The sequence below is a fragment of the Solitalea agri genome, assembly GCF_023914155.1.
GTDB lineage: Bacteria > Bacteroidota > Bacteroidia > Sphingobacteriales > Sphingobacteriaceae > Solitalea > Solitalea agri.
Genome location: NZ_JAMWYS010000058.1, coordinates 57,672 through 173,014, shown reverse-complemented (window position 1 = coordinate 173,014; position 115,343 = coordinate 57,672). Strand labels below are relative to the sequence as shown.

Below are 115,343 nucleotides of genomic sequence, written 5' to 3'. Positions count from 1 at the left end.
GAAATCACGGTCAAGGTCAATTAAAATATTGTTGATACGTTTAAGATTGTCGCAATGAGCGGCAAAATTATCGTAATGTTCAATTTGAGTGGTTAATTGTGAACGATGCAGGTCTAATTGTTCGTTAACAAAATTATTCCCAAAGGCAATCCAATCGGTAGCTGGATAGGCTGCTTTATGCGCATTAAAGTTACCGGTAGCTCCTCCAAATTTTGCAGAGTATGGAATTTGTTTGAATAAGTTTAACTGAGCTTCAAATCGCTCAATGAATACACCAATCTCTTTTCCCAGTTTAGTAGGAGAGGCCGGTTGTCCGTGTGTACGAGCCATCATCGAAATTTCAGCCCATTCATCACGTAATTCTTTTAAACGAACAATTAATTTATTGAACTCTGGTAAATAAACGCGCTCAATAGCATGTTTAAGCATTAATGGAGTCGCCGTATTGTTTATATCCTGAGACGTTAAACCAAAGTGAATAAACTCCTTGTACTTTTCTAAGCCCAGGTTATCGAATTGTTCTTTGATAAAATATTCAACGGCTTTTACGTCGTGGTTAGTTGTTTTCTCGATCTCTTTTATTTGTTCAGCATCATCCTCACTAAATTCATTATAGATAGCCCTTAACTCCTCATATTTCGATTTATCGAAGTCAGCTAATTGCGGAATAGGAAGTTCACATAAAGCAATAAAGTATTCAATTTCAACACGAACGCGGTATTCGATTAAAGCGGCTTCTGAAAAATAAGCGGCAAGTTCATGAGTAGCATTTCTATAGCGGCCATCAACAGGGGAGATTGCCGTAAGTGTATTTACCAACATAAAAGGAACGATTTTTTGAAAGCGCAAAGATGCCAAAAAATCAGGAATTTATTTGCATAACCTGCATTTCCATTTTATCTAAAGCGATTATTAATGGTTGAGTTTCTAGGGTGTTCAAACATTTATTGTTTAATACATGTAAAAATGGTGTGACGGAAACATTGGAAACTTTTGAGTTTAAAATTGTTTCCATAGTTTTGATATGAAATGGAAAAAGAAGAACTCCAACGTCAGCGAATACTCGAAGCATCTTATAAGTTATTTAGTACTTATGGAGTAAAGAGTATAACTATGGACGATATAGCCCGTGAGTTGGCCATGTCGAAAAAAACCATCTATCTCTATTATAATGATAAAGATGATTTGGTAACACAGTTAATGAGTACTGTTCTTAAAACTCATCAGGATGAAATGTCGTCATGCGAATTGAAAAGTAAAGATCCGATCCATGAGATCTTTTTGATGCTCGATCAGATTGAAAAAATGCTTCGACCGGTTAATCCAAGCATGTTTTATGATTTGCAGAAGTATCATTCAAATGCCTGGAGTTTGTTTGAGGAATTTAAGAATGAGTACATGTACAACTGCATTCTGAAAAATCTCAAAAAAGGTGTTGATCATGGCATTTATCGAAAAGAAATTAATCTTGAAATTTTGGCTCATACAAGAGTAATACAAGTGTCGAGTGTTTTTAATCCACTTTATTATCCATCAACTCGCTTTAATATCAGTGATGTACAATATCAGCTCACCGAACATTTTATGCATGGGGTTGCAACACTTAAAGGCCATAAATTAATAAACAAGTATTTACAAGTAACCGAAGAAGAATAAAACAATTATATGAAACCTATACTAACACTGATTATTGCAGGTATCATGACAACAAGCACTGTTCTGGCTCAGGAACAGCCGCAAACCCATGTTTTTAAACTGGAGGATTGTCTGAACTATGCATACACACATCAAACCAATTTACAGAATGCAAAACTGGATGAAGAGATTGCAAAATCGAAAGTAAAAGAAACCATAGCTATTGGTTTGCCTCAAGTTGATGGAACTGTTAGCTTTCAGCATTTTATTAATACACCTGTTTTTCCTTTTTCTAATCCAGCATATGGTTTGTATTCCATATTGAATGAAGAGGGAGTAAAAGACGGTAGTGGTCAGACGGTTGATATACCAGCGGATGTTCCTCCAACTATGAATATTAGTTTTCAGCCTAAGAATATCTTGACTGGAACTATTCAAGTCTCTCAATTACTTTTTGACGGAACTTATTTAATGGGGCTTAAAGCAGCCGGAGTATATAGAGAACTGTCGTCGAAAAATGTAAAGCGCACAGAGATTGATACAAGAATTGCTGTTTCAAAAGCATATTACAATGTTATTGTTTACAATGCATTTCAGAATACATTGGAATCAACCATTGATCGTTTAAAAGAAACATTAAAGCAAACCGATGCCCTGAATAAATCAGGAATGGTAGAGAAAATTGATTTGGACCGTTTACAGGTGTTATTAAATAATGCTGAAACGCAGAAACGCAATCTCGATCGTATGTCGGAGCTTAATACCAATTTGTTGAAATTCCAGATGGGTATGCCAATTGGAGAGCAACTGACGGTAAATGAGAAGTTGGAGGATATGAAGCTAGATGCTACGCTTCCAGTTCTTGAGGGAGTGAAGGTTGAAAACAGAATAGAATACTCGATGTTACAAACTCAGAAACAGTTGCTGGAGTACGATTTAAAACGTTATAAATTAGCATATGTTCCATCCGTAGGTGCTTATGCCAGCTTTGGACAAACCGGGCAAAACGATGCTTTTTATGATACATTTAAAAAGTTTTTCCCAACTAATATCGTTGGAGTAAACTTTACCATTCCAATTTGGAGCAGCGGGCAACGTAAGCAACGTATAAATCAGGCTAAGTTCAATTTGAATAAAACAGTGAATGATATGACACAGTTGAAAAATTCATTGGAACTTGATCTTAAAGCAAATGCAATTACGTTTCAAAATAATAAAGATCAGGTGGAGAATCAGCGTAAAAACATGGATTTGGCCTCAGAAGTTGTTCGCGTAAGCAAGATTAAATACAGTCAGGGGGTGGGTTCAAGTTTAGAAGTGACCACCGCCGAATCTGATTTGCGAACTTCACAAAATAACTATTATACGGCTGTTTATGATGCGATCCTTGCATGGATTGATCTTCAAAAAGCAATGGGGAATTTTAATTAATTAAACAAACGAAAAAGCTACTCAAATGAATACTTATAAATCACTTTCGGTTATTGCTCTGGCAGCGTTAATGACCGCTTGCGGCAGCACTAATTCAACCGATAAAAAGGAGAAACTTGAAAGTCTGAAAAAGGAACAGGCTAAAATTTCAGCTCAGATTAAAGAAATTGAAGCAGAGCTTGCTAAAAACGACACTTCAACTAACAAGAAAGTACGGTATGTTGAAATCGCTGATATTAAGAACTCAAATTTTAAGCATTTTATCGACATTCAGGGTAAAGTTGAGGCAATTGAAAACGTAAACGTTTCAGCGCAAATGCCGGGTACTGTTACCAATATTTATGTTACAGAAGGTCAGGCTGTAAAAAAAGGGCAGGTATTGGCTCAACTTAACAACGCTGTTTTGTTAAGCCAAGTAGAAGTGATGAAAACCAACCTTGCTTTGGCTAACACTGTTTATAATCGTCAGAAAGCACTATGGGATCAAAAAATCGGAACAGAAATACAGTTTTTACAAGCCCAAGCTAATAAAGAAGGATTAGAACGTCAATTGGCAACCATGAATGATCAGATTGAGTTATCGAGGATCAAATCACCAATAAACGGAACTGTTGACGCTGTAATAGCGAAATTGGGTGATGCTGCATCTCCAGGGGTACCTGCTTTCAGAGTGGTGAACGCTTCTAATCTTAAAGCCAAGGCAACCGTTGCAGAAAGCTATGCCGCCAATGTTAAAATTGGCGATCAGGTAAAAGTGTTACTTCCTGACTTAAATAAAGAGATAGATGCTAAAGTGACTTTTGTAAGCCGTTCTATCGATCCCCTAACCCGTTCATTTACTGTAGAGGTTAAAATGCCATCAGATCCAACTTATCGTGCTAACATGGTAGCTGTATTAAAGATCGTTGATTATTCTGCTGCTAACGCAGTAATCGTTCCTATCAATGCAGTTCAAAATGTAAATAATGAAACATTTGTGTTGACTGCTGAGAAACAAGCTGGTAAAGATGTGGCGACAAAGAAAATTGTAAAGGTAGGACGTACCTACAATAGTCAGGCTGAAATTACCGGTGGATTAACTGAAGGTGAGAAACTGATTGTAGTCGGCTATCAGGGACTTAATAATGGTGAAGCCATTAAATTTTAATCATCAATTAACTTAACAGCTAACATTAATAGCTTACAAGATGAAAGACGTTTTTAAAGAATTTAAGCCTTCCAGCTGGGCAATTGATAACAAAACCAGTATTTATGTACTAACTGTTATCATTTCATTAGCAGGATTGTTGGCATATATGAAATTGCCGAAAGAGCAATTCCCAGAGGTGGTTTTCCCTCAAATGTATATTGCTACAGTTTATCAGGGGGTATCTCCAACTAATATGGAGAATCTGGTTACCAAGCAAATTGAGAAGCAGGTAAAATCCATCTCAGGAGTTAAAAAAGTAACCAGTAATTCGGTTCAGGACTTCTCCAACGTAATTGTTGAGTTTAATACCGATGTGGATGTAGATGTGGCTCAGCAAAAGGTGAAAGACGCAGTAGACAAAGCTAAAGATGATCTACCTGATGACTTAACCCGACAACCGCAAGTTATTCGTATCGACGTTTCCGAAATTCCAATCATGAACGTGAACATTTCAGGTGATTATGATTTGGTAACACTGAAAAGATATGCGGAAGATCTTCAAGATCGTATTGAAAGCTTAAAAGAGATTACCCGTGTTGATTTGGTTGGTGCTCTTGACAGAGAGTTTCAAATCAATGTCAACATGTATAAAATGATGGCTGCTAATATCTCTTTTGGTGATATTGAAAATGCTGTACGTTATGAAAATATGAACATTACCGGTGGGTTACTGGCAATGGACGGTATTAAACGGACCTTAAGTGTTAACGGTCAGTTTAAAGATGCCGAAACCATCGGAAACATTATCATTCGTGGACCCTCAGGTGCAACGGTTTTTTTAAAAGACATTGCTGATGTAAGCGATAATTTTAAAGAAAAGGAAAGCTATGCCCGCTTAGATGGTAAGAACGTAATTACACTAAATGTAATTAAACGTAGTGGAGAAAACCTTATCAATGCGTCAGACAAGATCAATGAGATTGTTCAGGATATGCAAAAAAATAAGTTTCCTGATGGGTTAAAAGTGGTTATTACTGGAGATCAATCTGATCAAACACGTGTAACCCTGCACGATCTGATTAATACGATCATTATTGGTTTTATTCTGGTAACTGTTATTCTGATGTTTTTCATGGGAACTACGAACGCCATTTTCGTTGCTATGTCGGTTCCATTATCAATGTTCATTGCCTTTTTGGTGATGCCTTGGCTTGGCTTTACATTAAACATGATCGTGTTATTCTCATTCCTGCTTGCGCTAGGTATTGTGGTGGATGATGCGATTGTGGTAATTGAAAATACCCACCGTATTTTCGATAATGGTAATATGCCAATTAAACAGGCGGCCAAGATGGCAACGGGTGAGGTGTTTTTGCCTGTACTTTCCGGAACGCTAACTACATTGGCTCCATTTATTCCATTGGCCTTTTGGCAAGGCGTAATTGGTAAATTCATGTTCTATTTACCTATTACACTTATTGTGACCTTATTGGCTTCATTAGTGGTTGCTTATATCATTAACCCTGTATTTGCGGTTGATTTCATGAAACCACATCATGACGATGATCATGTTAAGTCAAAACAAATTACCAAGGGCTACAAGGTAACGGCATTGGTAATGGTTGGTTTAGCGGTGTTGTTTTACCTGAGCGGAATTGTAGGAATGGGGAACTTCATTATTACGCTGTTTGGTTTATATTCATTAAACCGATTTGTGCTTACAGGAGTTATTCGCAATTTCCAGGAAAAACATTGGCCTGCTGTTCAGGATAAATACAAGCAATTGGTAACATGGTCATTGGGAGGTAAACGACCTGCATTTTTATTGGTTGGAACCTTAGGATTGCTGATCTTTTCTTTTGTTTTATTCGGAATCAGACAACCTAAAGTGGTATTTTTCCCACAGAGCGAACCTAATTTTATCTATACCTACATTCGTTTGCCAATTGGTACCGACCAAAAATATACCGACTCGATAACCCAGGTAGTTGAGAAACGTATTTTCAAGGTATTGGACAAGGGTGGAAAAACGGATCCGATTGTTGAATCAGTAATTTCCAATGTATCGATTGGTGCGAATGAAGATCAGATGTCGGGTAACAATGCCCAACCTCACTTGGGTAAAGTAGGGGTGGCCTTTGTTGAATTTGCCAAACGAAATGGCGAATCAACCAGTGATTACCTCAATAAAATTCGAGATGCAGTAAAAGGTATTCCTGGTGCTGAAGTTTCTGTAGATCAGGAACAAAGCGGACCTCCAACCGGAAAACCTATTAATATCGAAATTTCAGGTGATGATTTTGATGAACTTACTTTAACTGCTAATAATCTTAAAAAATACCTCGATCAAAAACAAATTGGCGGGGTAGAAGAGTTGAAATCGGACTTTGAAAGTAACAAACCTGAAATTGTAGTAGATATTAATCGAGAACGCGCAGGTAGAGAGGGTATTTCAACGGCACAAATCGGAATGGAACTTCGTACTGCAATTTTCGGATATGAGATATCTAAATTCAGGGATGATAAGGATGACTATCCGATTTATGTTCGTGTACGAGAAGATCAACGCAATAACATCAATTCATTGATGAATATGAAGGTTACCTATCGCGATATGAACATGGGAGGAGCAATTCGTCAAATTCCATTATCATCAGTTGCTGATATTCGTTATTCTACATCATATGCCGGTATCAAGCGTAAAGATCAAAAACGTTTAATAACACTTGCTTCTAATGTTTTAGGAGGATATAATGCTAATGAAGTGGTAGCTGAGATTCAAAGTGCCATTGCCGACTTTAATACTCCTCAGGGCATTAATATTAAAATGACCGGTGAGCAGGAAGATCAGGCAGAAACCGGAGCATTCTTAGCAACGGCAATGATGATTTCATTAGGATTGATCTTTTTGATTTTGGTAACCCAGTTCAACTCCGTAGGTAAACCAATTATTATTCTTTCCGAGATTGTATTTAGTATTACAGGTGTTCTTTTAGGCTTCTCCATTTTCAAAATGGATATTTCGATTGTGATGACAGGTATTGGTATTGTTGCCCTTGCTGGTATTGTGGTTCGTAACGGAATATTATTGGTTGAGTTTACCGATTTGTTGCTTGAGCAGGGTATGGAAATGAAAGAAGCTATTATCGAGGCCGGCAGAACCCGTATGACTCCGGTAATCTTAACTGCTTCTGCTACCATGCTAGGCTTAATCCCATTGGCAGTTGGTTTGAATATCGACTTTGTGACGTTATTCACTGAGTTAAATCCACATATTTTCTTCGGAGGCGATAGTGTTGCTTTCTGGGGACCGCTTTCGTGGACAATGATATTTGGTTTGGCATTTGCAACGTTCTTAACGTTGATCCTGGTTCCGGTAATGTATTACCTGGTTTACAGTGCCAAAGCCAAAATCACCAAAAAAACTAAACATAAAGCAGTTGAGGTTGCTTTAGCTGATTAATAAAATCTTTGATTTTTTGTGTTTGAGCCTTCCTGTGTAATCAGGAGGGCTTTTTTATGATCCGCCGTAAACGAAAAAAGCAAATACCACTGGGGTATTTGCTTTTTTGTGCTTATAGAAAAAGTAAAATTAATTCAAATTGATATACATAGTTTGATGAAGACCAATACCCTCTACTTCAAATGTGTCGCCGATAATGGTAAAACCTAATTTTTGGTAAAAACCAACTGCTGTTACCCGAGCATTGCACCAAAGTAAATTAACATCTTTTTGCTTAAGGTAATCCATTGCGAATTTCACCAAAGTGCTGCCGGCATTTTTCCCTCTGTACGACAATGATGTGGCCATTCCTTTTAAGTGATATTGCGAGGTATTGGCAAAAAATGGAAGGCTAGATCGGTTAAACGAACCAACACTAACAATCTCATTATTATCAACCACTGCTAAATGAAATGTTTCAGGCTCATTATCTTTTGGAAAATAACAAGAGGTAAGAGCGCAACCTGGTTTCAATATCTGCTGGCGAAGATTAAATGTATCTTCTACCGAAATAAATTTTACATGCATGATGCCGTTCTGTTCGAATCTAACAATTCAACTGAAATCGCTTTATTTTAAAGAGGCGCAAAGTTAAAATTTATTTTATATTTTAAAATTGATCTGTAATTAAATATCTAATCCTTAACCGCCTGGTAAATGCAATAAGCAAAAAAGTAATGTAATATTCAATAGTAATTTTGAATAGTATGGTATAGTTAAAAAGAACTTTTAGGATTAAATATAATCCCAAACATTGTTACATTAGGCGGGAGATATGCAGTTAACAAAATCTAATAAAAAAAGCATTACTGCCTGGGCCATGTATGACTGGGCAAGTTCTGTTTATACCCTCTTAATTATTTCGGCAATTTTTCCGGTTTACTACCTAGAGTTAACCACACATGGAAAAAGTGATACCGTTTTGTTTTTTGGATCTAAATTTATCAACACAGCTTTATATTCTTATTCAATTGCTGTTGCCTTTTTTGTATTGGCTGTGCTTAGTCCGGTTTTATATAAAATTGCACAATGCAGCGTTAAGCGTGTGTTTTTCTTTAAACTGTTTTGTTATATAGGTGCCTTTGCTTGTGCTTGTCTTTATTTTTTCACCGGAACGAATATAGAACTGGCTATTCTTTGCAGTTCAATTGCCTGTTTTGGATATGCTGGAAGTCTGATATTTTATTTTTCATTCTTACCTCATTTGGCGGCTGTTCATGAACAGGAGTCAGCTACCATTAAAGGCTTTGCCCTAGGTTATATTGGCAGTACTTTGCTTCTCATTATTGCAATAATTATGATTTTAAATCCGGGGTTCTTCTTTATCCCCGCTGATACAATTGCTGTAAGAATTACTTTTTTACTCGTTGGTTTATGGTGGATAGGGTTTGCTCAACTAACCTTTAGGGGTTTACCGAAGGCTCAGACAAAAGAAATAATTAACCACAAAATAATTGCTCAAAGCTATCTGCATCTGCTTAAAACTTTTAATGAGTTAAGTACTTTGCCTAAGGCTAAACGTTTTTTCTGGGCTTTTGTACTGTACATTATGAGTATTCAAACGGTAATGTATGCCGCTACTTTATTTGTAATTAAAGAGATTCATATGAAAGATGTAGAGCTCATTCCAACGATTTTTATTATTCAGGTAGTTGCTGTTTTAGGTGCTTTTATAGCCAGCTGGCTGTCTGCAAAAATTAGTGATATCCGTACACTTTCCCTGGCACTTATACTTTGGATTGGAGTCGATTCATCAGCCTATTTTGTAAATACACCCATCCAATTTATGGTAGTAGCTTTTGTTTTGGGACTTGGGTTAGGAGGGGTGTTTGCCCTCTCAAGGTCAACTTTTATAAAATATCTTCCTGCAGATAACAATGCTGATTTCTTAAATATTTATGATATCGCTGAGCGATTTTGCATTGCTGTAGGAATGTTTTTGTTTGGTTACCTTGAGGTGTTAACTCAAAACATGCGGGTTGCAGTATTGGTTTTTACCTCTTTTTTAGTCATCGGATTAATATTATTGCTGAGTATTCCGAAAATCTCTTTTCTTGAAAATCAGCTAGAAAAAGAAGTCAGGTAGCTAAAAAAATGAACATTGGCAGATATAAATGCAAATATTGTTACTTTAGGCAAACGTTATGCTTACTAAATCGAATAAAAAAACCATTAACGCCTGGGCAATGTACGACTGGGCGAATTCAGTTTATTCACTGACAATTACCTCAGCAATTTTCCCTGTTTATTATACTGCTGTAACATCCAACGGAACAAGTGACAAAGTGAAATTCTTTGGGATTGAATTTGTTAATACAGCACTCTATTCATATGCCATTTCTTTTGCATTTCTTGTTGTAGCATTAATAAGCCCCATTTTATCGGGTATAGCTGATTATACAGGGAAGAAGAAAAGTTTCATGCAATTCTTTTGCTATTTGGGCTCATTGGCCTGTATTGGACTATTTTTCTTTAACAAGAATACCGTTGAACTGGGCATTATTTGCAGTATAGTTGCTTGTATTGGATATGCGGCAAGCCTTGTTTTTTATAATGCCTATTTGCCCGAAATTGCATTGCCTCATGAACAAGACGCTGTTTCTGCCAGAGGTTATGCGTATGGATATATTGGCAGTGTACTTTTACTATTGATCAATCTTTTAATGATTCAGTTTCCACAGGTTTTTCATCTTCCTAATAATGATTTACCTGCGCGTATATCTTTCTTAACGGTAGGACTTTGGTGGGCTGGTTTTGCTCAAATTACATTTGCTCGTTTGCCTAAGTCAACTGTTGAAAATAGGTTAAATACCAATGTTTTATTTAATGGATATCGTGAGTTGAAAAAGGTTTGGGATGAGCTAAAAGAATTGCCTCGCCTTCAACGCTTTCTGCTTTCTTTTTTCTTCTATAATATGTGCGTACAAACGATCATGTACGTTGCAACGCTTTTTGGTACAAAAGAATTAAAAATGCAGGATACTCAATTAATCATGACCATTTTCATTATTCAGTTGATCGCAATTGTTGGGGCTTATTTATTTGCCAAGCTTTCGGCAATGATTGGTAATATCCAAACATTAATAATTGCCGTAATAGTTTGGATTGGCATTGGTAGTGCGGCTTATTTTATTCAAACTGCTAGCCAGTTTATACTTCTCGCTTTTTTTGTGGGATTGGTTATGGGGGGAATTCAGGCTCTTTCACGCTCTACTTATTCAAAACTGTTACCCGAAACGGTTGATACCACTTCTTATTTCAGCTTTTATGATGTTACAGAAAAAATATCATTGGTGATTGGAACATTTTTATACGGATATATCGAAGTGCTTACCGGAAGTATGAGAGGTTCTGTATTGTTTTTTACTATGGTGTTTATTTTGGGATTATTCCTTCTGCTCCGTTTGGTAAAAGTTCCATCATTACAGGCTATTTCAAAAACAATAAGAGCTTAATTTTATATTCTGAAAACGCCATCTAATATTATTAAGTCATAAATGAAAGTTGAATTATTTATTCCTTGCTTTATTGATCAGATTTATCCGGAAACGGCATTTAATACGATTAAAGTTTTAGAGAAACTTGGATGTAAGGTTACCTATAATGAAAATCAGACTTGCTGCGGTCAACCCGCGTTTAATTCGGGTTTTTGGGATGAAGCAAAAGAAGTAGGTGCAAAATTTTTGGATGATTTCACGGCACAGGATTATATTGTTGGGCCTTCAGGGTCATGTGTGGGTATGGTTAAGAATTATTATAACGACCTCTTTACTAATGCAATTGCCCATAATAAATGCAGGGCGGTGCAAAATTCTATATTTGAGCTTTCCGATTTTATTGTAAATGTTTTAAAGAAGGAAAATCTAGGTGCCAAACTCGAAGGTAAAGCTGTTTACCATGATTCTTGTGGTGCATTGCGTGAGTGCAAGATCAAAAACGAGCCACGCTTGTTATTGCAAAATGTAGAAGGCTTGGAGCTGCTGGAAATGAATGATGTGGAGGTATGCTGTGGCTTTGGAGGAACCTTCTCTGTGAAATTTGAATCTATTTCTACTGCCATGGCCGAACAGAAGGTAAATAATGCATTAGCTACAGGTGCTAACTATATTATTTCAACCGATACCTCTTGCCTGATGCACTTGCAAGGCTATATCGATAAAAATGAACTGCCCATAAAAACCATGCATATTGCCGATGTGCTAGCCAGCGGTTGGTAGCCTTATGGGACAAAAGAGTATAACGAGAGTGAGAGTGAATTGAGAGACAACAACCGAAATGAACAGGTTGAGGTTGATTTGTTCAACTAATTGACTCTGAAATTTTAACAGCAATAGAAACTATCTAACTATGGAAACGAAAGTAAAATTATTAGCTGTATTCAGCGAGGAAACGCATCTTTTTTTTGAAGACTTCAATAGCGACAAACTTTGGGCGCAATCAAAAAATGTTCATAAAGACACGACTAATAACAAAGGCTACGACTGGGATATAAAAGAGTTTAATACCCAAGGGGAGGCCGATGCCTTTTATCAAGGGCTAAGTGCAGGGAACGGCTGGAAGAGCCAGGTTTATACTGAAAGTAGACTGAGCGAAAATACCCTTGTAACAGAACAAGCCCACAAGCGCCCCAGAACCCCAAAATTACCCAAGGAGCTAAGCGATTTACTGACTTATATTTTGGAGAATGGTTGCGATGAAGAGTCTTACAAAAAAGTCACTTTTCTATTAAAACAGCTAGAAAAGCCCAGCCGTCATAAATGCGGCTGCATAATGCACATTGACGAAAACGAAAAAAACGAAGAAACAAATTCAACCCTTTAACACATACGCGCATGCAAGCAACAATTGCATTATTCGGACGCTTGGTTAGGGAACAGCTTAAACTCAGTTAAACCATAACAATTCATACAACCAAATGAAGAAATTTTTATTCTCTGTAAAACCTTTTGCGCTCGATTTTGGTCTTTTAATTTTAAGAGCAGGATTTGGCATTAGCATGTTTCTAATCCATGGACTGCCTAAATTGATGCATTTCTCCCAAAAAGCTTCAACCTTTCCCGATGTGTTGAGAATCGGCTCTAAATACTCGTTAATCGCCGACATATTCGCCGAAGTTTTTTGTTCATTGTTACTGGTAATTGGATTGGCAAGTCGTTTAGCATTATTCTGCCTGATTGTTGTTATGTCTGTAGCCTTCTTTATGATTCATAAAAATGATCCACTTGCAGGCAAAGAACTCGACCTTTTGTATTTAACAGCATTTTGTACCTTGTTCTTAACAGGACCAGGGAAATATTCGCTTGATGCCAATTTGAAATAAGTCAAAGCTTAATAACAAAGTATCAAAATCACCTATTGATTTACAATTTCATTAATTTTGATAATTATTGAAAGGGTATGATCCGGTATATTTTGATACTTTTTTTTATCTCTTTAGGATTAAAATCTGAGGGACAAAATATTGACATTGAAACCCTTGACGAACTTCAGGAACATAGGAGTCCTGCCTTGGTAAATGGATTTATTTTTATAACTCGAACCGCTCCCGTTGTTAATTTAGCGCTTCCTATAGGTCTTTTCATTGATGGAGCCATTCGAAATGATAAAACCTTGAAAAATGCATCGTTACGAATGGGGGTATCATGGGTTGCAACAACTTTGGTAACACAATCACTAAAATCGGCAATACATAGAAACAGACCTTTTACCGATTATAGTTTTATTCATCCTGAAGTTAGTGCGAGTGGCTATTCATTCCCTTCAGGACATACTTCTGCTGCTTTTTCAACGGCCACATCCTTAAGTCTATCGTTTCCTAAATGGTATGTAGTTGTACCTGCCTATACTTGGGCATCGGCTGTTGGATTTTCAAGATGTTATTTAGGTGTGCATTATCCCTCAGATGTAATTGCGGGAGCGATGGTTGGAAGTGGATGTGCTTATCTAACGCATGTGGGACAAAAATGGATCAATAATGTCCATCACAAACATAAGCATGAAGCACTTATTGAGTGGGAACCTTGATTTTCTGAATTGAAACAAGGACTTTAGTTAACAATTAACGTAATACTTGGAGATTTTACTGAACAAAATATCAGGCATAAATGGTTTAGCCAGGTAATCGTTCATTCCACATTGCTCAATTTTTTCGGTAATATGAGGCATCACATCAGCCGTAAATGCGATTATAGGTATTTCCCTATTAAACTTTCGAATTTCAATACTAGCTTGGTAACCATCCATTTCAGGCATTTGCAGATCCATAATTATCATGTCATAATCATTCTGCTTACATTTATTAACAGCAATTAAGCCGTTTTCAGCAACTTCAACATCAATGTTCCACTTGGTTAAAAAGCGCTTGCCTACCAAGGCATTCATTCTATTATCTTCTACAAGCAAAACTTTCATTCCTGGTAAGCTATAGGCTCTTGACGCGTTACGGGGTGTTTCTTCTGTTTCAGAAAGGGCATAATACAGTTTAGGGAATCGTATATTGAAGCTAAAAGTTGATCCCTTACCAATTGCACTGCTAACATTAATTTGGCTATTGTGCAGAAGTAAAAGCCGCTTTGTGATTGCTAACCCTAATCCCGATCCACCATATTTTCTAGTGGTGGAAGACTCTGCCTGGGTAAAGCTATCAAAGATACGTTCCAAATCTTCTTCAGCTATTCCAATACCTGTATCACTTATCAAAAAGCGAAGCTCAACTTCGTTCTCAGTCTCAAAAACAACTCGAACTTTTAAAGTTACTGAACCTTCGAGTGTAAATTTTAATGCGTTGCCTAATAAATTGGTTAAAATTTGATTTAAGCGAATAGGGTCACCAACCAAAATTCCTGGAATTTTCTCGTCAAGTTCAACATCAAATCGAATATTGTTCTCCCTTGATTTTAGAATGAAATGTTTACAGGTGTTTTTAATGAACTCTGTTATATTAAAGCTCACCTTTTCAAGCTCTATTTTTCCAGTTTCTATTTTGTTAAAATCAAGTATTTCGTTCACTAATCCTAATAAATGTTCTGCTGATGATTTTAAAATAGTCAAGGTTTCTTGTTGTTCAGGATCTCGTTGTTCATCGAGCAACAAATGTGCGATGCCAATTACAGAGTTAATAGGGGTTCTTATTTCATGGCTCATTACTGAAAGAAACTCCTCTTTTGCCTTAGCCGCCTGTTCAGCTGCATCTTTGGCGCGAATAAGTTCCTTTTCAAAATTCTTTTGAATGGTTATATCCTGAATGGTTATCAGCAATCGACGGGAGGAAAGAATATCATCATGAATTAATGATATTTTAGCATTATACCACACATTTGAGCCGTTTACAATACTTGGATATTCACAGTTGATGGTCTCTCCCGTATTTAAAACATGCTGAGCAAGAGCTTCCATTCTTCTCCCAAAATCGTTCGGAATTGCTTCACTAATTTTTTTGTGTAATATCTGATCTCTGGAAGTAAATAAGATCGATTCATCATTCACCCACACATTCTCATATTCCAGTTTATCGTTAATCTCGAAAACAATGTCATTTAGTGAACGAATTAAAGCTTGTAATTGTGCGTCGTTCCTTTTTATTTTTTCCTCACCTAGTTTTTGTTCAGTAATATCTATAGCTGTTCCTAAATAGTGTACTATACCGTTTATTGATTCAGGCACAATGCGCATAACCACATGGATATGTTTTAATATTCCTGAAGGATGAATAATTCTATAAGTAATCGTGTAGTCAGATTTCTTTCTTATGTTTTGTTCAAAGGTGACTATGGCATCTTCTTTATCATCGGGATGAAGAATTTCTATCCACTTTTTTTGCAGCAAAAGGTAACGAGGGCTGCCTGTAAGGCGCTCACACTCACTATTTGCATAATGACACGTACCATTCTGATCTAAATCGAATATTGCAAAAGGAATCTGATCTAACACTTCTTTTTGTGAGTTGCTAAGTAACTTCGGTTTTGACTGATATGAAATATCATTCTCAAAAAGAGGAAAAGTTAATTGGCTCATAACTAGGCGTACATAGATTACACATTAATACTTAATGCATTAATATTTAGTTAGAGCGTAATTTTAAATGTACTTTACAAATCTTTTGCCAAAAAAAATCACCAAATGTTTTGTGGAATATATTGTTAAATAGTTTCGGTATACAGGATGGAAAAATTAAATTTGCGATTCTTCAAAAATTACGTTTGTAGGTAAATAAGGAAAGATCTAATGATTAAAATTACACTTCCCGACGGCTCAGTCCGTGAGTATGAAAAAGGTACGACCTCATTTCAGGTAGCACAATCCATTAGTGAGGGGTTGGCCCGAAATGTTTTGGCGGCCGAGATTAATGGCGAAATTTGGGATTCCTCACGCCCAATTAATAATGATTCGTCAATCAAATTGTTAACCTGGAATGATCAGGGAGGTAAATCAACTTTTTGGCATTCATCGGCCCACTTGATGGCAGAGGCCTTAGAAGCTTTATATCCGGGCATTAAATTAGGTATCGGTCCGGCTATTGAAACCGGGTTTTATTATGATATCGACTTTGGGGATCACCAATTCTCTTCAGATGACTTTGATAAAGTTGAAAAGAAAATGATTGAGTTGGCTAAAACTAAAGAGGAGTATAAGCGCTCAGATGTTTCAAAAGCCGATGCAATTAACTATTTCACTGAAAAAGGCGATCAATATAAATTGGAGCTGATTGATGGATTAGAAGATGGCAACATTACTTTCTATCAGCAAGGTAACTTTACTGATCTTTGCCGTGGACCGCATATTCCGAATACCGGTTTTATTAAAGCCGCTAAATTGATGAGTGTTGCCGGTGCTTATTGGCGTGGCGATGAAAAAAACAAGCAGTTAACACGTATTTACGCAGTAACGTTTCCAAAGGCAAGTGAGTTAACAGATTATTTAACGTTACTTGAAGAGGCCAAAAAACGCGATCATCGTAAGTTGGGTAAAGAGCTTGAGTTGTTTACTTTCTCTGAAAAAGTAGGAGCAGGCTTGCCGTTATGGTTACCTAAAGGAGCTGCCTTACGAGAGCGTTTGGTGCAATTTTTATCAAAAGCCCAAGTAAAAGCAGGCTATGAACAAGTAATTACTCCTCATATTGCACAGAAAGAATTATACATTACTTCTGGCCATTACGAAAAGTACGGTAAAGACTCATTTCAGCCTATTCGTACTCCAAATGAAGATGAAGAGTTCTTGTTAAAGCCAATGAACTGTCCGCACCATTGCGAAATTTATAGATCAAAGCCTCGTTCATATAAAGATCTGCCAGTTCGTTACGCTGAATTTGGTACAGTTTATCGTTATGAGCAAAGTGGAGAGTTACATGGTTTAACCCGTGTTCGAGGATTTACTCAGGATGATGCGCATTTATTCTGCCGTCCGGACCAGGTTAAAGAAGAGTTTGAAAAAGTTATAGACCTTGTACTGCATGTATTCAATGCTTTAGGTTTTGAAGAATACACTGCACAGGTTTCCCTAAGAGATCCGGAGAATAAAGACAAATATATTGGTTCTGACGAAAATTGGCAGAAAGCAGAAGCTGCCATTATTGAGGCGGCAGCAGAAAAAGGCTTGAAAACTGTTGTTGAATTGGGTGAGGCAGCGTTTTACGGACCTAAGCTTGATTTTATGGTGAAAGATGCTTTGGGACGTAAATGGCAGCTCGGCACCATTCAGGTTGACTACAATTTACCTGAGCGTTTCCAACTGGAATATACGGGTAGCGATAATCAAAAACACAGACCTGTTATGATTCACCGAGCTCCGTTTGGATCGATGGAACGGTTTGTTGCGGTATTGATTGAACATTGTGCCGGAAACTTCCCGTTGTGGTTAACTCCTGAACAATACATCATTTTGCCGATCAGTGAAAAATACGCTGATTATGCAAAAAAACTTTCAGAAGAATTAAATATTTCCGATATTCGCGGCTTGATCGATAATAGGGATGAAAAAATCGGCAAGAAGATTAGAGATGCCGAGATTAAGAAAATTCCTTTTATGCTGATTGTTGGTGAAAAAGAACAAGAAGAAAACACCGTTTCTGTCCGTAAACATGGCGCAGGTGATTTGGGTTCTTTAAACATTGATCAGTTTGTCGAAATAATAAAAAAAGAAACAGCAATTTAATCAGGAGGTTACTATAGCACAGCAAAGTTTTGGCAGAGGTCCACGTGGACCGCGGCCTATGCCGACCAAAAGACAGGCAGAACACAGAATCAACGAATTTATCCGCGGTGTTGACACCGTTCGCTTAGTGGGCGAGAATGTTGAACAGGGTGTGTTTCCATTGGCGAAAGCTCTGGAAGTTGCTGAGGAATTAGGTTTGGATTTGGTTGAAATTTCGCCTAATGCTGAGCCACCTGTTTGTAGAGTAGTTGATTATAATAAATTCATCTACGAGCAAAAGAAAAAGCAAAAGGAAATTAAAGCCAACGCTCAAAAAACGATTATCAAAGAGATTCGTTTCGGACCTAATACAGATGATCACGATTTCGAGTTTAAACTTAAGCATGCCATCAAGTTTCTTGAAGCCGGAGAAAAGGTACGTTCATACGTTCACTTCAAAGGCCGCGCTATTGTGTATAAAGAACAAGGTGAAATTCTTTTGTTGAAATTTGCACAAGCTTTGGAAGAAGTAGGAAAAGTAGAACAGTTACCAAAACTTGAAGGTAAACGTATGTTCTTAATCGTTGCTCCAAAGAATAAGAAATAATTTTAAACTAAATAAATAAAGACGAGTAATGCCTAAGTTGAAAACCAACTCCAGCGCTAAAAAACGTTTTAGCTTAACTGGAACCGGTAAGATTAAGAGAAAATGTGCTTTCAAAAGCCATATTTTGACTAAAAAAACCACTAAGCAAAAACGTAACCTTACTAATACAGCTTTAGTTGCTAACGCTGATATGGGTAACGTTAAACGTATGCTTTGTATTGGTAAATAAGTTCAAAACTTAATCACCAAAGAGAATTATTTAATTAATTATTAACCAAGGATTCAGCCCGACCCGATAGTATCGGGACATAAGTTCCCAAAAGGACGCTGACTACTAAAAAACGTAAAAAATGCCAAGATCGGTTAACGTTGTTGCGGCTCGCCGTCGCAGAAAAAAAATCCTGAAATTAGCCAAGGGCTACTGGGGTTCAAGAAGTAAAGTATTTACGGTTGCTAAAAATACCGTTGAAAAAGGTTTGCAATATGCATACCGTGACAGAAAAGTTAAAAAACGCGAATTCCGTGCATTATGGATTCAGCGTATCAACGCTGGTGTTCGTCAACATGGCTTGTCATACTCTGCTTTTATGGGTAAAGTTCACACTAAAAATGTTAGTCTAAATCGTAAAGTTTTAGCTGACCTGGCGATGAATAATCCGGAAGCTTTTAAAGCAGTTGTAGACGCTGTGAAGTAATTCAAGTTTAAAATTAATATAAAGCCTTCCGCAAAACGGAAGGCTTTTTTTCGCTTTAAACATAGCTATCTATCTTAATTTTCCTATGTTTGGCCTATAATCTAACCGTTGAATGAAGTTATTAACTAATCTCATTTTCTTAGTGGTAATTGTTGGTGTAATCGCTTGTTCAGATGATAAAATTTGTGCCGATCCCACACCAAGTCCTTCTGTAGTGGTTGAATTCTACAAGGATACCATTAATAAAAAAACCGGCAAACATGATGTGTTTAAGTACACTTTACCCGATACCTTAACTGTTGAGGGTATTGGTGCTGATACCATCATTGTAAAGGGCTTAAAAGGTCAGCAAAAAGTATTATTGCCACCTAATATTACTACCGACAACTGTACATATGTTTTTACGATTTACAAACTAAATCCCAAGTCGGGAGCCAGAGAAATGACTAAAGATGAGTTGAAAATGACCTATAAGCTTCAACGTCGGTTCGTGTCTCAAGAATGTGGCTTTAAGTTCAATTTTATTAATACAGTATTTGAGGCAACAGAAAATAGATTAGACTCACTTGAAACATTACAAAAAGACATTACTAATGAAGGCCAAACTGCTCTTAGGATTTATTTTAAGTAGTATCATTTTGCTTTATGCAAATGAGTGTTTGGCTCAGGATACAACCCACTCCGTAAAACCTAAAAAAGATACCGTGACATATTTATTGCCTAAAGCATTTACTTTGGGTATAGATATAAGTTATCCAATAAGATATTCCTTTACTAAGGATGAAAAAGTATTTGAAGTTGTTGGAGACTTTCGTTTTAATAACAATTGGTATGCAGCGGCCGAAGGAGGCTATGCTGATGCTTCAAAGGAGAATAGCTTTATTTCTTTTAATACCAAAGGAGGCTATCTCAAACTTGGCGCTAACCGAAATATTGTAAAGTTTAGGAATCCTACAAATAACACTGTTTATGCTGGAGCCAGAGGCGTTATAAGCATATTTAATACGGATGTTTATAAATATACGATTAATCAAAAAGGCTGGCCGGGTGACGTTTCCGGTTCGTTTAGCGACAATTCAACTGTTTACAGTTTAGAATTTTTATTAGGGATTAAGGTTGAATTGCTAAAGAATTTTTTAATGGGATGGTCGGTGAGAGGGGCATTCCCAATAGTAAACAAAAATACTACTGATGGATTTGAAAATCTTTATATCCCAGGTTTAGGATTTGAAAAAAATTTCATGTTTAACTTCAATTATACCTTAAATTATATGCTGCCTTTTGGAAAAGTGAAGAACAAAAGTCCAGAGGTAAGTAAAAAATAAAAAGCTGTTAAATTTTAACAGCTTTTTATTTTTTGTACGTTTTTATGTAATTTCAGAAGAGGTAAGATATCAACTGTTTATAACCCTTTTGCCTTTAAGTTCTTTCTATTCTATTGCTTTCGTGCTGAATTATTAATATATCAACCTCGATCATCCACAAGAAGTATTCATTAAGTTTTAACTCAAAAATCTTATGTCGACACTTAAATGGAAAATTGACCCTAATCACAGCCAGATTATGTTTAAGGTTAAGCACCTGATGATAGCTTCCATAACTGGTCGTTTTACCAAGTTTTCGATGGATGTTGAAACTGTAAATGAAAGTTTTAATAAGGCTTTAGCTATTGATTTTAGTGCGGAAGTAAGTTCAATTGATACCAATAACACTGATCGGGATACTCACTTGAAATCTCTTGATTTTTTTAACGCAGCTGCATTTCCGCTTATAAAATTTACTACTACTGATTATGAAAAGAGTAAAAATCACGGAAGTTTAACCGGCGAACTTACAATTAAAGACATCACTCAAATTGTGCAGTTTTCAGTTGAGTTTGGTGGAGAAGCTAATGATCAATACGGAAATACCCGTGCCGGCTTTGTTTGTACAGCTACTATAAGTAGAAAGTCTTTTGGATTATTGTGGGATGCAGTAACAGAAGCAGGTGGGGTTGTGGTTAGCGACGATGTAAAATTGATCGCTGAAATAGAATTAATTGAGCAGAAGTAACTTTCTTTGCAAATTTATCTATAGTTTCTTTTAAATAATCTCTTCCCATTGATTATGTAACCTTTCATACCCCCGAATCAAACCTGTTTTGGTGGCGAACGCATTTATTGTTTTCATTAATACATATTCTCAAGGTTTAACATCTTCTTGATCTTCTTTGATAACTCTTCTTTCAAAAATATCATAATATAAGACATGTTGTCATTTGTTTGCAGGATTTAGGTGTCATTTTGTCTTCATTTTATTAAAAAATAGCTGATGGTATGAGGGTTGATATATACCAGTCATAGAATTCAAAAAGTATTTAAATTAAAAAATTTAGGAGGATATGAAATGACACTAATTAAAAGAAATTACCCAGTAAGAAATTTTGAACGAGTAAATCCATTCGCTCCAATGTTTAATGATTTATTCGAAACTATGTTTAATGGAACGTCTCTTTCAGAGGGAAACTTTAAGGTGCCGGCCGTGAATGTTTTAGAAAACGCTGAAGAGTTTTCAATTGAATTAGCTGCACCTGGATTAAGCAAAGATGATTTTAAAATTGATCTGGAAAAAAACACCTTAACTATTTCGGTTCAAAAAGAAGAAGAACATAAAGAAGAAACTAAAAACTATCATCGAAAAGAATTTAGTTATTCTTCTTTTAAGCGGTCTTTTAACTTACCGGAAACGGTGGATGTTGAAAAGATCGGTGCGGAATATAAAGATGGAGTTTTAAGTGTGGGTATTCCTAAAAAAGCGGAAGCGCAATTAAAAGCGAAGCAGATAAAAGTTTCGTAAACAGCTGATAGGTAGAGAGTAGTGTTAGTTTGTTTAGTTAGAGGCGACCATGGGTCGCCTCTTTTTTATGCGCATGCGTACAAAGTCATTAATCAGCTTTTACAAGCAGTTAGAAAATTTAAAGTAAAGTGCTAATAAGGAAGGGGTAGAGGGTTGAGTAGAAAATAAAACATGAAGGCACTATGCCCTCATGTTTATATATTGTAAAGGTTGATCTAAGTTAGCTCCACGAACCAAAGAAATAACGGCTTGTAAATCGTCAATTTTTTTACCTTGAACACGAACTTGTTCATCCATAATCGACGCCTGTACTTTTAAGCCACTGTCTTTAATTGCTTTGATGATCTTTTTTGCCAGTTCTTTATCAATGCCTTCTTTTACTTTAATATCTTTTCTAAGCATATTGCCCGAAGCGTAATGATCATCACCAAAATCAAGGCAATTTGCATCTAAATGTTGTTTAACCATTCGGCCAATAATCACATCTTGAATAGCCTTCATGCGCATATCATTTTCCGTAAGAATTCTAATGGTGTTGGTTTTCTTATCAAGGTCAATTTCCGTTTTAGAGTCATGAAAATCGTAACGATTAATAATTTCCTTTTTGGCATTGTTTATGGCGTTGTCTAAAGTTTGACCATCAACTTTGCTTACTATATCAAATGAAGGCATAGGTTTAAGCTTTTAATAAAAATTATTTAATATAAAATTATTTGAATACTAAGTAATTGTAAATAACTTTAAGAAGTATGATTTAGCTTCACATTTATAAACTATGACTCCATCTAACAAAGACGCTAAAAAAACTTCAAAAAAAATACTTGAAGCAAATATAGCGTTAAAAATTAAAGAAGCCTTAAAAGACATCGAACACGGAGACTCAAAGAAAGTTGCCAAAACTATTCAGGAAGCAAGTAAAAAACTTGCCCGTCGAATTTTAAAAGCGAGCCAGGAAGTGGACAGGGAATTGAAAAAAAGGGTGGTTACTAAGCCTGTTGCAACTCCACCAAAAGTGTCTAAAACCAGAGCTACCAAAGTGGTGGCAAGGGTGAAAAAAGTGGTAGCTAAAGTAGAAGGAACAGCAAGTAACGCTTTGGAAAAACCCTTAATTACAAGCGCCGCACTTCCACCTGTTAAACAATTAAAGGTCACTAGTCCTAAAACAAATACAAGGGGAGCCCGGATAAATTCCAAAAGTGCAAAAGCTCCGCAAAAAAATGCACCTAAAGTTGCCGGTAAACCAAGGCGATCAAATACAGAAGGGGATGAAGAATTGGGACATTCATAATGTTATGTAAATAAGATTATTGACCCGGTTAATAATTATTTAACAATAACTTAATTCAAAAAATAGTCTCATTTGTTTCAATGAGACTATTTTTATTTTTTATTAAACCCATCATAATTTGCACTGATAACTGTCTTTTTTGAGCAGAAATAATATATGACAAGTAAGAAATTGCCATTGATAAATAGGGAGATAAGTTGGTTGGCTTTTAATGACCGCGTTTTGCAGGAAGCCTGTGACCCAACCGTTCCTCTTATTGAACGTATTAAGTTCCTGGCAATTTTTTCTTCAAATCTCGATGAGTTTTTCAGGGTAAGAGTGGCTACTGTTAGCCGGTTTACAAAACTTAAAAATGCTGCCCGTTTTAACATGGGGTTTAACCCAACACGTATCCTTGCTGAAATACAGGAAATAGTAAAAAAACAGCAGGTTCGTTTTGATAGTATTTACAACAACATCATCTTGCCTCAACTTGCAGAAGAGAAAATATTCATTATTAATGATTTGCAGTTGAATGTATCTCGAGGGCAGTTTGTAAGAACTTATTTCAGGGAAAAGCTTCTTTCGACCTTGGTACCGATAATGCTCGATGGTTTAACTGAATTTCCGGAACTCAAAGATGAATCAATTTATTTGCTGGTTCAACTTTCAAAATCGAGTGGAAATAATAAACCTAAACGCGCCCTAATTGAAATTCCAACAAATACCCATTCTCGCTTTTTGATTCTGCCCGAAACCAATGATTTAAAATACGTTATTCTTTTGGATGATGTGATCAGGTATTGTTTGGATGAATTGTTTTCTATTTTCAAATACGATGATTTCAGTGCCTACAGTATCAAATTAACGAGAGATGCCGAAATGGATCTTGATAATGATATGACCCTGAGTATTGTTGATAATATTTCAAAAAGCATCAAACTAAGGAAAAAAGGAAGTCCTGTTCGTTTTATTTACGACTCAGATATGCCTGATGAACTCTTGGCTTATTTGGTACGCAAGATTGGATTGAAGCCCACCAGTTTAATTCCGGGTGGACATTATCATAATTTTAAGGACTTCATGTCATTGCCTAATGTTGGTAGAAAAGAGCTGGAATATCCTCGATTGGATCCTTTGCCAATCCCAGAAGTTCTATTGGGTCAAAGCATTATAAATGAAATTTCGAAGCGAAATCTGTTAGTAAGTCTGCCTTATCAAAGTTTTGACTATGTAATTCATTTTTTGAGAGAAGCAGCCATTGATCCAAAGGTAATCTCAATAAAAATCACTTTATATCGCCTAGCTCAAAACTCACGGATAATAAATGCCTTAATAAACGCCGCTAAAAACGGTAAACACGTATTAGTTCTTCTTGAGTTAAAGGCTCGTTTCGATGAAGAAAATAACATTTACTGGACACAACGTTTAGAGGAGGAAGGTATTAAAGTATTGTTCGGAATTTCTCAGTTAAAAGTTCACTCGAAAATATGTTTGGTTACCCGTAAAGAAGGTAATAGGCTTGTTCATTATGGTAATCTTGCTACCGGAAACTTTAACGAGAAAACCGCTAATATCTACGCCGACCATAGCTATTTTACTGCCGACGCGACCATAACCAAAGACATGGACAATTTGTTTAATGATTTGGAAAAAGGATTGTTGATCTCAAGCTACAAATGCTTGTTGGTTGCTCCATTAGAAATGCGCAAAAAAATTACCCGGTTCATTGATCGCGAAATTGCCAATGCTAAAAAAGGGATTAAAAGCTACATGATTTTGAAGATGAATAGTTTGAATGATGAGCGAATGGTTTATAAGCTTTATGAAGCGAGTAAAGCAGGAGTTGAAATTAAGCTGATTGTACGAGGAATCTGTTGTTTGGTGCCTGGTGTAAAAGGCTTGAGTGAAAATATTGAAATAATTAGCATCGTTGACCGATACCTTGAACATGCCAGAGTATTTATCTTTGCGAATAACGGAAAAGAACAAATTTATCTTTCGTCTGCTGATTTAATGAACAGGAACCTTGACAACAGGGTGGAGGTGGCTTTTCCGATTTTAGATAAAGAGAGTAAGAATATTATCAAATCAATTATTCAAATTCAGTTATCTGATAACACCAAAGCTCGAATTATTGATAAAGAACAAAGAAATACCTACAAGGAAAAGGTGAACGAGGAAGACCCAAACATACGGTCGCAAATTCAAACATATAATTTTTTAAAAAGCAGGTTGAAGAAAACCAAACAAATAAACCTTTAAAATTAAACTATCTTGAAATACGCTGCTATTGACATTGGATCAAATGCCGTAAGGCTACTAATTGCCGACATTGTGGAGATCAATGAGGAAATTAGTTTTAAAAAGAACACGCTTATTCGTGTGCCTTTACGTTTGGGGGATGACGCTTTTTTAGATAAGCAGATATCTGAACGGAAAGTCAATGATTTGTTGAAATCTATGTCAGCTTTTAGAAATTTGATGGATGTTTATAAAGTGCAGGATTATATGGCTTGTGCAACATCTGCCATGCGTGAAGCTGAAAATGGAGCGGTGGTAGTAGAACGCGTGGCAAACGAGGCAGGGATAAACTTCGATATTGTAGACGGTAAAAGAGAAGCTAATATCATTTATTCGAGTCATATTGAAAAGTACCTTGATTCACGAAGAACCTACTTGTACATTGATGTAGGAGGAGGTAGTACAGAAGTTTCAGTATTTTCAAATGGTATTCTGATCGATTCAAACTCATTTAACATCGGTACCATCCGTATGCTTGATAACCAGGATTCTGAAGAAACCTGGAGGGAATTGAAAAACTGGATCAAAGAGAACACTAAAAACTACAAAACGATCTTTGGCATTGGTACGGGCGGAAATATCAATAAGATATTTAAGATATCAGGAGAGAAGATGGGGACTCCTTTAACGTTTACCAAATTAAAGGCTATGTATGATTATTTGAATTCGTTTTCACTAAAAGATCGTATAAACGTTTTAGGCTTGAAAGAAGATCGGGCTGATGTAATTATACCTGCTTCAGAGATATTTTTAACGCTAATGCGCTGGGCTGGTGCCAAACAGCTTTATGTTCCTAAAGTTGGATTGGTGGATGGAATTATTCATTTGCTAATTGAGAAGAATTTCCCCAGAGCAGTTTCTATTTCGGAGCATAAAGAAGCATCGATATAATAAGAAACGCCTCGAATAATCGGGGCGTTCTTGTTATTTATTCTCTTCAAAAATGGTAAATATCTCTCGTTTACCACTTCGGCATAGGGGGACAAATTTTGCATACCAGCTTTTCCATTCCATTGAACCCATATCTGTTTGCATTGCACTTTCAAACTGCGTCAAACTTTCGAAGGTGATCTCAAAAATCATGGTGTAAGAGTCTCCCACGGCATCAAATAAAACACGGTAAGGATGTTTCTGAGCAGAAGTATTGATCATTCTGCCTTCTTTCCATAGCTCTTTAGCTTCTTTGGCTTTGCCAAATTTTAGCTGAAAAATGTTTCTGACAACTATCATAAACTGCAGTAATTAAATTGGTTGATAATTAAATTTAATTAAATTTTCATTGAATAAAGTTGTTTAATACAATGTATTTCAGTTGATTAATTCGTTTTTACGTGCTGAGAATTCATAAATTGTTTTAATGAAAGGCATATTATTTGCCTCATGAAATAATCATTTATAAAAAATAGATAACCATGAAAAAACGCCTCTACCTGGTAATAACAATTGTTATTTTCAGCTTTGTAACTAATTCATGCAGCGACGACGATGCTGATACTCAATCATGCGATGTTTCAACGGAATCCTACACAACGCAAAGCAATGGTACCGTTACTTATACCGTTACTGCAAACTCAGGTTCAACAGTAACATCAATTACTTATGAAGGCACCAACGGTCCGGTTACTGTATCCAATCCGGGTGGAAATTTTAATCTATCTGTTAATGTTGAAGCAGGTACCACAATTAGCTTAAATGCCAAAGGAACTGCTGTTAAAGGACAAATAAGAGCTTACTTTACATTTACCGGAAACGGAGGAAACGAAGTAAGTGAAAAATTAAAGGTTTGCCCTGGTGAATAGCTACTGTTGCGCTGAAATGGTTGTTTTTCTAAATTTAAAATCTATTCATTCAACAATTTAATAGCCGATTATCACTCTTTATCATTTTGGTAAATAGTGAATTTTGAGTTAAATTAAATAGACTTTATTTAACGCTCAAAACTCCTATGTCTAAATTTTTATTTCTACTTATCTTCCTGTTTTTTTCTTTCATCACTACTTCTTTTGCACAGGAGAAGCCTTTGTCAAAAAAAGAGCAAAGAAAGCTAAAAAAAGCCCAAAAGGAACGAGAGGGAAAATTCATGATAACTCCACTAGCCGGCCCAGCTTATACGCCCGAACTTGGCTTTACCATAGCAGGAGGGGTTTTAACATCGTGGCGATTTGATAAAGTTGATACTACTCTGCAACGTTCTTCGGCTCCGTTTAATATAGGAGTGGGCTCTACCGGTTCTTTTTTCCTAGCAACCAGGGCAACGCTGTTTTTCAAGCATGATAAATACCGTTTGTACACTGATTTGTGGTTTAAAAATATGGAAGATAATTACTTTGGTATTGGCTACGATGCAGGCAGACATACACCCAAATCAGACACAACCACTAAATATACGCGAACATGGTTTCAGATTAACCCAAGGTTTTTATGGCAGTATAAAAAATCATTTTTTATAGGCCCAACGCTGGATGTTAACTACACCAAAGGCAAAGATCCAAGTAAGGGGGTTGCGGAGGATCCTGTTTATCAGCAATATAACGACAATCCTTTTAATACCGGTATGGGGGTGATTTTTCAACATGATACGCGCGATATTGCTGTAAACGCATGGAAAGGGATTTTTCTGGAGGCTCAAGCTGCTTTTTATGGTGGTTATTTAGGCGGGGATAATTCCTATCAGCTTTATTCTTTTGATGCGCGCAAGTATTATCCGATTGTAAAGAAAGGTCATACCCTGGCATTGCAATTAAAAGGCAGATTTGCAGTAGGAAATGTACCCTATGGGGAAATGTCGCAGTTAGGAACGCCCTTTGATTTACGCGGATATTTGTGGGGGCAGTATCGTGATAAGACTATGTTGTTTAGTATTGCCGAGTATCGTCACACCTTTTACAATAAGGAGAACAAGCCGTCTAAATATGGAGCTGTAGGATGGCTTGCCGTCGGTTCAATTGGTGAAGACCCATCCGAGTTTACCCATTGGTTACCTAATTTTGGAGTTGGTTTCCGTTTTGAAGTTCAACCTCGTATGAATCTAAGGTTAGATTATGGAATTGGTAAAGGATCCAGCGGATTCTATTTTAACTTTACCGAAGCTTTTTAGCGAAATATTGACCCAACTAAAACTGTTTACAATGAGTGTCCAAAATGCAATTACAGAAGCTTATCAGTCAGCAAAAAACTACCCTGATCTAGTGTTGAAATTAATTTCTGCAGGGGTTTTGTCATATACGGTTGATGTTGCAACCAGCTCGATTCTTTACCGTTTTGGCGATGGTGTAACACTTTTGCATGCCGGAGCTATTAAACCACGAACAATTACTGAAACCTTTAATAGCGAATTAACGATTCAGGCAATCAGAGACAATCAGCAAGGAAAAACAACTTACCCTGAATTTATGCAAGGAATCGCAAATGCCGGTGTTCGATTTTATGAGGCCACCCTAAATGGAACCAATAAGCGCGTTGATTATATTGGCTTTGGAGGAAATTACGAAGAAGCCATTCCTGTTTAGAGTGACTTTTTGTTATTTGTAAATAAACTTTCTTCCAGCCTTTTGTCCCTGTTATAAATATCTTTCCTGAAGTTTAATAAACCGTTATGGTCTACAAATGCAGTTAGGTAACCAATAAATACCGGAACCGGTTGTTTTAGAGTAACGTATTGTTCCTTTCCCGAATTCATAGCCGCTGTTATTTTAGCCTCGTTCCAGGTACTGTCATTTCGCAGTAAATAAATGGCCAAGTGTTTCGGTTCACCCACACGCACACATCCATGGCTAAATGCTCGTTGATCCTCATTAAATAAAGATTTTGAAGGTGTGTCGTGTAAATAAATATTAAATGAGTTGGGGAAAAGGAACTTAACAAGACCTAATGAGTTTGATGGACCTGGCAATTGACGAACAACTGGCAAATTTCCCTGGTAACCTGTAATCTCCATTTTATGTGTTTTTAAATAGTTACTGCTTCCTTTAATTCCCGGAAGGATCTCCTTGCGAACAATACTTGGAGGTACATTCCAATATGGACTAAAAACAATGTATTTTAAATCACCGTTGAAAATCACCGTTTGATTTAGGGCTTTTCCAACTACCACATTACAATCCCATTGCAGCGTGTCGGAGTGGAAAACATATAATTTAAAAGCTGGGATATTTACAATAATATGTGAGCCAGTTATTTTCTCTGGCACCCATCTGCTTCGTTCAATATTTACCAATAGTTGATTCAGCCGTTCTTTAGGAGAGATATTCAAAGCCGACATAAAGCCATTCCCAATTACTCCATCGTCATTTAACCCATGACGTACTTGAAACCTTTTAACAGCCAAACCCAATTCATCATCATAAAGGGCATTTTCATTATTACTTTTTATATCACCCAATAAGAAGAGTCGTTCACGTATTTTAACTATGTTTTCTGAAGAATCGCCAGGTTTAATGGCTTTGGTGGTTAGTTTAATAACACTCCAATTGTCTTTTTCTGCTAAATCCCGGTATCGCTTAACCTCTGATTTTAAAAGATCATATTGACGAAATACCGGATCCTTGCTTAGAAGTTTTGTATTGGGTTGAGCGATAATCTCTTCAAGATATTTTTGATAATCAAGTTTTTTTCGTGGAAGAAACCAATCCATTGATTTAATATCCTGATCGTTTACTGTTCCTCCCCAGGCAATTTTTGAAAATGCAAAGTAGCTACCTGTTAGCATGAGTTCGGTGGTAAGATCTTTTTTGCTGCCATTTAACACTTGAAAAAGCGTATCCAATTTTTCACTATATGGCACTTTTCCGGCCAGTCCCTCATCATCTAAATGTTGAATGCGACTGTTTAAGTTATTGGCCTGTTCAATTAAACCGTTTTTATCAAACCAAGCATAGGCAAATTTCCTGTTCCGGTAAAATTTATGGATATCTTCGGTATAGATGGCCAGATTTGGGTATTTGTTAATGAATTTGTCAATTTCACTACTATCGAACCTTATAACTGTTTGCTGGCTATAATTTCCCGGAATACTTTTATTCCATACCACCACATTCATTATACTGTCTTTAGGAATATTATTATTCTTTACCTTTTTACTGGCATCAACACAACTACTGTTAAAAGCAATAATCACTAATGAAATGATGAAATAGGTTTTTTTCATGCGCAGATTGAATAAAAAAAGCAGAACGTTGAACGTTCTGCTTGGTTAATATAGTTTTTTACTTGAAAAGATTAAATACCTTTTTCCAGAACTATAGAGATTTTATTGAAATCTGCTGAAGCGTTAATAATCTTGGCAAAATCAGCGTAGGCCGATTTTGGATAAAATATATTTGTGTAGTATTCATTGATATCGATCTTCAATACATTGTTTTCAAGTGTATATCCCGAAACAAAACCCATTGTTTTGTCTTCGTTTTTATATAGGATGTTAAATTTCAAAGCATCAAGACCTTTAATAGTATATCCTTTAGGAATGTTAATAGTGATGACACGATGATAGGAGTGAGGGAAAGGAATTTCAATTGGGTTTTGACGCGGTTTTTCGTTATACATTTCCACTTGCTGACCAATAAGTTCGCCTACCTTTAAAATTACTTTGTTCCCCGCTTTTTCAATTACACTTTTACTGGTTATATCGGCTGAAATGGTAAACGGTTTATTAATCTCATCAGAATTAATATTAAAGTTTTCGATTACCGTGTTTTTAATTTCGGCATCATTCACGGTATAAGCTTTAATAATATTGGTTAATAAAGCTTTACGGTCTTCATCATTTGATAAGAAATAAAAAGGACGAATTTCTGCTGCCGGTTGACCATCCAGTACACGTTTATAACTGCCTTTGATTTGCGAAAGGTTCTCCGAAAAATCTACGTTGAACCACATATCATCGTTATTGCCGTTAAGTGGAAGTTCTTCAATTTTCTTGGTTAGTGCAATTCCTGTTTTTTGTCCACCTAATGTTGAGGTTTTGATAAACAGAGCATCAGTTCCGCTAAATTCATCTGGTGCAGGACCAAAACGACTGGCAATATTATCCGGATGCACATACTTTTTTGAAACCGGCAGATAAAATAAAACCTCATTCAAGAAATTCCAGGTGTCAAAGTCTTTGTCAAATCTTTTCTCAAATCGATTTGAACATAATACCATTTGACTTGGGATATTTAAATAATCAAACAAGAAAAGATACAACTGATAAATATTATCCTTGTGGCCATATTTACGAGCAACAACATCTTTAATACGTGCTGCGTCAGTATTCTTTTGAATAGCAATATTGGTTTTTATATAATTCTCAATAATACGTACGGCTTCTTCTTCGGATTTATCTTTAAGACCCAGTTCCTTTACAAGTGCCGCGATTGTGCTTTGAGACTCCTCCTCACCGTCATGATAGATCTCATAAAAGCGTTTACCCGCTTGTGCCCAGGTAAATAAACGGTCTTCACTTTTGGCTTTATTATATGCAATTTTATACTCTGCTCTAATTAAATTGGCATCAGAAGCTGAATATTTCTCTGAATAGGCCTGCTCTACATTTTTAAGTTCAACTTTTATTGTTCTTGTTTTTGCCACTGTATCTGTAGTAGAGAGGAAAGGCTGGTTGGTGTTATAAATGTTACCTTCCCATATTAAATGATTAGGACTGATAATAGCTAATTGGTAATTACGAATAAAAGTATCGTCCTGAATATTTTCGGTTCCGAAAAAACGCAAATCTTGTTTGATACAATAGTAATATTCAAGTTCTCCACCTTCTTCAAGTCCTTCAATAGCCAAAATGCTAAACTGACGGCCTTCCTCTTCAATTTGTTTGATATGTTCTTTGCCCACTTCTTTTAGTTGCCCATTTTTGCCAATAGCAACTGCTTTAAGTGTTACAATTTGTTTATCATCTTCAATGGGGAGGTAAATGCGGTTAAACTGCTCAATGGCTGTATTTTCATTCAAATGCACTCTTCTCTTACGGAAGTAGAATTTGTACAAATTTTTATCTTCAAAAGCATATTCAATAACTACCTTTTCTGATAGAATGATTGCAGGTTCCTTGGCTTCCGTAGCGGTTATTGTACTTAGTTTATTTGAAATAGTACCTATTTCTTTCTCATATGCCATTTTTTGAGCATATGATTTCGTGATAATAAATAAAACTGCAATGACAGTCCAAATGACTTTTTTCATAGGTGCTAAATTTTCTTAAAGGTGATTAATTCGTTATATGACTCGTTCAACGCCGATATCATTTCGTTCCATTCCGTAAATTTCTCCGGCTTTAATAACAGGTAATCAGCATTAATATCGACTACCACTTTTATAGTTTCACCAACCACTGTATAGGTTATTGTAAAACCAAATAGGTCTTTCTTATAAGATGCATTATTAGGTAAATAGTTAAGCTTATAGCCTTTTGGGGTTTCGATAGTAAGTACCTGCTGCGTGATGAAATGATAATTCTCTTCATAATCCAGTTTTTTGTTTTCGATATCGATATTGGCTTTTATCAACCTTTTGTTTAAGCAAGGGTTGATCATAATCTCATCATCAATCTTACGAACATAGTCGTCAATTGAGTAGGTATAATCTATTGAAGCCGGAATATCTCTTTTATTAAAATCGACCGGCTTGACATTATCCAGTTTACATTTATTACTTCCCTTTGTACAAAGACTCTTTAAATAGCTTTCACGTTCTTTGTCGGTTGCCCGTGAATAATTGTTGAGGATGTCCGTTTTCCACAGTCCGCCAAAGACAATTTTACCTTTTCCGATCACACGATTTTGATCAATCTTCAAGCTAATGCTATCTTTTTCATAATTCACATTTCGATTTTCAACAGGCACCTGTGCAACTTCATATTGTTCAGGAGTAATCATTATAAGTGCTTCTTTGCCTTGTATTGCTTCTGCGGAAATTCCATAATCAAGCCATGTATTTGTTCCGTCGAGAAATTGCCATTTGTCATTGATCTTTACCGCCGATATCATGTGATTATCTGTACGCGGAGAAGGGTTTTCCTCATATCTGAACGGAATATCCCGTGTACCAATCCAGGTAGGGTGGGCTTTAATACCAGCAATGTTTAGCATAGTGGTAATGGTTCCGGCCATGTCTTTGCAATCGCCAAAACGCTTACTTACAACAGCGTTGGCTTCACGGGGAACAAAACCTCCTAATCCATCTTCAAACGCAATGTATTTCACATTGTCCTGAACCCAATAATAGATGCTTTTAATTTTATCGATCTCCGATTTTCCTTTCGTTAACGAATCAACCAGCGATTTTAGCTCAGTTCCAGGAGATTGATTTACATCTTTAATCATGCTTACATACCATTTATAAAGCTGATCTACATTTTTTAAAACATCCACTTTTAAATTGGAGTTTTGGTAAGAGTTGATCAATGTTAGTACTTGTGGTGCATAATATTGTAAGCTTGGCGCATCCGACTCATAAGGGATCTTTGGCAGGTCACTGCCTTTCCAAAAATATTGAGTTCTGTTGCGACTTTTCTTTTCAGTAAAATTAATAAGGGACTGATCGCCAAAGGTTTTATAAGTAAGTGCAATTTCGCTTGGAAATGAAACTGAATATTCGGCATTTAGAATCGGTACGTATTGTTTGAAGATAAAGCTGCCAAATAAATGAGGATCTTTTAATTTCTCTTTGTACGAATAAACACCAATAGCTCCTTTTTTTACACCCTCAAACATAAATTCCTTTTGTTTTTGATCATCAAAGAAAACGGAACTACTACGGTTATCAGTGGTCTTAATGTTTTTTACCTGAATCTTCTTGTATTGACCTGCTGCATCGGGAATAAGGCTGTATGCTTCCAAGTTGTTGATATCCTGAAAGTAAGCAGAATATCCAACAGAGTTTTCAGCAAGATTTGGCGCCTTATCACTCATGAACATTACTTCATAATAATGAGTGGCCTCGATTTCAAGTTTTCCTTTAACCACCTCCAGCGACACATATTCTTTTTTATTTAATACGATCAAATCTTCGCTGGGATATTTTCTTTTTAGATTTTCAAAATCTGTCCTCGATTGAGCGCGCAATAATCCTGCGTTTAGTAATAACGCCATCAAAATTAATTTTCTCATAGTACAGGCTCTCCGTAGGCAAATTTTATGGTTTTCATCGATTTTCCATCTTCGGCAAGTTTTTTACAGGCTCCATGTAACTGCCCCATTTCACATATTTCTTCACCTATCAATTCACCTTTTTGATTAAAATACTTGGCTTCACCATTCTTATAGTCGAACTTGTAGTTTATCAGCTTCTGTAGGGTTCCATCAGCATAATACACCTTTTTTACGCCGTTTCTTTCTCCATCAATATAATCTTCTTCATCTTCGACTTTTCCATTTGGATGGTAATGAATCAGTTTGCCTTGGCGCAATCCGTTTTGATAAGTAGCAACCATAGAAGGGGTGCCTGAACTGTAATAGGCTTTAACTTCCGTTTTTTCTTTGCCAATTGGAATTTCAGGGACGAACTCACCTTTGTTATTCAGGTAGCTGTAAGAAACAATTGTTCCCTGGTTATATTTTACGCGTATCTTAATATTTTTTCCTATTTCGTCAAAATAAAGGGAGTATCCGTCGCGCACATCATTTTTATAGGTAGAAGTGGATGAAATACTTCCATCCGGATTGTACCAAATACATTCTCCAGTACAATTTCCATTTTTGTAAGGGAAAGTCGATTCTTTTACCCCCGTAAAATCATCGTAATAAGTAATAACACTATCCCTATTGCCAAACGTGTATTTTGCTTTAAAACTTACTTTTCCATAAGGTGTGTAACCAATTGTTGGACCATGTAAAGTATGATAGGTATAATTTTCTATTCTTGAAACCTGACCGTTGGCATAGTATGAAGTAGATTTTCCTTGTTTATTACCTTTTACATACTCCACATCCAACAGTGGTTTTCCATTGACATGGTGTAAAGCCAATTTGCCATTACCAGCTTTCAATTTTATATTTTCATACATTTTATTGTTGCTATCAAAGGCGGAAAAGTCATCCAGGTAACCTTCTTTAATTTCAACAATATTGTCTAGTGTTCCATCTGTACGATAGTTTTCGGTAAGGCCAGTAGCCGTTCCGTTCGAATAGTATTCTTTGCTTTTTAATTTACCGTTTTCATAATACGCAAACCATTCGCCTTCTTTATTGCCGTCCACATACGTGCCTGTAGATTCTAAAGTACCGGTTATGAAGTAATACGAGCAAACTCCATTTTCACTATCATTTACGTAGGTTCCTTCAATTTTTACTTTTCCGTTAGGGTGGTAATATTTATAGTTGCCTTCTTTTTTTCCTTTAGAAAAGTTAATGTCGGTTAGTAAAATGCCATTAACATCGTAAAAATGCCACAAACCATCTTGTCCTCCATCCTTTACATTGCCTTCACGAATTCTTATTCCATTTTCATTGTAAATAATAAACGGTCCTTTGTCAGAATTAGTTACCGTATAATTTTTAGGAATTGAAGTATAAGATTTCAGCTTGTTATTTTTATAAACATATTGGTTGTAAACCTTATCGTTTTTAAACTCCGAGGTAAGTCCATCATATAATCCGTCTGCAAAACTAGTTTCATTATTTTTTTTGCCATCTTCATCATAGAAAATCCACAAACCATTTTCTTTGCCGTCTTTATATGATCCTGTTTTTTGGAGATTTCCGTTTTCGTAATACCATTTCCATTCTCCAACAGATTGATCATCCTCTATTACTCCTTCTGTTTTAATTTTTCCAGAGATATAGTATTCTTTATAAGGGCCAGTTTCTTTACCTACTTTATAAGTTCCCGTTCCTAAAACAGCTCCATTTATATGATAATTTGTATAAATACCTTCGCGAGCACCATTCGAAAAGTTTATCTCGCTTCTTTTACCTCCGAAATCATAATAATTGGTAAGCTTGCCTTCTATTTTGTTTTGAACCGCAGTAAGCTCCCTGTTTAATGCGCCACTTCTCGAGTAGTTTTTAACGATACCTTTAAAATTGTCGTCCTCAATAGCTCCTTCTTCTTCAATCACACCATTATTATGAAATCTTTTATAGGTGTATGTTTTTGAATCAGTATGATTTTCTGTTTTGGTAACATTACCATCTTCATCGTAATAAATCCATTCACCTACTTTTTGTTCATTTTCATTGAAGTTTCCTTTTGTCTCAATATGTCCGTTAGAATAATAAGATACATAAGGGCCTGTTGCTTTGGAGTCTTTAGTTTCTGTCACCGATGCCAATGCTCCGGTTTTATAATATTCGGTTGAAACTTTTTTTCCTTCTTTACTGAAATGTAAGTCTCTTAGTTCTTTAGATCGATCAACAGCCCATTGGAAAAAGTCTTTAACCTTGCCGTCAGGCTTGTTTATATTAGCACCGGCTTTTTTATCAATCGATGCCGCCATGTAATAAGAAAACGGTTGAAAATAATTTTTCTTCCATAATTCGGTATAAAAAGGAACGTAATAATCGAATATGAAGCCTTTTCCCTCTGTTTCTCCTAGTTTTTCGAGGATTACCTGAATTTGTCGCAAGCATTTGTAATCGATATCGGTTTTAATCACATATGATTTTTGCAAGGCCGCATTCGACTGCAACAGTAGTTCAATTTCTTCGAAAGGGGAGCGGTCTATTTTTAATTCTTTGATCGAATCAATAGGAGTAGTGTTATGAACAGTTAACACTTTTTCGAGCTCCAGTAGTGCTGTGAACGAACGTTTACTCTGCGAGTCCATTAAAATGGCCGTTTGATAACACAAGGCTGCCTGGGTAGTATAGCCATTGGCTGCATATATAAGTCCTAAATTATAATGGCTGGCAAAATGCATGAAGTTGAGTGAAATTGATTTTTCATATAATTTCACTGCTTCAACATAATTACGTATTCGCTTGTAGGTACCCGCTTTTTCGAAATACCCTCGGTACGATTGTGGGAATTTAGCAATTGCTTTGTCAAAGGTGGTAAGAGCCTTATCCGTTTGATTTAAATAGTCATAGGCGGTTCCCATTAAACAATAAAAACTCAAATCGTTATAGGTGTGGTAACTAATACCCTCCTCACAAAGTTTGATCGTTTGGTCATATTGTTCTTTTGCATTGTGGGTCAAAGCCCTTTCGTAAAGCGACCAAACATAATTGGTGTCGCTTTTTGAAACCTGTTTGAGTTTGCTTAATGCTTCGTCAAATTTGTCTTCATCGAAAAGTTTGATGCCTTCTTCAATCACTTCCCTCGAATTAACAGGAAAAATTTCTGGACGGGAATTTTGAGAGTAGGAGATCTTTACAAAAAATAGCAAACAACAACAAAAAGTAAATAACTTATTCATAGATAATCTTTAAATACTGCTAAAATAACTAAGAAAGCATATTACAGATGAATAATGAACATTATTTCCATACTTTTTTTAAACAATTTTTAAACGTAAGGATTGAGTTGTTGAGTAACAATTAGTTAGGTTGTATTGATTAGTTTCTTACCTGGGCTTTAAAGTACTGTCATTACCTCATGATATTCTTCGCAACATTGTAATTTGTGAAAATTAAAATTGTAAATTAATAGTTGAAACATTGCTTTTCACGCGCTCTTATTCTTTCAATAGTTACAAAGGGTTCTCCTTTTTTCCGATCAATCCGTTTAAGCGCTTGTTAATTCTTATTTAGTCATTTCTCAATATGGTTTAATATAGATGATTTAACATGAACTCTAAAACACGTTTCTCTACATCCCTCGAGAAGTTACTACGTACTTCACTGGTTATTGGAGCATTTTTGCTCATTTCTACTTCGTTACATGCACAAAAGAAACCCAACATTCTCGTCATTATGGGTGATGATATCGGCTGGTTCAATGCCAGTTGTTATAACCGGGGCATGATGGGTTATAAGACGCCAAATATTGATCGTATTGCTACAGAAGGCACCATGTTTATGACCTGGTATGCCCAACAAAGTTGTACAGCGGGCCGTGCTGCTTTCATTACCGGACAGTCACCCATCCGAACCGGCCTCACTAAAGTGGGTATGCCGGGTGCAGATGCCGGGCTTAGTCCCGAAGATCCATCCATCGCTGATTTTTTAAAAGCATTGGGTTATTCTACCGGCCAGTTTGGTAAAAATCATTTGGGCGATCTGAATAAATTCCTGCCAACGGCTCATGGCTTCGACGAATTTTTCGGCAACCTCTATCATCTAAATGCAGAGGAAGAGCCTGAAGATCCTGATTATCCTAAAGATCCAAAATACAAAGAACTATTTGGCCCCCGTGGCGTACTGCATTGCTATGCTACAACAACAAATGATCCTACGGTTCAAGGTAAATTTGGTCCCATCGGGAAACAAAGAATTGAAGATACTGGCCCATTGACCATAAAACGCATGCAAACGGTTGATGGGGAATTTACTGCTGCGGCCATTGATTTTATGGATAAGCAAACCAAAGCTGGAAAACCGTTCTTCTGCTATTACAATTCAACGAGGTGCCATATCAATACCCATCTCAGCCCTGAGTATAATGGAAAAACAGGTTTAGGCCTTGAAGCGGACGCGATGACAGAGCTGGATGATAATGTTGGTAAGCTGTTAAAGAAATTAGACGACCTCGGTATTGCCGATAATACAATTGTTGTATTCACTACCGATAACGGAGCTGAAATGATGACCTGGCCCGATGGGGGAAGTACTCCTTTCAGAGGTGAAAAAGCTACCAACTGGGAAGGTGGCTACCGGGTTCCTACATTGATACGCTGGCCAGGGGTAACCAAACCGGGAACGATCTCCAACGATATATTTTCCCACGAAGATTTTATTCCCACATTTTGCGCTGCTGCAGGCGATACGAGTATTGTAAAGAAATGCCGCTCGGGTTATACAGCTAATGGCAAAACATACAAAGTGCATTTGGATGGCTATAACATGTTGCCTTTCCTCAAAGGAGAGGTAAAGGAAGATCCGCGTAAAGAATTTGTTTATTGGAGCGATGACGGGGACCTTTTTGCTCTTCGTTATGGCAGATGGAAAGTTTCGTTCATTGAACAATATCATGAGGGTATGGATATTTGGAAGTTGGAATACACAAAGCTCAGGGTGCCCCAGGTATATGATTTGTTAGCCGATCCGTTCGAGCGTGGCCCCTACTCATTTGAATATGCGGACTGGCAACTTCATCATATTTACTACACCTATGGAGCACTGGGCTATGTGGGAAAATGGCTGGCAACTTTCAAAGAATTTCCACCACGGCAAAAACCTGCCAGCTTTAACCTCGATGAAGTAATGCGTAAAATGACGGAGAAACCTACTAGTAATTAATTATTATCAGATTAAAATAACTTCTGTTGAAATCATAAAAAATAACCTAAGGACTGTTGAAATATTTTAACAGTCCTTTTTAATCCAAGCTCCAATGAAAATCTTATTAAAACTGCAATGGATACTTTTGCTAATTCTTCCATTACAGTTATTAGCACAAGATCCATTACCATCATGGAATGAAGGTCAATCGAAACAAGCCATCATTAACTTTGTAAAAAACGTGACAACAGAAGGTTCAACTGATTTTGTATCTGTCCCTGAGCGTATCGCTACATTTGATAACGACGGAACACTTTGGAGCGAACAACCCTTGTATTTTCAGTTTCTATTTGCGATCGATCAGATAAAAGTGATGGCGCCTAAACACCCTGAATGGAAGGCAAATGAACCCTTTAAATCTATTTTAGCAGGAAACCTTAAAGGTGCATTGGCTGGAGGTGAAAAATCATTATTAGCAATTTTAGTGGCCACTCATACAGGCATGACTACTGATGAATTTAGTGCCTCAGTGAAAGCCTGGTCAGACACGGCGCGACATCCAAGGTTTAAAAAATTATATACAGAATGTGTTTTTCAGCCGATGCTGGAACTTTTAAACTATTTGCGAGCGAATGGATTCAAAACATTTATTGTTTCCGGTGGCAACATCGATTTTATGCGGGTTTGGGCCGAAAGGGTTTACGGAATACCACCTGAGCAAGTAGTTGGCACAAGCTTTAAATTAAAGTATCAGTTAGTTGATGGAAAACCTGTGTTAATCCGTACTCAGACAATTGCTTTATTGGATGATAAAGAAGGAAAACCGGTTGGCATTCACGATCATATAGGCAGAATCCCCATTGCTGCTTTTGGAAACTCTGATGGCGATTTCCAGATGCTTGAATATACGACATCTGCAGTCGGAAAACGTTTTGGCCTGATTGTTCATCATGATGATGCAGAACGTGAGTTTGCATATGATCGCCAATCAAAAATTGGAACACTTAGCAAAGGGCTTGATGAAGGCCCGAAAAGGGGTTGGGTAATTGTGAGCATGAAGAATGACTGGAAGAAAATCTTTTCATTCGAGTAAGCCAGACAGTATATAGTTATTCACTTAGAATTTTGCTCATGAAGAGATCGCTTTATCTTGTTTTTACAATGTTGGTCTTTACAGCTTGGTTGCAACCTTCAAAAGCAAGCATTGAAATGAGTGCAATGAATACTCAACTGGTTAATCAAACGATTAGGAAAATGTTGACTATGGATTCATCTATTATAGCCATTAATGTATTACTCAAGCCGGATAAAAAGCTTTTTGATTTGGCAGTGCAAACCAATGCTAGGTTGTTAAAGGATTACCCCAAAGGGTTTCCATTGGATAGGAGCCATGTTCCTCATATAACCCTAATTCAGTTATATATCACGGCAAATGATTTGAATAAAGTAATAGAAGTGGTTTCTAATGAGGTTAAAAGTGCTAATGTTTTTAATCTGAAATTAAAGGTGAAAGGGTTTAAATCAAGTAAATGGGATGATGTGGGTGTTACTGTTTTAGAAATTGATGATAATTTGGCTTTGAGCCTGTTTGAACAGAAACTGGTAACTAGTCTGGAGCCATTTATTATAAAAGGAGGAGGAAATAAAGCATTTATTGCAAATGATGATGGAACGGCCGTTGGTACAAGAATTATTAAGTATGTAGATGAATTTGTTCCCCTGCATTCAGGAGATAAATATTCGCCACATTTAACTGTTGGCGTGGCTTCTATGGAATTTCTTACTAATCTGGAAAAGGAGGAATATGCCTCTTTTTCGTTTAGCCCATCAGCGGTTGCTATTTATCAACTTGGAGACTTTGGAACAGCTCGAAAAGAGCTTTGGTCTTGGTCATTGGATAAATAAACCCATTAATATGTTTATTAAGGAATTGTAAATCAGTAAATTGTGGAATGTACCTAAATGGTTTAAAAACTCGCCAGGTGTTTAGAATCTAATAATCGCTATATGAAAACACATTTTATTACTCAAAGCAGTACAGCAAAAACGAGTATGTTCATTTTGCTTGTATGTATTTTTCAGTTAGTAAGTTTTAGTGTAAAAGCGCAGAACACAACAGAGGGTAAATGGCATTTTTTAATTGAACCCTATATAATGTTTCCAAATATGCATGGTACCGTGGGATTGGGAGAATTACCTGATGCTTCAATTGATGAAAATCCCGGAGATATTTTTAGTCATCTCAAAATAGGGGCAATGCTTTATGCCGAAGCCAGCAATGATAAATGGTCCATCAGTTCCGACCTGCTCTATATGAAACTTGGAGAAGATGTAACCCCTCGGCAGCTAATTAATTCAGGAGAAGTTACTATTCAACAGTTGGCATGGGAGCTTGCTGTTTTACATCGGTTTTTACCCTGGTTAGATGCTGGTGTGTCAGCTTTTGTAAATAATATAAAAGCAGATGCTGATCTTGATTTAAGCCAAGGAGGGGCGACTTCAAGAAACCTCAATCAAACATGGGTTGATCCTACCATTGTGGCAAGAGTGAAAATTCCCTTATCTACCAAATGGCAATTACAAGCCAGGGGCAATATTGGTGGATTTGGAATCGGATCGGATTTTATGTGGCAAATGCAAACCTATTTTAGCTACCAGATGTCAAAAACCATAGTGCTTTCGGCTGGTTACAGAATTATAAGTTCTGATTATAAAAATGGTGAAGGAAGTGATCGGTTTTTATACAATGTAGACACTTTTGGTCCTGTACTTAGGTTCGGCTTAAACTTTTAACTTATCATCAATCGGTTCTATTGAGTAGAAAATTAAAGTGCATTGAGTTTCAGGAGAATGCTAAACAGTAGAGGGGGATTCTAACTGTTTTTTTGACCAATTTTGAATCTTTTAAGCCACCAAATTAAATATTGATACTATTTATAAAGTACTTAAAATCAATAATATGTCAAAGAATATTTGAATCATTTGTTCAATTGAAGTATTGATGGGAATAGTGCCGGCGAGTATCAGGTCATACTCTTTCAGACTTTCAAAAATTGAATATTTTATCAGTGTCGATAGCGGTAAAATCAGGCATATTCAGCAAAGACTATCCCGAAGTTAAAGATTACGCTCATTAACTTCGGGATAGTCTTTTAAAGATTTTTAGTCAATTTTAATAACTATTTTTCCGAACTGTTCAGCTTTTCGCATTCTGTCTAAAGCTTCATTGGCTTCGGTTAAATCAAAGACTTTATCTACAACTGGCAATAATTTATGTTGTTCTATAAAGTTTAACATTTGCTGAAAGTCCTTTTGAGTTCCCATTGTCGAACCTAAAATGCTTAGCTGTTTCCAAAAAATCCGACGAGGATCCAACTCTTTAATCGTGCCAGTAGTTGCTCCGTAAAACACAATTCGTCCACCTGGATTGGCTAATTCCACCAGGTTTTTGAAGCCCTCACCAGCAGCACTATCAACAATAACATCAAATCCACCGGCTATTAGTTTCAAATCATCAACCCAGGTACTTGTTTTATAATTTACCCCACCGTAGGCGCCTAAAAATTTCGCTTTTTCAATTTTTTCATCCGATCCGGAAGTTACATAAACTTCACAGCCTTCTGCAACTGCATACTGTAAGGCAAATAAGGCAACTCCGCCACCAATTCCGTTGATCAATACTTTCTCCCTGGGCTGAGTTGCTGCGCGCGTAAATAAGGCCCTAAAAGCGGTTAAGCCTGCCAATGGAATAGCTGCTGATTCTTCAAAGTTTAAATGAGCCGGTTTTTTATACAGATATTCCGCTTTGCAAAGGGCAAATTCGCATAGTGTCCCATTGTGGGGTAATCCTAAAATCTTAAATTCTTTTGATTGTGCTTTTGCATTATCGCCCCAGTTGAATGATGGATTAATAATCACTTCTTGATTCAACCAGGTTTTATCAACGTTCGATCCAAGCTCAGCTACAATTCCTGCACCATCCGATCCTAATATTATCGGATATTTAATTCCTGCATACAAACCCTCCTGAATCCATTTGTCACGGTGATTGAATGCTGCTGCTTTTATTCTTACCAGAACTTCGTCTTCTTTTAAAACAGGCTTTTCAACTTCACTTATTGTCAATGGCTCTTTGAGTCCGTTTAATATTAATGCTTTCATATTTAAATATTAATTGGTTTGATGTGCAATAGTTTGCGATAAGCTTTTTCATCTCTTACACATCGTATATTCTAGCTTTTATCAATTAATTCGTTCTAAAACCAGTTTAATTGCTTTTTCAACAATAGCAGCGGGGTTAGCGCTGAACTTTTGATCCAAACGGCTTGCCAGGATTGCATTTACCGAACAGGCTTTATGACCCAGAACATGTGCCATGCCTAAAATACCGGCAGTTTCCATCTCTAGGTTAGTGATTCGTGAGCCGTTGTATGAAAAGCTTTTAAGCTGATGAATAAATTCAGGATGTTGGTTTTTTACACGAATCGTTCGACCCTGTGGTGCATAAAATCCACTGCAAGTTACGGTCATTCCTGTTATCATGCCTTCAGCAAGTTTTCTTTTTAAGGAACTGTCGGCTGAAAATATGTAAGGATTAAATGCTGGTAATTGCTCTTTCAACGCATCTAAAATCATTAACTCGTTATTTGAGTTTTCAAACTCATAAAAATTCATCAATGTGTCGAACCCAATTCCGAATGTGGTGAAAAGTAAACTATCCATCGGCACATCTTCTTGCAAGCTTCCAGAAGTTCCAATGCGAATAATTTCTAATGAGGTTTTATGTTCTTTTTCTTTTCTTGATTCAAGATCTACATTAACTAATGCGTCTAACTCATTGAAAACTATGTCAATATTATCAGTTCCAATTCCGGTTGAAATAACACTAATGCGTTTATTGCCAATGGTTCCGGTATGAGTTATAAACTCTCGTTTTTGCTTTTTAACTTCAACTCTGTCGAAATGTTTTGAAACCTCAAGTACACGATCCTGATCTCCAACAGTTATAATGGTCTCAGCAATTTCATGGGGTAACAAGTTCAAATGGTAAACAGAGCCATCAGGGTTTAGTATTAAATCAGTTTCTGAAATCTTCATTTAATCATTGATTGAAAGGTAAATTTACGATTATGCACGTTTATCAGACTGTTCTCAGGTACTGAATTTTAACGTCATCAATATCTTCTAGCTTGCCAATGATTCGGTTTACTTCTGATTTCTTTAATTCAAATTCGATGCTGCAAGAATTATCAAATTGCTGATTCAGCATTTCTACCGAAGTGTCCTTCATCACTTTCATTACATCATTCATTTGAAGGTATTCAAAATCAATTCGATATATGTCATTAACAGTTTTCTGAATAATCTCCGCCGAATCCAAAGCCTCAATAGTGGCCATTTTATACGCGTTTATTAAGCCCGGAACACCTAATAAAGTACCGCCAAAATAACGTACAACAAAAACAACAATATTGGTAACATCCTTCGAAAGCAAAACATTCAAAATAGGCCTGCCGGCAGTTCCCGAGGGTTCTCCATCATCATTAACTCGGAATACTGTTCTATCCATTCCAAATCGCCATGCATAGCAATGATGACGAGCCGTAGGGTGGTCTTTCTTTAATTTATGCAAATGTTCTTTTACTTCATCTTCCGATCGTACAGGGAATGCATAGGCAATAAACTTACTTCCCCGGTCTCTGAAAATCCCTTCAGCGGGTTGTGAAATAGTTTGATAAGTGTCTTCAAAAAGCATGAAAGCGTTCTAATTATTGCGATAGGAGGTTGATCATTGGTGCATTAAAAGCGTATGTTTTATTTTGAACTTTTTGCACTATATGGTTTTTCTAAAATCATTAATTCATCATCGTCAAGCATTTCCGTCGAAATTAAATTACCCTTAATAACAGGCGCTTTGATCCAGTTTTCTTCATTAATAGATTTTTGTATCGCTTTGGATGTGAAAATTCGAGCTTCATCCCATAAGCCATATCCTATAAACTGGTTCAATAAGTTAGCGCCTCCTTCAATTATAACCGACTGAATGTCTTGGAGATATAGCTGGTACATCATGAACTGTGGTAAGTACTCATTAAACTCGAGTGAGTTAAAATGAATGTTGTCGGTTACCCCAATTTTCAACTCGTTATAAACAATTGTTTTAGCTGATTTATCAAAAATGTTTAGTGTTGAAGGTAATTTAAGCTCCCTGTCAACCACTACTCGAACAGGATTTTTACCAACCCATTCTCTTGCAGTTAGTTGTGGGTTATCAATTAAAGCAGTTCTTGAGCCAATTAGAATGGCATCTTCTTCGGTACGCCACTTATGTACTAATTGTTTTGATCGTTTACCGCTTATCCAAAATTCAGCTCCATTTGCAGGAGCAAAGTTTCCTTTGGCGGTTTGAGCCCATTTTAAGATGATGTATGGTCGTTTTTGAGTTTGCTGTATAATGAAGCGTTTATTTAGGGCCAAACAGTCCTTTTCCAGCACTCCCGAAATAACTTCAATTCCTGCATTTTTTAACCGTTCAATTCCTCTTCCACTAACCTGAGCAAACGGATCGACACAGCCAACAACTACTTTTGAAATAGAATGTTTAATAATTAAATCGGCGCATGGAGGTGTTTTGCCATGATGAGCGCATGGTTCAAGACTAACATAAATTGTAGAACGTTTTAACAATTCGTCGGCATTGTCATACTTGCTTAATACAGCGTTAATAGCATTTACTTCGGCATGCGCCTGCCCGTACTTTTTATGGTAACCCTCGCCAATAATTTTTCCATCGCAAACAATTACTGCCCCAACCATCGGGTTTGGACTAACTGAGCCTAAACCATTCAGGGCTAACTCAATACAACGTTTTATATAAAGCTGATGTTCATTCATGAAGAATACAAAAATAGGAACCCTACAAGGTTTTACAACTTAATTATCACTTATGGAATGTTAACTTTGCCTTTATGCCAAATGTAAAAGAACTGGAAAGCCACCTTACCGACAAGCTTTCAGTTATTTATGATCCTCTAGAAGCTCGCAGTATTGCACAGCTAACCTTAATGCACATTCTTAGTTTTAGTAAAACGCAACTCTCAATGAATGGCTTAAGAGAGTTGACTGTAAAACAAATTACTTCAGTTGAGATGGTGTTGGAAGAGCTGCTAACTGGCAAGCCTGTACAGTATGTTTTAGGAGAAACTGAATTTTATGGTTATAAGATCAAGGTAAACCAAGATGTGCTCATTCCACGGCCAGAAACTGAAGAGTTGGTGCATTGGATATTAGCTGATCAAAAGCGTAACTCCAACCACAATATACAGCTTTTGGATATATGTACTGGAAGTGGTTGTATTCCCGTTGCACTTAAAAAGCATTTGCCCAATGCTAAGGTCTCAGGATTGGATATTTCATATGATGCCTTAAAAATGGCTATGCAAAATGCGGTTTTAAATAAGGCTGAAGTGCATTTTTATCAGCAGGATATTTTAAAATCTGAAACAAATCCACACCGGGAGTTTGATGTTATTGTGAGCAATCCTCCTTACGTTCGTCATCTTGAAAAAGAGAAAATGCATAAGAATGTACTCGACTTTGAGCCACATTTAGCACTGTTTGTTGAGGATGGTGATCCTTTATTGTTTTATCGAACCATAGCCCAATTCGCGGCCAAGACGCTTAAAAGTGGCGGATTACTTTATTTCGAGATCAATGAAGCCTACGGTGCAGAAACAAAGCTGGAAATGGAAAAGGCCGGATTCGTTCAGATAGAGATTAGAAAGGATCTGTATGATAAAGATCGAATGGTGAAAGGTGTTTTATCGTAAACCTTAATACAGAATAATTCTTATTATTGCCATTTTGATATTTTGCTTTCAAAATAACGCTAATTAACAATACATACTGCTTAAAAATGAACTCAGCCACAGAAAACCACGAAACTTTTTATCCGGTAAAATATTCTCAAACCACTATAACCGAATTGATGATCCCTTCATATGCCAATTTTGGCGGCAAAATACATGGAGGGATTTTGCTTTCGTTAATGGATAAAGTTGCTTATGCTTGTGCTTCACGTCATGCTGGAACCTATTGTGTTACAGTTTCTGTTGATGAGGTGAATTTTTTAGCTCCAGTTGAAGTAGGAGACCTGGTTTCACTGCATGCCTCGGTAAATTATGTTGGTAAAACCTCGTTAGTTGTTGGAATACGTGTGGAGAGTGAAAACGTAAAAACCCGTCAAATACGACATACAAATACTTCTTATTTTACAATGGTAGCTAAAGATGAACAAACCAACAAACCTAAACATGTACCCGGCTTGATTTTGGAAGATCGCAATCAGGTTCGTAGATGTATTGAAGCAATAAAACGTAAAGAAATTACAAAACGTTATGCAGATGAATTTGATAATGTGAAAAACAGGGAAAATCTGTACGAACAAATGGGTTTATTGGATAATGAGCGTTGCAAATTAAATATGATAACGGACAAGAAAATATAATTTTACAGGTGATGAAGAAATTGTTGCTGTTGATTTGTTTAATACCTCTTTTAAGTTGTGCACAACAACCTAAAAAGACCGAAATACTTATTAAGAGTGCGGATAATAAGCCTATTTCGTATGATGAAATGAGCTACTTGTTGCTTACCGGCGATTACAAAATGGAAAACATTAAGAATGAAGCTGGCAACTTTTCTGAAATACGCTTGTTGAAAACCACTTCTGCTGAAAAAGAAGCTGCATTAAACTCACTGATCACTCCGAACAAATTTTTTAAAAAAGGGGAGCCAGTTCCGAATATTAAATTCACAACCATTGATGGTAAAAGCTTAAGTTTTGAGCAGCTGAAAGGGAAGGTGATTGTGGTGAATTTCTGGTTTACAACCTGTGCGCCTTGTTTAAAAGAGATTCCGGAACTAAATGAGTTGTATGAAAAATACAAGCAAAATGATAATGTAGTTTTTCTGGCTATCTCCACAGATAAAAAAGAAACCGTGGAAGACTTTCTTGCCAAACGATCGTTCAATTATCAGCACGTTGCAGGAATGGAACAGCAATTGGAAGATCTGGAAATAGGCACTTTCCCAACCAACCTGATTATTTCTCCAGAAGGTAAAACCGTTTTTATAGTAGGTGGCTACTTTCCGCCCATTAAATCAATTTTGGAATATTGGATCGATAAAAATCTATAAATTCAGACTTGGATTTTAGATATAGCCTATGGGCTAATAACTATGAACTATTCTACGCTCTGGGATGAAAATCAATGATGATTTGGCGTAGAAACTCCCTGTCTAAATGAGTGTAAATTTCGGTGGTGGTAATTGATTCATGACCCAACATTTCCTGTACAGCACGTAAATCAGCGCCGCCTTCAACCAAATGTGTTGCAAAAGAGTGTCTGAGTGTGTGTGGACTAATGGATTTATGAATACCTGCTTTTTCAGCCAGTTCTTTAATGATCAAAAACACCATCACCCGGCTCATCTTCGCTCCTCGACGGTTCAGGAAGATAATATCCTCATTTCCAGGTTTTATACTTTGTTGATTTCTAATGGTTTCTTTGTAAATAGTTAAATGTTTAATTGAAGAAGCGCTCATTGGAACCAGTCGCTCTTTATTGCCTTTACCGATAACTTTCAGAAACTCGATGTTAAGATATAGAGACGATAATTGAAGATTCACCAGTTCAGAAACACGTAAGCCGCTTCCGTACATAGTTTCGAGCATGGCTTTATTCCTAATGCCTTCGGGCCTCGACAGATCAATCGCTTCTATAAGTTTGTTGATTTCATGAACACTTAAAGTATCCGGAAGCTTACGGGCAATTTTAGGGTTTTCAAGCAGTGAGGTCGGATCATCTTTAATTACATCCTCTAAAACCAAGTACTGAAAAAACGATCGTAAGCCTGATAAAACCCTTGCTTGTGTACTGGCTTCCATACCCAGTTCGTTGATCCAGGTGATGAATTCTTTTAAATGACCAATTTTTATAGCATTTGGAGCCAGACTTAGATTCTTATACTCAAGGAATTGAACCAGTTTACTTACATCATTAATATAGGCCCCAACCGAGTTTGGAGAAAGTGACTTCTCCAGCATCAGGAATGATTTATAAGCTTTTATGTAAGAATTCCAGAGCATTTACCAATAATATTTCAGCTTTCGATAAGCTATTTGAGGCAAATATATTAATTGTAGTTTTGTAATATTGAGCTTCAAAAACTATTATTGCCATATATTCATTATTCTTACTCTGCACTATTCATGAAAATCTTGATCATTAACGGCCCAAACTTAAATTTACTAGGAAAACGTGAACCTGAGATTTACGGAAGTCAAACGTTTGAGCAATATTTTGAGGAGCTGAAATCAAAATACGCCATTATTGATCTTGAATATTTTCAAAGTAACATAGAAGGGGAGTTGATCAATAAACTTCACGAAACGGGCTTTAACTATGACGGCATCATACTAAATGCAGGTGCTTACACCCATACTTCTATAGCCATTGCTGATGCCATTGCTGGTATTAAAACACCGGTAATTGAAGTTCATATTTCTAATGTTCATGCCCGTGAAGAGTTTCGTCATCATTCGTATTTATCTAAAAACTGCAAAGGAATTATTGTAGGTTTTGGAATAGATGGCTATCGACTTGCCTTAGAAAGTTTCCTGAAATAGGAGAACAATTTCCAAAAACATCGATTTTCAAGTTTAAAGATTGATTTTACGTATTCATACGTTGTTTTTTATTATTTAAAATACTGATATTTAGGTATTTAATTAATAAAATTTACTATGAAACGGATTGTCATTTGCTGTGATGGAACATGGAATGAGCCCGGAACAGTAGATAAAGGTGAGGCGGTTAGAACCAATGTTCAAAAAGTTTATGAATCAGTTGCCCAACATGATGAAAACGGCACCGCCCAATTAAAATATTATATATCGGGAGTTGGAACCTCCGGATGGTTTATAAATAAGCTGATGGGAGGGGCCACAGGAGAGGGGATTGATTGCAACATAAAAGAAGCTTACAAATTTTTAATCGGCAATTACGAAATGGGGGATGAAATCTACCTGTTCGGCTTTAGCAGGGGCGCCTATACCGCCCGCAGTCTTGCTGGTTTAGTAAGGAATAGCGGAGTACTTAAGCCCGAATATTTTAATAAAGTGGATGAAGCTTACAAGATTTATCGGTCAAAAAGCAAAAAGAAAGACCCTGATAGTCCTGACGCAATTTTCTTTAAAAACAATTTCTGCATTGAAGAACCACCTATAAAGTTTATCGGTATTTGGGATACGGTTGGAGCTCTTGGAGTGCCCATTTACTTGTTCAAATGGTTTAATCGTAAACTCGAGTTCCACGATGTAACATTAAGCAGTAAAGTAATGTATGCTTATCATGCATTGGCAATTGATGAAAAACGGAAAGCCTTTGCTCCAACACTCTGGGAACAAAGTAAAACGGTTACCAATGATCCTACACATCCACAGAAAATGGAACAAGTTTGGTTTCCAGGGGTTCACAGCAATGTAGGAGGGGGGTATAAAGAATCTGGCCTGAGTGACACCACCTTGAAATGGATGATTGAAAAAGCGAAGCAAACAGGTTTGTCTTTCAATGAAAGCTATATTGAGCAGCAATTATTTAAAGGTGATTATAAAGTGAGAAATTCCATTACTGGGATTTATCATTTAATGCAGAAAAAGGTCAGGGATATTAATAAGAACCGCTCCAGAGGGGTGGTTACCAATGAATACATTCATTATTCATGTTTTGAGTACGCCTACAAATACGACTTTAAATACAAACCCAGGAATGTAACTTCTAATGTGATCAGAAAAACCGCCTTTTGCCCACTCTTAGATGAATGGAATTCAGAATGGAGGAATTATTTGAAACCAGAAGATTTGGCACATTTTATTCAAGAACCTGTTCAGAAAATTGCAAATATTAATGAAATAGACCCCGAACTAATTCAGCATGGAATTGCCTGATTATCAAAAACGTTATACAAACAGAAAACGCATTGCTATCCAACCAACAATGCGTTTTTAATATTTATAGACTAAGCTTTTTGATTAGATAATGGCAGAAAAGCCTTTTATCACCGCAGATAATCGAACTGCATCATAAACACGTGCTTGAGTGCTTCCATGTTTAAGAACCGAATCTTCGTGTGCATTCACACACATTTCGCAGCCATTTACTGCAGAAATAGCCAAACTCAGCAATTCAAAAAATTCCTTGCCTAAAACGGGATTCATCATCACACTCATTTTAATTCCAGCAGGAGTTTGATTGTAGTAATCTTTGTTTGTATAATGACGGAAACGATAAAATACATTGTTTACATTCATCATTGAAACTGCTGCTACGGTTTCGGCAATTTCTTCAGCTGTTGCTCCATTGTCTGTAGCCATTTGTTCAAAAACAGGGATCAATACTGTGTTTTTTTCATTGTAGGCTACTGAAAGGGCTAATAATGAACTTTCCTTTTTGGTTAGATTTGAGTAATTAAGTGCGTTTTGAACGTTAATTTTCAAGTCTTTTAGATAACGGCTGTCGGCATCAGCAAGTTTCAATAATTCAGCAGAAGCCTGATCCGGATTGATATTAAATTGCTCAAATAATGAAGCAAGAGTTTCGTTTTGTATAGCGATCATAAAAATGATAGAAATTAAAAATGAGAAGTGAAGTTTGAGAAAGAAGCATGCTGAATTGACTTTCAACATGCTCTTGGAAGGTAAAATAAACCTACAACTATGCTTTAATAGTTTCTTCGCCTTTAGTCCAGTTACAAGGACAAAGTTCATCTGTTTGCAAAGCGTCCAATACACGCAATACTTCAGCAACGTTACGGCCTACGTTTAAATCATTTAAGCTTACCCAACGAATAATTCCTTGTGGGTCGACAATGTAAGTAACACGATAAGCCACTTTTTCTGCTGCTTCTAAAATTCCAAGTTCTTCTGCCAACGATTTTGAAGTATCAGCCAGCATTGGGAATTTTAAGTTGCGTAAATCATCGTGATTCTTTCTCCATGCCAAGTGCACAAATTCACTGTCGGTAGAAGCACCGATCAATTGAGCATCACGATCTTTAAAATCCTGAAATTTATTATTGAATTCGGCAATTTCAGTAGGACAAACAAAGGTGAAATCTTTTGGCCACCAAAACATCACCATCCATTGATTAGCATTGATATGATCATGCGAAGTTATGTCATAAAACTCACTGCCTTTTTCAATTGAAACTACTGCTTGTTTTTTAAATTCCGGAAATTGTGAACCTACTGATAAAATTCTGTTTTGCATTTTTTAATAATTTAATATGTTTTCCTTTTTGATGATGCAAAAGTGAGGCTAATGGGTATATCAATCAAATCAATAGTTTTTATGATTTAATAGATTTTGTTTATTAATAATTGTAATTGTTTTTTAATCAGGTGAGTAAATGAAAAATTAGTTAGAAAACCTTGATAAAAATCATTTATTATTTTCAGAATAAGTCGAACATTTGTGCCATAATAAATGGAGGTTATCATGGATCAACTAGAACTGGTGAGTCAAATAATGACCAAAACTGTAATAACAGTTGACGAACAGGATGATTTGCGCCAGGTATTGAGTTTATTGAATAAGCATAATGTCCGGCATATTCCTGTAAAAAACGGAACGGAACTAACTGGAATAATCAGCAAGACCGATATTAATCGCTTAACATTTGGAGCAATGTTCGAGAATCAGGAAGATTCAGACGAAGCTATTTTGGAATTGTTGAGTATTCCTCAGGTAATGACATCGAAACCTCGAACCATTACATCTGACACATCAATAAAACATCTTGCAGAAATATTCGCAAAAGAAGAATATCATGCATTACCGGTAGTTGACCATGGAGTGCTCATGGGTATTGTTACCACCACAGACGTTATTAAATACTTGTTAGATCAGTATAATAGTTAATTAAGCTCAGAAAATATTTTTTTCTTTTTTGCAAAGTAAGCCCATACAATACTGCTTCCCCATTGGCCGGTTGTATTGGGCTTTTGCTTTTTAGGAGGAATTCGCTTTTTTGTCCAGGTGGATAAATGAAGTAGAAATTGCGTATGTGCTTTGTTAATGGAAAAGGCATTCTTAAATTTCCCATCAGAAATAAATTTAAACCATGCCAATAGATCGAGCCAAAACCGAATAAACAGAACTCCAAAAACCTTATTTGATGGCAGATTTTTACACAAAATGGCCAGGTTGTTCCGGAAATTAAGGTAGGTTTTAAAAGGACTTTCGGCTTGTAATGTTCCGCCACCCACATGATAAACTTCTGAAGAAGGACAATAAACAACTTTATAGCCTAAATTCTTTAGGCGCCAGCAAAGGTCTATTTCTTCCATATGGGCAAATAGGTCAGCATCTAATCCACCTGCTAAATCAAAATAGCTCTTTTTAATGAACATGGCAGCTCCTGAGGCCCAAAAAATCTCTTCAACGGTTTCATATTGGCCATTATCTGTCTCGATAGAATCAAATATTCGACCCCGGCAAAATGGATAGCCAAATATATCAAGGTAACCACCGGCGGCACCGGCGTATTCAAAATAGGCTTTACGTTTATGGTCTTTTAACTTAGGCTGAGCCACAGCAATCAAATCATCGCTTTCCATCAATTCAATCACCGGTTCGAGCCAATTGGGAGTAACCTCAACATCCGAGTTTAGCAGAACAAAATAATCTGCATTAACACGATTCAATATTTTATTATAACCGCCTGCGTAACCATAGTTTTGATCATTCTCAAGGATTGTTACTTGCTGATAATTTGACTGTACAAACTGAACAGAGTCATCACTTGAAGCGTTATCTCCAACAACAATTTCTAAATTATTATAGGTGGATTGTATTACCGATGGAAGGAATTGCTCTAGGAAGCGTTTACCATTCCAGTTTAATATTACTACAGCTACTTTAGGTTGCATTAAAATGATCTATGTATAATTGGAGTTTGAAGTATTGGTTAATAAGCTAAAGATTCATTTTCAAACTAAAATCTATTTCCACCTTCGGTGAGACCATAACCAAATTTCGGGTTGCTCATTAATCGCTTTTTCCAGTTGATTAATATGCATTTCAGTAATTTCACCCTCAGCTGTATCGTTTGGATTTTCAACCAAAGGGAAAAAAGTAACTTTATATCTGCCTCGTTCCGTCTTTCTTATATCACAAAATACCACCGGACAATTCATCATTTTTGCTGTTTTTTCTGTGCCCATAAAAACATGGGTTGGCTGATTTAAAAAGGTCGTTTTATAAGTAGAATCCTTTTTACCAGGGTATTGATCTCCGGCTAAGATGAGCAAAAAAGGTTTGTCGCGGTAGCTGATCAATTTTCTTAGAGTTTGTTTCATCGGGATCAAAACAGCATTAAATTTTGAACGTATTTTGAGTACCAATTCATCGAACTTTTCATTTTTTAAAGGCTTGTAAATAACCAATGCTGGATAGGGTGAATTGTGACTTTGAATTAATCCTGCCCATTCCCAATTGATCATGTGCCCAACTACTGCAATTAAACCTTTTCCTTTATCCTGATAGGTTAATAAATACTCTGGGTTGGTAATTATAAATCTTTCGGCAATTTGTTTTCTGGAAAGTGTAAGCATTTTTACACATTCCAATAACATATCGGTAAAGTTTAAGTAGAATTTGTTGGCTATTTGCTGAATTTCCTGTTCGGTTTTATACGGAAAGCTGTTTTTTAAATTCGTGATAATAACCTCCTTACGATATCCTATTATATCAAAAATTATAAACTTTAAGCAATTAGATAACAGGTATAAAATAGGAAAGGGGAGAAGCGCGATTAAATATAATACAGGAAGTGAAAGATAATAAGAGACTTTGTTCAATGCTGTAAATTTTGTTGCAGCAAATATAAGGCAAAACGGTCATTTCAAATGTTTAAATTTAATTTGACCGTTAGCAATATACGTATTGAAGTACTCTTAAGACGCGAATTCAGGTATCAACGTATCTATAGTAATATTTTGAGGCCGCTTAGATTTCCACCGACGATGTGACCATAACCAATTTGATGGATTTTTCTTTATAGCCTCTTCCAATGCGTTTAAATGCATTTTTGTAATGGCCAATTCTTCCATTTCTTTTGGTGAATCGGTAAGTAAAGAATATTCGGCTTCATAATAACCCCGATTTAACCGGCGGATATCACAATAAAAAACAACACTATTAGTAGACTTTGCAATTTTCTCAACACCTAAAAATACATTCGTTTCCTGGTTAAGAAAGTAAGTCCAGAAAGGTGAATTTTTACCTCCTGGTTTTTGATCACCTGCCAATACCAATAGCCAAGGTTTCCCTTTCAACTCGGCAATTTTTCGTAAAGTATTTTCTTTAGGTACTAAAATGGATCCAAATCTTGAGCGAATGCCTTTTACAAACGCATCAACAGGTTGATTTTTAATTGTTTTGTAAACAATCATTGATGGTACTGAAGAAACATGGCCTTGAATAAGTGGCCCGTACTCCCAATTTCCACAATGACTTACAGATATAATGCTGCTGCGCCCTTGCTGATGAAAAGCCTCTACTTTATCATATCCAATAAGTTTTATTCGTTTAACCAGTTCCTTTTCTGAAATCACACTTAGTTTAATTGCTTCTACCAATAAATCGCAAAAGTTTTGGTAAAACTGCTTTGCAATTAATAAAATTTCATCTTCTGATTTGGTTGGAAAACTCTTACGAAGGTTGGTGAAAATGACTTGTTTTCGATAACCTATTATATCAAAAACAATAACTTTCAGGAAGTTTGATAATAAATATAAGACTGGAAAAGGGAGGAAAGCAAACAAGTATATAACCGGCAACGCTAACGTGAACACAAATCTCTTCAAAATACGTGATTTAATTTTGTCAAATATATACTAATACAAATATTAATCGGTATTTATTAATTAAAAGTCCCAAGCCATTATTAAATGCATGCTAAATCAATTTTTTCTATTTTTGAACCGATGGAAAAAGGATTAATTCTCCCTACATGTTACTTAGCGCCTATTAGCTGGTTTGCAGCTTATCTACAGTATCAGGGACAAGAAGTTAAAGTTGAAAAGTTCGAACATTTCCCTAAACAAACCTATCGTAACAGGGCACATATATATTCGCCTAATGGATTGTTAGCATTGAGTATTCCTGTTGTTAAGGGTTCTAAAAATCATACAATTATTAAAGATGTTAAAATTAGCTATGATGCTAATTGGCAAAAAATACATTGGAAATCTCTGGAAAGCGGTTACAGAAGCTCTGCTTATTTTGAGTTTTATGAAGATGACTTGCGCCCGTTTTATGAAAAAAAAATCGAGTATCTGTTTGATTTCAATGAACAGTTAAATGAGTTTTTATTTAAAAGCTTAAAGCTCCGGAAGAATTATGGCTTTACATCTGAATACATTAAAAACGCAGGCAACGGAACTCTTGATATGAGAGAATTGATAAATCCAAAATCTGAATCAATTTATAAAACCGAAGAGTATTACCAGGTTTTTTCGAATTATCATGGATTTATTGCTGATTTAAGCATTATCGATGTTCTTTTTAATCATGGTAACAGAACTTTGGAGATCATTCGAAAATCGAAGTTTATCCAGCCGTAGATTTTTATTATACTTGAAACCTGAAATTTACTATAAGAAAATAGCTTTTAAATTCAACCAAAAGCTTTTTTTACTAAACCAAACTATCTAAAACTTTCAAATATGGCAGAAGTAAGACACAACTGGACGAAAGAAGAAATTGCTGAAATATACAATTCACCGTTGATGGATCTGATTTATCGTGCAGCAACCATTCATCGCGAAAACGAGGATTATTCAGAAGTCCAGATCAGCAGTCTGATTTCGATTAAAACCGGTGGTTGTCCCGAAGATTGTTCTTATTGTCCACAAGCAGCACGTTACCATACCGATGTTGAAGTTCAAGCTTTAATGCAGGTTGACACCGTTGTTAGTGCAGCGAAAAAAGCAAAAGAAGGAGGAGCCTCACGCTTATGTATGGGCGCTGCATGGCGCGAAGTTCGTGATAACCGTGATTTTGACCGCGTATTGGATATGGTTAAAGCCGTAAATGAACTGGATATGGAAGTTTGCTGTACTTTGGGTATGTTAAACGAACAGCAGGCTCAACGATTGGCTGATGCCGGTTTATATGCTTATAATCATAATTTAGATACTTCTGAAGATGATTACAAACGCATTATTACTACCAGAAACTTTGATGACCGTTTAAATACGATTGAAAACGTTCGTAAGGCCAAGATTTCTGTTTGTTCAGGCGGAATTGTAGGTTTAGGTGAAACTACCGACGACCGTATTTCAATGCTATTTACGCTTTCAAATATGGCCAAACACCCTGAATCGGTTCCAATTAATGCTTTGGTACCGGTTAAAGGAACACCTTTGGAAAACCAACCTCGAGTTCCAATTCAGGATATGGTACGAATGATTGCGACTACTCGTATTATCATGCCTAAATCAGTGGTTCGTTTATCTGCTGGAAGAACCGAAATGAGCCTTTCTGATCAGGCATTGTGTTTTATGGCTGGAGCGAATTCAATTTTTGCCGGTGAAAAATTATTGACTACGCCAAACCCGACATTTAATGAAGACATGCAGATGTTCGAAGTCTTGGGATTAACACCTCGAGAATCATTTAAAGAACGTAAGAAATCACAGGCCATTGCCAACTAAAAAACGTTTTTATATACTTTATTAAAATAAGATGCCTGGATTAACTCCGGGCATTTTTTGTTCAGTATCTCCTTTAGTCTCATTTATATTTATTTCTTATAATTAACATTATGTTAAGTAGTATTTAAAAGAATTCCAAAATTACCGTATTCTGCCACCTCATTATTTAAATAATCCTCTACCCTTAGATCGATGAAAATCATGATCTTTGCGTGCGTTAAATTATAACCAGCTGATGACAGCCATTGAAGAATTAAAGCATTTGCGCAAAGTGCTTAAGATTGAAAAGGAAGAAGATTTAGAACAATACCGAAAATTTGTGATTGAATCTGAAATTGGTGAACGGGTTAAAAATGGTAATAGCTGGTATCCGGTAATTATTACGCAAACGGGCTATGGTCGTGGTGAACAGGTTTTTGTAGAAATTGAACGTACCACGGCTAAAGGAACTGATCATCAATTGCAAACCGGTAAACGAGCGTCTTTATTTTCAAACGTAAATAATCAGGCTTCAAAGCAGCGTACTGAAGGTGTAATTGGAACGGCTGTAAAAGATAAATTGCGAATTTATCTGAATGCAGATGAATTACCAGAATGGATCAATCAAGGAAAGATTGGCATCGACCTGATTTTTGACGAAACTTCTTACAAAGAGATGGACGAGGCCTTGCGTTTGGTAGCCACAGCAGAAAATAATCGATTGTCGGAACTGCGGGAGATCTTATTGGGCCACTCTCCTGCCGGTTTTTCTGATTTAAGCCCCTCTCCTGTTAATACCGCTCTAAATGAATCTCAAAATAGTGCAATTCAGCAAATTATAAATTCAAATGATGTAGCTATTGTACACGGTCCTCCAGGAACAGGTAAAACAACCACCTTCGTTGAAGCAATTAAGCAGGTAACATTACAAGAAAAACAGGTTTTGGTTACCGCTCCCAGCAATACGGCCGTCGATTTTTTATGTGAACGTTTGGATGCTGAAGGATTGAATGTGGTTCGTATAGGCCATCCGGCCCGTGTTGGTGATCACCTTGCTGATTTGGTTATCGATAATAAAATAACGCAACACGAATATTTTAATGATATAAAGAATATCCGTAAAAAGGCCGAAGAATTCAGGAACCTTGCCTTTAAATACAAACGCAATTTTGGTAAGGAAGAAAGCCGTCAGCGCCAGCTTTTATTTAATGAGGCCCGTTCATTAAAGCAGGAAGCGATAAAACTGGAAGATTATATCATTACCGATATACTTTCGAATGCGCAAGTTATTGCGTGTACGTTGGTGGGTGCTAATAACCAAATTTTAAAAGACCGATTGTTTAAAACTGTCTTCATTGATGAAGCAGCTCAAGCTCTTGAGCCTGCTTGTTGGATTCCAATAATGAAGGCTGGCCGGGTTATTATGGCCGGTGATCATTTTCAGTTATCACCAACCGTTAAATCATATGAAGCAGGCAAACAAGGACTGAGCACTACCCTATTTGAGAAAACTATTGAACGCCAGCAAGTGGATTCATTACTGAATGTTCAATATCGGATGAATGCTGCAATTATGCAGTTTTCAAACGAACAGTTTTATGATGGACAATTAATGGCTGCAGCAACTGTAAAGAATCATAAATTATTCAATGTTGATGAAAATCCATTATTATTTATTGATACCGCCGGCTGTGGGTTTAACGAAAAAATAGAGAATTCAAGAAGTGCTTTTAACCCTGAAGAAGGCAATTTGTTATTGAGTTACCTGAATGATTTTTTGCAACAGTTTTGTATTGCTGATACAGAAGCATACGCCAATGTTAAACGCATTGGTATTATTTCTCCTTACAAGGCCCAGGTCGCTTACTTAGGAGAACAAATTGAAAACTTTGATTATTTGCTAAGCAATAAGCATAAAATTCGGTTTAATACTGTGGATGGCTTTCAGGGGCAAGAGTGTGATCTGATTGCAATAAGTTTGGTGAGAAGTAACGATAAAAACGAAATCGGTTTCTTGGCAGATACACGAAGAATGAATGTGGCAATGACTCGTGCGAAGAAAAAGTTATTGATAATTGGCGATAGTGCCACGCTTTCAAGTCATCAGTTTTACAAATCTTTTTTTGAACATGTGCAAATAAATAATTCATACCAAAGTGCATGGGAATTAACATATTTGCAATAGACCAATTTAATTGAATTTATGATAAAACGCTTACTTCAACTACTTGTATGTTTATTGCTGATGACGGTTTCGGCACATGCTCAAAAGTATTTACCTCCACCAAACAATGAAACGTTTAAAGAAACGGTTAAAGGTGTATCGTATACCTACCTTGATGGTTATATAACCGTTATCAATAACTCTGGTCATGATTTAAGCGTTTTAACTATAATGTCTGAATATAATGATGACAGGAAAGTAAACGGAATTGTGTTTTTTGAAGAATTAGCAGCAGGCTCAACCCACAAGCAAAAAGTGGAATTTACCTTGGATAGTGATGAAACAAAGGTGGATTATAAAACTCTCAAACCTGATTTGTTGATATTTTCTTATTTAAAAGCAGTAAGATGAAATTAAAAAAAGCCCCGCTTGGGGCTTTTTCATTATAATTGATTTTGTTATTGTGCGTCGTAAATCACCACTTTTTCGAAAAATGCTCTGAATTCTTCCAAAAAGGATTTATGTACCGGATGAACCTGGTAAACATCATGTCCGGCCAAGTCTTCGAATACAACCATTAAAGAAAAGGTATAGGTAGTATCAACCACGGCACGTTCAATTGGAGCTGGAGTACCAATATAAATTGATTTAATGGTTTCCACTTTTTCCAATGATTCTAAACCTTTACGGAAAGCGGCTTTTTGTTCTTCGGTAGTGTCGGCTTTAAGCCAAAATAGTACGTGATGTGTTAACATGAATTTTAATTTTAAAAGAGCCCAAAGATAGGAATAGAAGTAGTTTTTAAATAGCTGCTTTCAAAAGAAAAGCTTATATCCAGCCTAAAAAATACGCAAGTCCAAAGATAATGATGATGGAAATAATGAAAATCTTAACAAAACTTCCACTGAACTCTTTTCCTATTAAAAAGCCTCCTGGTTTGTGTCTTTCCTCATGGTGTGATGAATGTCTCATTTTTTTGATTGTTTATATATGCTCTTTCAATATAAAAACTCTTACTAGAGTTAACAAAATGCAATCTTTTATGTTTCAAATTGAACTGTTAACCTATTAAAGGGAAACTTGTTCGCTAAAGAGTTTTTCGAAGGTTTTTTCAATATTGCTACTTAACCCTGTACAAACCCGTGAAGTTTGTACCACCGTACTTCTCTTTGCTGTTAACCACCTAAACCGTGATGGCATATCCAATAAAGCAATCGGTCCTCCTTGCTTCCCTCCTTCACTTATACGTTGAAATGAACATAAATTATTTTCAAGCTCTGCAAAATCGAGGTTTCCGAAAGCAGCCTCCAAGCGATTTGTGTTTAGTTCGAAACGGGCTTTTAAAAATTTCTGTTTAGCGCAATAGAGAATAAGGCCTACATTTAAAAACTCGTCACGCTCTACCTTTGGCACCACGCGAATGATGGCATACTCATATAACTGCTTCTCTTGCATTGTTGGCTTCGTTAATAAAAATTTGTGAATTGGCTACTCGTAATGATAAAAATCTAAAATACATCTCGCGTTGTTCTTCAGCTGTTTCAAATGATCGTTCTGTTAACCATTCATCGGGCAATAAAGATACTATTGTCTTTATTTTTTCATCGGTTAAAATAGTTTTAAAAGCTATGTCAACTTCTTCCAATTCAGAAGCCTGATTGATAAGAACATGATCTTTTATCAATGCAAACGGCCTTAGTGCCTGATCCTCCCAGTTTTGCCCTGAATGATGGAAATACAGAGAAGCTCCATGGTCGATCAGCCAAAGCTCCTTATGCCATATCAGCATATTGGTGTTTCGGGCAGTTCGGTCCATATTGGTCAATAAACAATCGAGCCAAACGATCTGTGAAGCTAGTTTTGAATCCACTTCAGTTACGGTTGGATCGAAAGTAATAGCACCAGATAAATAATGTAGTGCTAGATTTAAACCCTCGCTTACTTTGAGTAAGTCCTGAATTTCTTCATCTGGTTCAGTGCGACCAAAGGCTTCATCCAAATTAGCAAAAACCAATTCCGGTACTTTAAAACCAAGTAAACGAGCTACTTCCCCTCCTATCAGTTCAGCAATAAGCGCCTTCGGTCCCTGTCCGGCCCCTCTAAACTTTAACACGTATAAAAAATCATCGTCTGCCTCGGCAATTGCAGGTAAAGAACCTCCTTCCCGTAAAGGCGCAATGTACCTCGTAACATTCACTGTTCTTAAGTGAGTTTCCGTATCAATCATTAGTACTTATTTGAGAATTTATTTAGATGATAAAATGTGCAAATAAACGACAAAGAAAAGTAATTAAATTTCTTAACTGGCATATTGTAGATGCAAATTTTATCTAAAGCAAGGTAACAAGTATAATTATTGCGTTTAAAAAGATTTAAGGCATTAAAAACTCGAGAATCCCCTCTTTCAACTCAATTTTAACTTCCGAAGATTTAGGAATTTTAATGAATTCATCGTCTATGTGAACTAAATTATCCGACCACCCTATTCTTACACTTTTAGCCTTTATATTCATTAATGTATGATTCTTTTCCTTGCTATCAATTTTTCCAGTAACGTAATTAACCAGCTTGTTTTTATCCTTTTCGGGTACTAAAACCACATTTAAATAACCATCAAATGGTGTTGAATCGGGTGAGAGAACTAAATTAGGTCCAATTGAACGGGTATTCATAATCTCAGCCATAAGGTACTTTCCTGAATAATCTGTTCCGTCAATTTCTATTTCACAATATCTGCTGTCATAGGCCTCAATAATTTCATGTAATAATTCCAAAGCGGTTTGAATACGTTGCTCAGGTGTTTCCAAATCATTCATTTTTTGCTTTTTCATTTCCATCATCAGTTTTGGAAATACTCCAAACCCAAATGATTCTAAAAAGAATGTGGTTTGTTCATTATAAGATATAAGGCCTATATCATAATGCTTGATCTTGGCTTTATGCCAGGCATGAACCACCGCTTCTGTGTCTTTTGCTAAACCTAAGGTTTTTGCAATATTATTTGCTGTTCCTAATGGTAGTAAGGCTATAGGCCAGCTTTGTTCTAATACTTTCCGATCAAGTAGTTCCTTGGTTAATTTTCGAACGGTACCATCCCCTCCTGCTGAAATAATAAAATCGGTATCTGCTTCTATCGTATTCCAGCCCTTCTTCTTTATAGAGGCATAATTACATTTAAAGCCATTCGATTCAATTAAGGCGATCAGCTTTTTCTTCGAATGTTCCAAATCGCCAGCGGTTGGATTATGTATTAACTTGATGGTTTTCATATTGTTGATTTGAATGTATAAATTAATGAAAATCAATTGGTTATTTATGGCATTATTATTTAAGTAGATTATCCATGAGAATTTTAATCACTAACGACGACGGAATATATAGCCCGGGAATAGCAGCTTTGGCAAAAATCGCGCTAGGCTTCGGCGAGGTATTTATTGTGGCCCCTGATGTAGAGCAATCATCGATGGGGCATGCGGTAACACATTCACGCCCCCTATCTTTTAAAAAATCTCCCATTTACTTCGAAGGTATTGAAGCCTTTCGGGTAAATGGCACACCTGCCGATTGTGTGGCATTAGGTACCCATATTTACACGCAAATTGATCTGGTACTATCAGGTATAAATATGGGAATGAATTTAGGGAATTCCATTTGGCATTCGGGCACTTTGGCAGCCGCCAAGCAAGCTGTTTTATTGGGTGTTAAGGGAATTGCCTTTAGTACCTCAGTAGGAAACACTGAACCTGATTTTGAAGCATTAGAGCCTTTTGTAAGGGATACTTTAGATGTCCTTCTTAAAAACACCAATTTTGGTTTATTTAACGTAAACGTTCCTCCGCAACCTATTGGCATGAAATGGACACGGCAATCGGTGCGGTTATATGATGGAAAAGTAGTGCCTGGAGTTGATCCAATGGGTCGTAAACATTATTGGTTTACAGTCACTCCTCTAGAACAAAGTGAAGAGAATAGCGACCGTTGGGCCATTGAACATAATTTTATTTCGGTTACACCATTGCGTTTAGATTTAACTAACGAAGAAGAATTGAAAAGAATAAACAACAAAGGAAGAGAGTAATACTCTGGTAAAGTTAGGCCACAAACACCTTCTCTTCCTTTTCATATTCTCGTTTAATTCCTTCGAGAATATCTGCTTTTTGGATGGTTATACTATTTTGATGAATCGTTTGCAACGAAGCATAATGAATTACATTAACGATTGCCGAACCGCTTAGCTCGTATTTATGAGCAATGGTTTTTAGGTCGATATCATTAGCTAATACTGCTTTAGAAGGCACCGATGATTTCCACAGTTCCAGGCGTTCTTGAGGGTTTGGAATTGGAAAATGAATAATGGCATTAAACCGACGGACGAAGGCTTGATCAATATTACTTTTATAGTTAGATGCTAAGATAATGAGACCAGGGAAATCTTCTACGCGTTGCAATAAATAAGAAACTTCCTGATTTGCATACTTATCATGTGCATTTTGAACATTTGTTCGTTTGCCAAACAAAGCGTCAGCTTCATCAAAAAACAGGATCCAATTTTTATGTTCTGCTTTGTTAAAAACCTTTTCTAAATTCTTTTCAGTTTCTCCAATATACTTCGAAACAATCTGAGACAAGTCAATTCGATAAACCTCTTTCTTAAACTGTTTACCTAAAAGTGCAGCAGTTAAGGTTTTACCTGTTCCTGGATGTCCATAAAACAGCGCCCTATAACCAGGCTTGATTTTATTATCCATTTCCCAATCGTTCAAAAGGGTTCTGTTATGATTCAACCAAATTTTAATATCCTCAATTTGAGACTGTGTCTTTTGATTTAGAATCAGATCGGTCCAGTTTAATTTAGTGGAAATGTTTTTTGCCGGAAAATCAGGTCCGAATGTAGGTTTTGATATCGAACCAATAGTAAACAGATCAATATAATCTTGCTGAAGTACAATCTTTCCACTCATCCGAGGTTCACCATCTCGTAATTGTTCAATGCTCAAAATATTCTCTTTAGCAAAGAAATGATCAGGTGAAAAATAGGTGCTTGTTTGCATTCTTTTAGCAATATCATGGCCTCCTAAAATGAATAAAGCAGTTTCGCCGGTAGGTATCGTTCCGCGGTGGTTATTGCCTTTTACACCGCCAATCTCCGGGAAATCTCCCCCATTGGGCAAATAGGTTTGAATAGTTGTGTCAAGCAATGTAGGCTGGATATGGGGAGCTAATGCTAAAAGGAGGATAATGTATTCTTCGATATTTACCTGGTAAAAGGCTAAAAATTGATTAAGCGGAGCATTGTCCTCCTCCAATTTTATTTCAGGATAAGAAAATTGTTCATCACTTTCTTTATTAAAAAAATGATGAAGCCTTCGGTTAATAGTTTCCTGAAGGAATGAAAGTGAATTGGTAATGTTTTGATGATAGGTTTCCAAGATGCGGCTTCTGTTTAATTAAAAATACTTTTAAAACAGAGGAATTCCAACAGATGTATAAGTTGATAAATTAATATTAGTGTCCTTTCAGCACATTTTGAGGAGCAATCATTTTTAAGGTAAGCCAATAAGTTGCTCCATCCTTATCACCTCCTGAAATAGATTCACGCTCAACCTGAACATCTAAGAAATCTGTGAAGCGATAGCCTGCTCCCACACTGTAAGATTTAACCGAAGCGGCATCTTTACCTACTTGGAACCCTCCTCCAACCGAACCAAAACCAAAACCTCCGCCTTGTTTACGTGGATCGATACGAATACCCACCTTAGCCATAAAACTCGCATCAACTCCCGGTTCATCATTTATCCCTAAAGTAGTATCTACACCAAATGTGAGATAGGAATTTACAGGTATAACAGGTAGCGGTCGGTCTCTTTTTTCTAAACCAATACCTAATTTCAAATCTAAATTGGTACCGGCACCCAAACTTATAGTGGGTAAGAAACCATGGCGTTCGGCAAATTTGTTTAAGCGTGGTAAACCCTTTGCCCCCAGGTAAGTGCCAAAGGCACCCAATACTGCCGGAATCCATAAACTGCTGGCCCCAAACCCTTGTTTAGGCAGCCCAATACCCATTGTTACACCCGTAAAGGCTCCAAAACTACCACCAATCAGGTTCGCATCTTCTGTAGCAATATCACCTATTAAGTGACCCATTGCACGCTGACCCCGTTGAGTAAAAGGCTGAGGTGGATCGGTTGGCTTCATTGGTATATCACATGTACCATCTTTCAACTGTCCTGAAACCGCCGAAACAAAGTCTGGGCTTTCTTCCTTAAATTCGCCTGTTTTTTTATCAAAACAATATTGTTGTCCCGGAGGATGACCTTTTGTGGCAGGAATCTCCCGATAGCATTGCAAACCAGGATGCAATTTTCCTGACTCGGCTGAATCTCTGCACCACTTCCCTTTTTTTACCAACTCTTCGTAATCAGACTGAACAGGGGTAGCAGGTTGTCTTTGGATTGTGGATGTATTTGAAGATGATTGCTGCACCACATGCGTTAACTCATGAGCCAATAATTGCTTGCCCGTTGTCGTATTGGGCTGATATTGATTCTTTCCAAAAACAATGTGATTTTTAACGGTATAAGCGTTTGCATTGATCTCGGCGGCCGACTCTTGTGCTGTTGCATTATTATGTATTTGCACCTTGCTGAAATCATAATTTAGTTTTGATTGCATAAGGTTTAGGGTTTGATCATCCAATGCTTGTCCATTAGCATTAATAATATTGGAAACGCTTTTAGGAGCGATAAAGCTATTAGATTGAGAGGCTGAAGCAATTGATTTAGGAAGAAAGAATGATGATCTTATTGAACCCTTATGCTCAGATAAAATGTTATTTGCCATTTCATTAGCTTCTTGTTCATAAGAATTACCCACTGACAATACTGAGTTGAAAAATGATTTAGGCTCGAGGTTAGGACTCTGTTGAGAAGATTTTGGTATAACCGATGCTTTATGACACTTTCTCATGGTTAATCAGCTATTAAACAGTCAGCTATTTAATTGAAATTAGTTGCTGGTATTTTCAATTCGTATACTAATATCTGAATAAAACCTAGTAATAAACGTCTGATTCATATAGACTTATGTCTTATGTAAATTACGTTCTATTATTGAAAACCACTCTTTTTAAAGTATTCATAGAGCTTACGATTCCTTGCTTTTAGCAAATCAGGGTTGATCTTATAAATAGCAAAGGCTTCTGCAAAGGCTTCCTGTTCATTTTTCTTTGAATAGTCTGTTAATACAGGCTTATCTTTCACTAGTTTTAAAAATTCGGAAGCAACCGAAGGTCTTTTGTTATAGATCGCTTCGGCTTCATCATGAATTTTCTTTAATTCATCCAATTTTGGTTTCATTCCTTTTTGCTTGTCGGCAGAAGCTTTATCATATTCCTTTTGGTACTTATCTTTAAAATACATGGCCTCCATGTATGGCCGTGATCTTGAATACATCAATGCATGGCCTATTTCATGCAGTATGCAGGGCACCCCTGGTGACACTCCTGCAGTGTTTTTTACTTTCGTATCGGATGTGCCATCAAAACAGAACTTCCAAAACTCGATCCTATAATCGTTTTGGATAATATCCTGTGTGGTAAGTGCGGCAACAACTCTGTCACCATCTTCTATCATCACTCCTGCCTGCTTAATAAAACGATAACCTTTTAGCTGGGCAGCTTCGATATCATTTAACATTGATAGTGCTTCCGATATCAATACAACTTCTGATTTTAACCATTTTCCTCCATCATTCTCCAATTTAATACCATAAGCAGCTTGAAAGTCGGGAATTACTTTATCTGCAGTGTCTACATATTTGAAGTAAACACGTTTATCATGATAACAAAAGAAATGGTACTTGCCATCAAAATATACATCATGCGCTTTTCCTTTGATAGGTGTATAGCCATCTAAGGCCGCAAAATCATGTTGGTTTTTAACTGATACCAAATCACTTGTTTTTACACCATTATCTGTGCATTTACGTTGAATAATAGGATTTGGTGTATTCCCCTGCTGCACCACATGCGTTAATTCATGAGCCAGTAATCTCTTTCCCTCTGTGGTTTCGGGTTGATATTGGCCTGCACCAAAAACTATATGATTTTTATGTGTATAGGCCTTTGCATTAATATCCGCGGAAGATTGATTGGCGGTTTGATCATTATGGATTTGAACCCCACTAAAATCATAACCGAATCTAGTTTCCATAAAATCTTTGGTTGAACAGTCTAATGATTTTCCTGTTGATCCAATTACCTGATGAATGCCCGATGAGGTTATTTCAGAATTAGAATTAGAAGCGGTTTCTGATTTTAATTGCAGTTTTTCTTCTTCCTCGCAAGCGGCACATTTTCGTTGTAAATTATTATTGCTATTGCCTTTAGCCAGGAAAAATGGGGGTTGGATCTCACTTTTAACAGCTCTTTCAGCAATTGAATTTGCTTCCTGTTCGTAACTATCATTGGATTGGTTAATTGTAAGCTTAGGTTGAATAAATAACTCCGATCCGTTGCTATTCGATTTTTGAATCACTGATTTCTTTATGTAGCCATGTTTAATCATAACATGTTGTTAAGTATTAGCGTGATTAAATACTATACATTACCCGTTACTTTATATCGGGGATTTTTATATAGCACAGTCTTAAATTCATGGGTTTAGCTTATGGATTTACTACATCTGCTTCATTTTTCCTTACCCGATCATAATTTGGAGCACCGCATGGCCCCATAATACCAGCCGCAGTATGTGGAAGTGGTGAAGCAGTACTCAAAAAGTGACCCGCCTCATGGGATAATGTTAACCCGTCAGCGCAATCATTGTCTTCAAGTAATGTGTTTGAGCCTAGAGTCCCGGCGTTCGCATCATCTATTGTCGGAGTTGCATCCTGTTCATATTCCCATACCAAATAAACATTCCAATTTCCTCCCGTCGCGAATGCAGTAACCTTTCTCCATTCATCCGTTGCTGGATTGGTTGTAAATACAACTTGAGGTCCAAGGTTTGTAAGTACTGTTGGTGAATTTACCGTACCTTGAGTAAACAAGACATTTGCCTGACGTTGCCAAATTCTGTTTAATGTTGCTGTTAATGTGGGTGCTGATGCAACAGCTCTTGTTGTTCGGTGTTGGGGTTGTGCTGGTATAAATCCAAAGAACCGTGCTGGCTGTGCAGTGTCGCTCATAAAATGATAGTCGACCGTTATATTACGCGGATCCTTAACCTCAATTCTTAAAGTATCCAAAACAGTTGCTCCTTGTCTTGCTTCAATTCTGGTAGCACCATCGGCAACACCAGTTATTTGTACACCAGCACCAATTGCGACTACCGTTGCAACTGCTGGATTCAACGATACAAATGTTGGTGAAGCACCTAGGGGTGTAATAGTCACAGCGGCAATCCTATCTTCACCAACTGGTACCACCTGAAAGTTAGGTGTTACCGTATCATCATAACCATGAAATACCTGAATAGCTGATTCTGAAAATACAGCCGATGTTGCTGGTGGCGGTGGTGGTATAGGCGTTGGTATAGTGATGGTAACTCTTCTGTTAAGTGCTAATGAGGTCGAAAACTGATCAGTTTCGCCATTGGCAAAAACATCTATAAATGCTGGTGGAATACCTGCAGCTCCACTAGATGGTGTTGTTAACTCATTAAAAACGATTTCGGCACGGCTACACGATAAGGGCCAATTAAGGCTCGGACCACCTTCAATGCTAGCAAAACCATCAACCCTTACCGGGTCGGAACCTCCTGATGTATGCCAGTTGTTTACAAAATTATCAATTGCAGCTATTTCTATGGGAGATAATGCACTGCTATTGCTTCCAAACAGAATATCAAGGCTGATACCTGCTGCTGAGGTGTTTGGAATTTGACAAGTCATTGCAGGTGCGGTACTCGGGTCATTTTCTAATGTATGTCGTTGAATGGGCAATTGCCTATTTCCTGATTGCTGAATCACATGTGTTAATTCATGTGCCAATAGTTGTTTTCCTGCATAGGTATTGGGTTGATAGTGTCCATTTGCGAATACCACATGATTTCGATGGGTATAAGCCAGGGCTTTTATTGCTGCAGCCGATTGATGTGCGCTATCGTCATTGTGTATTTGAACATCAGAAAAATCATAACCAAACCGGCTTTCCATAAATGCTCGGGTGCCTTTATCTAACGAATTTCCAGATGAATTAATTACATAGTTTACAGTGGATGGAGCTACTAAATTGCTAGTTTGTAATGCTACAGCTTTTGTTTGAATTTGCTCATCTTCATGCTCACATGCTGAACATTTTCGTTGTATCGGAAAATCATGGATCGGTTTTAACTGAACAGGTCCTTCTTCTTCATCTTCTTTTCTGTGTAGTTCCTCTTCTTCACAAGCCGCACATTTTTTTTGAATAACAGGTTGGATAGTAGGAGGCTGAATCGTTTCTGGATCCGGCATGCGCATTACCTTTTCGGCCATAGCATCTGCTTCGTGCTCATAAGGATCGTCCACGGCACCTATGGTTAATTTAGGCTGCACAATAACAGGTGCAAAAAATGGATTATTTTTTTGCTTCTGATTATGAGCAACATTGCTTATAGATTTTTCCGATACTCCTTTTACATGTGTCTGCATGCTATTTTGGTTTAGCAGGCTTAAAATTTAAGGTTATAACTTTACTCTTCCATAGCCCAGTAGTTTATCCATTCGGGTTTTTACATAAGAGAAACCAGCAACGTTAGCAGCTTTATTTCCTTCAATGGTATATATAAATCCATCTTCGAAGTGATGAACAATACCTATATGACCGAAGCCCGAAGGCATACTCACACGCCACCAAGAGACAATATCTCCGGGCTCCAGTTGCGGACCACTGCCATCAAACGTCCAACCTTTTTGTTTGAACTGGTTGTAAATATTCCGGGCGCCGGAAGTATACTTAAATGGCATTGCCGACTTATCACCACCAACAGCTTGCAAGAAGCACCAACTAACAAATGCTGCACACCAACTGTTTCCTTCCCCTAAACCGGCTGGTTGTAAATATTTCCTGCACCAGGGGCCCATATTGTTTCCACCAACTTCCCCCGCCCCTGATTTTAACTCATTGATCGCAATTTCAAGTGCTTTCCTACCGATAATATTCCCTCCAAGTGAACTAGCTGGCATAATTTTGTAATCAATAGCTCCAACATTAACCACACTTCTCGGGTTTTTCAGGGCCCATAGGGTAATGTCTCCCACTTTGCCATCCACTTCCAGCGGTTCGTTGTGCTTATCTAAATGGCTTGCCTGAAAGCTTTTAATCGCTTTTTCAGTAGCCGTATCGAACATGCCTGTAACCGGTATGTTGTAATCAAGTTCCCTTAATATATTTTGAAGTTCGGTAACCGCTGGACCCTGACTCCCTTTTTTTAATAATGCCATAAGATTGTGACTTTATTGTTCAACACCATTCGGTGTGTAAAATGCCGTTCATCCATGGGAGCTTAATAGTTCCAAAGCCCCAAGGCAATTTGTCAATCAGTACATCATAAGCTTTTTGTTCAACCACCAGCAACCAACCCTCATCGGTTTGTGTCAGCTTACCCTGCCGTTGCAAAAATGTTGAACGAAGGGCTTCAATACTTGTGTTTTTAAGCGCCGACCAATGCTGAATAACCGTTTGTAATAGTAGATCACATTCGTTTTTAACGTTATCTTCCAATTCAATATCAGTAAAGACCACAGCTTCAATATCTCCTCCGCATAACACTTTGTTAAGAGTTAGGTCAAACTCCTGGAATTCTTCATTGCCGGTTGTTAAATACTCCAAAACCAGCATCGCGTTATTTTGTGATGCGTTACTTATCCAGCTTGTACCACTCATTAAGTTTAGTTCCTCAAATAATACCGGTAAAAAAGGATGTAATAATACAAGACCGGCGTTGTTGAGGTAAATTTCATTAGTTACTATATTCTTTGAATTAGATTGACTTGATTCTTCCGATTGGCTAATCAATTTAACAGCTCGATCAATTACAAACTCAATGTCTGAATCAATCGAAAATGGAGTTTTCTCATCAGTAAGTATTTTTAGCAGTACTGCATTTATTGCCCTGGGATCATTTATAGCCTGATCTTCATTTTCAGAAGAAAAATCTTTAAACTGTTTTTTGATAGTGGCCACAAGACTTGTTTTCCCTTTTAGAATCGCTGCAATAATGGCATCAACAAATCTTTCTGAGAACTGATAAGCTAACCGTTTTACTGCTATCTTCTTGTCACTAATTTGTTTTTTAAGCGATTGGATGAATTGATCATTTAGCAGAAGTAATGACTCCAATTCGTTGATTGATTGTATTTTATAGTTCCATTGTAAATAACCATGCTCAAGAAAAAAGAAAAAAGCTTCTTCGGCTAGTTGTTGCTGATTTGTTCTTAAATCAATTTCCTTTTTAGGGACTAGGATCAACTTTTCTTTTAGTTTACGAATTACTTCAATAGTAAATTCATCCTCCCAGTTTTTAGTATTTAATACACCACAATCAATCTCAAGATGCTCAACAGCGGCGAAATAGTTCTCACCGAAGAGCGCATTAAACAAGACCTCAATCTGAGGCTGTATGCGATCATAAAACACCTCTGTCAGCCTGTTTTGCATACCAAAGGCATCATCAATGTTTGAAAATTGAACCTCAACAAATTGCTTTTGTATTTTATGCTCAACCCTGCTCATTTGTTTTTACCCTTAGGCGGTTTAGTAGTATCTTTCTTTTTCACATTTCCAACAATCACATTCAGTTTTACTCTTTCTTCGCGCAAAGCAAAGCAACCTTCTTTAGTAATACCTATTACTCTTACTAATGGATTATCATTACTTGGAAGTAACTGGACCTGGGGTTTTGCTCCTGTGCTATAAATCGGTAGCCCGCTATGGAAGAACCAGAGATAGGTGTTAAAATCTGGTTGAATGCTGAATTCAAATACTGGTTTGTTAAATTCAACCTGGTTACCAATTAGTTCTTTTATTACAGGTTTATTATTACATTTTTCAACCTTAACCCCAGTACATTTATTTACAGCAATGCAACCAAATGGAGGAACTAAGAATTTGGTTTGCCGTTGCGTATCTACTATAGTAACACCTGTTTTTTCATACATTACAAGCAGATTCATCAGTTGATCATTTAGCATGAACGATACTTCAAATGTCATTGAGAAATCATGACAATCAAACTTATCGATAATTAATAACTGCGTTTGTGCATCGTAAGCAAACATTGGTTGATTGTTGCCAATAAACTGGCCTGGTATTAATCCATTTATCTTGTCAAACAGTGCTTTGAAAACCGCATCGAAATTGGTAGAAGTAAGTACGTTTTGATTAGCTGCAAGTACATCTTTAAAGATTGGCAATATATCAATTGGTACTTCTTTCAGATTTTCATCAATCAATTTTAATGTGGCATTTCTTGGTTCCATGACCAGCTTACTAACTGGTTTGGATATCCATAAAATATAATGGCAGGCCGTTGAATTTCCTCCACATGGAAGGTTACAAGGAACCTGACAAGTATGGCTTTTTATAACTGCTTCGGCTGTTTTACCTTCTGAATCTTTAACAGAAACCTTAAGATCAGGACTGCCGCTTTTTAGTACTACGAATTGATCGGTCAACTGAGCACCGCTAGCGGTTATCACATACGGAGGTGTGCCACCATCAACCTCAATGTTTACTTTATATTCCGTTCCGCTTTCATTACATAAAGGATCACCTGCGACAATTCGTAATGGCGCTGGCTCTGAGGATTGAAGTACATAGGAAACTGGTGTACAATCGCTGCAACAGATGTATGGTACATAAAAATCGGCGATAACAGTACCTGAAGTAAAAGGAAATGCTGTCCTTTGAGGTGGTTTTCGTATGGCTGCCAAAAGGGCGTCGCGAGAAGCTAACGGAATGTTCTTATCCGCATCAAGAAAATCTTTTACTGCATTGGTAAAGTAAGTAAACTGCTCCGGACATTTGAACTCTACCGCTGTTTGGAGCTCGTCCGTAGCCGCTTTAATCTCTTCATCTGAAACATCCCGATCGATCAGGTCAGGATGCTTTGCCAGCATCAGTTTTCCAAGGTTTTTATTGACAAACAAGGCGCTTACATCAAATTTTCGGTTTCTTGTATCTTCAAAATAAACCAAAATGAAGGTTCCTCCCCTTACTACACCAGCTTTGTGCTCAATTCCTCCATGCTTTTTAAAGTAATTATTGAATTTTTGGGCGAGCTTGTACTGATTGATCCGTCTGCGGTATTCATCCTTAAGTGCCTCCAACTGCTCAACAATACAAGTGCTTAAAAATACTTGCACTTTATCAGTTATTAATCTCAATTGTTTAGCAAGATTCTTTACCGCCTTTTCGTATCGATTATAAGCCGTTTTGAACTCAGTCATGTTCAGCTCCGAAAGTTCATTGGTAAGCAGAATTTTGAACATGCTTTCAATACTGTCAATGAGTTCGAAAAACCTGAAATATAAACTAGCCGCTTTTATTCGGGTATCGAGTGAGATAGGATTAGTAAATATATTACCGGCAATATTCGAAAGATAAATATCGCCTATTGAGCCCTTCTTTACCCCACAGATCTTTCTTAAAGAACTTCCCTTTTGATATATTTTAGTTAGATGTGATTCGCTCACCAATCGTGATAAAATAGGATGGTTAATTGTTAATCCTTCGAAATCAGTTTTGGCTATCAGTTCATTTACTTCGTCTTCATCTTCATCATCAACAGTGTTTGTTACCAATCCTTTGACAAGCTCCTCTTTAGCTCTAACGAGATGGAGATCTAACGCTTTAGGCTTAAATTCAAACCGATAAATATTACAGAAAGCATCATGCAGTTTGCAAATGAATTCGGCTATTAATACTCTGTAATCCGACTCCAAGTCCTGAATTACACATTGAGGCTCCTCTCCTTTCAGTATTGCTCCAATAAAATCAGCACTTAGCGCTATAACTTCAAGCGGAAGATTGTTTTCTTGCTTTATTTCAAGGATATCGGGCAATGCAGTTGCAACCTGTTTACCTATATGTCCTTCAATTCTGAAGAAATTATACTTTTCGATATCAAAAAGCAGAGGTTCTCGGACCAACGTATTGGAAGCGTCAGTATATTCGTCACTTTTATAGCCTAAATTGTAATCAGCTTCGCCTTCAATCGTTTTCTTATAATTCCAAAATTGCAGTAATGAGGATTGGCCTGCTCCTACTTTCAGATTATAATAATAGGGTATGCAACGATCGCCGAGCTGAGTTTTACCAAATGAACTAGGGGTGATTTTAATTTGCCTTTTCCCAAATTCCGAAGGAACATCAGGGGTAAAATTGAGTATCAGTAATTTGAGTTTATTGAACAGGAAACGTATTTCTCCAAGTTGATAGCTTTGCGCATCGAAAAGTGGTGAGTAGATGAAAAACTGTCGATAGGCAGATTGTTTGCCGGTCAATGTATTTGCTGTGGCCTCTCCAAGTACCAGGTGCAAAGGAAACCGCATTTCATCGGTGCAACATTCACTATTTACATAATAAGCTTTCTCCCTAAACTCATTGTAGGTTTTAACCAGGTCGTCCAAAAAGTCATAGAAATATTGGATGACCAGAGGATTGTTGGTAAGGATTTTCTGTTTAGCCAGCTTTAATGCATTTCCAACTCCGCCGAAAGGATTTCCAGATGATTCCTCCAATAAGTAACTGTAGTTAGTGTAGCTGCCGTTTAAAGCCAGATCAATTTTATCAATGGTTACATCGTCAGTGATAGCTGCAAAAGCCGCTAAAACAGCTGATGTAGTTAGTACATTTTTTACCGGGACATTATAGCGTTTAAGTTCTACGTGTGGTAAAGGATTTTTTGTACCTTTTCCCGGGTTATTTACAGTTATCTTATCTAAAACAGCTTTTTTAATAAGTAAAACTTTGGGTTCAAAATCCATGCGACTGCCTTTGTCGTTGCAATCGTTGGTATCACAATTTTTTAGCTTTAGTTGTTCGGCTTCCAGGAATAGTACGACAGCAAGTTCAGCTAAAACTTGATTGCTCAAGCTCGAAAGAGCTACAGCTGTCGCTTTTATATCAGCACTTAGTTCATTTAATTGAGCGGATGTGATTAACTGAAGCATTGGGTCTGTAAACCCTGGTTTATAAAACGGAATTGAACCTGCCACACCACTTCCACACTGGGAGATAAAATCAAAATCTTCAGGGAACTCTGGAGCGTTATAAGGGATTACATGCGTGTATTCGTTATCACAAAGTGTAATTAAAAAGCCCTGTGAAGTTAATCCACAGCCTTTAGATATTTTGATAGAAGATGTTCCAACAGTAATTTCCAAACCGCACACAATACCACACCCGATCAATTTCGAACGGGTTAACCTGTTTTGTTCGTCGAGGTATTTGCGCAAATCATTCAGGTGTGTGTTGGTTAGAACCTGGTCGGCATCAAATACAGGAAAACTGGTTTGCATACCCATAGTATTAAGATTTAAATGTTCCCAAAACTGTTTTATTTAGAACCACTGTATTGCTTCCTTCTTTACTTTCGTCACAGTTGTGCAGTGTTGCCAGTGGATATTCACTATGCAGACTATTCAAAATTTCAATCATTTTGTTGTTGGCATCAATAAAATCGGATTCATTGGCCTTTTGGTCAAATGAATAGGCCGCCAGCATTTCGATCCATCGTTTATAGCGAACCTCAAACTCCCGCATCAGTTCGTTGTTTAACCAGCAAATTTTTAACATGATGTGGGCAGTCGCTTCTTCTCTGATCTTGTTCTCGAAATATTTGCGGAAAGCCATATTATCAAAGTGTGCTGGCCAATACGGTAGCACTACAGATGCTCTAAAGGTATAAGGGTCCACTTCGCAAGGACAATCGCAATCATGCAAACAAACCTGCATGAGGTTGAATGCGCTGGTTCGTGGACGTAATAACAGATGTTCAATGAGATTTAGTCCTTCTGGGTCGTTGCAGTCTCCTTCAAATTCTTTTGTAATTTCTTGAATGGCCTCATTCGCGGCATTTTCAGTGGCAAATTCATTCGAGCCAGAAAGAACATCCTTGAACTTTATTTTAAACTTTCCACCCTCATTAACCACCGAATAATTGGCTATTGTAACACCGGTATTAATTAGATCGACTACAGCAGCTTCGGCATCTGCCTTGTTTTCATAATCCTTAGAAATCAGGTTGATTCCATTCAATGTGGTGATACTGAAGCTATGAAAGCACTTAAGTATCTTGTTGCCGCTTTCAATTACTTCCTTTTCAGTACAGATCACTTCAACCTGTTTAATGCAGTATAAAAATCTCCGTGTAAAGTCCTTGATTCCGGTAAGTGCACAGATTCTTTTCTCCAATCCAGAAACATTATCGGTATCCCACAATTTGGTGGTGTCCAGCAAATACTGTGTGATATTATCAACTACCTGTGTTGTTTGCGGAAAATAGTTATATGCCTTACCCCGGTTGCTGCTTATATCATCATATTGCTTTAATGTTTGCATTTTGGCTGCCGAAACCTCTTCAAAGGCTATCTTCTCTTCAGTTTGATCTTCATAATTGATCCTGTACATCACTAAAGCATAGTCATTGAATGATTCGGCAAAGCGGGCGAGTAAATGATCTAAAAAGCGTTCTCTTCGGTCTTCAAAAAGGTCTTTAGGTTCATAAAGCTTTTGCCATTCATTTTTCTCTGCTTTTGTTGAGTCTGGATTGGTAATGGCATCTTTCAGTATGGCAGAAGTTACATTCGGACGATAGACCGTTTCAATATCTTTTATGTCGGAAAGAAACTGGGCATAATAAGTTTGAGTAAGCTTATTGGTTGAAAAAAGCCCATGCGCGTTGGTCAATTGATTAAAGAAATCGGCCAGTTGTTGTTCGTAAAACATCAAATAAGCCTTTAACTGCTTTTGTTGAGCTCTTCGTTCTGGGGTTGCTTCTGCTGGTAAACCGGCCTCACCTACTCCGTAAACTTGCGGAAGATCGTACTGTACTGGCCAGAAACTGGTTGTATCTCTTTTGGTTCCCTTTGGAATCGGTAAATCGGCCTGTAAGCCGCTTAATTTATTCCTTGAGCGGATTGCATGAAGCAACAGAATGGTGTCTTTTACCTCATTATACCTGGCGATGAAAGGGAACTCATCTTTAAATAACAGTATTTTTGATTTGTCAGCTCTAAGAGCCGGTTTATGCAAGGGTTTTATCGGCATGCACCACTTAAGGCTTTTAAAGGCGCTGTCCACTTCCCCGTCTTCTTTATACTTGGTCATCTGGAAATTACGAATCGCAATTACACCTTCAATATCCATCAGCAGGTTAATGATATCAGAAGCATGTAATTCCTTCTTCAAATTGGTTGTTTCCAGCTGATCAGTATCGATAAATCCATGTTGCAAAACTGGGCCGTTAAATATCTCATCAACAGGGACTTTTTTATCGAGTAATTCTTTTAATGAATAAAACTGAATGGGTGGATTGAGGTAGTTTTCGATTTGATAGAAGATTTCTGCCTCCACTTTTTCTATATCGGCATTAGGTTGTACGTCAACATCAAAACAGAATGCTATTTGATCCGTATCGGCAGTGGTAACTTTAATAAAATCTTCGCATAAGTTGCGGTGTTCATGCAATGTTTTAATAGCACTTTTAACAATGCTTTCGGCCAGCCTGATCTTTCCAAAGTACTCCTTAAATATTGCTGCGAGCCATTGCTTGTTTCCGAAGATTAGTTGAGCATCCGCATCATTAAGCTTACCGGAGTCAGGTTGTTTTGAAATGGTAACTCCAAACTTTTTAGAGTTTGTAATCCCTGTTAAGGTTACTTCACAACTCCAGCCATTTGCTTTTGGAGTAAGTGTTGCCGACTGAATCTTGGTTTCATCAGTTGCCGTTTTTGCAAATTCAAAGTCTGCGTTTTTCCATGCTTCCAACTCTATTGAAAAGTAAAACTCACTCTCCACATATTTGCCTGCCAATTCAGGATTACCAATTACAATATCTCCATCGTTTAGATCGCCAAATCGATCATCTGTATCTAGCGAAAGTAAAACGTTATATAACCCTGAAATAAATATCGGTTGCTGGTTAGGCACAAAGGTCAGTTGATCATTCTCACAATCGGCATAAATAGGTATTTCATTAACAGGTATATTTTTACCGTCTACAGTTATAAAGTCATCCGCAATAAACCAGGCGTTTTGAATTCCAATCAGGTCGACCAATAGTTTTCTATAGTCATTAATGGTTAGCGGATTTACGGTTAGTATTTGCTTTGCTGTAAAGAATGTTTGTCCACTTACCAAGTCTCCGTTCTCATCGGTAAGTAGATCTTTCATATCAAATCCGCACCGATACCCTAATTCTGTTATGGCATAGCAAAGAGCTTCCAGAATTGTTATTCCCGGGTCATGCACATTATAATCCGTCCATAAGTCGCTCGATAAGCTTTCGATATGCCGTAGCCCTTCCTTCCGCAAGAATTCATAATCCATTGCTTGCGAAAGTCGCCTGTTTTTTGATATGGTTGTTCTTTCTTCCATCAGCATTCACAGGTGGCAGGTGAATTAATTAGATGCTTTATTTTGGTTATTTCATTGTAATAAGAAACGAGTAGGGATCGGGCTGTTGAAGGTACCGCTACTTCAACATCTCTTTTTTCAGTTATATGTGTTGCACCATTTCGAGTGATGATATGGTGCATTTTGAAACAGGTCACAAAATCAACATAAGCACGTTCTTCAATAAAATTGAGAACAGCTGATTTGATTATTTTTCCGCCAAAAGTCACCTCTTTAGTTGAATCGAAAGCCCAAGGTGTTAGGTTCCGTTCAATCTCTTTCTCCAGCATCTGGCGATAGAATCCTTCATCAAGGTGTTCATGAAAAGTTACCGAAAACTCAAACTGCACTTCTTCAAATTGTGGGTTCTTTACATGCAGTTTTACAAATGGTGAGATGAGCTTGTGTAAGTATTCATCAATATTGATGATCGTTCCAATCGGTGTATACGGACGTAAAGGGTTGATGCCAGATTTATTTCTAAAGTCGGGAATGGTAATCACGGACACATGACCTGGATAGTTTTCGCAAAAGACCTCTGAACCATCTCCTGCTGTATAAAATCCCGCATGGTTAATGCATTTTACCTTACTTATTTGAGGGAAGGCTTCCAGAACTATGTGTTCATAATCCCAAATAGTGATACCTCGCTGTTTATGACGAAGTCGCTCACTTACTCTAGTGTAAAAATGCTCATCTGTTTCTCTGGTTCTTCCTCCAAATGAATCAAATGGCTGGGTAATATTTTTAATTTCACTTATACCAGTAACTGGTTTTGAGATAGTTCCAGCTGGTAGTATTTGTGAAAATTCAATTTGTTTGGTTTCATTCTGAACCAACTGAACCAGGGCTGCCTGGGCTTGCACGAGTATTAATTTACAAACGGCATCCGGATTTTGTTTTACTGTTACTTTAAGCCAATAAAGTCCTTTTTGAAGTGCTGTGTTTTCATTGCTGATATCAATTGGCAAGGTAACCGTAACTATTCCTGATTGGGTAAGATTATGGGTTCTGTCAATGATGTATTTGCTTTCAAACTCCTTCCATAAATTGCCTTTTGATAAGTAATACCATGTAATAGTTTCTTCGTTTTTTAGTGGGTTAGATGAACCATCAGCAACCTGAAGGAGAAGATTTACTACCTCTTCCGGCTCTGTATTGTTTAATCCAACATATAGTTCTCCATCATTCGGCATTTCCGTTACCAGGCTGATTTTCTTTGATGGACTCAATGGGTCAAATGCAGCTTCGTAATACCCAAATGGGGTTAAATGTAAAAAGTGATGGTTGCTATTGGTATTAACACTGCTAAGTGGAATACTTGCAAAGGCTTTATAACTGATTGAAAAGCTTGGTAGTGTTAATTCAGGAGGAGATGCGATTTCACCAGTGGTAATCTCATAAGTTGTGGCACTGGTAGTGCTTTGGCTAATCGTAGTGTTGTCGATTTGCGCTTTAACATTCGATAAATAGGTGCTTTTAGAGTATTCATTAGAAGCAAGCAGTAATCGAATAAAGCCCTCTAAGGTTGTGGCTGTTAAAGGCTCATTTTGGGTGAAATCTTTTTTGGCCGCAACAAAATTGCTGTTGATAGTGTAAGTATCTGTTCCTAATGAATTTCCTCTAATATCAATCCATTTTCCCTGGCGTAAATATTCAATCTCACCGCTATAAGGTATGGTTTCACCGAATTCGAACCTTAACTCATTTATACTTTTCTGAAAGATTTCTTTACTGCCAATATAAAATGAAGCGCCTGATACAGGGAATTCACCGTAAGGCTTGAAGGGTTTAGCTGCATCAATGGTTCCGGTTTCGCTCGAAAGCTCCAGATTGCGTACTCCATTAACTTCTACCTCAACTTTTATTGAACTTATCTGGTCATTGGTTAGCAAGCGGTAAGGGAATGAAAACGCTGAGGATTGATTGAGGTAGATCTTAAGGACGGGCAAATCTGTTTCGATATTTTCCTTATGAATACTTTCTGTATAAGGAATTATCGCCGGGTCATCAGGACTGAGTGTTAACAAAAAAGTAAGGGTATTTCCTGCACTATTCGCCTGTACTTGGGCGTCTGTATTATGCCAATCTTTTAAACCGCTAAGCTTTCCAGTAAATAATCCGCCTATAGGAAGCGTTGATGCTCCGACAAAGCTGTTAGTGCCTGCAACGAAATTTACAGTGATCGTTATTGTACGTGTTCCCTCATTAAGAAATAATAGATTCGTGGCAATGGCAAAGCCGGTTACTGCAGGGCTGATTTTCTCCGGATCACCAAACGTAAACCAGCTATTGTCAATCGAAGTTAATTTAGCGCCTTGTCCATCTTCAGAATTTGCAATAGAAGAAGCAGCTAGTATTTCTTTTGTATCGTTTGTAATTTGTATCGATTGTAGCTTCTCAACCTTCGCTTTGTTTAAAACCACATCCTGACTTAATGCATAACTTAACTCCTTACCGGTGGTTTTGTCTTTGCCTCCTCTGAATAAAGTGCCTGCTGTTAAAAGGTATTTTGGAACTGGTTTTTGAAGCTCCATCAATAAGTGTGCAGAATCAGCAATGGCCTTCTTATTGGTAAGTTGTAAAACATCTTTATAATAAAAGTCAAGGTGGTGTTGAGTGTATTTATTCAGCTCATTTTGTGCAAAGCCAAACAACTTTATAAAAGAGAGCACTAAGGCGTAATGAGGAGTATGTGATGGAAAGTTATCAAGCGTTGTATCAAATAAAATATGAGCCTTTTCTGCAAGGGTTGAAATTGCTTTTAACAAGGCTTCTACCTGCGCATTAAAGAAATTATGATTAATGATGTAAATGATCTTGCTTCGTGGAACGGTTAATGAAGCAGGTATGGTCAATCCCTGAATTGCTGTAGGTAAGGTCCATTCTGCACCCAGGTCTGATAGGTTAAAGCTATTGCTTTGAATAGTGTTTATAGGTGATTCACTATCAGTTATTAATGTGTTGTTTATTAAATCGTTTGTTTTAAAGTCATCAAATAACTTTTTGAGATTGACGGCTGGTAATAATACCTTGGACTTAATAATTGTTTCTATTTCCTGTTTAAATTCGCTTGTCTCCGGAAGTAAATGATACTGTTCGGCAACGATCTTTAATAATGAGAACGACAGGTCGAAAATATAGGTGAATTGCTTTTGCGCTTCCGTATCAGTTCCGCTTATCCTGATCTTTTTGTACACCAGTTTTTTATAGTCAGAGCATTTATGAGCATCTAATCGCATCAATACGGCAAGAGTCACACTAATATCCATTTTCATTAAGGGTTCCCAATCCCCATCCAGCACATTTGATGAATTATAATAATTGAGATAGGCAGAATAACGACGCATAAAGAGGACCATATCAGCAGCTTCTCTTTCATCCGGTTTAACGAAAGAAGTGGCCAATGCCGATAGCATTCGGTTAAGTATGCTTGTTCCTTCCCTTTCTAAAGGGTTTTTCTCGTTACATGCCATTTCTCAATGCATTATTTTTTGATCTCCGTTCCTTCTGTTCTATAATAAGGGAACACAAAATTGAATCGTGAATTTGTGGACCTGACGGTGTATTCAATGGTAATTAGTACGCGACCGTCCAACTCGGCTGTATCGTCCAGCACGATCCTATCTACATCAATTCTCGGCTCGAAATACAAAATGGCGGTTGCTATCAAGTCTTTTATATAGGTTTTAAGTGTTGTGGTCAATGGCTCGAACAACAACTCGTCTAAATTGCAACCATAAGTCGGTTGCATTACGCGTTCTCCCTGACGGGTAGAAAGTAGTATTTCGAGGCTTCTATCGATATCTTCCTCATTGGCAGTCATTATAACTGCTCCCAGTTTATTGTCGAACTGAGGAGGAAATCCCCAACCTATTCCAAGAAATGATTTTATTGTTTCCATGATTTATCCTCCTATCAATACGGTTGGGCAACCTGCTACAATTGTTCCTCCATGGGCGGTGGTATCCCCCAATCTTACTGCCGGTTTACCACCAATTAAAACTGTCGATGAGCCCTTTACAATTGAATCAGGCGGACCGACACATATACACATATCTCCTAAAACTGCGGCCGGTAAACCTGCAATTAGAACAGTTGGTTCGCCGGCTCCTAAAATTGGGCCTCCAACATGGGGCACCACTCCGGTTACCATCGGACAAACATGCATATCGCTAATTCGTGCTGCCAGTGACATCTGTCTATCAATTAATTTTTACTATGCCTCCTTTAATTTCGGTGGTTCCGCCACCTTCTACGCTTACAGCGGCACTTCCTTTCGCTTTAAGTCTACCAGACGCCTTAATTGAAATATTGTTGCCATCCAATGAAATGTTTCCATCTGCTTTAATATTAATATCCTGAGAGGATTTAATCGTAATCTTATGATCTTCCATTAGTATTTTGCCCCCACTAGCATCTTTTATGGTAATTGTTCCAGTATCATCATTTAGTTCGAACACTCTTCCGCCGGGAGTTTGTATGATTACGCTTTTTTTATTATCATCAAACAGCAGTTTAATTTCTGATCGGGAAACATATCCCTTTTGATTGTTGCTTGTTTCGGGTTCTAATGGAGCACTATGGGCGCTACTGTGTAGCATGCCCAGGATTACAGGGTTTGATGGGTCATCATTTACAAAACCGACAATCACCTCATCATTAATTTCAGGTCTGAAATAGGTTCCCCGATGATTACCTGCATCAAGAGTTGCTACACGTGCATGTATTCCATCCTGTGTATTATCTACCATGGGAAGCCTAATTCGAACCCGGTACTCTCCATCGCTATCTTCAATGCTTGTAACTATGCCAATTTGCAGGCCTTGCATACTTGAGGGCTGTCCTGTTGTTGATGCCGAATGTTGCGGATTGGTCTGCTCTGCAAAAAACTGCTCATCCCATCCAAGGGTAGCTTCGGTAATCCAACAGCCATCTGTGTATTGCTGCTCCACTGCAGAAATAAAATGATAGCCCTCAAAGCTTTTCCCTACCCCTCTTATTTCAATAAAATCTCCGGGCATTACCGTAATGTCTGTTCTGGCAATGAACTTCACTTTACCTTTAATTCCCGATAGATCTTGCTTTATTTTTCTTGTTCTGCTTAATGCATCCTGTTCTTCTCTTGAAAAATATGCCGATGTGCGCATCTCGTAACCACTGGATACATTTGTACTTTGGTCATCGGCCTCCTGAACTGTTGTTTCATCATTGGAGGATGTGCTAACCCGCTGTTCCTTGAAATCCCAGCTTAGTGTTCTTACTTCATCATTCCTGATGCGTGAATCTTTATCGGCACTGAATTCAAGAATGTTTTTGCCATGAACCAGTTTTAACAGGTCTCCTGAGTCATTGGTCGGCGGGTTGCTTACAGTTAATTGCTTGATTTTCACCCCTAAACTGGTTATCACGCAAATCATTCCTACAACATCAACCCGGCCGATCATAAAGTCCCAGTCGGAGACATTTGATTGAACAACCTGTTCATGATGAATAGTGGCGGTCGCAATACTATCGATCTGTAAATTGTTTCTGTTAAGCAGTTGCTCGGCAATATCTGAAGCTGTTATTTGCTTGTCGAAATGAGCATTTCCACGGTTAACCGTCATTTTTACCGCTTCGTCTTTGCATTCAATGGTCAGTTCACAACAATTGTTGCTTACCCGATTGTTATTGGTAACAACAATACCCTTAAATAAAAACCTGTCTTCCGATGTTTGGCCGTTTCTAAAGTATCCCAATTCAATTTCTATCTTTTTTCCAGGTACAAATTGCCCGGTGGAACTAATCGGAAAGTCTTGTGTGCTCGCTTCGCCGTCAATTATTGTAAGATTGGCTGTAGGAATTTTATTGATCTCGTGATGAATGGTCAGTGTGGTTACCTGATACTGACGAGATATTTCTTCTCCTTCCACCTTAATTAGCAAGGAGACAGCATCCATTTTCTCTTCAAGTAAAACCGTGTTGTTGTCTGTTGCCATGTTTAATCAATTTTTGGGAAGAAAACTTTTACGCCAGGTTTTATCTTTCTGAACCCATCCAGACGATTAAAGGCAGCGACATCGGTATAATAACTCTGGTTGCCATAAATTTTATTGGCCATAAGCGAAAGCCTGTCGCTAGCTGTTATTGTTCGTTCATGCGTTATATCCGGGCTCTGTGCATTTTCCCTCGCAACTCTCAACTCTTCGGTTACAGTGCCTTTAAATGTGCATTTGGCAATTGCCCTGATCGGGGTGCCATCCGGTTTAAACAATTTAAATTCAATATCCAGCGAAATCAACACCCCTTTAAACAAAAGAGTACCCCAAATGATCTTGAGGTAGTTGGGCCGATGTTTTTCGCCGTTGTACTCAAAGAGTTTCTTTTTAAAGTCATCAAGTTGTTCGTGAACACTCAATTTAAGTGAGGCAGCACCGGTAGTTGCTGATCCGGCTGCATCTTTAAATGCTCCTGTTCCATCAAACAAAAAGTCGAAATTGAAATCCTGCGGAGGTATTTTAGAAAACTTTAAAGCTACTCCTGATGTTCCTGCCGCTTGAGTTTCGCAGAACTCGGTTCGATATTTATAGGTATACGTTTCAGGGTTGATCAATGCATAAAACCGGTCTCCAACAGGTTCATTCAAATCAGCATCCTTATAGGCCTGAATGTATAGTTTTTCAATATTTCCAAATAATGATGCCATTTATCGTTCGCTTTTTTGACGGAGTGTACGAAGCACTTTCTCGGTAACTTCATTTAAGATCTCTTTCTTAAGCTTGTTCAGCTCGTCGGTAGTAAATGAATTTCCGGTGTTTTTATCAGGCTCTTTGCCCGCTACAATTGCTTTTATGTGCAGTTCTTTAATTTCGATAGGCATGATGTGTACTTTTATTGTTAACGGATGATGTTAAAGTACTGATAGCTTAAAGTGACTGACTCAATTACTATTGAGTTCTCCTGGGCATTAAAGCCAGATATTGACCACTTTTTGGGAATCGCATTTACAACAAACCATACTTGCATTGGCTCGTGCCGTTCATTTAAAAGTGATATAGTAAGGTTTGCAGGTTCAAAAACAAAGTTTTCCAGGGCATTTCGAAACCACTTTATAATGATCGAATCGATATACATTCCCCTTTTCAGCGTGATATCTGAATATCTTGCCTTTTTAGGAACCTGCCAGGTAAACCTGTTTTGCCCTCCTTCAGCAAATGACTCCATCTCAATCTCGGCATCCAGTCCGGAAACCTCCTGAAACCGCATATCATTCGGCAATTCAGGAATAATCAGGAACGATACCAAAAAATGAAATCCGACAGGTGGGTACTCAGCCATTAAGCTTCATTTTGAATGGTTAACCCTTCATGTGCCAGTTCAATACTTTCAATGGCCACTTCGTTGCCATCTGCTTTCAAATCTGTAGACTGAACCTTCACTGGCCATGCGTTTTTAATCTTCCAAACCACCACAGGTTCATGACTTTCATTTAACAATGAAATGATGACATCCCGCCTTTCAATCGTGTTTAGCGCAACTGTATTCCACCAGTTATAAAAATCATTATCTCCCTTAAATGTGCCGCGTTTCATGGTTATGTTTGAGAACTTTTGCATGCCGGGCATCTTTATTTTATGATATTCCGGGCTGGAACCTTCGCGGTATTCGATAACTTCCGTTGAAACTTCCAGTCCTGTTACTTCTGTAAAACCAATTTTTGAGCCGCCCCATTCAACCTGGAAATGAAATTTCGGAATAGGATATTGTGCCATATCAGTGATGTTTAGTGTGAATAGTGATTAATATTTAGAATTAGCTTTCCTGTAGCTTATGCATAAAGCGTAGGATAATAAACTCCGCCGGGCGAACAGCAGCCATTCCGATCTCTACAATTAGTTTCCCATCCAATACGTCTTGGGAAGTCATCGTTTGCCCTAATCCACATTTTACAAAAAAGGCATGTTCGGGCTTAGCTCCGGCCAATGCACCTTGCCGCCATAATAAAGTAAGATAGTTCTCAATCATGGCCCTTACCTTCGTCCACGTGTTAGCATCATTGGGCTCAAACACAAATTGAACGGTTGCTTTTTTTGCCGATTCTTCCACCATTATAAAGAAACGTCGCACCGAAACATATTTCCATTCGGAGCTATTGCCATCCAGTGTTCTGGCTCCCCAAACCAATATGCCTTTACCGTTAAATGGTCTTATTGCATTCACCGACTTTCCAATTCCTGGGTCAATATTCATAGTGGCTTGTTCTGCATCAGTTATGAAATCAGTAACATCGAAAACTGAGGAAAGCGGAACGTTGGCTGGCGCCTTCCAAACGCCACGGTTAGCATCTGTGCTGGCAATTACCCCGGCAATTGCAGGAGTAGGTGGCAAAACGGGATTCAAAGTTTTCTTTATGGCATCCCTGGCAGCATAATAAGCAACACTTTCATTGGGGAGCAAGGCATTCAAAAAGGTATTTACTGCAGCGGCCCCATTTTTTACCAGTTTAATTTTTACAGTGTTTTCAAGGTATTGATATTCGTAGCTAGTTTTCAGATTAGGATAGTAAGCTGCTGCATAGCTCAAGTCTTTATCCAAACCAGCGGTTGTTCGGAAGGTATTGATATTGCTGTTGGTATCAACTGCGGTATTGTTAACTACATCAATTAGGGTAAACCTGTCCTGTAATTTTGCACATTGACTTACTGCCTTTTGCATTAGAGCATGATAAGTGGACATTGTTGCAATTACCTGACCCTCCGGTATAACATATAAAGTGGGTTCATCGAATGCCTCCAATGCCTGAATTCCTTTTTCCAAGTCTGTATCTAAAATTCCGACAGTTGATGATGGTTTAACGGATACTATGTAACAAGGGCCACCTCCATTATCAAAATAAAGGCGAAGCGCATAATACATGTTGTGTGGGTTTGGAGCTGCGGATAATTTTGCTACTGCTGTAACAGAAACGGAAGGGGTCGTAGTTAAGGTGACATCAACGGTGATATTCTTTTCGTTTTCTGCCTTTCCGAAACGCTGTTCATATTCCTTTAGGTTGAATATCTTAACAGGAATAATTCCTACTAAGGCATTCCCCTGTTCATCAACAGCTTTTTCTGTGTAACCGATAAAGGCGGGGATTGCGGTTGAAACCTGTGCTACCGAAGGTGGCAACACAGAAATTTCGCTTATATATACACCAGGGGTTGCAATTGCCGATTCATTCATGGTATAAAGTTTTGATTGTTAAACAATTATTTTAAACTCTGCTTTTAAACTTAATGGTAAATACCGGAGCCGGATTGAACAGTTTATCCCCCGTATTTAAAATTTTATAGCTGTTATTCGTGGTTCCTGTTTTATGTATGTCTATTACTGCAAAACAAATTGAGCTGGAGTTTACGGCTGAGTTGTTTTCTAGATCTGCATTGTTTACTACCTGTGAAACTCCGGGTAATTGTTTCCAGAATGCTGTATCTGTTATCGCTATACCTTGACTTGCCAAAACTGTTTTCATTGGCGTAAATAAATTGCTTCCGCTCTTCACCAGCGTACCAACCATATAATCTTTGGCTAGTGAATGAGTTTGTACAGGCGCGGTTAACAATTTAATACCACCATCAATATTGTTAACCTGGTTTGAAAACCGATAGGTTAATACACTTCCTGATGCTAATGCATAGGTTTTGCTTAGAAAATCACTACTGCTACTTATCAGAAAACGAATCTTCAAATCGGATGGTAATGCAACAAATGGGACTTTAGGCTCAGCTGCTGGAGGGTTAAAGGCGGTTGTTTCAATAAAACATACTAGTATATTTTCATTGAACCGATATTTTATCCTGTTGTTTCTAAAAAGTTCATTGGTTTTTATATCGGTATCAATCTGTATATGCTGGTCAATAAAGCTCTTTTGTGGTGTTTCATAGGCAGGATGAACGAATTTTATCGAGAACAATTCACGATAAATTGTACTAACGACTTCGTTCACTCTCTGTATGTTAAACACAGTCATAAATATGTTTTAAAAGTTCAGTTTGACTTCCTTAATTGGCACTCCTTGTATATCTGTTATGCTGTCGATCGTAATCATTCTAACCCTATACATTACCGAGGGATAGTATTTACTTCCAAGTACCGACCATATTTCATGTAATTGCTGTAGATTTAGTGTAATCATCTCCAATATCAGTTTCTCAATATTGGCATGTAAGCTTGGGGTATTGGAATGGTCGAAAACAAATTTTCGCTGAAAAAACTCCATTACATGTTGCAGGTTTTCCAACGACTTTCCATAAGCGGTGGTTGGTTTTACGGAAGTAAACAGTAAAGTAAGGTTTAAATGAATGGCCGGGTTCTTCATCAGAATCCCATTGTCTCTGCGAATAAAGTAATCAGGTTCTCTGGAAATACGGTTTTCCTCAATATTTATTAAGGATATTATTATGTCAGAACCGGCGGCTGAAACATCGTTTACTATTTCACTGATATTGCCCAAGTCAGCCGTTACCGGAAATCCACTCAAATTGGTACTTAACTCCTGTTGGATACTATTTACTGCCGAAAAAATCATAAGAGCGTATTTAAGCTTAAAAAAACTCAATTTCTCATTAAATGATACGCAGGGATTTTATCACGATATAAAATGTGCAGATGTTATAATTCGTTTTTCAAGAAGTTGTTAGCGATAGGTCTGTTTGTATGAAATTGAGATGTGTTTATTGGTAGTTGAATGGTAAATGAAGACCTTAATTAAATTTAGATAAATTCTCTTACATAGTCAAAATCATTTTATTTTTATTATAGCCTGATGTGTAAAGTGAATTGAAATCAAACTGAGCAAAGTTTAAAAGTCAGGCTGAGGAGTCGAAGCCTATTAGCTACGGGACTATGATTGTGTTCGGCCTGGCTCTCCCTTAAGGCTACCGAACATTTCTATTTTCAATAAATAGGCCTATCTTATGACGCTTTTTAGTCTTATCGATTAATGAAAATTTCGAGAAAAACCTTTTTAAAACAATCAGGAATAACTGCGGTTGCTTTAAGTCTGATGCCTGAATTACTATTTGCAGGAAGAGAACAAGCTAAAATCGGCTTGCAACTTTATAGCTTACGCGATTATTTAACTAAAGATCTTCATGGGGTTTTGGAGAAGATCAATGCTTCGGGCTATAATGAGGTTGAAACTTATGGTTATACTATTAAAGAAGGTTTTTGGGGTTCGTCTGCAAAACATTTGGCAAACACCTTAACTGATATGGGACTTACTTCTCCAAGTGGTCATTATAATACAGATGAACTTTTTGCCCGAAATAATTACGATGAATTAAAATATGCTATTGAAGCAGCAAAAACCTTAAATCAACAATACCTGGTTATACCCTATCTTCAGGAGGGTGTTAGAAAAACTTCATATGATTTTAAAATCATCGTTGAACGAATAAATAAAGCTGCCGAACTATGTCAGGCTTCCGGATTACAATTGGGCTACCATAATCATGATTTCGAGTTTATTAATATTGAGGGCACTTACCTTTACAAGGAATTACTCGAGGGCACAACAAATAATGTCTTTTTTGAACTCGACCTTTATTGGGCTGTTCGGGCCGGTCATGATCCTATAACGCTGTTTAATGAGCATCCAAAACGGTTTAAAATGGTTCATATTAAAGACATGGATAAGGTCGACCGCAAGCTAAATACTGAAATTGGCAATGGGGCCATTGATTTTAAGCCAATAATTGAGGCAGCAACGACAAATGGTGTTAAGCATTTTTATGTAGAACAGGAGAATTTTAAGATCAATCCGTTTGAAAGTATAAAGCTTAGTGCTGATTATGTAAAACGTAACTTGATAAAGTAACGATAACACACTATAAACGATAAAAGCTACTTGTTCAAGTAGCTTTTATCGTTTTATATGATACACTTTAAACTGTTTTCGCTTTCCTGATAATTTTGCTCAATAGCCCAGGAGTAAATCGTTTTAATAAAACGGCTACTTGCTCCCTTAATGCGGCTACAATTACCTCTTCTTTATCAGAACTAATTGCTTTCAGAATTTGTTGTGCAGCCACCTCCGGTTTCAATCCTTTAGCGGTAGCAGCATCCATTGTTCCCTGGGTTGTTCCGTTTGCGGTTAACGCATTAATACTGATATTCGTTTGAACATAACCCGGACAAACGATCAACACTTTAATATTATCCTTATAACATTCGGCTCTAAGCGTATCGAAATAACCATGAAGGCCATGTTTTGAAGCTGCATAAGCCGATCGTAATGGAGCTCCGAGCTTACCCATAATGCTTGATACAGTTACAATTTTACCTGATCGTTGCTGAAGCATTCGTGGTAAAATAGCTTTAGTCATAGCGATGGTTCCCAGTAAGTTAACATCAATCATTTGCTTTTCAACTTCAAATGAAGTATCAACCAATAACGACCTTTGGCTAATACCCGCATTATTGATCAGAATGTCAATTGGGCCGTTCACTTGCTCCACTCTTTCCAATAACTGTTGATGATTGCTAATATCAAGAGGTACCAGTTCTACTAATGAGGCATCTTTACAGTTCAACTTAACCCTTTCCAGTTCCTTTAAATTTCTGCCCGAAAGAATAAGATGAGCTCCTTCATTGGCAAAAGCATAAGCCAAGGATTCTCCAATACCAGAGGATGCGCCGGTGATCCAAACTCTTTTGTGCAAGAACTCCATCTACCTTTTTCTATTTAAGTGCTATATAATTAGCAACCCATTGATATGCTATAAACCCAACCATGTAAATGATTGAAAAAGTGTTATCTATTTCTCCGGAATAAAATGTTTCAATAACGCCTAATACACCTGCCAGTAATAGTCCAAGGGTATAAAATAAAAGCAGGTTACTTTTATTTGAATTCCTGAACATGGTCGAAAAAGGAATCATCATGGTGAAACCTAAGATTCCTGCAACGAGAAATCCGGAATTTGTAAAGAAAAACGCGCAAGTAAATGCAATAAGGGAAACCAAAATTGAAATACCCACCAGGTTGGAGCTTTTGATCTCATTTTTATCCAATGCATACCTGCCATAAACGTTTAATCTCAAAAACAAGTTAGATACTGGTGTAATTATCCATGTTGAAATAGTGAATAATGCGATCAGGATAATTACTGGAGTTAATAATATTCTAATGCCTTCATCGGCCTCAGCTAAAACACCTATTAATTTGGCTAGCAGGTAAAAGCCAATAATAAATCCCCACTGGGCGGCCTTTGTTTTATTGCCCAGCCAAAAACGATACTGTAAAAACCATTTGTAGATCAGGTACTTAGATTTGATTGCTTCAACCATTCCTGCACGTGCATAATCAGAGTTTGGATTAAGTTTTAGAGATTCCCTGAAATGCTCTAAGGCTTTTTGGTTGTTGCCTTGTTCTAATAATCCCCAACCATAATTGGCATGTGTAAACGCATTCTCAGGATCGTTTTCGAGTGCAAAGTCGATGGTTTGAGCTGCTTCTTCCCCCCTATTCAATTTTACCAGCGCCATGCTTCTTAGATTAAGACAGATATGATTTTCGGGGTCAAGGCTTAAACCCTCATTCGCTTTTTCCAGGCTCTTTTCAAACTCCTTTTTAACCATTAAGATATTGGCCCAAATACCAAAGTAATTGGCATCATAAGGGAAAAGATGGATGGCTTCCTGTATCTTTTCATCCGCTTCTTTAATCTTATCGTCGTCGAGCAGTATTTTGCTATAGGTATAAAAATACATGCTGTTATCAGGCTCTAAAGCAATAGCATCTTTAATATTCTCCGTGGCCTTATCATTTTTATCCAAATGAAGGTTGCAGATAGCCATATAATAATGCAGATCCGAATTATCGGGTTGAGATGCCAACAAGCCATGGATTTCTTTAATAGCCTCGGCATAACGTTTATGCATTATTAGCAATCCGACTTTCTCTATTTCAGTTGATATCATAAGGTTGGATGATTATTTTTTGATGTTCAGATAGGTCAATACATCATCGTACAAGCCCGATTCGTTTGAATACAGGGCATAGTTACGAGCCGAATTAAACCATTCTTTAGTACTTGGACGATGTTTTTTAGCCGCACTTACCAAATCTTTAGTCGATAATGGCGCCGGAATCCCTGATTTAAAGGCTTCTTTTAACTTCTCTTCAATGGCAATATCAACTACCGCTTTTAGATCAGCCCCTGAAAAATCGGCCGTTGCTTTAGCTACTGCATTTAAATCAAGCTGTTCAGCAGGCTTCCCTTTTAAAATAATCTGAAGAATTTGTGCCCTTGCCGGTGCATCTGGTGGATCCACAAAGATGATCCGATCAAAACGCCCCGGACGTCGAAACGCTCCATCCAATTGCCATGGAGCATTAGTAGCTCCAATTATTAAAACTCCATCGTTATTCGAATCAATGCCATCCATTTCAGCTAAAAACTGATTGATCAGCTGTCGGCCACTTGAGTTACGCATATCATAACGACTGGCGCCCAATGCATCAACTTCGTCAAAGAACAGTACACAAGGTTTGTTTCGGCGAGCCAGTTCAAATATTTCGTGCAGATTCTTTTCGCTGTTACCAATGTACATGTCGAGAATATCATTGATTCCAACACTTATAAACCTGGCATCAACCTGCCCTGCTGTTGCCCTGGCAATATGGGTTTTACCGCATCCCGGAGGGCCATATAATAAGATCCCTCCTCCTATTTTCTTACCATAAGCTGCATAAAGATCAGCGTGTTTTAAAGGACGAATGATTTTTAGGTCGATTTCTTCTTTAACCCTGTCCATTCCTCCTACATCCTCAAAACTTACATTCGGAGTTTCCAAAAACTTCAATGATTCTTCATCAATAAGGTCGTTCATGTCGAAATCTCCATTGGATGGCAGGCTCATTACTTTCAGTTTTGAGTCGAGTTCATCATCGAAGAAATAAGGATCGAGTGTGAGGATATTTCTATGGATATCAATGGCTTCTGAAATCCGGTTTTCTCTAATCAATACCCGTGCATACAATACCAATACCTCTTTAATGGAAGAATTGGGAGCAATTTCTTCGAGAATAATGGATGCTGTTGGGTAGTCACTTTTATGAAAATAGCACTGCGCCAATCCGAATTTAGCTTTTGAATTGGTACGGTCGATCGCCAAAATTTCCTTGAATTCAGTTAATGCTTCATCAATAGTACCAGCCTGAACCAATGATTCGGCAAGCATTAATTTTAAAGGAACATTGTTAGGAGAAAACTTTAAGGCCTCTCTTAAATTTTGAATATTATCGTTTTGCATGGTTGGGCAAAGGGAAATAATTAATTAAGTTGTTCTAACTCACTTCCTGTTTCTTCTGTTTCTAAATCCTCTTGCTCAAAATCAGGATGCGGATAGACAAAAGTAAAATTTACACGGGAAGAAAAAATGAAATAAGGAATCCATATCGCAGCTCTTAATATTTGTGAGATAAACTCCCTTGATTGAACGATTTCCCATATTCTATTATTTTGAGGCGCAATAATTAAACCTGCTAAAACATCAATGATCAAAAAGGCGACATTAGATCCTAAAAAGATGATCATTATTTTTGGAAAAGTATTCCGACGTTTGAAAAATAGCGGCAATAACAATATTGAAAAGACAATAAAGAACAGACGACCAACGTACTCATAAATAAAAAGTGTGATTGTTGACCAGTTCGTATGAGAAAGGCTATTCCAACTAGTAAAATAACCATCATTTATCATTGAAAAGATCAATAAAAATGGGTTAATACATAATCCCATAGCTATTAAGATTAGCCATCCTCCAATCGGAAGAATATCTTCGTAACTATCATGAGAATAAGGTAACGAATAGCGGTACAATTTGAGAGCAAAATAAATAAGACCACCTAAGATTAATATGGTAACTATTATACAACTCCAACTGATTGAGTTAGTAATAACTCCTTTAGGACTAGAAGTAAGCGTATATTCCAGGTTATCATAGATGTTCTCTACGTCTTTTAAATATTCTTCAATTTTGTACGGATAAACGCTGTTTTGTAATGTTTCAAAAGAGTAATGTAAGTTTATAAAGTTTCCCGAGGCCCATGGATTTAACCTAAATCGATATTCTGGTTTTTCAATTGAAACAATACTATTGTCAACAGAAATTGGTGATGGCGTTTCAATATTGATATCGTATTCCAAATAATAAGGATAGTTTAACGCAATGGGCGATTTTCGGGCCGTATTGGATATTATCGGTAATTGATCTTTTATCGCAGATGCATAGAGTTTACTTTTAAGGAGATTAGTTTCCTTGTCAGTCTTCCAAAAATCCCTGATCCTGTATTTTTCGTAGGTTGTAAACGTATTGCTTTCCTGATCATCAGTAAACTTCAACGGTTCAACTACCTCTAAACCTCCATATAACTTGCTGTAATATTCGGAGTAATTCTGTTCAAGCTCTGAAGTGCTTTCATTGGCAAAACGATCACGAGCCTCATCGGCCGTATTATCCTTATATTGGGTAACAATACTTAAAATTGCTTCCGAGTTCTTCTTCCCAAGTCTAAATTCCTCCTTCACTGAACATAAACCCGGCAATAACTTAGGAATAGTAGTAAGCTTTTGATTGCCCTCCTTAATTATTAGGGCAAAGCCATAGTTAGGAAAGGCCAGTCCAAATAAATCTCCACGTTGATTGGCAATTGTAGGGTCAATGAACACCGAAGCATTCATAACTTCAGCAACTACCACAGCATGATTAAATACTGTTGCTGAGGGCAAAAACTCCCGGGTTTTTTCACGTGAGTAGGTGTTGGCATAAGCCATATATGCCGGAATATCATTGGCTTTTAGTAACGTACAGAGCAAGAGTGATTTATCCTTACAGTCTCCGTGTCTGTTTTTGAAAGTAATCGATGGATCATTCGGTTTATGAGAATAGACGCCTATCTCAATGCCCATGTACCTTATTTCATCTTGCACAAATCGGATACAGTTTTGAGCATATTCCTTTTGATCTTTGCTCACTTTCTTAAGCTCATCAATTTTCTTTTGAAGCTCTTTAGAAACTGGTTTGTTGTAGTCGTTTAGCTTAATTGCCCAATTAACAACTTCATCCCAATTGGCATATTCAGCTACCTGTATATGAGGTAAATCGTTATACCAAACGGGTGAATATTCTTCCGATATACTTGGTGCAACAGCAGAACTCGACCATTCATAACATGTGGTTCCGTTTTGCTTGGTGATTTTTGCCTGTGGAGCATTATTGAACGACTTGAAGTTCAGTTTTCGCTCAGGGTTAAACTGCAGACTTATGAATAAATTAGAAATCGGACTTGATCCTTTAAAATAGAAATCGTTGGAATATTTATTCTGAAAGATTGGATTTTCTCCAATTATTGAATAAGAATAATCAATCTGATCTCCTTTGCGAACATCATCTAAAATAATGTAGGCCGTGTAATAGCCATAATACATAAAAAGAGACAAATCCTCTTCATTTTGAATGATCTTAAACTTTCCAGGATCTAGTTTATTGATTACCTCACCGTTTCGTTTAATAGTTAAACTATGAAAAATCAGTTTCTCAAATGAGGGGTTGTATTGTACTGAAACTTGTGAGCCATTTTGAACACCACTTTGCGAAACAATTTCAGAAATGTAATGCATATATGCGGTTTTCTTATCTACATGTATTTGTTGCTCAAATAGCTTTAGATAATACCCATCGCTAATTTGGTTTTTGTTGGTGGTAGCCGATTGCTCATTAAAAGGTCGTAACCAATTAGGCTTAGGTCCTGTTACAATTTTTTGATTGGCAAGTGCATAATTAGAAAGATTTACACTTAACGAAATGATTAAAAATAGCCTTAATAACGTTCTAGACATAGTAGTAGAAAACTCAAAATTTTGCCGAAAAATAGAAATATTTTACTTTGAATTAATCATAAGAATTAACTGTTTAGGTGTAAAATCAACAGTTATATTCTGATAAATAAAATAGGGTTAATAAATGACTGGATTTCAATGTAAATACTGGCTTTCTAAATAAAAAAGCCTGAAGACCATTAAGAACTCCAGGATAGACTATCATCGAAATAGCGTTTGAACAATAAATGGAACAAACACGGAAACCCTCATTTTCATTTGTAGTTGAAAGTCGATCGGACTTAAAACAACCAAGGGTAAACCTATTTATGAAAAAACATAATTTATTTCCTATTCTAGATATAACCTTAAAACTTTAACAAAAGCTGTTCTTAAGTCACTATCGTCAGATCTAATCATTTCTCTAGTTGGATCATTTGGGAATGTAACAAATACCGTATACTGATTTAGGGTCCTTTCTCCATCAAATTTTATAACCACAACATCACCATTTTCTTTTATACATTCAAAACAAGATATAAGCTCTTCAATCGAAGGATCATGTTTAATTATTACTTCTCTAATAAATTTCATACTATTTAAACAATAAATTTCCTCATGTTATCCGAAGTGTTTAGCTCTGTGTGTCACTTCGGATTGCAAATAAAATCAAAGTCTATAGACTGTTTAAGAGCCTTGATTTTATAAGTATCTGTCATAGGTAACTTGTTGCCGAAAATACAATTTATACTATAAAGCAATAAAGCTCGAGCATGTACTCGAGCTTCTTACTTTAGGTTCTATTTTGTGTTACAAACGCGCGCGAGCTGGGGTAACTATTCTTTAATTAATAAGTGAAGCATCTAAGTTTAAAAAAGGAAGAGATTCATCGTATAAGATCTTTATCGAATCACCTACATATAAATCAAATCTTTTTGTTTTATCACCAGTAATTTTTTTCCCATTAACATTAAAGCTGTACCAAATTCTTCTTGAAGATTTACTGGTACCTATAGTTACATAATCAATTTTGGCTAATTTGGATTTCATTTTTATTCCCTTAGAATTCCTGAGACTATCAAGAATAATTCTATAGAAAATCCCATCGGTAAAATTTATAGAGATAACATATACTGCAAATATTACTCTAATAAGCAAGAAAGAATATCTTTTAAATATGGAATAATTCTTTTCAAGACTTTCAACTTGGTTGCGATATAGTAGTAAAAAAGCTATTATTCCAACTATACTCATAATAATTCCTACCACCAAATTGAAAGTTACGTATGAAAATGTAGATCTATCTATCAATAGATGCATCAAGAAAATTGACAATAAATAGGAAATCAATAAAAAAACAAAAAACACCAGATATTTCATTTTAATTATTCTTTAATATTGTTATCGAAAATATACCACTCTGAACCCACCATTCTGCTATACTATTTGTAAGACTCTGACTATTTTGTAACCACTTCGTTAGAGCAAAACCATTCAATATTCACATAAGGACCCTTGACCAGTTTCGGCTTTGTGTGGTATGGTCAGTGGGCAAACTGGGCGTCCCGGTTGAACCGGGATCGTGAATATTCGGTCTATCTCCCGATAGCTATCGGGATGGAGGCGAAAATGAACAGACCCCAATTAATGCTCAATATTTTCAAAAACTGTTTTTTGTTGATAAGTAGCTTTTCTAATTAAGAAGATTACCAGCAAGGGGATTACGTTAAAAAGCACCATAAAATAATCTTCTATATTTAATCTAACCACAGATGCACCCATAAACAAGCTTAGATCATGTGTAAACCTTCCGATCCCTTCATTAAGATATCCTATTGCAATATATCCTCCTGCAACATAAAAAAAACCAAAGCCAGAAAACTTAATCTGAATGATTTGTAATATTTGATTTATGTAGGTCAGTTTTATAAACTCTTGTCTATTAAATAGTAGAGTGATTCCTGCAATTAATCCCATTAAGAAAAGGGGAAGTGCAAATACAATCTTTTGGTTATTCGTACTAGCTGGATCATTTGAAAACGATAAAATTAAATTATACATTCCAAAGGCTGCACCTGTTATTTGGTAAATCCCTATAACAGTAAGAATTAAAGCTTTATTCTTAGTAAAAATTGTTTCTTTCATACCTTAAGTTTTAATAACCACTTGCACGACTATTATATGAGGCTTTTATATCTTTTTTTGTTTCTTTATACTGTTCGCTATTCATTTCCATCGTTATCCAAAGTGTTTAGCGTAGCGTCACTTCGGATTGAAAATAAAATCAAAGTCTATAGACTGTCCAAGAGCCTTGATTTTATAAGTATTTGTCACAGTAACAGTACTCAAGTTTTAGGTTCTATTTTATGTTACAAACGCGCGCGAGGTGGGAGAAAACAAGACACTACCTCAGAGATAGTGTTCTTTAAAAAGATTCTTCAGTCTTTTTTCTTCTTTTTCATCATAACAACAACCTATCTCATCATAAATAGACATGGCAGGTATAACCTTACTTTTTAAAGTTTCCGAAAGCTCTAAAGAAAAATTTAAAAATAGGACATTCGGATTATCTGGAGAGTGATAGTAAGCCCAATTTTCATTTTTTCCATATAAAAATATATTAGTGGAAAAGTGAAAATAGAGAAAGTCTAGTGAATAAATATTTTCATGAAATTTTCCTTTAAAAAAATCATTCCATTCTTGTGAAGTTTTAATCGTGCTAAGATCAAATCTAAAAACCTCGTCCTTTGTATTATTAGTTAAAACCAAAAAGCAATTATCATTGAGAGAATTTTGGCACAAAAGATCAAAAAACTCTGATGTAAATAGAAATCCTTCTGAAAAAAAGATATTATGTTTAAATCTTTTTTTAACTAACTTATTAGGGAAAGTATTATTCCTTAACAAAAGTTGATTCTCAATTTCAACAACTTTTTTTAGGTCTTTTTCTGAAATTAATTTAATCATATAATCTAGGGAATATAACTACCACAGTCCGAAATGTTTACTATACAACCCATAACGCCTCTTCAATTTTGCTGTAAACAAAGTTCAATTCTTCGGTGGTGATGCAATAAGGCGGCAACAAATAGATCACATTGCCCATTGGACGCATAATGATTCCATGTTCAAGAAAGAAATAATACAGTCGGTCGCGAATAGTGTTAAAGTAGGAGGTTCCTTCTCCTGCCTCCCATTCCATGGCTAGAATGGTTCCGGTTTGTCGAACATTTTTAAGCTTTGGATGATTTTCGATCTTGCTTTTGAAAAGCTCATGCTGCCGGCAAATCATCTGGATTTGTTCAAGTGTTTTGGGATCTAGCAATAAATCCATACTGGCCAAAGAAGCTGCGCAAGCCACCGGATTGGCTGTAAATGAGTGACCGTGAAAAAGGGTCTTTAATTTATCATCCGACAAAAATCGGTCGTAGATCTGTTGAGTGCATGATGTTATGCCCAACGGCATGGTACCTCCGGTTAAGCCTTTCGAAAAACACATCATGTCGGGTTGTTCGGTTAGGTATTCTGAGGCAAAAAGCTTTCCTGTACGTCCAAAACCGGTCATTACTTCATCAGCAATGATCAGAATCTCCTGCTCTTTACAAAAGCGGATCAGTTCATTTAGGGGTTCTGCTTCGTACATGATCATCCCCCCTGCTCCCTGAACTAATGGTTCGAAAATAAAAGAAGATATTTGAGATTTTAAACTTGTGATTTGAGATTTAAGATCAGTCAAATTCTCATGGGTAGGAAGATCGATATATTCTACATCAAATAATAAACCTTCAAACGCTTGTGTAAAGGCACTTCGAGCGCTTACCGACATGGCGCCAAAAGTGTCGCCGTGGTAAGAGTTCTGAAAAGCAAGAACCTTTTTCTTTGGTTTTCCTCCATTATACCAGAACTGAAAGGCCATTTTCAATGCCACTTCAACAGCGGTGGAACCATTATCGGAATAAAATATTTTGTTTTGATTGTTGGATATAATTTGAAGTAATCGCTCTGCCAATTCAACAGCCGAAGGATGGGTAAAACCTGCAAAGATCACATGCTCCAGCGTGTTCAACTGTTCCGAAACTTTTTGTGCGATATAGGGGTGAGCATGTCCGTGAATATTTACCCACCAGGAAGCCACTACATCCATATACCGTTTTCCATTTTCATCGATCAGGTACAAACCTTCACCCCGAACAATTGGGATGGGCGGTTGAGCGGTTTTCATTTGGGTATATGGGTGCCAGATAACGTTTAGGTCGCGTTCGGTTAATGTCATAATCAGGTATCAGGGTTTATTACAAAGGCTCAAATATCATAAAGAATACCGTTAATTCCGATCAGTAAAGATTAAAAGTTTGGGTGTTATATCAGCCTAACCCCTAAATTTCAAAATCAATTAAGGTCTTTTTAGTAAATTAGATTAATGCTAAAAGATGAGCTCTATCGTTAATTGTGCGGCATATGCGGATGGCAAGCGGGTGGCTAACATTGAGCTAAACGAAATTGGCCAAACCCTTACACAAACCGATCAATTTGTGTGGATCGGACTTCATGAGCCTGGTGAGGTGTTATTGAGTCAGGTGCAGCGCGAATTTGGTTTACATGAGCTTGCCGTTGAAGATGCGCATCGTGCCCACCAACGTCCAAAGTTGGAGCCTTATGGTGATACCTTTTTCATCGTTCTGCGTACTGCTCAAATCAACAATGAACAAAGGCGAATTGATTTTGGTGAAACCCACTTTTTCCTTGGAAATAATTTTATTGTCACGGTACGACACGGTAGCTCCCTGTCTTACACCGAGGTGCGTAACCGTTGTGAAAGTACCCCTCAATTATTGCGAAAAGGCCCCGGTTTTGCACTTTATGCCGTAATGGATGCCATTGTAGATCAGTATTTTCCGGTTATTGAAGCACTCGTTGAGGAATTAGAGGAACTGGAAGAGAAAATCTTTAATGAAACCTATAAGCGCGAAACTACTGCCCAGATTTACAACCTTAAACGGCAGCTGCTTGCAGTGAAACATGCGGTTTCCCCTTTGACTGATATCTGCAACCGGTTGATGCGGTTCGATTCGGAAATAATTCAGGAAGATACAAGACCCTATTTTCGCGATGTATATGATCATTCGGTACGGATAAACGAGATGGTTGACAATACCCGCGAATTACTGACCACCGCTTTGGAGGCCAATTTTTCCCTCATTTCCATTTCTCAAAATGAAATATCTAAAAAGTTTGCAGGCTGGGCAGCAATTATAGGAGTTCCCACCATGATTGCCGGCATTTACGGAATGAACTTCAGTTTTATGCCTGAATTGCATTGGCATTATGGGTATCCCTTAGCATTGGCTTTAACCCTGGGCTCTTGCCTAACGCTTTACTTAATTTTTAAACGCTCGGGTTGGTTATGATGCAGGTATTTGAGTTTGAAGATCAAAAATGGTTTCCGAATTTTATTCGGGAAAGTATGACTGATTATCTGAGGTACGTTCTAAATACTACAAATTTCTATAGGCCTACTACTTTATTATTATATGACTGTTTGAGTCAATCCCATGTAAATTACTGTGTGGATCTATGTTCTGGAGGAGGTGGCCCAATTGAATCAGTTATTAAGAATTTAAAGGACGAGCATGCTCTCGAAGTGCGTTTTATACTTACCGATAAGTTTCCAAACAAGGAAGCTTTTAATTTTATAAAGAAACGTTTACCAAACAATATTGAGTTTATTGAATCATCTATTGACGCAGTGGAGGTCCCAACAGAACTTGTAGGTGTGCGAACCATGTATTCGGCGATACACCATTTTGAAAGGGAAACCATAAAGTCAGTTATTCAAGATGCAATAAAAGCTAAGGTCCCCATAGCAATATTCGATGGCAGTGATAAAAGCTTATTAACTATTGTTATTATCATCATCTTCCATCCAATTGCTTTTTTCTTATTCACTCCATTTTTTAAACCCTTTAAGTTATCCAGGATTTTTTTTACATACATCATTCCTGTTATTCCGTTCTGTACAATTTGGGATGGAGTAGTTTCAATATTGAGATTATATCAGCCGGGGGATTTATTAAAAATCGTACAAGAAGTTGACAATAATTATAAATGGAAAGCAGGAAAAGTCAGGAATAATCTGTACATGAACATTACGTATTTGACAGGATTTCCAGAGAATAATTAAACCTCTTAGCTATTGCAGCATTTTCATTGTTGCAGTTTTTATTTCCCAAAATCAAAGCTCAGTATTGATTGGCTGTAAAGGACAGGAAGTGTATACTGATATCCTGACCCGTATGGTGCAGTAAAAGAGTAGTGTGTAATAAACAGTGAGTAGTGAATAGAGAAATTTTTTCTTATAATGTGCGCTTAGGAACGCCCTCTTTTAAGGAAGAAGGCGTTTTTTATTCCCCTCCTTATTAAGAAGGGGTTAGGGGGGGATTAAACTCTTAATGAACCCCTAAACCCTCTTGCTGCATAGTAAGATTCGGCACCATTGTGATATAAAAAGACTGTGTCATAACGTCGATCACAAAAAACAGCACCTCCTAGTTTTCTGACGGCATCAGGTGTTTTTACCCAGCTTGATGTTTTGGTGTCGAATTTTCCCAGTTGTTGTAATTCACGGTATTGTTCTTCTGTTAAAAGTTCAATTCCCATGGATGCAGCCATATCTATTGCGCTGTTTTGAGGTTTAAACTCTTTTCTTGCGTCTAACGCTTCGCGGTCGTAACAAAAGCTTCTGCGTCCCTTAGGGCTCTCAGCCGAACAATCAATGAAAATGTATTCCCCACTAGTTGAATCTAACCCAACAACATCAGGCTCACCGCCAGTTGCTTCCATTTCGTTCAGCGACCATAACTTATCGACATTTTCATTCAGCCGAGCCTGTACGCTTGCCCATTCAATACCTTTATGGCGATTGGCGTTTTTCTCAAAACGTACCTTCAGTACCTTGAGCAATTCTTCACTTTGCTCTGGCGATAATTCTTTATCTGGTCTATTGGTGTTATTCAAGTGGTTCATTTTTTTAGGTTATTAAAGTTAGATAGGTTGATTACAACTTTAACTTAATGTGTAAATCCTTTTTCGTGGTGTTATTATGCCTTACTCCCATTTTTCGACAGTAAAACATCACTAATCATCGAGTCCTTTTCCATTCAAAATGTGCTGCATGTATTTTTCAATTCGAGCTTCCCGTGTTTTGGATTGTTTAGCTTGCGAAAAGTGCAGCAGGTACCCTCTCTGACGACCAGGAGTTAATGCTTCAAATGCTTCTTTTAGGTCAGGCATTGAATCTAATTTCTGCTGGAATTCTTCAGGAACACTGTACTCGCTCGTCTTCTTAAAATCAACTTTTAAACCAGCCCTTTCCACTTCAATGGCTTGATGGATATAGCTTTTAATGAAAGATTCTTTTTCTATTATTTCGATGAGACTGGTAAATCGCATTTGGCGTGCCGCTTGTACATTTTGCGATTGTTGAATCAGCATATTGTGTGGATCACTTAATAATGCTCCCTTAAAAAACAAAATCGCACAATATTCTTTAAAAGCATGGATCAAAACGATGTTGTCGTTCTGCAAGGTGTAGCAAGGGCAGCCCCATTTCAATTCTTCATTTAATCCGCAATCAAGAACAATCATTCTTAGCTTGTCTAACTCTTGCTGCCATTGCTCGGCTTTATTGAAGAAAAAATCAACCTTAGGATTCATGTGTATCTGTTTTTATTGATCAGGGTAAGTTTAATTAGTACTTACGCCTAGTGGTTTTAAGGTATATTTATGGGATGAAATAGTTTTTCTATTAGCAGGTCTGAAATACCAAGATACTACAATCAGTATTATTAATAATGCAGGTCCAAAAATTTCCTTAAAGCCATCTCCACATGCTAAATGAGAGATCACTGCTCCTGACATTGCGAAAAAGAAACCGGCATACGTCCATTCTTTAAGTAGCGGGAATCGTGGTAGTAGCACAACGATCACACCAAGGAACTTCCAAATGGCTATAATTGTCAGAAAGTAAACAGGATAACCGAGGTGATTCATCATATCAGTCTGTTCTTTCACTTTGATAAATTGAACAATTCCTGTTGATAGCATTCCTAAAGCAAGCCATATTGTGGCAATCCAATAAGTGATTTTAGCAGCCTTTCCGGCTTTTGGGCTATTCTTTTCCATGGTTGTTTATTTTTGTTTAGTAAAAATATCTTGTAAACGATTATGCGCCATATTTATACCTTGGGCAAAAGGCAGTTTCAGCATCTGATCACGGTCTGAAATTGATTTATAGACTATCTGGATTGTAAGCTTGCTTGTGTTGTCAGTAAGCTTTTCGAACTCCAGGTATTCCAACTGAACCGGAAAAGGAGTATTCTCCATTTCAAATGTTCGCGTGATCTTTTGGTTAGGAACAAATTCATGAATCACCCCATTGAAGTCATGTTTGTTTCCCTGGTGATCGGTGGTTACAAACTGCCAGCTGCCGTGCTTTTTGCTTTCAAGTTTCAGCACTTTCGTTCCCATCCACTGTTCTACAATTTCGGGTTCTACATAGGCCTTAAATAATAGCTCCAAAGGCAAATCAAATTCCCTGGTAATCATTATTTCTTGTTTGCCATCTTCGGCATCAATCTTCGTTTTACGTTCCATAGTTTATTGTTTTTTTGATGTGTAGTTCTTCATGATGTTTTCCAGCTTGTTAAACCGGTCGTCCCACATATTGCAGAAGGGTTCAATAAAATCGGCTATCTCTTTAATTTTTTGAGGATTCAAATGATAGTAAATCTCCCTACCATTTTGCTCCTGCTTGAGTAGTTCGCATTCGGTAAGTATTTGCAAATGCTTTGATACGGTCGGTCTTGCAGTATCGAAGTTCGAAGCGATGGCACCAGCGGTCATCGACTGTGTAGCAACCAGCACCAGTATGGCTCTCCTCGTTGGGTCAGCTATAGCCTGAAAGACATCTCTTCTTAAATTCATTGCGTAGTTATTTGACTACAAATATATATGTAGTTATTTGACTACGCAAATTATTCTGAAAAAATATTTATTTAAGATTTTGGAGAATTGACCGTTTGGTTTATCGATTGTTTTTCTTCTTTGCCAAAATGGAATAAACCATAGGAATTTTATTATCAAGATGCTCTATTCTATATTTCTTAGGAGCCACCTCAATTGTTCTATTGAAACAGTTATAAGGTAAATAATCAAATTCATTGAACGACTGCAACTCCAATCCGTTTGCAAGCAAACTGTTGATTACTTCACTTAGACCATGGTTCCACATTACATATTCCTGGGTGATTTGGGCAGATTTATCGGCATAGGTTCCGCTTTCTGTTTCGATGATAGGTCCCGAATTAAAATAGTTGTAGCCTATTTTTTCAAAGTTGTCGTCGAACATCCAAACAACGGGATGAAACTCAACGAACACTAACTGTCCATTAGGTTTTAAAAAGGTGGAAATGATTTTTGCCCATTTATCTAAATCAGGCAACCAGCCAATGGTGCCATAGCTGGTAAAAACAATGTCGAATTGCGTAGATAAATGGTTTGGTAAATCGTAAATATCACAACAAACAAAAGTTGTAGTTGAATTGGTGGTTTTGGCAATTTGCATTGCACTTTCAATGGCTTTATCCGACAAATCAACACCCGTAACCTTGGCTCCCATCCTACTCAATGAAATGCTGTCTTGACCGAAATGACATTGTAAATGCAAAATGGTTTTCCCAGTAACATCACCTAATAAATCCAATTCTATTTCGTTGAGTGATGATTTACCTTTCAGAAAACCTGCCAGATCATAAAAGCTTGAATTTAAATGAGTGTCGGTTCTATTGTTCCACGATTGACGGTTTATTTCCAGGTAATTTAAAGGTGTATTCATGGCTTGAGTTTTTAGTGGATTGTTTGTCAACCCAACTTCAGTTATTACTTGATTTTCAGATAATTTTATAAACAATTAGCCTTCAAGATATCCGATTTTTATGTTATTTTTAAGTATAAGGTTTCCTTTAATACCTAAACAAAAATAATTTAATTATGGAAAATAAAACTTTAAAAGGAGTAGTTCTGGGCGGCATGATTGCTATACTATTTGCCTGTAGTCCTAAAAAAGAGGAGCCTGCAGCAGTAGTAATCGACAAAGAACAGATAAAAAAAGAGATTCAAGCAAAAGAAGATGAATTTGCCGCCACTTATAATTCTGGAGAACTTAAAAACATAGGTTATTACGCTGACGATGCTACCTCCTTCTTTCAAAACAGAGCTCCGCTGGTTGGGAAAGATGCTATTGTTAATTTCTTAAAGTCTGATGTGGGTCAAAGCACCAACAAAATCTCGTTTACAACCAAGGAGGTGTTTGTATCAAGTGACGGTAATCAGGTGGTAGAAATCGGTTATTTCAAAGTTACTGATTCGGTTAGCCAGGTTGTTAATAGTGGTAATTATATGAGTCTTTTTGAAAAAAGAAATGGAAAATACGTAAGTGTGAGGGATATGAGCGCTTCTGATCAGGGAGTCCAATAATTTAATATAATTGTATTAAGAATGGCTGGCCTACACCAGCCATTCTTTTTTAATGTTTTAATAAGCTTACTTAACGTCGGCGGCCACCACCTCCACCTCTTGAGAATCCACCGCCACTTGCTCCTCCTCCACTTCTGGTACGACCGCTGCCCATTGTAGAGCTAGATGAAGGTCGTGATGAAGGTGAAGAAACGCCTGTTGACGCACGATTACTTGTGCCGGTGGATGGACGTGTTGATGACCTGTCACTTGTTCCAGTTGATGGACGTGTTGATGCAGAAGGTCCCCTGTTTGAGGTTCCAGTGGAAGGGCGATTTGAAGTTCCTGCTGAAGGGCGGTTTGAAGATGTACGATTGTTTCCCCTGTTAGTGCCACTATTGTATTTGTTATTCCTAACGTTATTATTCACGGTATTAGACCGCATTTTATTGTTGTTATAATTATTGAAATTATTCCTGTTATTGATAATTACCGTATTACCACCGCCATAGTGCCCTCCGTAGTAACCATGATGATGGTAATAGTTGTTATGTCGATAAATGCCAACTGCCATTACCGAAAAGGCAAAGAAGTATGGTGGATAATACCCATAATAATACGGTGGATAATAGGGTACGTAAGCAGGCGAATAAACATATTGAACGATTGGTTGAGTTTCGACCACAACGGTTGTTGTAGCCGGAGCACTTACAGTAACCGGATCAGCCCCTTTATAGGCCGGATTGGCAGTTTGAGCAGGAGTATCTGTTTTACTTGGTTCAATTACATAGTTTTTTCCGTATAACTCTTCATCTCCTACAATTTGTAAGGATACTTTTTTATCCTTGTTTTTATCCACTAAAATAACAGCAACATCCTGACTTTCAGTTTTTGTCACATCCACCCTAAGTATAAATGTAAACGAATCGCCGTCTTTCTTAGTAACCACTTTGATAAAATCGACCTTTTTATCCAGGTTCAAATCAAGGTTGTTGATTCCTGTTTTTTCTGCATTTAATTGCTTTTCAAAGTCCTCAATAGTTTTTGACTTTTGGAAGAGTGCTAATACAGCATACAGATCGAGGTTGTCACCAGGTAACCCAAGTTCCTTACCTTCCTCCTCCTGAGCAAACAATGGTTGACTTAATAAACTCATCGCTCCCGCTAAAAATATTAAAAGGAATTTCTTCATTGTTGTATGTATTTAGCTGTTAGGCGTTTATAATAATTGATTAATTTATCTTTAATATACCAAATCAAACGGAGTCCCGGAAAATCTATAGGAGAATAATCAGGGATTTAATGATTTCAAAACATTTCCAGGTGGTTCTTCCTAATGTTGGATTTAGATACTTCAATGATTAGATATTTAACTTACGAACAATAGCAAACCTATTGAACGCTAACACAGTAATTAATTTGGGTCAAAGCTATTCGCTTCTAAAATGGATAAGATTGATCCACATCAAAAAATTACCTGGGCGGATCGAGATTACTGTTAAAAAAAATTGTCACTTAATTTCATAGATCTAAATCCCTAAAAACATATGTTAAATTTCAATAGGGTATTTTGAGATTAAGTTATTACCAATGAAACTTTGAAAAGTCCATTGTCGAAATTCTCTTATTTAGCTATCTTAGTGTAACGTACTAATATTCATGCAGTTATTGGTTTTTAGCATGCTGCCTGTATTCTTTTTAACCAGCCAATTAATTAAAAATATAGCCAAGCTGTTTTCACTGCCGGCTTGTAAAATATTTACGATAGATCTTTGCGGGGTTAGAATTTTATTACTACTCATTCTTGTTATAAGTTCCTGTAATCGTGAAGCCAACAAGGCTGAGAAAAAAACGGTTTCCGATGTCAAATCAGAACCAATTGATAGTGCTCTCGCTGTAATACGCCAGGTTCAAAAAGTATATACAGGCGATTTTGATATGATGAAGAAGCATCGCATCATCAGGGTACTTGTTCCCTATAGTCGGACACTTTTTTTTAATGATAAAGGGCAAGAAAGTGGCATAACTGCCGATAATTTCAGGCAATTTGAACAATTCATTAACCGGAAATACCGTAAGCAAGGTGATGACGTTCCTTTCACTGTTGTTTTTTATCCCACTCCCCGCGATCAATTGATTGAACACCTTGTTCAGGGTTTGGGTGACATTGCCGCAGGAAATCTCACCGCCACCGAAAATCGATTACTTCAGGTTGATTTTATGGCTCCTAAAGAACAAGGGAGCGTAACTGAAATTGTACTCACGCGCAAGCAAGATAAACCCCTTATGACTGTAGAACAGCTTTCAGGAATGACCATTTATGTACGCAAATCTTCTAGCTATTATGAAAGCCTGCAATTACTTAATAAAACATTCCGTTTAAAAGGTAAAGCCCCAGTAGTTTTAAAACTGGTGTCTGAAGATCTGGAGGATGAAGATTTAATGGAAATGCTCGATGCAGGTATTATTCCGGCAATAGTTGTAGACGATTGGATGGCAGAAATGTGGGTGCAGGTATTGCCTAATATTCGATTGAATAAACATGCCGCTGTGCGTACCAACGCATATATTGGCTGTGCATATCGTAAAAACAGTCCTCTTCTTACTGCCGAGTTGAAGGATTTTTACTACAATTTTGAGCGACGAATGGGAAACATGCCTTATCGCTTAAAAAAATATTACAGCAAGGTTAAACATTTGCAGGATCCCACAAATTCAGGAAACACAAAACGATATAGCGAAATCATGACTTTGTTTGAGAAATATGGAAAGCAATATGAATTTGATCCATTAATGCTGGCGGCGATAGGTTTCCAGGAATCGGCGCTTGACCAGAGTGAGCGGAGCCCAGCAGGGGCTGTAGGCGTGATGCAATTAATGCCTGCTACAGGAGCATCCATGAAGGTTGGGAGTATCTATATTACAGAACATAATATACATGCGGCAACTAAATACATGAATATACTGATGACCAAGTATTTTAAGGATGCCCGATTCGACGAGGTGAACAGATCGCTGTTTGCATTCGCATCGTATAATGCGGGTCCTTATAGGATTGCCGATTTACGAAAAATCGCAATAGAACGTGGGTTAAACCCAAATGTGTGGCTTAACAACGTTGAAATTATAGCTTCGGAAAAAATAGGTTTGGAAACCACTACCTACGTACGGAACGTATTGAAATATTATTGTTCTTACAAGCTAATGCAAGCACGTAGAGAAGAAGTTCATGAACAAAAAAAAGAATTGGTGGAGGGCGTTAAATGAAAAACAAAGGGTGCCAATGTTTGAGATAAGTGAATGTTGTGCATGGGGTTTAATTCACAATTAATGTTTCGACCTTAATGTTGAAAGGCTGCTCATTGATAGTAAATTGATAAGTTCCTTTCTTTTCCGGAATAAAACTTATTGTAGTATCTCCATTAACCAGCACTTCAGGGCATGCACCATAAGACTCAAATGTTGCATATGCTTTTAATGTATATTGAAAATCAGCAACTTTAATAAGTTTAAACTTGATGTCCCGATAGCATCCATTCTCAGCTTGAGCCATTGCTCCAATTTCTGTTTTATTGGAAACAGTGCCATTTTGAGGTATCGTAGTTTGGATAATATTAACCAAAGCTTCATTTTTTGTATAATTATTGTCATCCTTTTTACAAGAAAAGAGGATGAGCATAATTAATAATGGGAATTTTTTCATTAGTTCTTTTAAGGTGAAATTACGAATAGCTTTCAAAATTGAACATGAAGGGCTGCTTATCATGTTCTTTCAGAACGGCTCTCCCTATAATGCATAAAGATATTAATGGTTTTTTGATTTGCCAGGCCTTATTAGAAGGTTGTATACTACTCTTCAAAGCTTACTTTTCCATTATCAAGGTTATAGTAAGCTCCTATGATATTTAGTTCAGCTTTATCGACAAGCGGTTTTAATACCGGGGTTGAGTTTTTAAGCAATTTCACCCCATGTTTAACATTGAGTTTGACTGCAAGAAGTGGATTTTTTTTAAGGCTGTCAACAATTGATGTTACCTCTTGTTCAGAACCTATATAATCAACAATGCTTTGAATATGATCCTGATGTTTTTCCCCTTTTGATTCAAGAAATGCTTTCACTGCTCCACAGCTTTGATGACCCAAAACAATTACCAATTTACAATGCAGATGTTCAACGGCATATTCAATGCTTCCAACCTCGTAAGTGCCAATTACATTACCTGCCGTACGTATAATAAACAAATCGCCAAGCCCTTGATCAAAGATTAATTCAGGCGGAACGCGTGAATCTGAACAACTTACCACTACGGCAAACGGATGTTGTTCTTTTTTAAGTTCTTGCTTTCTTTTTAAGGTTTCATCGGGATGAACCGGAGAGTCTTCCGCAAATCTTTCATTACCTGCTTTTAGCTTGTTTAGGGCCGATAAATTCATGTCCCCATTATTTTCTGTTGCATGCTGACACGAATTAAATAAAACAATCAATGCTGCGAAGGATAAAATTTTTTTCATGGCATTTATTGAAGTGTTGTTTGGGTACCTCTAACGTTTTGTGATTGTTCGATCAGTGCGTAGGTCTTGTTAGCAGAAGCGAAGTATAAGTAAATATAATAAATAAAAATAACTACCTGTTAGATAGCTAGTTATTGGTATTTTCGTAAGTCTAAATTGTTTCTAAAGCTACCTTGGTGTAGGGTTGCTTTACTTTGCCAAACGTTAGGCTATTATTTCCCCGAAGTTTCGTTACAGATTGATAAAATCCAATCTACACAATTAGATGGATCAAGAATATTCCAACTGTGAAAACCCTTTCCTTTTGTAGTGATGTATTCTGATCGGGTGTTGCCAATGTTTGCAAGGAACTTACTTAGTTTTTCCAAGTCTATTGCATTAATATCTTCGTACTGCAATTCATCACAATATGTTTTCCGCACATAGTCCAAATCAGGTTCGCTATACAGTCGGATGGGTAGTTCATTTAAAACTTTTGCGTTGCCCCCGTCCAGTGCATTGGCTGAATAGACAGAATATTTTAAATACTCCTCCGGATTTTCTTTAGGAGAACCTTGTAAAGTATGAAGTAAATGGTTTTTGATAAAAGAACCTTCTTTTCGTATTAACCTGTTTTTGCAGTTATACTTGATCTTATTTTCTGCAGAAGTATAAATCCGATTTAAATCTAAGGGAGGGTCTATTGCAAATACAGCTTTTAGCCCTATAGTTGTATCTGTTTTTAAAACATATTCCGCATAATTAATCGCTATTGCGCCCCCCGCCGATAAGCCTCCAACAATGAGATTGAGATCATTTGAGCCATACCGTTTGGATTGAATCTTGATGATTGCATTTAATTCTGAAATGGTGTAATCATCAGCAAATAAAGTTTGACGTAATTCAGGCACAATTGTAACAAACCCCTTTTCACCTAAAAGATAAGGAAGCTTTGTTTTTTCATAGATACTTTGAGGACTTTCTCCCCAGCCAGGTAAAAGTAAGAGAACACCTTTTATTTCTTGAGTAGGTTCAATGTAAGTGAATGAGAATTCTTGATTATTTACTTTACCCTTATCTTTCTTAATAATTTGACCAAAGGCTATATTAAAAAAAGAAAGCAAGCTTGCTAACAGTACTATTTTAAGACACTTCATGCAGAAATATACGTTTATCCATATGGATCCATTGTCCATAAGATATGCTTATTGTTCAACTCTGCCGAATATCTATAGTTTGGCTTAAATTACCAATACAACCTTCGTTCAATCTTTACTTTTATTAAACACATGCCTGAAGTAATACTTAAAGCTAACCTGAATTTTAGTGGCTGATGTTGTCCAACCATCATCAAAATTATCACGGTTGATCCACTGGAGCTCAACACCTGCCGTTAGATTTGGTATGGGGGTATACAAAAGATTGGTGCTGGCATAACGCCCTAGGTGATAAGCGTTGGCCTCTTGCCCATCGGTGTTATCAATAATTACGGAAGAAAAGCCAATTATACTGGTTAAACGTTCATTCCACCGATGATTGAGATATGCTGAATAACTGAAGACTGGTAAGGGAACTCCTTTAAAAGGAGTATTGGGGTTTCCTGGATTATCTTTGATAGCTATATCCGTTGGGGCATCATTCATATTATTCTCGATACCTTCACCAACAACTACTTGTCCCAGAAACAAATCGTTTTTGCCTATCTTGAGATTAGTGCTAAGGTTTAGGCCCCAGCCTACAGCGTTACCACTTAAGTCCAATGGCAGTTGTCCCTGATCCACCCATTCAATTTTGCGTAATATACCTGCTAACTCGGCATAGCCCCACTTACGTGTCATACGAAATTCGGCCGATAGGTCGGGTAAATTAAATTTGGGTTCCACATCCTGGAGTTCAATCCTGTCGCGATATTTCCCTTGGTCGGCACTTGCTCCTGGGCCCTCTAGCGCAAAAGCCAATCTATTGGCACCCTTAAGTGGAATAAAACGTAATTGGACGTTTTTACACAATGCTAAACCTGACGGCCCCCAATATTCAATCGCATTAGGATATCCTTCAATATCGCTAAATAAGCTCCAGTTATGACCGAAGCCTATCATTCCTAATTCAGCATAAGCGAAAATCA

At 37.1% G+C, this 115,343-nt stretch carries 107 protein-coding genes (2 of these 107 cut by a window edge); 44 read left to right on the top strand and 63 right to left on the bottom strand.

What is annotated here, in order from left to right; genetic code table 11:
• On the bottom strand, nucleotides 1–822 hold the 5' portion of the coding sequence (purB, locus tag NF867_RS16830) for an adenylosuccinate lyase (protein WP_252589562.1). 522 nt of this gene lie to the left of the window's left edge; 822 of the gene's 1,344 nt are visible here — the first part of the coding sequence; its start codon is at nucleotides 820–822; its stop codon lies off the left edge, out of view.
• 207 nt (nucleotides 823–1,029) lie between these two features.
• Here purB and NF867_RS16825 point away from each other — a divergent pair, with 207 nt between their 5' ends.
• From NF867_RS16825 to NF867_RS16810, 4 genes are read left to right on the top strand one after another with little or no spacing between them, the layout of a single operon-like run.
• Entirely contained in the window at nucleotides 1,030–1,656 is a 627-nt protein-coding gene (locus NF867_RS16825; RefSeq protein ID WP_252589561.1) for a TetR/AcrR family transcriptional regulator, read from the top strand.
• Between the two features lie 9 nt (nucleotides 1,657–1,665).
• Nucleotides 1,666–3,066, top strand: coding sequence for a TolC family protein (locus NF867_RS16820; protein ID WP_252589560.1), 1,401 nt, complete (start codon nucleotides 1,666–1,668; stop codon nucleotides 3,064–3,066).
• A gap of 25 nt (nucleotides 3,067–3,091) precedes the next feature.
• Nucleotides 3,092–4,213: an efflux RND transporter periplasmic adaptor subunit gene (locus NF867_RS16815; RefSeq protein ID WP_252589559.1), complete on the top strand. Its 1,122-nt coding sequence runs from the start codon at nucleotides 3,092–3,094 to the stop codon at nucleotides 4,211–4,213.
• 40 nt (nucleotides 4,214–4,253) lie between these two features.
• Nucleotides 4,254–7,658 (top strand): efflux RND transporter permease subunit, encoded by a 3,405-nt coding sequence (locus tag NF867_RS16810; protein WP_252589558.1) that lies wholly within the window; start codon nucleotides 4,254–4,256, stop codon nucleotides 7,656–7,658.
• 129 nt (nucleotides 7,659–7,787) lie between these two features.
• Here the strand turns inward: NF867_RS16810 and NF867_RS16805 are convergent, their stop codons facing one another.
• Nucleotides 7,788–8,225 carry a GNAT family N-acetyltransferase gene (locus NF867_RS16805; protein WP_252589557.1) on the bottom strand — a complete coding sequence of 146 codons (438 nt, stop codon included), beginning with the start codon at nucleotides 8,223–8,225 and terminating at the stop codon, nucleotides 7,788–7,790.
• Between the two features lie 247 nt (nucleotides 8,226–8,472).
• On the opposite strand from NF867_RS16805, the gene NF867_RS16800 reads away from it, so the two are divergent.
• The 6 genes from NF867_RS16800 to NF867_RS16775 all read left to right on the top strand — a co-directional run bounded on the left by NF867_RS16800 (nucleotide 8,473) and on the right by NF867_RS16775 (nucleotide 13,721).
• On the top strand, nucleotides 8,473–9,783 hold the full coding sequence (locus NF867_RS16800; protein WP_252589556.1) for an MFS transporter: 1,311 nt from the start codon (nucleotides 8,473–8,475) through the stop codon (nucleotides 9,781–9,783).
• Nucleotides 9,784–9,841: 58 nt separating this feature from the next.
• Nucleotides 9,842–11,152, top strand: a complete 1,311-nt coding sequence (locus tag NF867_RS16795; protein WP_252589555.1) for an MFS transporter — start codon at nucleotides 9,842–9,844, stop codon at nucleotides 11,150–11,152.
• Between the two features lie 42 nt (nucleotides 11,153–11,194).
• Nucleotides 11,195–11,914: a (Fe-S)-binding protein gene (locus tag NF867_RS16790; RefSeq protein WP_252589554.1), complete on the top strand. Its 720-nt coding sequence runs from the start codon at nucleotides 11,195–11,197 to the stop codon at nucleotides 11,912–11,914.
• Nucleotides 11,915–12,044: 130 nt separating this feature from the next.
• Nucleotides 12,045–12,518, top strand: coding sequence for a hypothetical protein (locus NF867_RS16785; RefSeq protein ID WP_252589553.1), 474 nt, complete (start codon nucleotides 12,045–12,047; stop codon nucleotides 12,516–12,518).
• A 94-nt stretch (nucleotides 12,519–12,612) separates the two neighbouring features.
• Complete coding sequence (locus tag NF867_RS16780; protein WP_252589552.1) at nucleotides 12,613–13,017, top strand: DoxX family protein; 405 nt, start codon at nucleotides 12,613–12,615, stop codon at nucleotides 13,015–13,017.
• A gap of 77 nt (nucleotides 13,018–13,094) precedes the next feature.
• Nucleotides 13,095–13,721 (top strand): phosphatase PAP2 family protein, encoded by a 627-nt coding sequence (locus NF867_RS16775; RefSeq protein ID WP_252589551.1) that lies wholly within the window; start codon nucleotides 13,095–13,097, stop codon nucleotides 13,719–13,721.
• A 27-nt stretch (nucleotides 13,722–13,748) separates the two neighbouring features.
• Here the strand turns inward: NF867_RS16775 and NF867_RS16770 are convergent, their stop codons facing one another.
• Entirely contained in the window at nucleotides 13,749–15,710 is a 1,962-nt protein-coding gene (locus NF867_RS16770; RefSeq protein WP_252589550.1) for an ATP-binding protein, read from the bottom strand.
• A 210-nt stretch (nucleotides 15,711–15,920) separates the two neighbouring features.
• Between NF867_RS16770 and thrS the strand changes: the two genes are divergently transcribed.
• The 8 genes from thrS (at nucleotide 15,921) to NF867_RS16730 (ending at nucleotide 21,962) form a co-directional block, all read left to right on the top strand.
• Nucleotides 15,921–17,846: a threonine--tRNA ligase gene (thrS, locus tag NF867_RS16765; RefSeq protein WP_252589549.1), complete on the top strand. Its 1,926-nt coding sequence runs from the start codon at nucleotides 15,921–15,923 to the stop codon at nucleotides 17,844–17,846.
• Nucleotides 17,847–17,904: 58 nt separating this feature from the next.
• Nucleotides 17,905–18,432, top strand: coding sequence for a translation initiation factor IF-3 (infC, locus tag NF867_RS16760; RefSeq protein ID WP_103789283.1), 528 nt, complete (start codon nucleotides 17,905–17,907; stop codon nucleotides 18,430–18,432).
• Nucleotides 18,433–18,460: 28 nt separating this feature from the next.
• On the top strand, nucleotides 18,461–18,661 hold the full coding sequence (rpmI, locus tag NF867_RS16755) for a 50S ribosomal protein L35 (RefSeq protein WP_103789282.1): 201 nt from the start codon (nucleotides 18,461–18,463) through the stop codon (nucleotides 18,659–18,661).
• A gap of 121 nt (nucleotides 18,662–18,782) precedes the next feature.
• Nucleotides 18,783–19,127, top strand: coding sequence for a 50S ribosomal protein L20 (rplT, locus tag NF867_RS16750; RefSeq protein WP_252589548.1), 345 nt, complete (start codon nucleotides 18,783–18,785; stop codon nucleotides 19,125–19,127).
• A 112-nt stretch (nucleotides 19,128–19,239) separates the two neighbouring features.
• A complete protein-coding gene (locus NF867_RS16745) occupies nucleotides 19,240–19,758 on the top strand; it encodes a DUF6452 family protein (RefSeq protein ID WP_252589547.1) in 519 nt (172 codons plus the stop codon).
• Nucleotides 19,721–20,452 (top strand): DUF6048 family protein, encoded by a 732-nt coding sequence (locus tag NF867_RS16740; RefSeq protein WP_252589546.1) that lies wholly within the window; start codon nucleotides 19,721–19,723, stop codon nucleotides 20,450–20,452. Before NF867_RS16745 ends, NF867_RS16740 begins: the two co-directional genes overlap by 38 nt.
• 193 nt (nucleotides 20,453–20,645) lie before the next feature.
• The gene (locus tag NF867_RS16735; RefSeq protein ID WP_252589545.1) at nucleotides 20,646–21,179 is read left to right on the top strand and encodes a YceI family protein; all 534 of its coding nucleotides are present in this window, start codon (nucleotides 20,646–20,648) and stop codon (nucleotides 21,177–21,179) included.
• Between the two features lie 333 nt (nucleotides 21,180–21,512).
• On the top strand, nucleotides 21,513–21,962 hold the full coding sequence (locus tag NF867_RS16730) for an Hsp20/alpha crystallin family protein (protein WP_252589544.1): 450 nt from the start codon (nucleotides 21,513–21,515) through the stop codon (nucleotides 21,960–21,962).
• A gap of 180 nt (nucleotides 21,963–22,142) precedes the next feature.
• On the opposite strand, the gene NF867_RS16725 is transcribed toward NF867_RS16730, so the two are convergent.
• The gene (locus NF867_RS16725; protein ID WP_252589543.1) at nucleotides 22,143–22,634 is read right to left on the bottom strand and encodes a YajQ family cyclic di-GMP-binding protein; all 492 of its coding nucleotides are present in this window, start codon (nucleotides 22,632–22,634) and stop codon (nucleotides 22,143–22,145) included.
• Nucleotides 22,635–22,737: 103 nt separating this feature from the next.
• Between NF867_RS16725 and NF867_RS16720 the strand changes: the two genes are divergently transcribed.
• From NF867_RS16720 to NF867_RS16710, 3 genes are all read left to right on the top strand, one after another.
• On the top strand, nucleotides 22,738–23,250 hold the full coding sequence (locus NF867_RS16720; protein ID WP_252589542.1) for a hypothetical protein: 513 nt from the start codon (nucleotides 22,738–22,740) through the stop codon (nucleotides 23,248–23,250).
• Nucleotides 23,251–23,406: 156 nt separating this feature from the next.
• A complete protein-coding gene (gene ppk1 / locus NF867_RS16715) occupies nucleotides 23,407–25,494 on the top strand; it encodes a polyphosphate kinase 1 (RefSeq protein ID WP_252589541.1) in 2,088 nt (695 codons plus the stop codon).
• A gap of 12 nt (nucleotides 25,495–25,506) precedes the next feature.
• On the top strand, nucleotides 25,507–26,424 hold the full coding sequence (locus tag NF867_RS16710; RefSeq protein WP_252589540.1) for a Ppx/GppA phosphatase family protein: 918 nt from the start codon (nucleotides 25,507–25,509) through the stop codon (nucleotides 26,422–26,424).
• Between the two features lie 33 nt (nucleotides 26,425–26,457).
• Here NF867_RS16710 and NF867_RS16705 read toward each other — a convergent pair whose 3' ends face one another.
• Nucleotides 26,458–26,763, bottom strand: a complete 306-nt coding sequence (locus tag NF867_RS16705) for a hypothetical protein (RefSeq protein ID WP_252589539.1) — start codon at nucleotides 26,761–26,763, stop codon at nucleotides 26,458–26,460.
• A 182-nt stretch (nucleotides 26,764–26,945) separates the two neighbouring features.
• Between NF867_RS16705 and NF867_RS16700 the strand changes: the two genes are divergently transcribed.
• From NF867_RS16700 to NF867_RS16690, 3 genes are all read left to right on the top strand, one after another.
• On the top strand, nucleotides 26,946–27,332 hold the full coding sequence (locus NF867_RS16700; protein ID WP_252589538.1) for a hypothetical protein: 387 nt from the start codon (nucleotides 26,946–26,948) through the stop codon (nucleotides 27,330–27,332).
• Nucleotides 27,333–27,478: 146 nt separating this feature from the next.
• Nucleotides 27,479–28,630 (top strand): BamA/TamA family outer membrane protein, encoded by a 1,152-nt coding sequence (locus tag NF867_RS16695; protein ID WP_252589537.1) that lies wholly within the window; start codon nucleotides 27,479–27,481, stop codon nucleotides 28,628–28,630.
• 31 nt (nucleotides 28,631–28,661) lie between these two features.
• Entirely contained in the window at nucleotides 28,662–29,042 is a 381-nt protein-coding gene (locus NF867_RS16690) for a DUF1398 family protein (protein ID WP_252589536.1), read from the top strand.
• On the opposite strand, the gene NF867_RS16685 is transcribed toward NF867_RS16690, so the two are convergent.
• The 4 genes from NF867_RS16685 to NF867_RS16670 form a co-directional block, all read right to left on the bottom strand.
• Nucleotides 29,039–30,679: a L,D-transpeptidase family protein gene (locus NF867_RS16685; RefSeq protein WP_252589535.1), complete on the bottom strand. Its 1,641-nt coding sequence runs from the start codon at nucleotides 30,677–30,679 to the stop codon at nucleotides 29,039–29,041. The two genes, NF867_RS16690 and NF867_RS16685, sit on opposite strands and share 4 nt — an antisense overlap.
• 71 nt (nucleotides 30,680–30,750) lie before the next feature.
• Nucleotides 30,751–32,706, bottom strand: coding sequence for a hypothetical protein (locus tag NF867_RS16680; protein ID WP_252589534.1), 1,956 nt, complete (start codon nucleotides 32,704–32,706; stop codon nucleotides 30,751–30,753).
• 5 nt (nucleotides 32,707–32,711) lie between these two features.
• The gene (locus NF867_RS16675; protein ID WP_252589533.1) at nucleotides 32,712–34,613 is read right to left on the bottom strand and encodes a DUF3857 domain-containing protein; all 1,902 of its coding nucleotides are present in this window, start codon (nucleotides 34,611–34,613) and stop codon (nucleotides 32,712–32,714) included.
• A 14-nt stretch (nucleotides 34,614–34,627) separates the two neighbouring features.
• On the bottom strand, nucleotides 34,628–37,879 hold the full coding sequence (locus NF867_RS16670; protein WP_252589532.1) for a hypothetical protein: 3,252 nt from the start codon (nucleotides 37,877–37,879) through the stop codon (nucleotides 34,628–34,630).
• A 370-nt stretch (nucleotides 37,880–38,249) separates the two neighbouring features.
• On the opposite strand from NF867_RS16670, the gene NF867_RS16665 reads away from it, so the two are divergent.
• The 4 genes from NF867_RS16665 (at nucleotide 38,250) to NF867_RS16650 (ending at nucleotide 42,635) form a co-directional block, all read left to right on the top strand.
• Nucleotides 38,250–39,860, top strand: coding sequence for an arylsulfatase (locus NF867_RS16665; RefSeq protein ID WP_252589531.1), 1,611 nt, complete (start codon nucleotides 38,250–38,252; stop codon nucleotides 39,858–39,860).
• Nucleotides 39,861–39,954: 94 nt separating this feature from the next.
• A complete protein-coding gene (locus NF867_RS16660; RefSeq protein ID WP_252589530.1) occupies nucleotides 39,955–40,935 on the top strand; it encodes an HAD family hydrolase in 981 nt (326 codons plus the stop codon).
• 38 nt (nucleotides 40,936–40,973) lie between these two features.
• Nucleotides 40,974–41,747: a hypothetical protein gene (locus NF867_RS16655; RefSeq protein WP_252589529.1), complete on the top strand. Its 774-nt coding sequence runs from the start codon at nucleotides 40,974–40,976 to the stop codon at nucleotides 41,745–41,747.
• A gap of 102 nt (nucleotides 41,748–41,849) precedes the next feature.
• Nucleotides 41,850–42,635, top strand: coding sequence for a hypothetical protein (locus NF867_RS16650; RefSeq protein ID WP_252589528.1), 786 nt, complete (start codon nucleotides 41,850–41,852; stop codon nucleotides 42,633–42,635).
• A gap of 369 nt (nucleotides 42,636–43,004) precedes the next feature.
• Here NF867_RS16650 and NF867_RS16645 read toward each other — a convergent pair whose 3' ends face one another.
• The 4 genes from NF867_RS16645 to ribD form a co-directional block, all read right to left on the bottom strand.
• On the bottom strand, nucleotides 43,005–44,003 hold the full coding sequence (locus tag NF867_RS16645) for a zinc-binding dehydrogenase (protein WP_252589527.1): 999 nt from the start codon (nucleotides 44,001–44,003) through the stop codon (nucleotides 43,005–43,007).
• 81 nt (nucleotides 44,004–44,084) lie between these two features.
• On the bottom strand, nucleotides 44,085–44,939 hold the full coding sequence (locus NF867_RS16640; RefSeq protein WP_252589526.1) for a nucleoside phosphorylase: 855 nt from the start codon (nucleotides 44,937–44,939) through the stop codon (nucleotides 44,085–44,087).
• A gap of 43 nt (nucleotides 44,940–44,982) precedes the next feature.
• Nucleotides 44,983–45,597 (bottom strand): IMPACT family protein, encoded by a 615-nt coding sequence (locus NF867_RS16635; RefSeq protein WP_252589525.1) that lies wholly within the window; start codon nucleotides 45,595–45,597, stop codon nucleotides 44,983–44,985.
• 59 nt (nucleotides 45,598–45,656) lie between these two features.
• A complete protein-coding gene (ribD, locus tag NF867_RS16630) occupies nucleotides 45,657–46,736 on the bottom strand; it encodes a bifunctional diaminohydroxyphosphoribosylaminopyrimidine deaminase/5-amino-6-(5-phosphoribosylamino)uracil reductase RibD (RefSeq protein ID WP_252589524.1) in 1,080 nt (359 codons plus the stop codon).
• Nucleotides 46,737–46,810: 74 nt separating this feature from the next.
• On the opposite strand from ribD, the gene prmC reads away from it, so the two are divergent.
• The 3 genes from prmC to NF867_RS16615 all read left to right on the top strand — a co-directional run bounded on the left by prmC (nucleotide 46,811) and on the right by NF867_RS16615 (nucleotide 49,040).
• On the top strand, nucleotides 46,811–47,671 hold the full coding sequence (prmC, locus tag NF867_RS16625; protein WP_252589523.1) for a peptide chain release factor N(5)-glutamine methyltransferase: 861 nt from the start codon (nucleotides 46,811–46,813) through the stop codon (nucleotides 47,669–47,671).
• A gap of 86 nt (nucleotides 47,672–47,757) precedes the next feature.
• On the top strand, nucleotides 47,758–48,348 hold the full coding sequence (locus tag NF867_RS16620; RefSeq protein WP_252589522.1) for an acyl-CoA thioesterase: 591 nt from the start codon (nucleotides 47,758–47,760) through the stop codon (nucleotides 48,346–48,348).
• A gap of 11 nt (nucleotides 48,349–48,359) precedes the next feature.
• Complete coding sequence (locus NF867_RS16615) at nucleotides 48,360–49,040, top strand: TlpA family protein disulfide reductase (RefSeq protein ID WP_252589521.1); 681 nt, start codon at nucleotides 48,360–48,362, stop codon at nucleotides 49,038–49,040.
• 52 nt (nucleotides 49,041–49,092) lie between these two features.
• On the opposite strand, the gene xerD is transcribed toward NF867_RS16615, so the two are convergent.
• Nucleotides 49,093–49,992 (bottom strand): site-specific tyrosine recombinase XerD, encoded by a 900-nt coding sequence (xerD, locus tag NF867_RS16610; protein ID WP_252589520.1) that lies wholly within the window; start codon nucleotides 49,990–49,992, stop codon nucleotides 49,093–49,095.
• Between the two features lie 123 nt (nucleotides 49,993–50,115).
• Between xerD and aroQ the strand changes: the two genes are divergently transcribed.
• On the top strand, nucleotides 50,116–50,532 hold the full coding sequence (aroQ, locus tag NF867_RS16605) for a type II 3-dehydroquinate dehydratase (protein ID WP_252589519.1): 417 nt from the start codon (nucleotides 50,116–50,118) through the stop codon (nucleotides 50,530–50,532).
• A 117-nt stretch (nucleotides 50,533–50,649) separates the two neighbouring features.
• Nucleotides 50,650–51,852 carry a DUF2235 domain-containing protein gene (locus tag NF867_RS16600; RefSeq protein ID WP_252589518.1) on the top strand — a complete coding sequence of 401 codons (1,203 nt, stop codon included), beginning with the start codon at nucleotides 50,650–50,652 and terminating at the stop codon, nucleotides 51,850–51,852.
• A gap of 84 nt (nucleotides 51,853–51,936) precedes the next feature.
• Here the strand turns inward: NF867_RS16600 and NF867_RS16595 are convergent, their stop codons facing one another.
• Both NF867_RS16595 and NF867_RS16590 read right to left on the bottom strand, forming a co-directional pair.
• Entirely contained in the window at nucleotides 51,937–52,521 is a 585-nt protein-coding gene (locus NF867_RS16595) for a carboxymuconolactone decarboxylase family protein (RefSeq protein ID WP_252589517.1), read from the bottom strand.
• Nucleotides 52,522–52,618: 97 nt separating this feature from the next.
• Nucleotides 52,619–53,173 carry a peroxiredoxin gene (locus NF867_RS16590; RefSeq protein ID WP_252589516.1) on the bottom strand — a complete coding sequence of 185 codons (555 nt, stop codon included), beginning with the start codon at nucleotides 53,171–53,173 and terminating at the stop codon, nucleotides 52,619–52,621.
• A 228-nt stretch (nucleotides 53,174–53,401) separates the two neighbouring features.
• On the opposite strand from NF867_RS16590, the gene NF867_RS16585 reads away from it, so the two are divergent.
• A complete protein-coding gene (locus NF867_RS16585; RefSeq protein ID WP_252589515.1) occupies nucleotides 53,402–53,824 on the top strand; it encodes a CBS domain-containing protein in 423 nt (140 codons plus the stop codon).
• On the opposite strand, the gene NF867_RS16580 is transcribed toward NF867_RS16585, so the two are convergent.
• The 3 genes from NF867_RS16580 to NF867_RS16570 all read right to left on the bottom strand — a co-directional run bounded on the left by NF867_RS16580 (nucleotide 53,821) and on the right by NF867_RS16570 (nucleotide 56,787).
• The gene (locus tag NF867_RS16580; RefSeq protein ID WP_252589514.1) at nucleotides 53,821–54,834 is read right to left on the bottom strand and encodes a glycosyltransferase family 2 protein; all 1,014 of its coding nucleotides are present in this window, start codon (nucleotides 54,832–54,834) and stop codon (nucleotides 53,821–53,823) included. The genes NF867_RS16585 and NF867_RS16580 overlap by 4 nt on opposite strands.
• 72 nt (nucleotides 54,835–54,906) lie before the next feature.
• The gene (locus NF867_RS16575) at nucleotides 54,907–55,791 is read right to left on the bottom strand and encodes a lysophospholipid acyltransferase family protein (protein WP_341870058.1); all 885 of its coding nucleotides are present in this window, start codon (nucleotides 55,789–55,791) and stop codon (nucleotides 54,907–54,909) included.
• A gap of 69 nt (nucleotides 55,792–55,860) precedes the next feature.
• Complete coding sequence (locus tag NF867_RS16570; protein WP_341870057.1) at nucleotides 55,861–56,787, bottom strand: lysophospholipid acyltransferase family protein; 927 nt, start codon at nucleotides 56,785–56,787, stop codon at nucleotides 55,861–55,863.
• A 105-nt stretch (nucleotides 56,788–56,892) separates the two neighbouring features.
• On the opposite strand from NF867_RS16570, the gene NF867_RS16565 reads away from it, so the two are divergent.
• The 4 genes from NF867_RS16565 to NF867_RS16550 all read left to right on the top strand — a co-directional run bounded on the left by NF867_RS16565 (nucleotide 56,893) and on the right by NF867_RS16550 (nucleotide 61,177).
• Nucleotides 56,893–57,531 carry a WbqC family protein gene (locus NF867_RS16565; protein WP_252589511.1) on the top strand — a complete coding sequence of 213 codons (639 nt, stop codon included), beginning with the start codon at nucleotides 56,893–56,895 and terminating at the stop codon, nucleotides 57,529–57,531.
• Between the two features lie 102 nt (nucleotides 57,532–57,633).
• Nucleotides 57,634–58,623, top strand: a complete 990-nt coding sequence (gene bioB, locus NF867_RS16560; RefSeq protein WP_252589510.1) for a biotin synthase BioB — start codon at nucleotides 57,634–57,636, stop codon at nucleotides 58,621–58,623.
• 235 nt (nucleotides 58,624–58,858) lie between these two features.
• Nucleotides 58,859–60,787, top strand: a complete 1,929-nt coding sequence (locus tag NF867_RS16555) for an AAA domain-containing protein (protein ID WP_252589509.1) — start codon at nucleotides 58,859–58,861, stop codon at nucleotides 60,785–60,787.
• A gap of 18 nt (nucleotides 60,788–60,805) precedes the next feature.
• Nucleotides 60,806–61,177 carry a hypothetical protein gene (locus tag NF867_RS16550; RefSeq protein ID WP_252589508.1) on the top strand — a complete coding sequence of 124 codons (372 nt, stop codon included), beginning with the start codon at nucleotides 60,806–60,808 and terminating at the stop codon, nucleotides 61,175–61,177.
• Nucleotides 61,178–61,224: 47 nt separating this feature from the next.
• On the opposite strand, the gene NF867_RS16545 is transcribed toward NF867_RS16550, so the two are convergent.
• The 5 genes from NF867_RS16545 to NF867_RS16525 form a co-directional block, all read right to left on the bottom strand.
• Nucleotides 61,225–61,521 carry a Dabb family protein gene (locus tag NF867_RS16545; RefSeq protein ID WP_252589507.1) on the bottom strand — a complete coding sequence of 99 codons (297 nt, stop codon included), beginning with the start codon at nucleotides 61,519–61,521 and terminating at the stop codon, nucleotides 61,225–61,227.
• 73 nt (nucleotides 61,522–61,594) lie between these two features.
• On the bottom strand, nucleotides 61,595–61,738 hold the full coding sequence (locus tag NF867_RS16540; RefSeq protein WP_252589506.1) for a hypothetical protein: 144 nt from the start codon (nucleotides 61,736–61,738) through the stop codon (nucleotides 61,595–61,597).
• A gap of 96 nt (nucleotides 61,739–61,834) precedes the next feature.
• The gene (locus NF867_RS16535; protein ID WP_252589505.1) at nucleotides 61,835–62,221 is read right to left on the bottom strand and encodes a DUF3037 domain-containing protein; all 387 of its coding nucleotides are present in this window, start codon (nucleotides 62,219–62,221) and stop codon (nucleotides 61,835–61,837) included.
• Nucleotides 62,199–62,993 (bottom strand): HipA family kinase, encoded by a 795-nt coding sequence (locus tag NF867_RS16530; RefSeq protein ID WP_252589504.1) that lies wholly within the window; start codon nucleotides 62,991–62,993, stop codon nucleotides 62,199–62,201. The genes NF867_RS16535 and NF867_RS16530 overlap by 23 nt, the downstream gene beginning before the upstream one ends.
• A 145-nt stretch (nucleotides 62,994–63,138) precedes the next feature.
• Complete coding sequence (locus NF867_RS16525; RefSeq protein ID WP_252589503.1) at nucleotides 63,139–64,035, bottom strand: diacylglycerol/lipid kinase family protein; 897 nt, start codon at nucleotides 64,033–64,035, stop codon at nucleotides 63,139–63,141.
• Between the two features lie 74 nt (nucleotides 64,036–64,109).
• Here NF867_RS16525 and surE point away from each other — a divergent pair, with 74 nt between their 5' ends.
• Complete coding sequence (surE, locus tag NF867_RS16520) at nucleotides 64,110–64,844, top strand: 5'/3'-nucleotidase SurE (protein ID WP_252589502.1); 735 nt, start codon at nucleotides 64,110–64,112, stop codon at nucleotides 64,842–64,844.
• A 13-nt stretch (nucleotides 64,845–64,857) separates the two neighbouring features.
• Here surE and NF867_RS16515 read toward each other — a convergent pair whose 3' ends face one another.
• The 19 genes from NF867_RS16515 to NF867_RS16425 form a co-directional block, all read right to left on the bottom strand.
• Entirely contained in the window at nucleotides 64,858–66,195 is a 1,338-nt protein-coding gene (locus NF867_RS16515; protein WP_252589501.1) for an ATP-binding protein, read from the bottom strand.
• Nucleotides 66,196–66,271: 76 nt separating this feature from the next.
• The gene (locus NF867_RS16510) at nucleotides 66,272–67,735 is read right to left on the bottom strand and encodes an eCIS core domain-containing protein (protein ID WP_252589500.1); all 1,464 of its coding nucleotides are present in this window, start codon (nucleotides 67,733–67,735) and stop codon (nucleotides 66,272–66,274) included.
• A gap of 140 nt (nucleotides 67,736–67,875) precedes the next feature.
• On the bottom strand, nucleotides 67,876–69,333 hold the full coding sequence (locus NF867_RS16505; RefSeq protein WP_252589499.1) for an eCIS core domain-containing protein: 1,458 nt from the start codon (nucleotides 69,331–69,333) through the stop codon (nucleotides 67,876–67,878).
• Nucleotides 69,334–69,433: 100 nt separating this feature from the next.
• Nucleotides 69,434–71,398: an eCIS core domain-containing protein gene (locus tag NF867_RS16500; protein ID WP_252589498.1), complete on the bottom strand. Its 1,965-nt coding sequence runs from the start codon at nucleotides 71,396–71,398 to the stop codon at nucleotides 69,434–69,436.
• 33 nt (nucleotides 71,399–71,431) lie between these two features.
• Complete coding sequence (locus NF867_RS16495; RefSeq protein ID WP_252589497.1) at nucleotides 71,432–72,190, bottom strand: CHAP domain-containing protein; 759 nt, start codon at nucleotides 72,188–72,190, stop codon at nucleotides 71,432–71,434.
• Nucleotides 72,191–72,209: 19 nt separating this feature from the next.
• A complete protein-coding gene (locus NF867_RS16490) occupies nucleotides 72,210–73,481 on the bottom strand; it encodes a contractile injection system tape measure protein (protein WP_252589496.1) in 1,272 nt (423 codons plus the stop codon).
• Entirely contained in the window at nucleotides 73,478–77,269 is a 3,792-nt protein-coding gene (locus tag NF867_RS16485; protein ID WP_252589495.1) for a hypothetical protein, read from the bottom strand. Before NF867_RS16485 ends, NF867_RS16490 begins: the two co-directional genes overlap by 4 nt.
• Before the next feature lie 10 nt (nucleotides 77,270–77,279).
• Nucleotides 77,280–80,348 (bottom strand): hypothetical protein, encoded by a 3,069-nt coding sequence (locus NF867_RS16480; RefSeq protein WP_252589494.1) that lies wholly within the window; start codon nucleotides 80,346–80,348, stop codon nucleotides 77,280–77,282.
• Nucleotides 80,348–83,842 (bottom strand): baseplate J/gp47 family protein, encoded by a 3,495-nt coding sequence (locus NF867_RS16475; RefSeq protein WP_252589493.1) that lies wholly within the window; start codon nucleotides 83,840–83,842, stop codon nucleotides 80,348–80,350. The genes NF867_RS16480 and NF867_RS16475 overlap by 1 nt, the downstream gene beginning before the upstream one ends.
• Nucleotides 83,843–83,853: 11 nt before the next feature.
• Complete coding sequence (locus tag NF867_RS16470; protein WP_252589492.1) at nucleotides 83,854–84,270, bottom strand: GPW/gp25 family protein; 417 nt, start codon at nucleotides 84,268–84,270, stop codon at nucleotides 83,854–83,856.
• A gap of 3 nt (nucleotides 84,271–84,273) precedes the next feature.
• Nucleotides 84,274–84,564: a PAAR domain-containing protein gene (locus NF867_RS16465; protein WP_252589491.1), complete on the bottom strand. Its 291-nt coding sequence runs from the start codon at nucleotides 84,562–84,564 to the stop codon at nucleotides 84,274–84,276.
• Nucleotides 84,565–84,571: 7 nt separating this feature from the next.
• The gene (vgrG, locus tag NF867_RS16460; protein ID WP_252589490.1) at nucleotides 84,572–86,347 is read right to left on the bottom strand and encodes a type VI secretion system tip protein VgrG; all 1,776 of its coding nucleotides are present in this window, start codon (nucleotides 86,345–86,347) and stop codon (nucleotides 84,572–84,574) included.
• Between the two features lie 2 nt (nucleotides 86,348–86,349).
• On the bottom strand, nucleotides 86,350–87,054 hold the full coding sequence (locus NF867_RS16455) for a CIS tube protein (protein WP_252589489.1): 705 nt from the start codon (nucleotides 87,052–87,054) through the stop codon (nucleotides 86,350–86,352).
• Nucleotides 87,055–87,228: a DUF5908 family protein gene (locus NF867_RS16450; RefSeq protein WP_252589488.1), complete on the bottom strand. Its 174-nt coding sequence runs from the start codon at nucleotides 87,226–87,228 to the stop codon at nucleotides 87,055–87,057.
• Between the two features lie 17 nt (nucleotides 87,229–87,245).
• The gene (locus NF867_RS16445) at nucleotides 87,246–87,686 is read right to left on the bottom strand and encodes a phage tail protein (RefSeq protein WP_252589487.1); all 441 of its coding nucleotides are present in this window, start codon (nucleotides 87,684–87,686) and stop codon (nucleotides 87,246–87,248) included.
• Entirely contained in the window at nucleotides 87,686–88,120 is a 435-nt protein-coding gene (locus NF867_RS16440) for a phage tail protein (RefSeq protein ID WP_252589486.1), read from the bottom strand. The genes NF867_RS16445 and NF867_RS16440 overlap by 1 nt, the downstream gene beginning before the upstream one ends.
• A gap of 40 nt (nucleotides 88,121–88,160) precedes the next feature.
• Complete coding sequence (locus NF867_RS16435) at nucleotides 88,161–89,573, bottom strand: phage tail sheath family protein (protein WP_252589485.1); 1,413 nt, start codon at nucleotides 89,571–89,573, stop codon at nucleotides 88,161–88,163.
• A gap of 31 nt (nucleotides 89,574–89,604) precedes the next feature.
• Nucleotides 89,605–90,336 (bottom strand): hypothetical protein, encoded by a 732-nt coding sequence (locus NF867_RS16430; RefSeq protein WP_252589484.1) that lies wholly within the window; start codon nucleotides 90,334–90,336, stop codon nucleotides 89,605–89,607.
• A 33-nt stretch (nucleotides 90,337–90,369) separates the two neighbouring features.
• Nucleotides 90,370–90,918: a Pvc16 family protein gene (locus NF867_RS16425; protein ID WP_252589483.1), complete on the bottom strand. Its 549-nt coding sequence runs from the start codon at nucleotides 90,916–90,918 to the stop codon at nucleotides 90,370–90,372.
• Between the two features lie 414 nt (nucleotides 90,919–91,332).
• Here NF867_RS16425 and NF867_RS16420 point away from each other — a divergent pair, with 414 nt between their 5' ends.
• Nucleotides 91,333–92,208 carry a sugar phosphate isomerase/epimerase family protein gene (locus NF867_RS16420; protein ID WP_252589482.1) on the top strand — a complete coding sequence of 292 codons (876 nt, stop codon included), beginning with the start codon at nucleotides 91,333–91,335 and terminating at the stop codon, nucleotides 92,206–92,208.
• A 67-nt stretch (nucleotides 92,209–92,275) separates the two neighbouring features.
• Here NF867_RS16420 and NF867_RS16415 read toward each other — a convergent pair whose 3' ends face one another.
• From NF867_RS16415 to bioA, 9 genes are all read right to left on the bottom strand, one after another.
• Nucleotides 92,276–93,061: an SDR family oxidoreductase gene (locus NF867_RS16415; protein WP_252589481.1), complete on the bottom strand. Its 786-nt coding sequence runs from the start codon at nucleotides 93,059–93,061 to the stop codon at nucleotides 92,276–92,278.
• Between the two features lie 10 nt (nucleotides 93,062–93,071).
• Nucleotides 93,072–94,313 carry a tetratricopeptide repeat protein gene (locus tag NF867_RS16410; RefSeq protein ID WP_252589480.1) on the bottom strand — a complete coding sequence of 414 codons (1,242 nt, stop codon included), beginning with the start codon at nucleotides 94,311–94,313 and terminating at the stop codon, nucleotides 93,072–93,074.
• A gap of 12 nt (nucleotides 94,314–94,325) precedes the next feature.
• Nucleotides 94,326–95,648: a tetratricopeptide repeat protein gene (locus tag NF867_RS16405; protein ID WP_252589479.1), complete on the bottom strand. Its 1,323-nt coding sequence runs from the start codon at nucleotides 95,646–95,648 to the stop codon at nucleotides 94,326–94,328.
• Between the two features lie 20 nt (nucleotides 95,649–95,668).
• Nucleotides 95,669–98,236 (bottom strand): DUF3857 domain-containing protein, encoded by a 2,568-nt coding sequence (locus tag NF867_RS16400; protein WP_252589478.1) that lies wholly within the window; start codon nucleotides 98,234–98,236, stop codon nucleotides 95,669–95,671.
• A gap of 330 nt (nucleotides 98,237–98,566) precedes the next feature.
• The gene (locus tag NF867_RS16395; protein WP_252589477.1) at nucleotides 98,567–98,809 is read right to left on the bottom strand and encodes a hypothetical protein; all 243 of its coding nucleotides are present in this window, start codon (nucleotides 98,807–98,809) and stop codon (nucleotides 98,567–98,569) included.
• Between the two features lie 249 nt (nucleotides 98,810–99,058).
• On the bottom strand, nucleotides 99,059–99,469 hold the full coding sequence (locus NF867_RS16390; RefSeq protein ID WP_252589476.1) for a hypothetical protein: 411 nt from the start codon (nucleotides 99,467–99,469) through the stop codon (nucleotides 99,059–99,061).
• Nucleotides 99,470–99,859: 390 nt separating this feature from the next.
• The gene (locus NF867_RS16385; protein WP_252589475.1) at nucleotides 99,860–100,360 is read right to left on the bottom strand and encodes a hypothetical protein; all 501 of its coding nucleotides are present in this window, start codon (nucleotides 100,358–100,360) and stop codon (nucleotides 99,860–99,862) included.
• Nucleotides 100,361–100,624: 264 nt separating this feature from the next.
• Nucleotides 100,625–101,182 carry a hypothetical protein gene (locus tag NF867_RS16380; RefSeq protein WP_252589474.1) on the bottom strand — a complete coding sequence of 186 codons (558 nt, stop codon included), beginning with the start codon at nucleotides 101,180–101,182 and terminating at the stop codon, nucleotides 100,625–100,627.
• Nucleotides 101,183–101,222: 40 nt separating this feature from the next.
• On the bottom strand, nucleotides 101,223–102,488 hold the full coding sequence (gene bioA / locus NF867_RS16375; RefSeq protein WP_252589473.1) for an adenosylmethionine--8-amino-7-oxononanoate transaminase: 1,266 nt from the start codon (nucleotides 102,486–102,488) through the stop codon (nucleotides 101,223–101,225).
• A gap of 157 nt (nucleotides 102,489–102,645) precedes the next feature.
• Here bioA and corA point away from each other — a divergent pair, with 157 nt between their 5' ends.
• On the top strand, nucleotides 102,646–103,623 hold the full coding sequence (corA, locus tag NF867_RS16370; RefSeq protein ID WP_252589472.1) for a magnesium/cobalt transporter CorA: 978 nt from the start codon (nucleotides 102,646–102,648) through the stop codon (nucleotides 103,621–103,623).
• Entirely contained in the window at nucleotides 103,620–104,396 is a 777-nt protein-coding gene (locus NF867_RS16365) for a hypothetical protein (protein ID WP_252589471.1), read from the top strand. The genes corA and NF867_RS16365 overlap by 4 nt, the downstream gene beginning before the upstream one ends.
• Nucleotides 104,397–104,653: 257 nt before the next feature.
• Here the strand turns inward: NF867_RS16365 and NF867_RS16360 are convergent, their stop codons facing one another.
• The 6 genes from NF867_RS16360 to NF867_RS16335 form a co-directional block, all read right to left on the bottom strand.
• Nucleotides 104,654–105,238 carry a DUF4256 domain-containing protein gene (locus NF867_RS16360; protein ID WP_252589470.1) on the bottom strand — a complete coding sequence of 195 codons (585 nt, stop codon included), beginning with the start codon at nucleotides 105,236–105,238 and terminating at the stop codon, nucleotides 104,654–104,656.
• Nucleotides 105,239–105,349: 111 nt separating this feature from the next.
• Nucleotides 105,350–105,928, bottom strand: coding sequence for a YdeI/OmpD-associated family protein (locus NF867_RS16355; protein ID WP_252589469.1), 579 nt, complete (start codon nucleotides 105,926–105,928; stop codon nucleotides 105,350–105,352).
• A 30-nt stretch (nucleotides 105,929–105,958) separates the two neighbouring features.
• Nucleotides 105,959–106,396: a DoxX family protein gene (locus NF867_RS16350; protein ID WP_252589468.1), complete on the bottom strand. Its 438-nt coding sequence runs from the start codon at nucleotides 106,394–106,396 to the stop codon at nucleotides 105,959–105,961.
• Between the two features lie 6 nt (nucleotides 106,397–106,402).
• Nucleotides 106,403–106,867, bottom strand: coding sequence for an SRPBCC family protein (locus NF867_RS16345; RefSeq protein ID WP_252589467.1), 465 nt, complete (start codon nucleotides 106,865–106,867; stop codon nucleotides 106,403–106,405).
• Between the two features lie 3 nt (nucleotides 106,868–106,870).
• Nucleotides 106,871–107,197, bottom strand: a complete 327-nt coding sequence (locus tag NF867_RS16340) for an ArsR/SmtB family transcription factor (RefSeq protein WP_252589466.1) — start codon at nucleotides 107,195–107,197, stop codon at nucleotides 106,871–106,873.
• A gap of 100 nt (nucleotides 107,198–107,297) precedes the next feature.
• Nucleotides 107,298–108,107, bottom strand: coding sequence for a class I SAM-dependent methyltransferase (locus NF867_RS16335; protein WP_252589465.1), 810 nt, complete (start codon nucleotides 108,105–108,107; stop codon nucleotides 107,298–107,300).
• 155 nt (nucleotides 108,108–108,262) lie between these two features.
• Here NF867_RS16335 and NF867_RS16330 point away from each other — a divergent pair, with 155 nt between their 5' ends.
• Nucleotides 108,263–108,748, top strand: coding sequence for a YybH family protein (locus NF867_RS16330; RefSeq protein WP_252589464.1), 486 nt, complete (start codon nucleotides 108,263–108,265; stop codon nucleotides 108,746–108,748).
• Nucleotides 108,749–108,818: 70 nt separating this feature from the next.
• Here the strand turns inward: NF867_RS16330 and NF867_RS16325 are convergent, their stop codons facing one another.
• Nucleotides 108,819–109,919, bottom strand: a complete 1,101-nt coding sequence (locus tag NF867_RS16325) for a hypothetical protein (protein WP_252589463.1) — start codon at nucleotides 109,917–109,919, stop codon at nucleotides 108,819–108,821.
• 467 nt (nucleotides 109,920–110,386) lie between these two features.
• On the opposite strand from NF867_RS16325, the gene NF867_RS16320 reads away from it, so the two are divergent.
• The gene (locus NF867_RS16320; protein ID WP_252589462.1) at nucleotides 110,387–111,994 is read left to right on the top strand and encodes an MltF family protein; all 1,608 of its coding nucleotides are present in this window, start codon (nucleotides 110,387–110,389) and stop codon (nucleotides 111,992–111,994) included.
• Between the two features lie 49 nt (nucleotides 111,995–112,043).
• Here NF867_RS16320 and NF867_RS16315 read toward each other — a convergent pair whose 3' ends face one another.
• From NF867_RS16315 to NF867_RS16300, 4 genes are all read right to left on the bottom strand, one after another.
• On the bottom strand, nucleotides 112,044–112,430 hold the full coding sequence (locus tag NF867_RS16315) for a hypothetical protein (RefSeq protein WP_252589461.1): 387 nt from the start codon (nucleotides 112,428–112,430) through the stop codon (nucleotides 112,044–112,046).
• A 146-nt stretch (nucleotides 112,431–112,576) separates the two neighbouring features.
• A complete protein-coding gene (locus NF867_RS16310) occupies nucleotides 112,577–113,239 on the bottom strand; it encodes a carbonic anhydrase (RefSeq protein ID WP_252589460.1) in 663 nt (220 codons plus the stop codon).
• Nucleotides 113,240–113,451: 212 nt separating this feature from the next.
• Nucleotides 113,452–114,375, bottom strand: a complete 924-nt coding sequence (locus NF867_RS16305; protein WP_252589459.1) for an alpha/beta hydrolase — start codon at nucleotides 114,373–114,375, stop codon at nucleotides 113,452–113,454.
• Nucleotides 114,376–114,483: 108 nt separating this feature from the next.
• A protein-coding gene (locus NF867_RS16300; protein ID WP_252589458.1) for a DcaP family trimeric outer membrane transporter crosses the window boundary here: on the bottom strand, nucleotides 114,484–115,343 show its 3' portion. The gene runs 340 nt beyond the window's last position; the window shows 860 of its 1,200 coding nt (coding positions 341–1,200); the start codon falls outside the window, past its right edge — the gene reads right to left on this strand; it ends in the stop codon at nucleotides 114,484–114,486.

Coding starts and splice junctions, on each gene's coding strand:
- NF867_RS16390 (WP_252589476.1), bottom strand. CDS start 99,469: ATGAGTATAGTTGGAATAATAGCTTTTTTACTACTATATCGCAACCAA.
- NF867_RS16705 (WP_252589539.1), bottom strand. CDS start 26,763: ATGATAGTTGTCAGAAACATTTTTCAGCTAAAATTTGGCAAAGCCAAA.
- rpmI (WP_103789282.1), top strand. CDS start 18,461: ATGCCTAAGTTGAAAACCAACTCCAGCGCTAAAAAACGTTTTAGCTTA.
- NF867_RS16770 (WP_252589550.1), bottom strand. CDS start 15,710: ATGAGCCAATTAACTTTTCCTCTTTTTGAGAATGATATTTCATATCAG.
- NF867_RS16665 (WP_252589531.1), top strand. CDS start 38,250: ATGAACTCTAAAACACGTTTCTCTACATCCCTCGAGAAGTTACTACGT.
- NF867_RS16620 (WP_252589522.1), top strand. CDS start 47,758: ATGAACTCAGCCACAGAAAACCACGAAACTTTTTATCCGGTAAAATAT.
- NF867_RS16735 (WP_252589545.1), top strand. CDS start 20,646: ATGTCGACACTTAAATGGAAAATTGACCCTAATCACAGCCAGATTATG.
- bioB (WP_252589510.1), top strand. CDS start 57,634: ATGGCAGAAGTAAGACACAACTGGACGAAAGAAGAAATTGCTGAAATA.
- NF867_RS16745 (WP_252589547.1), top strand. CDS start 19,240: ATGAAGTTATTAACTAATCTCATTTTCTTAGTGGTAATTGTTGGTGTA.
- NF867_RS16505 (WP_252589499.1), bottom strand. CDS start 69,333: ATGATTAAACATGGCTACATAAAGAAATCAGTGATTCAAAAATCGAAT.
- NF867_RS16550 (WP_252589508.1), top strand. CDS start 60,806: ATGATAAAACGCTTACTTCAACTACTTGTATGTTTATTGCTGATGACG.
- NF867_RS16670 (WP_252589532.1), bottom strand. CDS start 37,879: ATGAATAAGTTATTTACTTTTTGTTGTTGTTTGCTATTTTTTGTAAAG.
- NF867_RS16485 (WP_252589495.1), bottom strand. CDS start 77,269: ATGCAAACCAGTTTTCCTGTATTTGATGCCGACCAGGTTCTAACCAAC.
- NF867_RS16685 (WP_252589535.1), bottom strand. CDS start 30,679: ATGAAAAAAACCTATTTCATCATTTCATTAGTGATTATTGCTTTTAAC.
- NF867_RS16815 (WP_252589559.1), top strand. CDS start 3,092: ATGAATACTTATAAATCACTTTCGGTTATTGCTCTGGCAGCGTTAATG.
- NF867_RS16410 (WP_252589480.1), bottom strand. CDS start 94,313: ATGATATCAACTGAAATAGAGAAAGTCGGATTGCTAATAATGCATAAA.
- NF867_RS16345 (WP_252589467.1), bottom strand. CDS start 106,867: ATGGAACGTAAAACGAAGATTGATGCCGAAGATGGCAAACAAGAAATA.
- NF867_RS16775 (WP_252589551.1), top strand. CDS start 13,095: ATGATCCGGTATATTTTGATACTTTTTTTTATCTCTTTAGGATTAAAA.
- ppk1 (WP_252589541.1), top strand. CDS start 23,407: ATGACAAGTAAGAAATTGCCATTGATAAATAGGGAGATAAGTTGGTTG.
- xerD (WP_252589520.1), bottom strand. CDS start 49,992: ATGCTCTGGAATTCTTACATAAAAGCTTATAAATCATTCCTGATGCTG.
- NF867_RS16700 (WP_252589538.1), top strand. CDS start 26,946: ATGAAAAAACGCCTCTACCTGGTAATAACAATTGTTATTTTCAGCTTT.
- NF867_RS16690 (WP_252589536.1), top strand. CDS start 28,662: ATGAGTGTCCAAAATGCAATTACAGAAGCTTATCAGTCAGCAAAAAAC.
- NF867_RS16640 (WP_252589526.1), bottom strand. CDS start 44,939: ATGAAGATTTCAGAAACTGATTTAATACTAAACCCTGATGGCTCTGTT.
- NF867_RS16330 (WP_252589464.1), top strand. CDS start 108,263: ATGGAAAATAAAACTTTAAAAGGAGTAGTTCTGGGCGGCATGATTGCT.
- NF867_RS16615 (WP_252589521.1), top strand. CDS start 48,360: ATGAAGAAATTGTTGCTGTTGATTTGTTTAATACCTCTTTTAAGTTGT.
- NF867_RS16585 (WP_252589515.1), top strand. CDS start 53,402: ATGGATCAACTAGAACTGGTGAGTCAAATAATGACCAAAACTGTAATA.
- NF867_RS16795 (WP_252589555.1), top strand. CDS start 9,842: ATGCTTACTAAATCGAATAAAAAAACCATTAACGCCTGGGCAATGTAC.
- NF867_RS16420 (WP_252589482.1), top strand. CDS start 91,333: ATGAAAATTTCGAGAAAAACCTTTTTAAAACAATCAGGAATAACTGCG.
- NF867_RS16425 (WP_252589483.1), bottom strand. CDS start 90,918: ATGATTTTTTCGGCAGTAAATAGTATCCAACAGGAGTTAAGTACCAAT.
- NF867_RS16440 (WP_252589486.1), bottom strand. CDS start 88,120: ATGGCACAATATCCTATTCCGAAATTTCATTTCCAGGTTGAATGGGGC.
- NF867_RS16540 (WP_252589506.1), bottom strand. CDS start 61,738: ATGAGACATTCATCACACCATGAGGAAAGACACAAACCAGGAGGCTTT.
- NF867_RS16820 (WP_252589560.1), top strand. CDS start 1,666: ATGAAACCTATACTAACACTGATTATTGCAGGTATCATGACAACAAGC.
- NF867_RS16405 (WP_252589479.1), bottom strand. CDS start 95,648: ATGCAAAACGATAATATTCAAAATTTAAGAGAGGCCTTAAAGTTTTCT.
- NF867_RS16480 (WP_252589494.1), bottom strand. CDS start 80,348: ATGGAAGAAAGAACAACCATATCAAAAAACAGGCGACTTTCGCAAGCA.
- NF867_RS16500 (WP_252589498.1), bottom strand. CDS start 71,398: ATGCAGACACATGTAAAAGGAGTATCGGAAAAATCTATAAGCAATGTT.
- NF867_RS16525 (WP_252589503.1), bottom strand. CDS start 64,035: ATGAAAACCATCAAGTTAATACATAATCCAACCGCTGGCGATTTGGAA.
- NF867_RS16800 (WP_252589556.1), top strand. CDS start 8,473: ATGCAGTTAACAAAATCTAATAAAAAAAGCATTACTGCCTGGGCCATG.
- NF867_RS16805 (WP_252589557.1), bottom strand. CDS start 8,225: ATGCATGTAAAATTTATTTCGGTAGAAGATACATTTAATCTTCGCCAG.
- NF867_RS16305 (WP_252589459.1), bottom strand. CDS start 114,375: ATGAAGTGTCTTAAAATAGTACTGTTAGCAAGCTTGCTTTCTTTTTTT.
- NF867_RS16725 (WP_252589543.1), bottom strand. CDS start 22,634: ATGCCTTCATTTGATATAGTAAGCAAAGTTGATGGTCAAACTTTAGAC.
- NF867_RS16395 (WP_252589477.1), bottom strand. CDS start 98,809: ATGAAATTTATTAGAGAAGTAATAATTAAACATGATCCTTCGATTGAA.
- NF867_RS16720 (WP_252589542.1), top strand. CDS start 22,738: ATGACTCCATCTAACAAAGACGCTAAAAAAACTTCAAAAAAAATACTT.
- NF867_RS16340 (WP_252589466.1), bottom strand. CDS start 107,197: ATGAATTTAAGAAGAGATGTCTTTCAGGCTATAGCTGACCCAACGAGG.
- infC (WP_103789283.1), top strand. CDS start 17,905: ATGCCGACCAAAAGACAGGCAGAACACAGAATCAACGAATTTATCCGC.
- NF867_RS16400 (WP_252589478.1), bottom strand. CDS start 98,236: ATGTCTAGAACGTTATTAAGGCTATTTTTAATCATTTCGTTAAGTGTA.
- NF867_RS16475 (WP_252589493.1), bottom strand. CDS start 83,842: ATGGCATGTAACGAGAAAAACCCTTTAGAAAGGGAAGGAACAAGCATA.
- NF867_RS16310 (WP_252589460.1), bottom strand. CDS start 113,239: ATGAAAAAAATTTTATCCTTCGCAGCATTGATTGTTTTATTTAATTCG.
- NF867_RS16530 (WP_252589504.1), bottom strand. CDS start 62,993: ATGATTGATACGGAAACTCACTTAAGAACAGTGAATGTTACGAGGTAC.
- thrS (WP_252589549.1), top strand. CDS start 15,921: ATGATTAAAATTACACTTCCCGACGGCTCAGTCCGTGAGTATGAAAAA.
- NF867_RS16675 (WP_252589533.1), bottom strand. CDS start 34,613: ATGGCGTTATTACTAAACGCAGGATTATTGCGCGCTCAATCGAGGACA.
- NF867_RS16510 (WP_252589500.1), bottom strand. CDS start 67,735: ATGAGAAAGTGTCATAAAGCATCGGTTATACCAAAATCTTCTCAACAG.
- NF867_RS16350 (WP_252589468.1), bottom strand. CDS start 106,396: ATGGAAAAGAATAGCCCAAAAGCCGGAAAGGCTGCTAAAATCACTTAT.
- NF867_RS16740 (WP_252589546.1), top strand. CDS start 19,721: ATGAAGGCCAAACTGCTCTTAGGATTTATTTTAAGTAGTATCATTTTG.
- NF867_RS16655 (WP_252589529.1), top strand. CDS start 40,974: ATGAAGAGATCGCTTTATCTTGTTTTTACAATGTTGGTCTTTACAGCT.
- NF867_RS16595 (WP_252589517.1), bottom strand. CDS start 52,521: ATGATCGCTATACAAAACGAAACTCTTGCTTCATTATTTGAGCAATTT.
- NF867_RS16600 (WP_252589518.1), top strand. CDS start 50,650: ATGAAACGGATTGTCATTTGCTGTGATGGAACATGGAATGAGCCCGGA.
- NF867_RS16490 (WP_252589496.1), bottom strand. CDS start 73,481: ATGAGCAGGGTTGAGCATAAAATACAAAAGCAATTTGTTGAGGTTCAA.
- NF867_RS16790 (WP_252589554.1), top strand. CDS start 11,195: ATGAAAGTTGAATTATTTATTCCTTGCTTTATTGATCAGATTTATCCG.
- NF867_RS16650 (WP_252589528.1), top strand. CDS start 41,850: ATGAAAACACATTTTATTACTCAAAGCAGTACAGCAAAAACGAGTATG.
- NF867_RS16660 (WP_252589530.1), top strand. CDS start 39,955: ATGAAAATCTTATTAAAACTGCAATGGATACTTTTGCTAATTCTTCCA.
- rplT (WP_252589548.1), top strand. CDS start 18,783: ATGCCAAGATCGGTTAACGTTGTTGCGGCTCGCCGTCGCAGAAAAAAA.
- NF867_RS16545 (WP_252589507.1), bottom strand. CDS start 61,521: ATGTTAACACATCACGTACTATTTTGGCTTAAAGCCGACACTACCGAA.
- NF867_RS16580 (WP_252589514.1), bottom strand. CDS start 54,834: ATGCAACCTAAAGTAGCTGTAGTAATATTAAACTGGAATGGTAAACGC.
- NF867_RS16465 (WP_252589491.1), bottom strand. CDS start 84,564: ATGTCACTGGCAGCACGAATTAGCGATATGCATGTTTGTCCGATGGTA.
- NF867_RS16435 (WP_252589485.1), bottom strand. CDS start 89,573: ATGAATGAATCGGCAATTGCAACCCCTGGTGTATATATAAGCGAAATT.
- NF867_RS16565 (WP_252589511.1), top strand. CDS start 56,893: ATGGAAAAAGGATTAATTCTCCCTACATGTTACTTAGCGCCTATTAGC.
- NF867_RS16680 (WP_252589534.1), bottom strand. CDS start 32,706: ATGAAAAAAGTCATTTGGACTGTCATTGCAGTTTTATTTATTATCACG.
- NF867_RS16695 (WP_252589537.1), top strand. CDS start 27,479: ATGTCTAAATTTTTATTTCTACTTATCTTCCTGTTTTTTTCTTTCATC.
- NF867_RS16315 (WP_252589461.1), bottom strand. CDS start 112,430: ATGAAAAAATTCCCATTATTAATTATGCTCATCCTCTTTTCTTGTAAA.
- NF867_RS16535 (WP_252589505.1), bottom strand. CDS start 62,221: ATGCAAGAGAAGCAGTTATATGAGTATGCCATCATTCGCGTGGTGCCA.
- ribD (WP_252589524.1), bottom strand. CDS start 46,736: ATGAATGAACATCAGCTTTATATAAAACGTTGTATTGAGTTAGCCCTG.
- NF867_RS16365 (WP_252589471.1), top strand. CDS start 103,620: ATGATGCAGGTATTTGAGTTTGAAGATCAAAAATGGTTTCCGAATTTT.
- aroQ (WP_252589519.1), top strand. CDS start 50,116: ATGAAAATCTTGATCATTAACGGCCCAAACTTAAATTTACTAGGAAAA.
- NF867_RS16325 (WP_252589463.1), bottom strand. CDS start 109,919: ATGAAGAAATTCCTTTTAATATTTTTAGCGGGAGCGATGAGTTTATTA.
- prmC (WP_252589523.1), top strand. CDS start 46,811: ATGCCAAATGTAAAAGAACTGGAAAGCCACCTTACCGACAAGCTTTCA.
- NF867_RS16360 (WP_252589470.1), bottom strand. CDS start 105,238: ATGAACCACTTGAATAACACCAATAGACCAGATAAAGAATTATCGCCA.
- NF867_RS16470 (WP_252589492.1), bottom strand. CDS start 84,270: ATGGAAACAATAAAATCATTTCTTGGAATAGGTTGGGGATTTCCTCCT.
- NF867_RS16335 (WP_252589465.1), bottom strand. CDS start 108,107: ATGAATACACCTTTAAATTACCTGGAAATAAACCGTCAATCGTGGAAC.
- bioA (WP_252589473.1), bottom strand. CDS start 102,488: ATGACATTAACCGAACGCGACCTAAACGTTATCTGGCACCCATATACC.
- corA (WP_252589472.1), top strand. CDS start 102,646: ATGAGCTCTATCGTTAATTGTGCGGCATATGCGGATGGCAAGCGGGTG.
- NF867_RS16415 (WP_252589481.1), bottom strand. CDS start 93,061: ATGGAGTTCTTGCACAAAAGAGTTTGGATCACCGGCGCATCCTCTGGT.
- NF867_RS16645 (WP_252589527.1), bottom strand. CDS start 44,003: ATGAAAGCATTAATATTAAACGGACTCAAAGAGCCATTGACAATAAGT.
- NF867_RS16555 (WP_252589509.1), top strand. CDS start 58,859: ATGACAGCCATTGAAGAATTAAAGCATTTGCGCAAAGTGCTTAAGATT.
- NF867_RS16730 (WP_252589544.1), top strand. CDS start 21,513: ATGACACTAATTAAAAGAAATTACCCAGTAAGAAATTTTGAACGAGTA.
- NF867_RS16495 (WP_252589497.1), bottom strand. CDS start 72,190: ATGGCATTATTAAAAAAAGGGAGTCAGGGTCCAGCGGTTACCGAACTT.
- NF867_RS16450 (WP_252589488.1), bottom strand. CDS start 87,228: ATGCCTATCGAAATTAAAGAACTGCACATAAAAGCAATTGTAGCGGGC.
- NF867_RS16635 (WP_252589525.1), bottom strand. CDS start 45,597: ATGCTTTTTGAAGACACTTATCAAACTATTTCACAACCCGCTGAAGGG.
- NF867_RS16455 (WP_252589489.1), bottom strand. CDS start 87,054: ATGGCATCATTATTTGGAAATATTGAAAAACTATACATTCAGGCCTAT.
- vgrG (WP_252589490.1), bottom strand. CDS start 86,347: ATGGCAACAGACAACAACACGGTTTTACTTGAAGAGAAAATGGATGCT.
- NF867_RS16785 (WP_252589553.1), top strand. CDS start 12,045: ATGGAAACGAAAGTAAAATTATTAGCTGTATTCAGCGAGGAAACGCAT.
- NF867_RS16320 (WP_252589462.1), top strand. CDS start 110,387: ATGCAGTTATTGGTTTTTAGCATGCTGCCTGTATTCTTTTTAACCAGC.
- surE (WP_252589502.1), top strand. CDS start 64,110: ATGAGAATTTTAATCACTAACGACGACGGAATATATAGCCCGGGAATA.
- NF867_RS16780 (WP_252589552.1), top strand. CDS start 12,613: ATGAAGAAATTTTTATTCTCTGTAAAACCTTTTGCGCTCGATTTTGGT.
- NF867_RS16590 (WP_252589516.1), bottom strand. CDS start 53,173: ATGCAAAACAGAATTTTATCAGTAGGTTCACAATTTCCGGAATTTAAA.
- NF867_RS16810 (WP_252589558.1), top strand. CDS start 4,254: ATGAAAGACGTTTTTAAAGAATTTAAGCCTTCCAGCTGGGCAATTGAT.
- NF867_RS16380 (WP_252589474.1), bottom strand. CDS start 101,182: ATGATTAAATTAATTTCAGAAAAAGACCTAAAAAAAGTTGTTGAAATT.
- NF867_RS16825 (WP_252589561.1), top strand. CDS start 1,030: ATGGAAAAAGAAGAACTCCAACGTCAGCGAATACTCGAAGCATCTTAT.
- NF867_RS16445 (WP_252589487.1), bottom strand. CDS start 87,686: ATGGCTGAGTACCCACCTGTCGGATTTCATTTTTTGGTATCGTTCCTG.
- NF867_RS16385 (WP_252589475.1), bottom strand. CDS start 100,360: ATGAAAGAAACAATTTTTACTAAGAATAAAGCTTTAATTCTTACTGTT.
- NF867_RS16355 (WP_252589469.1), bottom strand. CDS start 105,928: ATGAATCCTAAGGTTGATTTTTTCTTCAATAAAGCCGAGCAATGGCAG.